At 69.8% G+C, this 113760-nt stretch carries 101 protein-coding genes (2 of these 101 only partly in view); 58 read left to right on the top strand and 43 right to left on the bottom strand.

Annotation, left to right across the window (positions count from 1 at the left end):
* Positions 1-495, bottom strand: partial view of an Lrp/AsnC family transcriptional regulator gene (locus FVE25_RS54560; protein ID WP_219825850.1) — the 5' end (the start) only. 540 nt of this gene lie to the left of the window's left edge; the window shows 495 of its 1035 coding nt (coding positions 1-495); it begins with the start codon at positions 493-495; the stop codon falls past the left edge of the window.
* A 139-nt stretch (positions 496-634) separates the two neighbouring features.
* Here FVE25_RS54560 and FVE25_RS40210 point away from each other — a divergent pair, with 139 nt between their 5' ends.
* Both FVE25_RS40210 and FVE25_RS40205 read left to right on the top strand, forming a co-directional pair.
* Complete coding sequence (locus tag FVE25_RS40210) at positions 635-2047, top strand: diaminopimelate decarboxylase family protein (protein ID WP_181019876.1); 1413 nt, start codon at positions 635-637, stop codon at positions 2045-2047.
* Positions 2044-2496: a VOC family protein gene (locus FVE25_RS40205; protein WP_157252745.1), complete on the top strand. Its 453-nt coding sequence runs from the start codon at positions 2044-2046 to the stop codon at positions 2494-2496. Before FVE25_RS40210 ends, FVE25_RS40205 begins: the two co-directional genes overlap by 4 nt.
* Before the next feature lie 99 nt (positions 2497-2595).
* Here FVE25_RS40205 and FVE25_RS55655 read toward each other — a convergent pair whose 3' ends face one another.
* Positions 2596-6414 (bottom strand): cellulase family glycosylhydrolase, encoded by a 3819-nt coding sequence (locus FVE25_RS55655; protein ID WP_246268187.1) that lies wholly within the window; start codon positions 6412-6414, stop codon positions 2596-2598.
* A gap of 313 nt (positions 6415-6727) precedes the next feature.
* On the opposite strand from FVE25_RS55655, the gene FVE25_RS40195 reads away from it, so the two are divergent.
* Positions 6728-7879: an ROK family transcriptional regulator gene (locus tag FVE25_RS40195; RefSeq protein WP_181019875.1), complete on the top strand. Its 1152-nt coding sequence runs from the start codon at positions 6728-6730 to the stop codon at positions 7877-7879.
* A gap of 99 nt (positions 7880-7978) precedes the next feature.
* On the opposite strand, the gene FVE25_RS40190 is transcribed toward FVE25_RS40195, so the two are convergent.
* Both FVE25_RS40190 and FVE25_RS40185 read right to left on the bottom strand, forming a co-directional pair.
* Positions 7979-9454: an FAD-dependent monooxygenase gene (locus tag FVE25_RS40190; RefSeq protein WP_157252743.1), complete on the bottom strand. Its 1476-nt coding sequence runs from the start codon at positions 9452-9454 to the stop codon at positions 7979-7981.
* Positions 9455-9470: 16 nt separating this feature from the next.
* On the bottom strand, positions 9471-10214 hold the full coding sequence (locus FVE25_RS40185) for a TetR family transcriptional regulator (protein ID WP_181019874.1): 744 nt from the start codon (positions 10212-10214) through the stop codon (positions 9471-9473).
* 75 nt (positions 10215-10289) lie between these two features.
* On the opposite strand from FVE25_RS40185, the gene FVE25_RS40180 reads away from it, so the two are divergent.
* Together FVE25_RS40180 and FVE25_RS40175 are read left to right on the top strand one after the other, a co-directional pair.
* A complete protein-coding gene (locus FVE25_RS40180) occupies positions 10290-10481 on the top strand; it encodes a hypothetical protein (RefSeq protein ID WP_157252741.1) in 192 nt (63 codons plus the stop codon).
* 163 nt (positions 10482-10644) lie between these two features.
* A complete protein-coding gene (locus FVE25_RS40175) occupies positions 10645-13005 on the top strand; it encodes a DUF4132 domain-containing protein (protein WP_157252740.1) in 2361 nt (786 codons plus the stop codon).
* 969 nt (positions 13006-13974) lie between these two features.
* Here FVE25_RS40175 and FVE25_RS40170 read toward each other — a convergent pair.
* The 6 genes from FVE25_RS40170 to FVE25_RS40145 form a co-directional block, all read right to left on the bottom strand.
* Entirely contained in the window at positions 13975-14463 is a 489-nt protein-coding gene (locus FVE25_RS40170) for a cysteine hydrolase family protein (RefSeq protein WP_157252739.1), read from the bottom strand.
* A complete protein-coding gene (locus tag FVE25_RS40165) occupies positions 14454-14693 on the bottom strand; it encodes a hypothetical protein (protein ID WP_157252738.1) in 240 nt (79 codons plus the stop codon). Before FVE25_RS40165 ends, FVE25_RS40170 begins: the two co-directional genes overlap by 10 nt.
* Before the next feature lie 110 nt (positions 14694-14803).
* Positions 14804-16963, bottom strand: coding sequence for a protein kinase domain-containing protein (locus FVE25_RS40160; RefSeq protein WP_157252737.1), 2160 nt, complete (start codon positions 16961-16963; stop codon positions 14804-14806).
* Between the two features lie 220 nt (positions 16964-17183).
* On the bottom strand, positions 17184-17384 hold the full coding sequence (locus FVE25_RS40155; RefSeq protein ID WP_157252736.1) for a hypothetical protein: 201 nt from the start codon (positions 17382-17384) through the stop codon (positions 17184-17186).
* A gap of 319 nt (positions 17385-17703) precedes the next feature.
* The gene (locus FVE25_RS40150) at positions 17704-19512 is read right to left on the bottom strand and encodes an ABC transporter ATP-binding protein (RefSeq protein WP_157252735.1); all 1809 of its coding nucleotides are present in this window, start codon (positions 19510-19512) and stop codon (positions 17704-17706) included.
* Positions 19513-21276, bottom strand: coding sequence for an ABC transporter ATP-binding protein (locus FVE25_RS40145; protein ID WP_157252734.1), 1764 nt, complete (start codon positions 21274-21276; stop codon positions 19513-19515). It abuts the gene before it with no gap.
* 867 nt (positions 21277-22143) lie between these two features.
* On the opposite strand from FVE25_RS40145, the gene FVE25_RS40140 reads away from it, so the two are divergent.
* Genes FVE25_RS40140 through FVE25_RS40115 form a run of 6 tightly spaced genes read left to right on the top strand, consistent with a single transcriptional unit; the run spans position 22144 to position 31419 of the window.
* Positions 22144-28365 carry an RHS repeat-associated core domain-containing protein gene (locus tag FVE25_RS40140; RefSeq protein ID WP_157252733.1) on the top strand — a complete coding sequence of 2074 codons (6222 nt, stop codon included), beginning with the start codon at positions 22144-22146 and terminating at the stop codon, positions 28363-28365.
* Entirely contained in the window at positions 28332-28733 is a 402-nt protein-coding gene (locus tag FVE25_RS40135) for an SCO4402 family protein (protein WP_157252732.1), read from the top strand. The genes FVE25_RS40140 and FVE25_RS40135 overlap by 34 nt, the downstream gene beginning before the upstream one ends.
* A 54-nt stretch (positions 28734-28787) precedes the next feature.
* A complete protein-coding gene (locus tag FVE25_RS40130) occupies positions 28788-28994 on the top strand; it encodes a hypothetical protein (protein ID WP_157252731.1) in 207 nt (68 codons plus the stop codon).
* A gap of 23 nt (positions 28995-29017) precedes the next feature.
* Positions 29018-29491: a hypothetical protein gene (locus FVE25_RS40125; RefSeq protein WP_157252730.1), complete on the top strand. Its 474-nt coding sequence runs from the start codon at positions 29018-29020 to the stop codon at positions 29489-29491.
* Positions 29492-29504: 13 nt separating this feature from the next.
* Positions 29505-30509, top strand: coding sequence for a vWA domain-containing protein (locus FVE25_RS40120; RefSeq protein ID WP_157252729.1), 1005 nt, complete (start codon positions 29505-29507; stop codon positions 30507-30509).
* Positions 30510-30519: 10 nt separating this feature from the next.
* Positions 30520-31419: an extracellular solute-binding protein gene (locus tag FVE25_RS40115; protein ID WP_157252728.1), complete on the top strand. Its 900-nt coding sequence runs from the start codon at positions 30520-30522 to the stop codon at positions 31417-31419.
* 324 nt (positions 31420-31743) lie between these two features.
* Here FVE25_RS40115 and FVE25_RS40110 read toward each other — a convergent pair whose 3' ends face one another.
* Positions 31744-31944: a hypothetical protein gene (locus tag FVE25_RS40110; RefSeq protein ID WP_157252727.1), complete on the bottom strand. Its 201-nt coding sequence runs from the start codon at positions 31942-31944 to the stop codon at positions 31744-31746.
* 7 nt (positions 31945-31951) lie between these two features.
* On the opposite strand from FVE25_RS40110, the gene FVE25_RS40105 reads away from it, so the two are divergent.
* The 6 genes from FVE25_RS40105 (at position 31952) to FVE25_RS40080 (ending at position 41847) form a co-directional block, all read left to right on the top strand.
* Entirely contained in the window at positions 31952-33067 is a 1116-nt protein-coding gene (locus FVE25_RS40105) for an FxsB family cyclophane-forming radical SAM/SPASM peptide maturase (RefSeq protein WP_157252726.1), read from the top strand.
* Positions 33064-35766 carry an aKG-HExxH-type peptide beta-hydroxylase gene (locus tag FVE25_RS40100; protein ID WP_157252725.1) on the top strand — a complete coding sequence of 901 codons (2703 nt, stop codon included), beginning with the start codon at positions 33064-33066 and terminating at the stop codon, positions 35764-35766. Before FVE25_RS40105 ends, FVE25_RS40100 begins: the two co-directional genes overlap by 4 nt.
* Positions 35726-38239 carry a tetratricopeptide repeat protein gene (locus FVE25_RS40095; RefSeq protein WP_157252724.1) on the top strand — a complete coding sequence of 838 codons (2514 nt, stop codon included), beginning with the start codon at positions 35726-35728 and terminating at the stop codon, positions 38237-38239. Before FVE25_RS40100 ends, FVE25_RS40095 begins: the two co-directional genes overlap by 41 nt.
* A gap of 14 nt (positions 38240-38253) precedes the next feature.
* Entirely contained in the window at positions 38254-39087 is an 834-nt protein-coding gene (locus tag FVE25_RS40090) for a helix-turn-helix domain-containing protein (protein WP_157252723.1), read from the top strand.
* A 40-nt stretch (positions 39088-39127) separates the two neighbouring features.
* Positions 39128-39541: a hypothetical protein gene (locus FVE25_RS40085; RefSeq protein WP_157252722.1), complete on the top strand. Its 414-nt coding sequence runs from the start codon at positions 39128-39130 to the stop codon at positions 39539-39541.
* A gap of 428 nt (positions 39542-39969) precedes the next feature.
* A complete protein-coding gene (locus FVE25_RS40080; protein ID WP_157252721.1) occupies positions 39970-41847 on the top strand; it encodes a hypothetical protein in 1878 nt (625 codons plus the stop codon).
* Positions 41848-41905: 58 nt separating this feature from the next.
* On the opposite strand, the gene FVE25_RS40075 is transcribed toward FVE25_RS40080, so the two are convergent.
* Positions 41906-42472 (bottom strand): ArsR/SmtB family transcription factor, encoded by a 567-nt coding sequence (locus tag FVE25_RS40075; protein WP_157252720.1) that lies wholly within the window; start codon positions 42470-42472, stop codon positions 41906-41908.
* Between the two features lie 185 nt (positions 42473-42657).
* On the opposite strand from FVE25_RS40075, the gene FVE25_RS40070 reads away from it, so the two are divergent.
* From FVE25_RS40070 to FVE25_RS40060, 3 genes are all read left to right on the top strand, one after another.
* Positions 42658-42987 (top strand): hypothetical protein, encoded by a 330-nt coding sequence (locus FVE25_RS40070; RefSeq protein WP_157252719.1) that lies wholly within the window; start codon positions 42658-42660, stop codon positions 42985-42987.
* 174 nt (positions 42988-43161) lie between these two features.
* On the top strand, positions 43162-43716 hold the full coding sequence (locus tag FVE25_RS40065; RefSeq protein ID WP_157252718.1) for an RNA polymerase sigma factor: 555 nt from the start codon (positions 43162-43164) through the stop codon (positions 43714-43716).
* Positions 43717-43735: 19 nt separating this feature from the next.
* Positions 43736-44224: a peroxiredoxin family protein gene (locus tag FVE25_RS40060; protein ID WP_157252717.1), complete on the top strand. Its 489-nt coding sequence runs from the start codon at positions 43736-43738 to the stop codon at positions 44222-44224.
* Here the strand turns inward: FVE25_RS40060 and FVE25_RS40055 are convergent.
* Complete coding sequence (locus FVE25_RS40055) at positions 44204-45016, bottom strand: hypothetical protein (protein WP_157252716.1); 813 nt, start codon at positions 45014-45016, stop codon at positions 44204-44206. The two genes, FVE25_RS40060 and FVE25_RS40055, sit on opposite strands and share 21 nt — an antisense overlap.
* A 138-nt stretch (positions 45017-45154) precedes the next feature.
* Here FVE25_RS40055 and FVE25_RS40050 point away from each other — a divergent pair, with 138 nt between their 5' ends.
* The 3 genes from FVE25_RS40050 (at position 45155) to FVE25_RS40040 (ending at position 47162) form a co-directional block, all read left to right on the top strand.
* Positions 45155-46294: a DUF8189 domain-containing protein gene (locus FVE25_RS40050; RefSeq protein WP_157252715.1), complete on the top strand. Its 1140-nt coding sequence runs from the start codon at positions 45155-45157 to the stop codon at positions 46292-46294.
* Positions 46295-46397: 103 nt separating this feature from the next.
* Entirely contained in the window at positions 46398-46613 is a 216-nt protein-coding gene (locus FVE25_RS40045) for a hypothetical protein (protein ID WP_157252714.1), read from the top strand.
* Positions 46614-46688: 75 nt separating this feature from the next.
* Complete coding sequence (locus FVE25_RS40040) at positions 46689-47162, top strand: carboxymuconolactone decarboxylase family protein (RefSeq protein ID WP_157252713.1); 474 nt, start codon at positions 46689-46691, stop codon at positions 47160-47162.
* Here the strand turns inward: FVE25_RS40040 and FVE25_RS40035 are convergent.
* A complete protein-coding gene (locus tag FVE25_RS40035; protein WP_219825849.1) occupies positions 47150-47998 on the bottom strand; it encodes a DNA-3-methyladenine glycosylase family protein in 849 nt (282 codons plus the stop codon). The two genes, FVE25_RS40040 and FVE25_RS40035, sit on opposite strands and share 13 nt — an antisense overlap.
* 80 nt (positions 47999-48078) lie before the next feature.
* Between FVE25_RS40035 and FVE25_RS40030 the strand changes: the two genes are divergently transcribed.
* Positions 48079-48627 carry a cysteine hydrolase family protein gene (locus tag FVE25_RS40030; RefSeq protein WP_157252711.1) on the top strand — a complete coding sequence of 183 codons (549 nt, stop codon included), beginning with the start codon at positions 48079-48081 and terminating at the stop codon, positions 48625-48627.
* A gap of 40 nt (positions 48628-48667) precedes the next feature.
* Here the strand turns inward: FVE25_RS40030 and FVE25_RS40025 are convergent, their stop codons facing one another.
* Genes FVE25_RS40025 through FVE25_RS40000 form a run of 6 tightly spaced genes read right to left on the bottom strand, consistent with a single transcriptional unit; the run spans position 48668 to position 53939 of the window.
* Positions 48668-49216, bottom strand: a complete 549-nt coding sequence (locus FVE25_RS40025; protein ID WP_157252710.1) for a hypothetical protein — start codon at positions 49214-49216, stop codon at positions 48668-48670.
* A gap of 12 nt (positions 49217-49228) precedes the next feature.
* Entirely contained in the window at positions 49229-49660 is a 432-nt protein-coding gene (locus tag FVE25_RS40020) for a hypothetical protein (protein ID WP_157252709.1), read from the bottom strand.
* A 14-nt stretch (positions 49661-49674) separates the two neighbouring features.
* Positions 49675-50469 (bottom strand): hypothetical protein, encoded by a 795-nt coding sequence (locus FVE25_RS40015; RefSeq protein ID WP_157252708.1) that lies wholly within the window; start codon positions 50467-50469, stop codon positions 49675-49677.
* Positions 50470-50485: 16 nt separating this feature from the next.
* On the bottom strand, positions 50486-50920 hold the full coding sequence (locus FVE25_RS40010; RefSeq protein WP_157252707.1) for a hypothetical protein: 435 nt from the start codon (positions 50918-50920) through the stop codon (positions 50486-50488).
* A gap of 17 nt (positions 50921-50937) precedes the next feature.
* Entirely contained in the window at positions 50938-52443 is a 1506-nt protein-coding gene (locus FVE25_RS40005; RefSeq protein WP_157252706.1) for a phenylacetate--CoA ligase family protein, read from the bottom strand.
* Entirely contained in the window at positions 52440-53939 is a 1500-nt protein-coding gene (locus FVE25_RS40000) for a pyridoxal phosphate-dependent decarboxylase family protein (RefSeq protein WP_157252705.1), read from the bottom strand. The genes FVE25_RS40005 and FVE25_RS40000 overlap by 4 nt, the downstream gene beginning before the upstream one ends.
* A gap of 313 nt (positions 53940-54252) precedes the next feature.
* On the opposite strand from FVE25_RS40000, the gene FVE25_RS39995 reads away from it, so the two are divergent.
* Positions 54253-54591, top strand: coding sequence for a chorismate mutase (locus tag FVE25_RS39995; RefSeq protein ID WP_246268183.1), 339 nt, complete (start codon positions 54253-54255; stop codon positions 54589-54591).
* On the opposite strand, the gene FVE25_RS39990 is transcribed toward FVE25_RS39995, so the two are convergent.
* Genes FVE25_RS39990 through FVE25_RS56535 form a run of 4 tightly spaced genes read right to left on the bottom strand, consistent with a single transcriptional unit; the run spans position 54588 to position 58227 of the window.
* On the bottom strand, positions 54588-55607 hold the full coding sequence (locus FVE25_RS39990) for a 1-acyl-sn-glycerol-3-phosphate acyltransferase (RefSeq protein WP_157252704.1): 1020 nt from the start codon (positions 55605-55607) through the stop codon (positions 54588-54590). The genes FVE25_RS39995 and FVE25_RS39990 overlap by 4 nt on opposite strands.
* A 9-nt stretch (positions 55608-55616) precedes the next feature.
* Positions 55617-56438: a patatin-like phospholipase family protein gene (locus tag FVE25_RS39985; protein ID WP_157252703.1), complete on the bottom strand. Its 822-nt coding sequence runs from the start codon at positions 56436-56438 to the stop codon at positions 55617-55619.
* A 25-nt stretch (positions 56439-56463) separates the two neighbouring features.
* On the bottom strand, positions 56464-57126 hold the full coding sequence (locus FVE25_RS39980) for a response regulator (RefSeq protein WP_157252702.1): 663 nt from the start codon (positions 57124-57126) through the stop codon (positions 56464-56466).
* Positions 57127-57129: 3 nt separating this feature from the next.
* On the bottom strand, positions 57130-58227 hold the full coding sequence (locus FVE25_RS56535) for a sensor histidine kinase (RefSeq protein ID WP_157252701.1): 1098 nt from the start codon (positions 58225-58227) through the stop codon (positions 57130-57132).
* Between the two features lie 132 nt (positions 58228-58359).
* Between FVE25_RS56535 and FVE25_RS39970 the strand changes: the two genes are divergently transcribed.
* Together FVE25_RS39970 and FVE25_RS39965 are read left to right on the top strand one after the other, a co-directional pair.
* Positions 58360-58899, top strand: coding sequence for a DinB family protein (locus FVE25_RS39970; protein ID WP_157252700.1), 540 nt, complete (start codon positions 58360-58362; stop codon positions 58897-58899).
* A 2-nt stretch (positions 58900-58901) separates the two neighbouring features.
* Entirely contained in the window at positions 58902-59531 is a 630-nt protein-coding gene (locus FVE25_RS39965) for a LysE family translocator (RefSeq protein ID WP_157252699.1), read from the top strand.
* 14 nt (positions 59532-59545) lie between these two features.
* On the opposite strand, the gene FVE25_RS39960 is transcribed toward FVE25_RS39965, so the two are convergent.
* Genes FVE25_RS39960 through FVE25_RS39930 form a run of 7 tightly spaced genes read right to left on the bottom strand, consistent with a single transcriptional unit; the run spans position 59546 to position 66641 of the window.
* Positions 59546-60493, bottom strand: coding sequence for a quinone oxidoreductase family protein (locus tag FVE25_RS39960; protein WP_157252698.1), 948 nt, complete (start codon positions 60491-60493; stop codon positions 59546-59548).
* Positions 60494-60535: 42 nt separating this feature from the next.
* Positions 60536-62170 carry a serine/threonine-protein kinase gene (locus tag FVE25_RS39955; RefSeq protein WP_246268181.1) on the bottom strand — a complete coding sequence of 545 codons (1635 nt, stop codon included), beginning with the start codon at positions 62168-62170 and terminating at the stop codon, positions 60536-60538.
* A gap of 6 nt (positions 62171-62176) precedes the next feature.
* Entirely contained in the window at positions 62177-62770 is a 594-nt protein-coding gene (locus FVE25_RS39950) for an HAD family hydrolase (RefSeq protein WP_157252697.1), read from the bottom strand.
* Complete coding sequence (locus FVE25_RS39945) at positions 62760-63836, bottom strand: ABC transporter ATP-binding protein (RefSeq protein ID WP_157252696.1); 1077 nt, start codon at positions 63834-63836, stop codon at positions 62760-62762. The genes FVE25_RS39950 and FVE25_RS39945 overlap by 11 nt, the downstream gene beginning before the upstream one ends.
* A complete protein-coding gene (locus FVE25_RS39940; protein WP_157252695.1) occupies positions 63833-64684 on the bottom strand; it encodes an ABC transporter permease in 852 nt (283 codons plus the stop codon). Before FVE25_RS39940 ends, FVE25_RS39945 begins: the two co-directional genes overlap by 4 nt.
* Entirely contained in the window at positions 64672-65493 is an 822-nt protein-coding gene (locus FVE25_RS39935; RefSeq protein ID WP_157252694.1) for an ABC transporter permease, read from the bottom strand. The genes FVE25_RS39940 and FVE25_RS39935 overlap by 13 nt, the downstream gene beginning before the upstream one ends.
* Positions 65490-66641: an ABC transporter substrate-binding protein gene (locus tag FVE25_RS39930; RefSeq protein WP_157252693.1), complete on the bottom strand. Its 1152-nt coding sequence runs from the start codon at positions 66639-66641 to the stop codon at positions 65490-65492. The genes FVE25_RS39935 and FVE25_RS39930 overlap by 4 nt, the downstream gene beginning before the upstream one ends.
* A 112-nt stretch (positions 66642-66753) precedes the next feature.
* Here FVE25_RS39930 and FVE25_RS39925 point away from each other — a divergent pair, with 112 nt between their 5' ends.
* The 4 genes from FVE25_RS39925 (at position 66754) to FVE25_RS39910 (ending at position 72955) form a co-directional block, all read left to right on the top strand.
* Positions 66754-67500 carry a GntR family transcriptional regulator gene (locus FVE25_RS39925; protein ID WP_157252692.1) on the top strand — a complete coding sequence of 249 codons (747 nt, stop codon included), beginning with the start codon at positions 66754-66756 and terminating at the stop codon, positions 67498-67500.
* A gap of 84 nt (positions 67501-67584) precedes the next feature.
* Positions 67585-67851, top strand: a complete 267-nt coding sequence (locus tag FVE25_RS39920) for a DUF6504 family protein (RefSeq protein ID WP_157252691.1) — start codon at positions 67585-67587, stop codon at positions 67849-67851.
* A complete protein-coding gene (locus FVE25_RS39915; protein ID WP_157252690.1) occupies positions 67851-71579 on the top strand; it encodes a DNA polymerase III subunit alpha in 3729 nt (1242 codons plus the stop codon). Before FVE25_RS39920 ends, FVE25_RS39915 begins: the two co-directional genes overlap by 1 nt.
* 503 nt (positions 71580-72082) lie before the next feature.
* Positions 72083-72955: a Scr1 family TA system antitoxin-like transcriptional regulator gene (locus FVE25_RS39910; RefSeq protein WP_157252689.1), complete on the top strand. Its 873-nt coding sequence runs from the start codon at positions 72083-72085 to the stop codon at positions 72953-72955.
* Here the strand turns inward: FVE25_RS39910 and FVE25_RS39905 are convergent.
* On the bottom strand, positions 72952-73707 hold the full coding sequence (locus FVE25_RS39905; protein ID WP_246268179.1) for a DUF6879 family protein: 756 nt from the start codon (positions 73705-73707) through the stop codon (positions 72952-72954). The two genes, FVE25_RS39910 and FVE25_RS39905, sit on opposite strands and share 4 nt — an antisense overlap.
* A 402-nt stretch (positions 73708-74109) precedes the next feature.
* On the opposite strand from FVE25_RS39905, the gene FVE25_RS39900 reads away from it, so the two are divergent.
* From FVE25_RS39900 to FVE25_RS39890, 3 genes are all read left to right on the top strand, one after another.
* The gene (locus FVE25_RS39900) at positions 74110-74391 is read left to right on the top strand and encodes a hypothetical protein (RefSeq protein WP_157252688.1); all 282 of its coding nucleotides are present in this window, start codon (positions 74110-74112) and stop codon (positions 74389-74391) included.
* Positions 74392-74598: 207 nt separating this feature from the next.
* Positions 74599-75102, top strand: a complete 504-nt coding sequence (locus tag FVE25_RS39895) for a glycine-rich domain-containing protein (protein WP_157252687.1) — start codon at positions 74599-74601, stop codon at positions 75100-75102.
* Positions 75103-75206: 104 nt separating this feature from the next.
* Positions 75207-75410, top strand: coding sequence for a hypothetical protein (locus tag FVE25_RS39890; RefSeq protein ID WP_157252686.1), 204 nt, complete (start codon positions 75207-75209; stop codon positions 75408-75410).
* Positions 75411-75755: 345 nt separating this feature from the next.
* On the opposite strand, the gene FVE25_RS39885 is transcribed toward FVE25_RS39890, so the two are convergent.
* A complete protein-coding gene (locus tag FVE25_RS39885) occupies positions 75756-76454 on the bottom strand; it encodes a DUF4328 domain-containing protein (RefSeq protein ID WP_157252685.1) in 699 nt (232 codons plus the stop codon).
* A gap of 46 nt (positions 76455-76500) precedes the next feature.
* Positions 76501-77148 carry a response regulator gene (locus FVE25_RS39880; RefSeq protein WP_219825848.1) on the bottom strand — a complete coding sequence of 216 codons (648 nt, stop codon included), beginning with the start codon at positions 77146-77148 and terminating at the stop codon, positions 76501-76503.
* Between the two features lie 90 nt (positions 77149-77238).
* Between FVE25_RS39880 and FVE25_RS39875 the strand changes: the two genes are divergently transcribed.
* From FVE25_RS39875 to FVE25_RS39865, 3 genes are all read left to right on the top strand, one after another.
* Positions 77239-77913 (top strand): ABC transporter ATP-binding protein, encoded by a 675-nt coding sequence (locus FVE25_RS39875; protein ID WP_157252683.1) that lies wholly within the window; start codon positions 77239-77241, stop codon positions 77911-77913.
* Complete coding sequence (locus tag FVE25_RS39870; protein ID WP_246268177.1) at positions 77910-79850, top strand: ABC transporter permease; 1941 nt, start codon at positions 77910-77912, stop codon at positions 79848-79850. The genes FVE25_RS39875 and FVE25_RS39870 overlap by 4 nt, the downstream gene beginning before the upstream one ends.
* 110 nt (positions 79851-79960) lie before the next feature.
* Positions 79961-80542 (top strand): Uma2 family endonuclease, encoded by a 582-nt coding sequence (locus tag FVE25_RS39865; RefSeq protein ID WP_157252682.1) that lies wholly within the window; start codon positions 79961-79963, stop codon positions 80540-80542.
* Here FVE25_RS39865 and FVE25_RS39860 read toward each other — a convergent pair.
* Positions 80539-81543: an LLM class F420-dependent oxidoreductase gene (locus FVE25_RS39860; protein ID WP_157252681.1), complete on the bottom strand. Its 1005-nt coding sequence runs from the start codon at positions 81541-81543 to the stop codon at positions 80539-80541. The genes FVE25_RS39865 and FVE25_RS39860 overlap by 4 nt on opposite strands.
* 81 nt (positions 81544-81624) lie before the next feature.
* Between FVE25_RS39860 and FVE25_RS39855 the strand changes: the two genes are divergently transcribed.
* On the top strand, positions 81625-83058 hold the full coding sequence (locus FVE25_RS39855; protein ID WP_246268175.1) for a sulfatase family protein: 1434 nt from the start codon (positions 81625-81627) through the stop codon (positions 83056-83058).
* Positions 83059-83063: 5 nt separating this feature from the next.
* Here FVE25_RS39855 and FVE25_RS39850 read toward each other — a convergent pair whose 3' ends face one another.
* A complete protein-coding gene (locus FVE25_RS39850) occupies positions 83064-83765 on the bottom strand; it encodes a helix-turn-helix domain-containing protein (protein ID WP_157252679.1) in 702 nt (233 codons plus the stop codon).
* A 73-nt stretch (positions 83766-83838) separates the two neighbouring features.
* On the opposite strand from FVE25_RS39850, the gene FVE25_RS39845 reads away from it, so the two are divergent.
* A complete protein-coding gene (locus FVE25_RS39845) occupies positions 83839-84687 on the top strand; it encodes an NAD(P)H-binding protein (protein ID WP_157252678.1) in 849 nt (282 codons plus the stop codon).
* On the opposite strand, the gene FVE25_RS39840 is transcribed toward FVE25_RS39845, so the two are convergent.
* Positions 84669-85364, bottom strand: coding sequence for a FadR/GntR family transcriptional regulator (locus FVE25_RS39840; protein ID WP_157252677.1), 696 nt, complete (start codon positions 85362-85364; stop codon positions 84669-84671). The genes FVE25_RS39845 and FVE25_RS39840 overlap by 19 nt on opposite strands.
* A 70-nt stretch (positions 85365-85434) precedes the next feature.
* Here FVE25_RS39840 and FVE25_RS39835 point away from each other — a divergent pair, with 70 nt between their 5' ends.
* The 13 genes from FVE25_RS39835 to FVE25_RS39775 all read left to right on the top strand — a co-directional run bounded on the left by FVE25_RS39835 (position 85435) and on the right by FVE25_RS39775 (position 101229).
* The gene (locus FVE25_RS39835) at positions 85435-86163 is read left to right on the top strand and encodes a (Fe-S)-binding protein (protein ID WP_157252676.1); all 729 of its coding nucleotides are present in this window, start codon (positions 85435-85437) and stop codon (positions 86161-86163) included.
* Positions 86160-87575, top strand: a complete 1416-nt coding sequence (locus FVE25_RS39830) for a lactate utilization protein B (protein WP_425489521.1) — start codon at positions 86160-86162, stop codon at positions 87573-87575. Before FVE25_RS39835 ends, FVE25_RS39830 begins: the two co-directional genes overlap by 4 nt.
* A gap of 4 nt (positions 87576-87579) precedes the next feature.
* Positions 87580-88170 (top strand): LutC/YkgG family protein, encoded by a 591-nt coding sequence (locus FVE25_RS39825; RefSeq protein WP_157252675.1) that lies wholly within the window; start codon positions 87580-87582, stop codon positions 88168-88170.
* 4 nt (positions 88171-88174) lie between these two features.
* Entirely contained in the window at positions 88175-89344 is a 1170-nt protein-coding gene (locus FVE25_RS39820; RefSeq protein WP_246268173.1) for a bifunctional cobalt-precorrin-7 (C(5))-methyltransferase/cobalt-precorrin-6B (C(15))-methyltransferase, read from the top strand.
* A 68-nt stretch (positions 89345-89412) separates the two neighbouring features.
* Positions 89413-90240, top strand: coding sequence for a sirohydrochlorin chelatase (locus FVE25_RS39815; RefSeq protein ID WP_157252674.1), 828 nt, complete (start codon positions 89413-89415; stop codon positions 90238-90240).
* Between the two features lie 9 nt (positions 90241-90249).
* Positions 90250-91299: a nicotinate-nucleotide--dimethylbenzimidazole phosphoribosyltransferase gene (cobT, locus tag FVE25_RS39810; RefSeq protein WP_157252673.1), complete on the top strand. Its 1050-nt coding sequence runs from the start codon at positions 90250-90252 to the stop codon at positions 91297-91299.
* A gap of 40 nt (positions 91300-91339) precedes the next feature.
* The gene (gene speB / locus FVE25_RS39805; RefSeq protein WP_219825847.1) at positions 91340-92335 is read left to right on the top strand and encodes an agmatinase; all 996 of its coding nucleotides are present in this window, start codon (positions 91340-91342) and stop codon (positions 92333-92335) included.
* Between the two features lie 71 nt (positions 92336-92406).
* Positions 92407-93639, top strand: a complete 1233-nt coding sequence (gene cobA / locus FVE25_RS39800; RefSeq protein WP_157252671.1) for a uroporphyrinogen-III C-methyltransferase — start codon at positions 92407-92409, stop codon at positions 93637-93639.
* 5 nt (positions 93640-93644) lie between these two features.
* Complete coding sequence (locus FVE25_RS39795; protein WP_246268171.1) at positions 93645-95762, top strand: P-loop NTPase family protein; 2118 nt, start codon at positions 93645-93647, stop codon at positions 95760-95762.
* Complete coding sequence (locus FVE25_RS39790; RefSeq protein WP_157252670.1) at positions 95759-97363, top strand: GTPase; 1605 nt, start codon at positions 95759-95761, stop codon at positions 97361-97363. Before FVE25_RS39795 ends, FVE25_RS39790 begins: the two co-directional genes overlap by 4 nt.
* A 159-nt stretch (positions 97364-97522) precedes the next feature.
* Positions 97523-98323, top strand: coding sequence for a single-stranded DNA-binding protein (locus FVE25_RS39785; RefSeq protein ID WP_157252669.1), 801 nt, complete (start codon positions 97523-97525; stop codon positions 98321-98323).
* 603 nt (positions 98324-98926) lie between these two features.
* Positions 98927-99943 carry a GGDEF domain-containing protein gene (locus FVE25_RS39780; protein WP_246268169.1) on the top strand — a complete coding sequence of 339 codons (1017 nt, stop codon included), beginning with the start codon at positions 98927-98929 and terminating at the stop codon, positions 99941-99943.
* A gap of 449 nt (positions 99944-100392) precedes the next feature.
* A complete protein-coding gene (locus tag FVE25_RS39775; RefSeq protein WP_343046178.1) occupies positions 100393-101229 on the top strand; it encodes a TSUP family transporter in 837 nt (278 codons plus the stop codon).
* Positions 101230-101586: 357 nt separating this feature from the next.
* On the opposite strand, the gene FVE25_RS39770 is transcribed toward FVE25_RS39775, so the two are convergent.
* On the bottom strand, positions 101587-102432 hold the full coding sequence (locus FVE25_RS39770) for an NAD(P)H-binding protein (protein WP_157252667.1): 846 nt from the start codon (positions 102430-102432) through the stop codon (positions 101587-101589).
* Between the two features lie 112 nt (positions 102433-102544).
* On the opposite strand from FVE25_RS39770, the gene FVE25_RS39765 reads away from it, so the two are divergent.
* A complete protein-coding gene (locus tag FVE25_RS39765; protein ID WP_246268160.1) occupies positions 102545-102943 on the top strand; it encodes a winged helix-turn-helix transcriptional regulator in 399 nt (132 codons plus the stop codon).
* 149 nt (positions 102944-103092) lie between these two features.
* Entirely contained in the window at positions 103093-103404 is a 312-nt protein-coding gene (locus tag FVE25_RS39760) for a hypothetical protein (protein WP_157252666.1), read from the top strand.
* A gap of 54 nt (positions 103405-103458) precedes the next feature.
* Here FVE25_RS39760 and FVE25_RS39755 read toward each other — a convergent pair whose 3' ends face one another.
* Complete coding sequence (locus FVE25_RS39755; RefSeq protein WP_157252665.1) at positions 103459-104286, bottom strand: sulfotransferase domain-containing protein; 828 nt, start codon at positions 104284-104286, stop codon at positions 103459-103461.
* 33 nt (positions 104287-104319) lie between these two features.
* Positions 104320-104697: a hypothetical protein gene (locus FVE25_RS39750; protein WP_157252664.1), complete on the bottom strand. Its 378-nt coding sequence runs from the start codon at positions 104695-104697 to the stop codon at positions 104320-104322.
* A 176-nt stretch (positions 104698-104873) separates the two neighbouring features.
* Here FVE25_RS39750 and FVE25_RS39745 point away from each other — a divergent pair, with 176 nt between their 5' ends.
* Complete coding sequence (locus tag FVE25_RS39745; protein WP_157252663.1) at positions 104874-107186, top strand: M64 family metallopeptidase; 2313 nt, start codon at positions 104874-104876, stop codon at positions 107184-107186.
* A gap of 36 nt (positions 107187-107222) precedes the next feature.
* Here FVE25_RS39745 and FVE25_RS39740 read toward each other — a convergent pair whose 3' ends face one another.
* A complete protein-coding gene (locus tag FVE25_RS39740; RefSeq protein ID WP_157252662.1) occupies positions 107223-108254 on the bottom strand; it encodes a fatty acid desaturase family protein in 1032 nt (343 codons plus the stop codon).
* A gap of 71 nt (positions 108255-108325) precedes the next feature.
* Positions 108326-108883: a thymidine kinase gene (locus FVE25_RS39735; RefSeq protein WP_219825846.1), complete on the bottom strand. Its 558-nt coding sequence runs from the start codon at positions 108881-108883 to the stop codon at positions 108326-108328.
* Positions 108884-108943: 60 nt separating this feature from the next.
* Between FVE25_RS39735 and ettA the strand changes: the two genes are divergently transcribed.
* Complete coding sequence (gene ettA / locus FVE25_RS39730) at positions 108944-110608, top strand: energy-dependent translational throttle protein EttA (RefSeq protein ID WP_157252661.1); 1665 nt, start codon at positions 108944-108946, stop codon at positions 110606-110608.
* A gap of 80 nt (positions 110609-110688) precedes the next feature.
* Here ettA and FVE25_RS39725 read toward each other — a convergent pair whose 3' ends face one another.
* Positions 110689-111987: an MFS transporter gene (locus FVE25_RS39725; RefSeq protein ID WP_157252660.1), complete on the bottom strand. Its 1299-nt coding sequence runs from the start codon at positions 111985-111987 to the stop codon at positions 110689-110691.
* A gap of 127 nt (positions 111988-112114) precedes the next feature.
* On the opposite strand from FVE25_RS39725, the gene FVE25_RS39720 reads away from it, so the two are divergent.
* Positions 112115-113431, top strand: a complete 1317-nt coding sequence (locus FVE25_RS39720; protein WP_246268158.1) for a DNA-3-methyladenine glycosylase 2 family protein — start codon at positions 112115-112117, stop codon at positions 113429-113431.
* 40 nt (positions 113432-113471) lie between these two features.
* Positions 113472-113760, top strand: the 5' portion of a protein-coding gene (locus FVE25_RS39715) for a VOC family protein (RefSeq protein WP_157252659.1). 227 nt of this gene lie beyond the right edge of the window; only the first 289 of its 516 coding nucleotides appear in the window; the start codon lies at positions 113472-113474; the stop codon falls past the right edge of the window.

Below are 113760 nucleotides of genomic sequence, written 5' to 3'. Positions count from 1 at the left end.
TCTGCCCGAGCCGGGGGGCCAGGAATAGGACGCCTTGAACAGGTTGAGATACAGAAGGGTCTCGATGTCGCGTACACCGGGGACCGTGCGGATGCGTTCGGCGAGCAGGCCGTACAGGTGCTGCTCGTCCACGCAGCGGAGCTCGGCGATCAGGTCGTAGCGGCCCGCGGTGGCGACGAGCCAGTCGACCTCGTCCACCTCGCTGATCGTGGCCGCGATGGCGTCGATGTCACCCTCGCAGCGCAGTCCGACGGCGACGCGCAGCCGGAAGCCGAAAGCACCGGGATTGGTGATGGCCACGATCTCGATCAGCCGGGACCTGGTCAGGCGCGCCACCCGATGCCGGGTCGGAGCCTCGGTGAGCCCGACCGCCTCGGCGATCCGCCCGTAGGTCCGCCTGCCGTCGTCCTGCAGCTCGGCGATGATCCGCCGGTCGATCTCGTCCAGCGCGGGCGAATCCTGCGGTTCGCGGCTGTCATGGAGGGCTTCGGTCACCCCGCCATCGAAGCATGACCGTCGCCCGTCTGCCACGCGACCCCCTGACTCGATCGTGGTGGCGAAAATATCATCACTCGGCGATCTGAACTTTAGAAAACAGTTGTTTGATGGCATTCAATCAACTATTTTGCCATACATGAGCGAATCCTATGACGCCGATGCGGTAGCGCTGTCGGACGGCATGCTCCGCCGCGAGTCCGGCCGCCTGCTGATCGAGGACGTGCCAGTGGACGCCCTGGTCGAGCGATTCTCCGCGCCGCTGTTCGTGCTCTCCGAGTCCACCCTGCGACGTCAGGCTCGCCGCATCCGCGCCGCGTTCAAGCGGGCCTGGCCCCAGGGCGAGGTCCTGGTGCTGCCCGCGGTCAAGGCCAACCCCGTCCTCGCGCTCCAGCGGGTGCTCGCGCAGGAGGGCATGGGCGCCGACCTGGTCGGCGCCGGCGAGCTGGAGGTCGCGGTCCGTGCCGGAATCGACCCCGCCCTGATCTCGCTCAACGGCACCGGCAAGGACCGGGCCACGATCGAGCGCGCCGTAGCCCTCGGCGCCCGCGTCACTGTCGACGACGTGCGGGAGATCGAACTCTCGGTGGCGGCGGCCCGCGCCGTCGGCAAGCAGGCCAACCTACGGATACGGCTGCGGCCCTACTACGAGACCGACGCCCGCATGGAGGCATTCGGCACGCCGATCGCCGACATCTACGGCACCTACAAGTCGGGCGTCCCCTACGACGACCTGGCCGAGGCCGGTCGCGCGCTGTCCGCGCCGGAACTGCGGGTCACCGGCGTGATGATGCACATGGGCCGCTACACCACCGACCTGTCGGTCATCGGCGGGTTCAGCAGGCGGTTCGGCGAGCTGACCGCCGAGGTGTCGGACCTGTGGGGCGGCTGGACTCCGGACACCGTCGACGTCGGCGGCGGATTCGCACCGCAGATCGACGGGTTCGGCCGGGCGAACCCGAGCTTCATCCCCCCTGTCCCACCCACGATCGAGCGTTACGCCGAGGTCGTCTGCGAGAACCTGACCAAGGGCCTGGCATCGGGCGGCATCGGCGTCGAGGGCCGTACCCTGGAAGTCGAGCCGGGCCGCGCGCTGTTCGGGCCGTGCGGCATCCACGTGGCGACCCTGCTCAACGTGAAGCGCCAGACCCACCCCTTCCCCTTCACCTGGTACGAGACGGACACCACGCAGCTGTTCCTCTCCGAGATCCCCGACCAGGCCGGCCGCCCGCCGGTGACCCCCGTACGGCTACCGGAGACGGAGACCGCGGTCGAAGTCCGGGTCGTCGGCCGCTCCTGCATGTCCGACGTGCTCGCGCGCACCGCCACGCTGCCCGTCATGAGCGCGGGCGACCTGCTGGCCTTCTGCTTCACCGGCGCCTACAACGACGCGAACGCGAGCAACCTCAACCTGCTGCCCCGTCCCGCGACCGTGCTGGTGAACGGCACGCAAGCCCACCTGGTACGGCGGGCCGAGAGCATCGAGGACCTGCTCGCCCGCGACACCCTCCCCGACCACCTCCACCACACCTTCACCGGAGCCGCCCGATGACCATCACCACACCCGTACTCGACCACGCGGGACTCACCTGTGCCGACCTGGCGGCCTCGCTCGCCTTCTACCACGACCTGCTCGGCATGCCGCTTCTCGAGCAGGGCGAGGCGCAGGCCCGCGCAGCGGGCATCGAGGACGCCTGGCTCGCCTTCGCCATGCTCGACGCGGGCCGGGGCCAGATGATCGAGCTGCTGGAGTACCGCAGGCCCAGGAGCGAGCCGTCGGTCGCGCTGCCGGTCAGCAGCGTGGGAGGCGGGCACGTCGCCATGGGCGTCCAGGACCTGGACAGTCTGCTCGCGCGCCTGGCCGAGGCCGGGGTCCACCCGCTCACCGGGGAGCCGGTCACGGTGTCAGGGGACGGCCACTGGGACGGCGCGCGGCTCGTGTACGTGCTCGACCCCGACCGCCACGTGGTCGAACTGATCCAGTTCGCCGCCGGGCGATAGGGCCGGCGCGGCCTGTCGATCATGGCGGATGCCGTACGGTTCCCGGCGCCGCGTCGGGATGGCCCCGCCCGCGCCGGCGGCACGGGCGGGGCCGGTCGGTCAGAAGTCGTCAGGTGTGCGGACCCGGTCGCGGATCCACACTCCCGCCTCCTTCAGCCGGCTCGTTCCGGCGAACGGGCCGTTCGGGCAGGTGCCGCCGGTGAAGACGGCGCCGGACAGGCCGTCGTCGGAGTAGTTCCAGTTGACCCAGCTGATCTTCTTCTGGGCCATCAGGTCGAGGTACTGCTGCGACATCGAGAAGTTGTTGCCACCGCCGCCCGAGGCGGTCTGCGTGCCGAACTCGGTGACGAACATTGGGATACGGTCGGCCGCGCGGGAGAGCGTGTTGAGGTAGTTGCTCCCGTGCGAGGCCGCGTAGAAGTGGAAGGTGTACATGATGTTGGTCGCGTTGACCGGGTTGCCGATCACCTCGGTCTCACTGGCCCCGTCGGAGACGCCGAGCGAGGACCAGGCGCGGGTGCCGACGAGGATGGGCGTGTCGGGGTCGTTGGCGCGGATCACCGGGATCAGCTGCTCGGCGTAGCTCTTGACCGTCGCCCAGGAGACGCCGTTGGGCTCGTTGGCGATCTCGTAGAACAGGTTCTTCTTGTTGTTGTGCCGCTGGGCGATCTCGGTGAAGAACGTCTTGGCCCTGGCCAGGTTGTACATCGGGTCGCCGGGCGTGAGCATGTGCCAGTCGACGATGGCGTACATGCCGCGGGCCGTGGCCTGCTCGATGAGGTTGTGCACCCGGTCGGTGAACAGGCGCGGGTTGGTCTCGTAGCCGTCCTCCTGGATGTACATCGAGATCCGCAGGACGTCGGCCTTCCAGTCGGTGGCCAGGGCGTCGAGCGAGGCGGTGTTGAGGCACTGCGAGTACCACTGCAGGCCGTGCGAGCTCATGCCGCGCAGCTGGATCTGCTTGCCGTTCTCGTTGCACAGCTTGACACCGCAGACGCGGAGCCGGCCGTTGGCCTCGACCGGGGTGCCGCCGCTGCCCGCCTGGGTGGTGGCGGTGACGGAGTTGCCGGCGGGTGAGGTGTTGCCGGCGGCGTCGCGGGCTTTGACGGTGTAGGTGTAGGCCGTCGCGGGAGTCAGGCCGGTGTCGGTGAACGTCGTGGCGGTGACGGTGTTCACGAGTGTGCTGGCGCGGTAGACGTCGTAGCCGGTGACGGCGATGTTGTCGGTGGAGGCGTTCCAGGCCAGGGAGACGCTGGTGGAGGTGGTGGCGGTGGAGCGCAGGTTGGCGGGGGTGCTGGGCGGGGTGGTGTCGCCGCCGCCCGAGGTGCCGTAGACCTGCAGCTCGTACAGCGAGTAGCCGTAGGTGGTGCCGCGGGCCGTGCCGTACATCCGGATATAGCGCCCGCTGCCCGACAGATTCACCTCGTCCGTGCCGCCGTCGCCAGTCGTGGTGGAGTAGACGTCGGTCCAGGTCGAGCCGTTGGGCGAGGTCTGGATCCGGTACGACCTGCCGTAGGCGGCCTCCCAGGTCAGCTTGACGCGGGTCACGGTGGCGTTGCTGCCGAGGTCGGCCTGGATCCACTGCGGGTCCACGCCCTCTTCCGAGGCCCAGCGGGTGCCGGTGGTGTCGCCGTCGACGGCTTTGGCGGCTTCGAATCCGGTGCCTTCGATGGAGGAGGCGGTGGCGGGCCGGCCTTGGGAGAGCAGGGTTTCTGAGCCGCTTGTCTGCTGGGTGATGGAGGTGCTGGCGGGGGAGGTGTTGCCGGCGGCGTCGCGGGCTTTGACGGTGTAGGTGTAGGCCGTCGTGGGAGTCAGGCCGGTGTCGGTGAACGTCGTGGCGGTGACGGTGGTCACCAGCGTGTCGCCGCGGTAGACGTCGTAGCCGGTGACGGCGACGTCGTCGGTCGCGGTGTTCCAGGCCAGCGACACCGTGGTGGACGTCGTGCCGGTGGCACGCAGACCACCCGGAGTGCTCGGCGCGGTGGTGTCCGAGCCGCTGCCCTGGCTCTTCAGGAACAGCGAGCCGGAGGCGTCGGTCCGCGAGGCGTTGACGCCCGAGCCGGTGAAGTCGGCGGTCTCGTTGCCCGCCCAGTCGGCGATGGTCGTCCCGTTGAGCGCCAGGTGCTGGAACGTCGACGCGTCGGCCGCCGAACTGCCGAACTGGTAGAGCCGCTGCCGGTCGGGATAGTAGCTCTGGTACGGCCCGCCCTGCGTCGTCTGCTTGGTCATCTCGTTGTTGTAGAGCACGTTCTGCGGCCCGCTGGAGCCCGACCACTTGGCCGCCTTCGGACCCGCGGCCCACCAGATCGGCCACCAGGTGGAGTCGTCAGGTCCGCCGCCGCCCTCGTCGCCGCAGTTCGTCCGGCAGTTCTTCGAGGCGTGCTCGAACGGCACCCGCACCTTGTTGTTCTCGAACAGGTTGCGCCGCTCCCAGCCGCCGTGCACGTTCAGGTCGGAGTCGAAGTCGTTGCCGATCGCCACGTTGTCCGAGGCCGACCACTGGAAGGTGAAGTGCCGCAGGTTGCGCGAGGTGTTGTAGGCGTACAGCGAGTCCCAGACGCGCGAGCCGCGGAAGTAGCCGTTGCCGCCCTTGCCCTTGTTCCACGAGCCGTCGAAGTTCGACTCCTGGACCTGGATGTTCTTGGCGCTCTCGGTGACGACGGCGTGCGAGCCGGTCATCTCGGTGCCGACCCGCCGGATCCAGACGTTGGCCGCCCACTTGAGCACGATGCCGTGCTGGGCGTACTCGGGCGCCATGTTGCCGTAGTTGAAGCGGGCGTCGGCCCGGTCGAGGTTGTACGTGCCGCCGCCCAGCTTGGGCATGCCCGCCATGTCCTGGGTGAGGGTCAGGTCCTCGATGCCGACGCCCTGCACGACCTTCAGCGGGGTGACCCGGCTCGGGTAGACGGTCCCGCCGATCGCGGCCGAGCCGTCGGAGGTGGAGTTCACCGGCAGGCCGTACTCCAGCGGCTTGTCCAGGGTGAGGTTCCTGCCCGCGGTGTCCACGGCGCTGATCTGGAAGATCTGCTGGCGCATGTGCAGGTTCATGTACGTGGAGGTGTCGGTGACCGTCTGCTGCTGATAGAACTTCACGCTGTTGGCGGCGCCGACCCACAGGTGCGCGCCGACCTTGAAGCGGGACATGTCGGCGTTGCTCGCCAGCCTGATCTGCGTCTCGCCGGTGGTGGACGCGGCGCGCAGCGGGACGCCGGCCGCCCAGTGCTGGTTGACGCTGCCCTCGAAGATGTCCTTGCGGTTGGCGGGGGCGGAGGAGTAGTCGGAGGCGTACCTGCTGTGGACCTCACGGGTCTGCACCCGCAGCAGGCCGCGTCCGGGCCAGGTCCAGCCGCCCTTGCCGGCGCCGTGGGTGGCGCCGTCCTCGTCCCAGTCGCTGCCGTCCGCGGTCAGCGTGTCGTAGCGGGTGTTGGCGTCCGGGCGGAAGGACAGGACCGTCTGGCCCATGCCGGCGCCCTTCAGCACCAGGTAGTCGGCGTCCAGGCCGAGCTGCCTGCTGACCACGAACCGGCCCGCGGGCAGCGTGATCGACGACAGCTTGGTGTAGCCGGCGCTCGGTGTGCACGTGGTCCTGATGGCGTCGATGGCCGCCTGCAGGCCCGTGGTGGCGTCACTGCCGTCCGGGCGCACGCCGTACTGGGTGGCGAGTTCCTGCGGGGTGATGTGGCAGGCCGCGTCCGGGTTCATGGCGCCGGACCCGGGCAGGGCGGCGCCGCCGCGGAAGCCCGCCTTGCTCCAGTCGGGCAGTCCGGCGACGGGCGCCCGCCGGTTGGCGCTGGTCAGATCGGGGATGGCCGCCGCCGCGGCGGCCTGCGCGGGCAGTGTCGGCAGGGGCAGCGCGGCGAGGGCGAACAGGGCCCCGGCCGCCACGAGACGGCGTCGTAACGGGATCGCACCTGACATCAGTGGGCTCCTGACAGAACTCGGGGGGTGAGAAGTCCGGTCGCGCAACCGATAGTTAAGAAATATTCCTAACTAATGCGGAGCGTAGGAGGCCGCGGCGGTAGATGCAAGCCCTAGCTTTACTGAAAGTCATTGGATCTCGCTCTGCGCATTCACATATCTGAACAGCGGGTTTCCTTGTGATGGCGAGTCAAGGGGTCAAGGTGGCATCGAGCTGGGAGTTAGGAAAATTTATTAACTAAAGAAATGTGAACAGGGGACTCGGATACGCTCTGAAGCCGTGAACCCCCCACAACCCGGGACTCCAAGCTTGATGCGCGCCATCAACGAGCGCATCGCGCTTCGGGTCCTGCTGGAGCGCGGCCCGCTGACCCGTCCCGAGCTCGGCGAGTTCAGCGGCCTGTCCAAGCCGACCGCCTTCCAGCTCCTGGCCCGCCTTCAGGCCGCGGGCCTGGTGGTCAGCGACGGGATGCGCTCCGGCCAGGCCGGCCGCAACGCCGAGACGTACCGGATCAACCCGGCCGCCGCCCACGTGGCGGCCATGGGGGTCACCCCCGAGGGCATCGAGGTCCGGGTGGCCGACATCACCGGCGCCGTCGTGGGCGAGCACCTGCTGCCCACCCCGGGCCCCGCCGGCGACCCGCCCGCCGAGCGGCTGCGCGCGGCCCTGGGCGGCGCGGCCCCACCCGGACCGCTGCGCAGGGTGGTCATCGGCGTGCGGGCAGCCGTCGACCCGGCCACCGGCCGCCTCGGCCACGTCGCGGAGGAGGACATGCCGGGCTGGCGCCTGCCCGGCCTCGTGCCCACGCTCAGCGCGGCGCTCGGCGCCGAGGTCAGCGTGGAGAACGACGTCAACCTCGCCGCGCTGGCCGAACAGGAGAGAGGCGCTGCCGTCGGCTGCTCCGACTTCGTCCTGCTGTGGGCCGACGAAGGACTGGGCGCGGCCCTGGTGATCGGCGGGCGCCTGCACCGCGGCTTCTTCGGCGCCGCCGGAGAGGTCTGCCACATGCCGATCTCGGGCACGGTGACCGCCCGCGACGGCGGACGGCACGGCAGCCACGGGTTCCAGTCGGTGGGCGGGGGCGGCGCGATCCGCGACCTGTTCAGCACCTACGGGATCGACTGCCATGACTTCCGCGCGTCGGTGCGCGCCGCCGCGGCCCTGGCGGGGGAGTCAGGGCGCGCGGCCCAGGACGCCGCGGCGGGCCTGCGGGTCGTGGCCGGACGGCTGGCCGTCGGGCTGGCCGCCATCGCCTCGGTGGTCGACCCCGGACTGATCGTGCTGGCCGGGGGCGTCGTGGAGGCCGGTGGCGAACGGCTGCGCGACCTCGTGGAACGCGAGCTCCACGTCCTCATCCCGACGCGGCCCGAGGTGCGCGGGTCGGAGGTGGCCGGGAACCCGGTGCTGGCGGGCGCGATGGACCTCGCCCTGGCCACGGTCCGCGACGACCTCTTCGGCCGCTGACGCCGCCCGGTCCGCCCGCCCGCCGTAGCGGGTAGCGGAACGGGGCCGCCATGCTGACCGCGGCGGTTTCATGCCGCGGGAAAGTACCGCGGACCGCGATTACGGCGCGGCCTCGGGTTGCGGCCTGGCACGCCGTACCCCTTCCGGTTGGAGCCAGCGGTGTAGATACGCCTCCAGACCTGCCTGGCCACGGTGGGCGATGTAGCCGTCGGGGCGGACCAGGAGAGCCTCCGGCACGGGTACCTGATGCACGGTCAGGAAGCTCCGGCCGAGGTTGGACGGTTCGGGGGTCAGCAGGTGATATCCGGGCCCCTGGAGCAGCTCATGCAGCCAGTTCCCGTCGGGCAGTTCCAGGTCGGCCAGGCGCTGACCGGCGCCAGGCGTGATCGCCGGGCTGTCCGGATATTCGATGCCGAGCTGCGAGATCCTCCTGAAGGCCCGCTGCCGCAGCGGTCGTGCAAGCGAGATCAGCCGCGCGAACGGACCGATCAGCAGTCGCCGCAGCCCGGAGATCAGCCAGTGCCGCGAGGCCTGGATGGAGAAGATCCGGTCGGTGAACTTCAGCACGTACGCCGCGACGGGCATGCGCTCAGCCTCGTAGGAGTCGAGCAGTTCCGCCGGAGCGCGCCCGGTGGCGACCAGGGCGAGCTTCCAGCCGAGGTTCCAGGCGTCCTGCATGCCGGTGTTCATGCCCTGCGCGCCGGCTGGGCTGTGCACGTGAGCGGCGTCCCCGGCCAGGAAGACCCGGCCGTCGCGGAAGCGGGCAGCCATCCTGCAGTGCACGGGGAAGCGGCTGATCCACACCGGATCGCGCAGGCTGAGCGTCCCCCCGCTGAGCCCGAGCAAAGCGTCATGGAGATCGGCCTCGGTGGGCTCCGGCGCGTTCTCCCGCGGCACGCCGGGCTCGACGGCGATGAGCCGCCATGGAGCAGGGCGCTGAAGCGGGATCAGCAGGGCGAAGCCCTGCCGCGAGGGATAGATGTGGAGGCTGTCGTGGTCGAGCCCGTCGATGTGCACATCGCCCAGAAGGAAGGATCGCGGGTAGGTCTCGCCCTCGAAGGCGATGCCGAGCTGCTCGCGTACGGTGCTGCGGACGCCGTCGGAGCCGACGAGATAGCGGGCGCGCACTTCCTCCTCGGTGCCGTCGGCGCGGCGCAGGAGTGCCGTGACACCGTCGGCGTCCTGCGTAAAGGAGATCAGCCGGGTCTGCCGCTCGACCGGAATGTCCAGGGCCTGCTCCAGGATGTCTTCCGTCTCCGTCTGCGAGACCATGAGCAAGTAGGGAAAGCGGGTGTCACGTGCCCCGATCTCCAGCGGGAAACGTGTGGTGCGGCGCTTGCTGACGTGCAGGCGGGCGGAGTCCGTGGGGGCGCCCCGGGAGATCAGTTCTCGGGCGAGCCCGCGGCGGTCGAGCAACTCCAGCGTGCGGGCCTGCACGCCGGGTGCCTTGGAGAGATCGAGGCGATCGGCGCGCGCGTCGATGAGGCGGACGGAGGCGCCGTGCCGCCGAAGGTCGGCGGCGAGGACCAGGCCGGTGGGACCGGCACCGATCACGAGAACGTCGATGGTCGCCATGGTTGGCTCCTTCGCGTCAGCCGGGACGCATGCCACGCAGCCATTGTTCGGCGAGTTGCGTCGCCGCATCCTCGGGAGAGAGACCGAGTCGCTCCTGTGTGAGCGGCCGGGCGAGCAGGTGCAGCAGCAGCGGTCCGACGAAGGACTGTGCTGCCAGCAGTGGGTCCATACGCCTCAGATGGCCGCCGGCCATCTGGTTTTCCAGGTAGCTCATCAGCTTTCCGACACCCTCCTGGAAGACGAACTGGACGCCCTCGGAGGATTCGGGAGAGATCTGGGAGACCTCGGCTACCAGCAGCCTGATCAGTCCGAGGCGGTTGTGCAGGACTCCGGCGACGCCGCGGGCAAGCTCGGGCATGAGCTCCTCGACCGGCGTCGTCCTTGCCTCGGCCAGCACGCCGGAGATCACCATCAGGGGTGACTCCACGCGCATAAGCTGCTGGAACAGGGCCTGCTTGCCGGGGTAGAGGCGGTAGAGGTTCGCCCGCGACACCCCGGCCTTGGCCGCCACGTCATCCATGGACAACTCCGCCAGGCCCGTAAGGGCCAGGAGCTCCATCCCCGCGGTCAGGATCCGTTGCCTGGTGTCCGGTTCTGCCTTGATCCGAAGCTCCTCCAGCAGGGCAGTGCGGGATCCGAACAAGCGGTAGGCCGTGGACCTGGAGATGCCCGCCCGCCGCGCGGCGGAGTCGATGGTGACCCGTTCGTCCGCGGCCAGCGCTTCCTGCGCGGCTTGGACGAGACGGTCGCGAGCTTCCATGTGAGACATACTAGATGAGATTTCTAGTCTTGTCTCGCCTCGCCGACAGCTTTCCGGCCGGAACGGAGAAGGCCGGTGATCGAGATCGTCCGGGCTGTGTCGGTGGTGTCTCCGCTCAAGGTGATGGTGCAGGTCGCCGTGCGGGCGCTTGAGCCGTACGTCGGGACCACGGTGAAGATCGCGTGCCAGGAGCAGCACGACGCCGGTGCCCTTGCTGTGCTCGCCCGCCTGCTTGCCCTGCAGATGCCGGCCACTGATCCGATATGACCGGCACCTCGCAACCCCGAGGCCGCGGCATCCAGAACCTTTTCGAACTCCCGGCCGGTGGTGGGTCAGCCGGAGACATGTCCGAACCACGGAAGGGGGTTTGTCGGTTCTGCCTGATATCCATGATCAGCCAGCATTTCCCCGTCACCAGTGGAGCCGTGTCATGACGTCAGCGGGCAGATGGGACCACACGGACCCGGCCACGAGGGCTGCCTACCAGCGGTTCGACGAGCTCACCGAGCAGGGACTCGAGCCCGGACCCGACGTCGACTGGCGGGTTTACGGCACCTACGCGCAGATGAAGCTCTGGCTGGGGCCGGAAGGCGGCCACGACTACGACGAGCGGGTGCTGCGCGTGGTCCGGTCGGTGGCCGAGCGCGACATCGACTTCACCTACCGGGAAGCGCACCACCTCATGGAGCGGGCCGGGTACTGGGTGCGGCAGGGGCACACCCGCTATGAGGAGCTGTTCCGGATCCCGCTCGCGGCCGCGCGCCGGTTCGGCTACCAGCGGCGCCGGGAATTGCTGCGCTGGCTGACGTCGGGACCGTGGCTGAAGGATGCGCGGGCGCTTCTGGCCGAGCAGGTGAGCGAGCTGCTCACCGAACCTGCCGAGCACGGCCCGGCTGGGGTGGTCCGGACAGAGATAGGGGATACCGACCACTTTGCCCGCATGCTGGCCGAGGAGTACGGCCCGCGTCTGGTCGAGGTGCTGCCGCTGTTTCGCCACTGGAACACCGCCCGCTCGACCAAACCCAGCGCCCGGTGGCTGCGGAACGCCGCGCGGATGCTCAGCCCCGGCGCGGTGGCTCTGGTCCGTGAGCTGCTGACGCGGCTGGTGGCCTACCGGGGCGGAGACTGGGTCGTCCGCTATGACGACGAGGAGTGGTGGGACAAGGTCTTCCTCAAGGAGGACACCATCGTCGTGGTGCGTGGCATCCTGTGGACCTGCGAGGTCATCGACGAGCGCTGGGTGACCTCGCTCGTCACCGACGTCGCGATGACCTGCGGCACCGGCAGCAACGGGATGGGCTCCACGTGCCGCTGCGAGCCTGTCACCAATGCCGCCGTCGGAGTCCTGGCTCGCAGGGGTGGCCTCGAGGTGATCGTCCCGCTGTCCAGAATCCAGGCGAAGGTGCGCGCGAGGTCCGTACAGAGGAATCTGAGTCTCGCCCTCGACGCGGTGGCCGTCGAGAGCGGGCTGACCCGTGAGCAGCTGCTCGACCGGACGGTCCCCACCTTTGGGCTGGACGCCGACGGCGTCCGCGAGGAGAGGATCGGCGACTACCGGGTCAGGTTGTGCGCCGACGTGCCCGCCCTGCGCTACGTGAACGCCGCCGGCAAGACCGTCAAGTCGCTGCCGAAGGATCTGCGCGCGGAGCTGTCCGATCTGCGGGCCATCCTGAAGGAGCTCAAGCTGGCGCAGGCGGCCGAGCGGTCCCGTTTGGAACAGGCGATCGTCCAGGAACGGACGTGGCACTGGCGCGAGGTGACCGAATACTTCCTCGACCATCCCGTCACCGGCCCCTACGCCCGCACCCTGCTCTGGCAGATCGCCGGCGGCCCGGCGGCTCTGCCGGTCAAGACCGCCGACGGCTGGGAACTGGCCGGCCACCGCCCCGCCCCCGACGCCGTGGCAGGCATGTGGCACCCGATCCACGCGACCGCCGGCGAGGTGGCGGCCTGGCGCGACCATCTTCTCGACAGTGGTGTACGCCAGCCGTTCAAGCAGGTCTTTCGCGAGCTCTACCTGCTGACCCCCGCCGAGGAGCGGACCGGCACCTTCTCCAGCCGTTTCGCCGGTCACATTCTGCGCTACGGCCAGGCCCGGACCCTGCTGGGCCAGCGCGGCTGGACCGGCAGGTCAATCGGCAACTGGGACTACGAGAACGGCGGCGACCAGGGCGAGGTGGTGCGCGACCTGGCGGGCTGGCAGGCCCGCTGGGCCATGCACATCGTCTCCGCCCCCGGGGCCGAGACCACCATGCTGTGCGCCACCGAGGGCATCACCTTCCACCGCGACGGGCAACCGGCGTCGGTGGCCGATCTGCCGCCGCTTGTCCTGTCGGAGATCCTCCGCGAGGCCGACCTGGCCGTAGGCGTGGCCTCGGTCGCCCGCGACGACCAGGCGCTGATCGGCCACGAACGCTATTGGCACTCCCACGGCTTCGGCGAGCTGACGGAGACGGCCAAGACCCGGCGCGAGGTGTTGGCGCGGCTGCTGCCCAAACTGAAGATCGCCTCCCGGGTCGAGCTGACCGACAGATTCCTTGTCGTGCGGGGCGATCTGACGACGTACAAGATCCACCTGGGGTCGACGAACATCCTGATGGAGCCCAACGACGCGTACCTGTGCATCGTCCCGGCGAGCGGGGATGCGGGCGGATCGGTGTTCCTGCCGTTCGAGGACGACGGGGGGACACTGTCGGTGATCCTCTCGAAGGCGTATCTTCTGGCCAACGACACGGCGATCACCGACCCGACGATCACTCGGCAACTTTCCCTCGTCTCGGCATCGACGTGACGCCAATCGCATCGGGCGGACAACGGAGAGTGATGAGGTCTCTGGGTCTGCGCGGTTAGAGCCGGCCGATGGAGTACGCAGCTCGCGCGGACGCCGGCGTCAGGAACCCCTTCGAAGATATCGGTAGGGCAGGGCGCCATGGTGGCGAGCAGGTGGCCTCCGTTGCCGGCTGCTGGGCGTCCTGCGTCACGATGCTGCAGATTGGCGGTGGGCACTGTATGGGCGCAGGCAGTGGCGTGCTTGATGCCTCCCAAGGCAGGCTGAAATACCGAGTTCAGAGCCACGGGCGAGGAGGTGGATCGTTCTACGCAACCCGTTCGTCTCCTGTCTCACCACCGGACGGTCCGGTGCGCAGTCCTGGCGGACACGTCCGCGGACGTGACCTCCCTCACCCCCCAGAGGGCGGGGAGTCTGCGTTGCCAGCATGTGATGGAAGTCAGCCAGAATTGCCTGGCAACGAGGCAGGTGGCTGGGGAGTGAAGTGCGGCTACGAACGACAGCGGTGGTTCTTCTAGGTGCTCTTGGACTCGCGGTTTCGGTGGTGGTCAGCGCGGGCGCCTGGCACAGCGTGGGCTGCAGAACCGACCGGCTCGGCACCGCCGATCCGGTTGCCATCGATAGGGAGATCCTGGAGTTCTGGGAGAACTTACCCGATGAACAGACCGAACCTTCCATGGGGCTAGTCGAGAAGGTGGGTGAGGCGCCGGGCATGGTTGCCCCCATTGGGGCGGAGCGGGTGCAGGCGCCCGGTTGCCCATGAACTGCCCGTGTCAGGCCCTCCGCCAGCTCGCCTGAGCCCCGCCCTTCGAGGAGCACCGCATCGGCGTGCCGGTCTTTGTACGGCCGAGCGCTCCCTGTGGCGAGCAGAACGAGTGGCGCTGGTACCCCGGGCCTCAACCACTCCGGCAACCGTGAACTCGCGGCTGACTCATCCCACGGTTTCTCCTGGTCTCGCGTCGAGCAGGCAGCCTAAATCCAATCCCGTAACGTCACGCCTCGATTGCGCAGGTCGTTGAGGGCCTCGCGGTGTCCTTGCGGTGTGTTCCCGGCTATCGCCGGCAGGAGTACGGAGACCCTATAGCCCAGCCGCAGCGCGTCGACGGCGGTACTCGCGATGCCGCCCTCAGTTACCAGCCCGGCCAGCACGACGTCGCGGACGCCACGGTCGCGCAACATGCCGTCCAATGGGGTGTTCGCGAAAGCGCTGCGGTCGTGTTTGTTGACGATCGGCTCGCCGTCCTCAACTGTCACCGCATCGACGAAGCGTGTCCTCGGTGAGTCCGGCCCGCCGTCCGAGCCGTCAAGGGCCAGGTGTCGTACGTGGATGACAAGATCGCCCGACGCTCGGAACGAGCACCGTGCCTGCTCCGCGGCCACAGCCGCGGCCATGCCGTCGTCGGGTGCGTACCGCTCGACGATCCACTCCTGTAAGTCAATGAGTATCAATGTCAATGCCATGGGGCAATTTTGTCCTCTTGCTCGCGGCGGAGGTGTCGGCGGCTCAGGAGTTCGGTCAGTTCCGGCAGCTCAGCCTGTCGCTGGTCATGTCCACAGCTGCGCTGGAGCGCCTCAGGGGCGTCCACGAGCCGGCAGGGTGTGATCGGATCGGGTGTCAGGCGCGCGGCCATCGTCCAGAGCGAGTCGCGCTCGTTCCTGGCCGGCTTTGGGTTGATGCTGATCTCGACCATCGCGGTCAGGCCGGGCTTGATGAGGTTCGGGTAGAACGTGATGGCTGCGGCTCAGCCTACGAAACTCAATATTCGGGCGGCGCAGGATGAGCTGACGGTTGTCGCGATCTTCAGATGATCAATGCGGAGCTGGTTCCAGGGAAGTCGAAGGCGTGGGCTCCTGTCTTGTTGTAGACCAGGAGCAGCTCGTTGGTCCGACGGCATTTCCACCCCTCATCGTCGTTGGCCGGCAAGGGACTGCTCCAGACTTCTTTTCCGGTATTGACGTTGATGCCTGCTATTCCATCGGAGTCGGCGACGATGAATACATCGTTGCCCCCGCCGATAAGTTTCCGCTTGCCTGGAGTCTGCAGGCTCCAGGCCGTGCGTCCCGAAGCGGCGTCGATCGCGTGGATGCCATCGTTGACGTAGCAGAGAGTGTTGCCGAGCATATAGAAAGGCGCGTCGGTTGCCGCCTTCGCCGGCCAAAGATTCTCGCCGGACTTGGCATCGAAGGCGGTGAACCGATGGGTCTCGCCCTCGCCTATCATGGAGAAGAGAAATCCTGGTGCATATGACAGGTTGTAGGTCGGCTTTTCATGCCTCGTCTCGATGGGACGGGTCCAGAACTGGCGGCCCGAGTCGGGGGCGAGGGCCACGATTCCCGTGCGTGCGTCGAGTAGGTAGACGTGCTCCTTCCCCGCGAGGGTGACGTCCACGATGTGACCTGTTTTCGACCATCGTCTCTTGCCGGTGGCGGCGTCGAGAGCCATATAGGGCTGCGAGTCGGTCGACAAATGAGCGCTGAACATGAGGACAGAGCCACGGCATACGGCCGCCGCGGGTGACCATGCTCGTCCCCGGCCCGCGCCGGAGGTCCACAGAAGCTTTCCCGTTCGGGCGTCGAGCCCGTGCATCGCGCCCTGCACGTCGCTAACGATGACGAGTGACGGCGTTACGCTGAACAAGGCGTACGGTTCCACCTTGCCCGGGAGCGTTGCCGTCCACAGCTCCTTTCCCGTGATCGGGTCGGATCTGCTGACCGGTATCCAGGTCTTGAGAAGATAGAGGCCCTCGTCACTGGACTCTGGAAGGGTGACCCCGAATTTCATGGTGGTCGAATTCCATAGGATCTGACCATCTGTCAGGCTGAAGGCTTCCAGCCCTCTACTGGTATGGATCAGCATCGTGTTGTCCGCCACGGCGAGCCTGAGGTCCGTGGTCGTGCTGTCGAGCCTCGTGGACCACAGAGGAGCTACGATCCCTCTCGGCGCCTTTGCGGGAGACCGGTCGCGGCCCGCGGAATGAAGGAACGCCGCGGCTCCGCCCGCGAGTCCCGAGAGCGCGATTACCGCTCCGCCAAGAAGCGTCCGGCGGCTGAGCCCGGCCTTCCCAGTCGCCTGCGGTTGCGACAGGGAAGTCTGAGCGTGAAGGGTGGCGGGCGCCGGAGGGTTCGCTAGCGGCAGCATCTCGCCCTCGCCGGGTTCCCGCTCGCCATCCCCGAGAAGGGCCAGTAGCTGGGCCGTACCGGGTCGACGGGGTGCGTCTTTCGCCAAGCATGAGGTGACGATCGCGCGCAGATCTCCTTCCATCCCGGCGAAGTCCGCCTGGCCGCTCAAGACTCGGTGGATGATTCCAGGGATCGTCGGAGCATCGAAAGGGCCGCGTCCGGTCGCGGCGAAGACGAGCACACAGCCGAGGGAGAAGACGTCGCTGGCCGGCCCTACCACTCCAGAGCCGATCTGTTCAGGGGACATGTAGGAGAAGGTCCCGATCACGACGCCCGTGGAGGTGAGCGCGGTCGAATCGGACGGCCGCGCGATGCCGAAGTCGATGATCAGCGGACCGTCCGGGCCGAGGATCACGTTGCCGGGCTTCAGATCGCGATGTACCAAGCCGCAGCTGTGGATCGCCATCAGGCCCTCGGACAGTGCCGCCCCCAGCTCCCGGACTGATGAGCTGACCATGGGTCCGTTCTGGGCAATGGCCTGATGCAACGACGGCCCCTGGACGTAGGCGGTCGCCATCCATGGAAGCTGAGCATCGGGGTCAGCGTCGATCACCTGGGCGGTGTGGAAGCCCCCTACCCGCCGAGCCGCCTCCACCTCCCGGGCGAACCGCTCACGGAATGATGGATCGGCCGCGTGCTCCGGCCTGATCACCTTCACGGCCACACGGCGGCCACCCGGTGACAAGCCGAGGAAGACCTGGCCCATGCCCCCGCCTCCGAGGCGGCCCTCCAGACGGAAGGGACCGATTCTCCGGGGATCACCCGGCTGTAACTCCTCCATCCGCACCTACCCAAGTCGGCAAGATCGCCCAGGGTGACCTTACAGGACAGAGTTGTCTACCAAGCCAGGCGGGGTCTTTCGGAGGTAGTTGAGCGCGCGTATAGGTACAGCCCTCGCTCGTCGAGCGCTCGCGCCGGGAAGCGGTGACGCCACCTGATCAACAAGGACTCGGTGAACGCGAACGACTGCCGCGACAGCGACCACGACACGGTCCTCGTCATCAGATCAGATCTCGTAGTTCCCAGGCCCCCTGGCGGGTGGCGACTTTGGGAGGCGTGGGAACCGCATCCACGAGCCGGCGGAGCAACCGATGGTCGTGCCCTTCAGTGAGCAGCACAAAGTGATCCGACGTGACCGTCTCGGTGGGCTGATTCACGAACACGCGCAGGTCGCATAGGGTGACCGAATTCTTGGCACTCATAGGCGCAGAGCGTGCTCAGCGGTTGGCGCTCCATGCGGCGACGCGGTCGCGTTCTTCAGGCAGCCAGGCGGGGATCGCCTGGAGGTGCTCTGGAGCCAGGTCAGGTGGTCGCGGCCTGCCGCTAGCCGAGCACGCTGGTCGTACGGGTGATGTCGGCGCGGCCTCGACTCGAGCGACGGACAGGCGCTCGCTACTCGAGCTCCGCGATGTGCCGATATCGAAGGTGGCGCGGCTGGCAGTCCGCAGGGCTTCAACGCGGCGAGAATGGCAGGCGCTGCGTCGTCCACGGCAACAGCTGGCCCGAGCATGCCCTGGCCGGCTAGTTGACGGTGACGAAGCCGGTGCCGGGGCGGTAGTTGGGCGACTGGTGCCTGAAGTAGGTGTTGTACACCTCGCAGTAGCGCCCGCCCCTGGCCAGCAGCGTGGCGTGATCGCCCTCCTCCACGATCCGGCCGTGGTCGAGCACGATGATCCGGTCCACATGCTCGATCGTCGACAACCGATGCGCGATCACTATGGAGGTACGGCCGGCCAGCACGGTGTCGAGCCCTTCCTGGATTTGGGCCTCGGTCAGCGGGTCGACGCTGGCTGTCGCCTCGTCCAGGACGACGATCGCAGGGTTCTGGATGAGCAGCCTGGCCAGGGCCACGAGCTGGCGCTGGCCCATGGACAGGGATCTGCCGTACTCGCCGACGTCGGTGGCCAGGCCGTCGGGCAGCGCCTCGATCCAGTCGCCGCCGCCCACGCCGACGGCCGCCTCCAGCACCTCATCGTCTGTGGCCTCTGGGCGCGGGTAGCGGATGTTGTCGGCGACCGTGCCGCTGAACAGGAACGGCAGCTGCGGCACCGCCCCAATCTGCCGGCGGTACGCCGGGAGGTCGAGGGTCCTGATGTCGCGGTCGTCGATGAGGAGGGTGCCGCTCTGGAACTCGTAGAAGCGGGTGATGAGCTTACTCAGCGTGGACTTGCCCGCCCCCGTGTGGCCGACCAGCGCCACGGTCTGCCCGGCCTCGATCGTGAGGCTGAAGTCTTGGAGGACCGGGACCTCGGCGGAGTAGCCGAAGCTCACGTCACTGAACTCGATCCGTCCCGCGAGCCTGCCGACCGGCAGCGCGTCGGTCTGCACCACTCGTGCGGGCGCGTCGATCAGTGCGAACACCCGCTCGGCCGCTGCCAGACCCTGCTGGAACTGCGACCAGAAGGCGGCGATCGAGGTCAGCGGGAACCAGAAGAACGCGATGGCCTGCAGGAACAGATACCAGTCGCCGGCCGACAACCCGCCGTCCAGCACCGACCTGCCGCCGACCAGGACCAGCGCCACCTCGGCCAGTCCGGCGATGAGGAACAGCAGCGGAAAGATGCTGGAAAAGACGAAGCCCTGGCGCAGGCTCACAGCGTAGCTCTGCTCGTTGATCGGGCGGAACTCGTCGTAGACCCGCTGCTCCTGGCGGAAGTTCTTGGCGACGGCGATCCCGCCCATGGTCTCGTTGAGGTTGGCGTTGACCCGGCTCATCGAGCGCTGGGCCCGGCGCGTGGTGGTGCGCGCGATCCGCCGGAACTGCAGCGCGCACAGGATCACGATCGGCGCGATGACCAGCGTCAGCAGGGCGAGCGGAACGCTGCGCGTGAACAGCAGCGCGGTGACGAAGCCGACGACCAGCACCTGGCTGAGCAGGTCCATGCTGAGGCCGACGACGTTGGCGAAGTCGTCGGTGTCGGAGGTGACCCGGCTGACGATCCGCCCGGACGGGTTCTCGTCGTAGAACGACATGTCCCGCTCCAGGACCGCGTCGAAGGCGTCCTCGCGCAGGCTGAGCACCACGTCGCCGGTGGCCTTGGCGTTGAACCACTGCCGGACGAAGCTGAACGCCCAGCCGAGGGCGCCCGCGAGCAGGATGCCTCCGATCAGTGCCCAGATGCTGCCGCCCGCGACGATCCTGTCGATGCCCGAGCTGATCATCAGAGGCACGGCTGCCTGTGCCGCGGAGCCGAGCACGATCATCAGGGCGACCAGGAGCATCGCCCATCGTTTGGGCCAGAAGTAGCGCAGGATGCGCCGGAGCAGGTCGCGGTCGCTGTAGGTGCGGTCGTAGTCTTCGGCCTCCAGGCCGTCCATCAGGAAACCCATCTAGACGGGCACCTCCACCTCGTCGTAGTGGGAGAAGATCCGGCGATACAGCGGGCTTCGGCCGAGCAGCTCCTGGTGGGTGCCGAAGTCGACCGCCTCACCCCGCCGGAGCAGCAGGACCTTGTCGGCCCAGCGGATCTGGGCGAGCCGGTGCGTGATCAGCAGCGTGGTCCGGCCGGACTGGATGCGTTCGATCGCCTGCTGGATCAGGTCCTCCGTGCCGGAGTCGATGGCGCTGGTCGAGTCGTCGAGGATCAGGATGGCCGGGTCGGTGAGCAGGGCGCGGGCGATGGCCAGGCGCTGGCGCTGGCCGCCGGACAGCGTGACGCCGCGCTCGCCGATCACGGTGTCGTAGCCATCCTCGAGCTCGGCGATGAACTCCGCGGCCTGCGCGTCGGCCGCCGCGGCTTCGATGGCCTCGCGGCTGGCCTGCTGGCCCAGGCCGAAGGCGATGTTCTCGGCCACCGGGCGGGAGAACAGCACGATGTCCTGCTCGATGGTGGAGATCTGCGAGCGCAGCGAGTCGAGGTTCCAGTCGCGCACGTCCACGCCGTCGATCTGGATCTTCCCGGAGTCGACGTCGAAGATCCTGGAGACGAGCTTGGTCAGCGTGCTCTTGCCCGAGCCGGTTTCGCCGACGATGGCCACCGTTTCGCCGCGCCGTACCGTGAAAGACACGTTTTTCAGGACCTGTGCGCCCTCATAACCGAACGAGACGTCCTCGAACACGACCTCGCCGCGCATCGGCGCCGTGTGGCCGTCCGCGTGCTGGTCGAGCTCTGTCTCGGCGTTCATGATCTCCAGGATGCGGCGCGCGCCGACCAAGCCCAGCTGGACCAGCGAGAACGTGAACGTCGACACGTTCGTCGGGAAATGCAGCAGGCCCATCAGGCCCATGAACGCGATCAGCTGGCCGAGGGTGAGGTCACCTGTGGAATGCAGGTAGACGCCGTGCCACAGGGCCCCCGCCATGGCCACGGCGAGCAGCAGGGTCGGCAGGTAGCGGGCGCGGACCAGGCCCTCGCGGACGAACAGGTCGCGGTAGCTCCGGGCGTTGCGCCGGAACCTGAGCCGCTCACCGTTTTCCTGCGCGGTCACCTTGATGACCTCCATGCCGCGCACGGCCTCGCTCAGCCCGGCGTTCAGCGTGCCGAACTCCTCGCGCATGCCGGTCGCGACCGGGTTGAGCTGCCGCATGTAGTGCCACAGCGCAAGGCCGAAGGCGACCATGAAGATCGCGGGCACGAGCAGCAGCCGCGGGTCGATGAACGCTATGAACACCAGCGGGATGACGGCCTGGGAACCGGAGTCGACGATCATGTCGAGGCCGGGCGCGACCAGCATGCGCAGCTGTCTGATGTCGTTGGCCGCGCGGGCCATCAGATCGCCGACGCGCTGGCGGTTGTGGAAGGTCTGGCTCTTGCCGAGCAGGCTGACGTACAGCTCGTCGCGGGTGTCGCGGTTGAGCCGGCCGGCGAGCAGCTCGCTGCTCAGACGCGCGCAGAAGTCGAGCAGGCCGCGCAGCGCGACGACGCCCAGCAGCACCAGGGCGATCGGGAGCACGTCCTGCCGGGTGAGGACGGCGTCGAAGGCGTCACCGACCAGGCCGGGGATGGTTGCGTTGAGCACCACCATCGCGACCGCTCCGACCAGGAACCCGGTTAGGTACAGCGGCTGGCGGCGCAGGTGCGACCAGATCCAGCGGGCCGGACCCCGCCGATCATGGCGCGCACCCGGGACCGTGAACTCCGCCCTTGTCGTCACGCTCTTCCCTTCGCCAAGCACACCGGCGACCGTTGTACCAAATTCGACCGACAGTTCGGTATCGGTTATCCGGGCACCGGATCAGGCTTCGGGCCGCATGTACTGGTGCGCCCACTGTTCGAAGCCTGTGAGCGGGGTGCCGAGGTGCCTGGCGTACTGAGGGCGGTCCGGCCGCGTGCGGCCACTCGTGCGATGCGTCACCTTCGACCTCGAGCCGCACGGCGACATCGTCCGGCTCACCGTCACCCACGAGAACCTGACCGACCACGACGAACACGTCTCGGTCTCCGCCGGATGGCCGTGCAGTGTGCGGGTTCCCGGCCGGTGGCGGAGCGGGAGGAGCGTCCCGCAAGTAGCGCAGAGTCGAACAGGCCGTTGGCGGTCAAACCGCTTATGTTGTACGGCGATGCGGTTTGCGTCATTCAGAAGCTGCGTATCCGGTGAAACCAAGCGAAGCGTTCACCCGGGCAGGAGCGGCGACGTCCGAGTAACTCCAGGTCGGCTCAGGCGGGCGAATGTGGACCGCTCCAGCCGCCGCGCGGACTCTCGTGATCAATCGTCATGCGAATGTCGGGACGAAATTATAGGGAACGCATCTAAATTTCATCTAGATGAGGTCTATTGAATTGAGTGTGATGCAGATCACACCCGCTGTCCGGGCGATGTGGCTGACCGTGAGTTGACCAGTAACAATATGCAGAATCAGTTCAAGCCAGGTGACTCTTTGCGTTCGGCAAGAGACGTTCCCGGTGTTGACTGATATGTGATCGTCGCGGACAGTCCGATTGATCGCCCTTATTTCGACTTTAGGCACGCGCGATCCATTGTTCCCGGGGTCCGCGCGAGCATTCTCTGACGGAGGTTCGGATGCGTATTCGGCATGCCCACATGTGGCTGGTGGCGTTAATCACGGGTCTGGTGGCGATGCTGGTGGTCTCGGGGATCGGTGTCCCGGAGGTGCTGTTGCAGCAGGCTGCCGCGTCTGGGCCGGATCCGGAAAAGTCGGTGGATGCGCGGCCGGTGGCCGCCAAGAAGGCCGGCGCGGGGGCGGAGGAGTCGGCGCGGTGGGTGGCGCCGAAGAAGCCGGTGTGGCCGACGGCGGGGCGTGCCGAGGTGAGGGTGCCGTCCGGAAGCGAGCTGGCCGGCGATGGGCCGGTCCGGGTGGGGCGGGGCAAGGGCGGCGGCGCTCCGGAGAAGGTGGCGGTGCAGACGCTGCCTGCGGACGTGGTGCGGTCGCTGGGCGGGGTCGGGCTGGGGGCGAAGGTGGTGCGCGCCGATGAGGTGCGGAGCCCGGGCCGGGTGCGCATCGAGTTGTCCTATGCGGGGTTCCGGGATGCTTTCGGCGGGAACTTCGCCGGCCGGTTGCAGGTTCTGCGGCTGCCGGCGTGCGTGCTGCAGTCTCCGCGTCCCCGCTCGTGCCAGGTACGGCCGGCGGTCGTGGCATCGGTCAACGACCGGACGGCCGGGACGCTGGTCGCCGAGGTGGAGGCGGCACCGGCCGGCGCGGCCGAGACTGCGGTCAAGCCGCCGGCGGGCAAGGGCAAGGAGGGCGCCGCACGGGCGGCGGATGCGGTACTGGCCGGGCAACTGGCGGCGGGGTCGGTCTACCTGCTCGCGGGCGGGATGACGGGGCCGGACGGCACCTGGGGCGCCACCGATCTGAAGCCGTCGGGGACGTGGCAGGCCGGTACGTCGGGGGGCGGGTTCGATTATGACGTGCCGTTGCCGGAGCCGCCGTCGGCGGCCGGGGACGGTCCGGATCTGTCGTTGCAGTATGACGCCTCGTCGGTGGATGGGCAGGGGCGCTGGACCAACAACCAGTCCGGCGTCGTCGGGGTGGGCTGGGACTTGAGTGCGGGGTTTATCGAGCGGCGTTTCCGCCGGTGTTATGTGGATAACTTCTACGACCCTGATACGGCGGAGCTGATTTGGACGGCTGAGGAGCGGGGGATCGGCGGCAAGGCGTTGTGCTGGGAGTCGCCGGACGAGACCGACAACGACCCGGCCACCAATGACCGCTCGCAGTCGGAGCTGGTGCTGAGTGCCGGTGGCCGGTCGGCGCAGATCGTGAAGGATCGCGCCTCGGGGGCGTTCAAGACGGTTCCGGATTTCGGGTGGCGGATCGAGCAGGTGGCCGGGGGCGCGGAGGCCCAGCCGTACTGGAAGATCACCACGCAGGATGGGCAGGTGTGGCGGTTCGGCTACACGCGCGATGCGCAGTGGCAGGCGCCGTATGTGGGCAACGAGCCGGGCGAGCCCTGCTATGACCGCTATCTCAATGACATGATCCCGCCCACGTGTATGGGGGTGTGGCGGTGGAACCTCGATCAGGAGGCCGACCGCAACGAGAACGTCATCGACTACGCCTACACCCGCGAGACCAACTACTTCTGCCTGCCCTCGTGCGCGCATGAGACCTACAAGGTGCTGCCGTATGAGCGGGGCGGCTTCCTGGACCAGGTGTCGTGGGGGCACAACAGCCAGGTCACCGGGAGTGCGCCGAGCGCGCGCACGAGGTTCGTCACCGTGGCGCGCGGCGGGGACGACGTGCCGACCGATCTGCTGTGCACGCAGCCGGTCGGGTGCACCAACGATGCGCTCGCCTTCTACTCCACCCGCAAGCTGACCTCGGTCTTCACCGAGTCCCTCAATCCGGTCGGCGGCGGGTGGGATCCGGTCGATCGGCTGGATTTCACCCATGCCTGGATGTATCAGCGCACCGATTCGGGGCCGGCGTATGACGCGGTGATGTGGCTGGACACCGTGCAGCAGACCGGTCTGGCCGCGAGTCCGCAGGTGACGTTGCCGCCGCTGGACTTCGATGCGGTGATGCTGGCCGGGAAGATGGATTACATCTCCGATTCCGACTGGCCAAGCCAGGTGTCGTGGCGGATGGTGCCGCGCATCGCCGCGATCGGCAACGGGATGGGCGGCCGGATCGAGGTCACCTACCGGCAGAACGACCCGTGCGGCGGCGGCAGGGGCCGCGACGGCTCCACCTACCTGGCCGACAAGGTCGGCGACTGCTACCAGATCGACATGGGCAGCGACCCCGACACCGGCTACGAGGCGTGGACCCGCTACTACAAGCAGCTCGCGGGCAAGGTCGTCGAGCGCGACATGGTCGGCGGCTCGCCGGACATGGTCAACAGCTATGAGTTCGTCGGCAGCCCGAACTGGGTCGATCCCGTGCAGTTCGCGCAGCCCGACCAGGCTCCGCCCGCCTCCGATTGGCGCGGCTACCAGCAGGTGCGCACCCTGCAGGGCTCCGGCGACGATCCGTCGGGCTACACGGTGACCTCGCGTACCTTCCTGCGCGGCACCGGCCAGACGATCACCACGTTCGACGGCGCCACGATCGTGGACGCCCCGATCCTGCAGGGTGAAGTGCTGCAGGAGCAGGCGTGGAAGATGACCGCGCTGACCCCGCGCACCTATGCCGAAGTCGATTCGCTCCGGTACGAGTATGCGATCCGGAACACCGGCAACGGGCCGGGGACGATGGATCCGGCGTACGTGTTGCGCACCCGGACCCGGGCCCGGGACAAGATCTCCACCGGCGCCTGGCGCTACACCGACCAGCGCAGCGACTACAACGCCGACGGCCTGCCGGTCAAGGTCAACGACTACGGCCAGGACGGCATCGCCACGGACAACACCTGCACCACCACCAGCTATGCGCGCAACACCGACCCGGGCCAGTTCCTGGTCGCCCTCCCGTCGATCGTGGAGGAGCGGGCGGGCGACGACTGTACGGCAGGCGCGCTGTTCGGCAAGAGCGTCACCTTGTACGACGGAGGCACGGATCCGGCCACGAACAAGCCCAGCGACGGCAACCCGACCGAGGTCCGCGCCCACGCCGCCGCGACGTCGATCTCCACCGTCAAGGCCACTTTCGATGAGTACGGCAGGCCGCTGACCTCGACCGACCCACTCGGCAAGATCACGACCACCGCCTATGCGCCGGCGATCGGCTGGCCGAAGGACGGCATCACCACCACCGACCCGCTCGGCTACCAGACCCGCGCCAAACTCTCCCACACGCTGGGCGAGCCGACCTCGGTCACCGACCCCAACGGCAAGACCACCGAGATCGACTACGACGCGCTGGGCCGTACCACCAAGCTGTGGAAACCCGGCCAGCCCCGCACCGGCAACACCCCCAGCGCCACCGCCGCCTACGACATCCCCTGGAGCGGCTTCGGCCAGCCCACCGGACCGGCCAAGACCACCATCCGAGAACTGCTGACCGGCACCACCTACACCGCGGCCTACAGCTACGACGACGGGTTCGGCCGGGTACGGGAGAGCCAGACCGCCTCACCGATGGGCGGCCGGATCGTGGTCGGCACCGTCTATGACGCGCGCGGGCTGGAGGCGGCCGTCTCCGAGCCGGCGCACAACACCGGCGCGCCGGGCAGCGGCCTGGTCAACGCGGCGCTCACCTCGCTGCCGCAGTGGACCAAGACCGTCTACGACGACCAGGAACGCGAAACCGCCTCGATCGCCTACAACCTCGGCACCGAACTGCGCCGCACCACCACCGCCTATCCCGGCGCCGAGCGCACCGAGATCACCCCGCCCTTCGGCGGCAAGACCGCCGCCGTCACCGACATCGACGACCAGCCGATCAAGGTCGAAGAGTGGGCCGACGCCGGCACCCACCAGGACACCGGCTACGGCTACGACCTGGCCGGCAACCTGACGAAGATGACGGACGCCAAGGGCAACGTCCGCACCTACACCTTCGACTGGCTCGACCGACGCACCGCCGCCACCGACCCCGACGCCGGCGCCTCCAGCTACGGTTACGACCCGGCCGGACGGATGCTGTGGAGCATCGACGGCAAGAACCAGAAGATCTCCTACACCTACGACGACTTAGGCCGCCGCCGCACCCAATGGTCCGGCGAACCTCTCTCGGGCACCAAGCTCGCCGAATGGACCTACGACACCGTCGCCAAGGGCCAGCCCGCCACCTCCACCCGCATCACCGGCGGCCAGCCGTACACCCAGGCCATCACCGCCTACGACGCCGACTACCGGGTCACCGCCAGCAAACTCACCATCCCGGCCGGCGAGGGCGACCTGGGCCGCGACTACACCCTCACCTCCGCCTACGACGCCGCAGGGAACCTGCGCGAGCAAACCCTGCCCGCCGCCGGTGGCCTGCCTTCGGAAACGTTGACCTACGGCTACACCGACCTCGGCTTCGCCAAGGACCTCACCTCGCCCATCGGGACATATGTCCACGACAGCGCCTTCACCCTGACCGGAAAACTCGCCTGGCGCTCGCACGGAGCCGGCGGCAAACTCAAGCGCACCCTGGAACGCGACCCCGCCACCGACTGGCTATCGCGCGTCCACACCCAGACCAGAGCCGACAGCGCCAGCCCGGAGACCGTTCAGGACGACCGCTACGGCTACACCATCGCCGGGAACATCACCCGCATCCTGGACGCCGCTTCCAGCAGCACTGCCCCGCAGGCCGAATGCTTCACGTACGACGGCCTACGCCGGCTGAAGACCGCCTACACCACCACCGCCGGAACCTGCACGGGCTCCGGCGACGCCCTCGGCGCCGATCCCTACGATCAGGCGTTCACCTATGACGCGGTCGGCAACCTCGCCACCCTGGTCGACGCAGGACAGACGGCCATCTACGCCTACCCCGCCTCCGGCCCCGGCGCCGTTCGGCCGAACGCGGTCACCTCCATCACCCGCCCCGGCGGCACCGACACCTACGCCTACGACAACGCCGGTCAACTCGCCGCCCGCACCGTCGCCGGCAAACAGGCCACGTTCGACTGGAACGAACTCGGCCAGCTCAACCAGGCCACCGTCGACGGCAAGCAGACCGCCATGGTCTACGACGCAGGCGGCGAGCGGCTGATCAGGCGTGACCCCGACGGCAGCGCCACCCTCTACCTCGGCCACACCGAACTGCGCCTGGCCGGCGGCCAGGTGTCCGGCACGCGCTACTACTCCGCCTCCGACGGCGCCACCGTCGCCATGCGCCGGCCGGGCGGCCTGACCTGGCTGCTGACCGGCCAGCACGGCAACACCCAGCTCGCCGTCGACGACACCACCGGCGCCGTCAGCCGTGAACGCTATCTGCCGTACGGCAAGCGGCGCGGCACCGACGACCTGCCCTTCACCGACCTCGGCTTCCTCGGCAAAACCGAAGACGCCGCCACCGACCTGGTCTACCTCGGCGCCCGCTACTACGACCCCGCCATCGCCAAATTCATCTCCATCGACCCCGAACTCGACCTGCGCACCCCCGAATGGGCCAACCCCTACTCCTACGCCGCAAACAACCCCATCGACCAATCCGACCCCGACGGCCGGCGCGTCGACGCCGGCGGCGGCAGTAGCGACAGGAGTTACGGCTACGCCCGCGGCAAGCAGAAGAACGCGAACCAGGAATTCGCCAAAACCCACCACGCCAGCGGCAAGAAGAAGACCAAGTATGAGAAGAGCGTCCACCGCAAGCGTCACCAGCAGTACGAGCGAGCACGCAAGCGAGAGGCGGAGCGCGCGCGCATCCGGACCCGGGATGCCCTCATCCGCGACAAGAGGGAAGCCGAGGAGGCGTTCCGCAAGAGGGCGGAGTTCGAAGAACGCTGCCGCGGCGGCCGGTGCTCCGGCCGAGCCGTCGAAACAGACGATGTCGCCCTGATCACAGGATTGATCGGAGGCGTCGGTGGAGCCGTGAGAGCAGGCATTCGGGCCGCGCTCGGCGCGGCTACGGCGGCAGGAACGAAGACGGTGGCCAAGGGGACGCTCTGGGCTCCCTGGGGTGCCGCGAAGAAGATACCTCCGGGGTGGACCGTGAAACCCGTCAAGAAGGGCAAGGGGACTCGCTGGCAGGATCCGAAGAATGAGGGCTCCGGAGTTAGGATCGACAAGGGTGACCCGAAGAATCCGCAGCCGTCCCAGCGCCGTGATCACGTGGTTGTCCGTCGTGATGGCGTGGTGATCGGCCGGGACGGGAATCCCATCAACGGCTCCGTCAAAAACGACTTCGACAACGCTCATATTCCGTACAGCGAATGGAAGAAGTGGAGAAGCTGGGACAGGCCATGAGCGCGATCAGATTCCCCAAGATGCGCGACGAAGTAATTTCGGCGATTCGTGCGCTGGCCGACCCTGGACACCAGGAGACGGTCTGGAGAAAGAGGGAATACCCGCACGATGGGTACTATGACGATTTCAGTACCAACATTCATATTCTGTATGACGACACCGGTGTGTGCGAGGACCCGTTCGGATCCATCGGGCTCTATCTGAAGTCCCAAGCCGAGGCCGAGGCGATCGCGCGGGTCGCGGAGGCCCTCAATGAGCTGCTTGAAATCGAAGGTGCTGGTCGCACGGATGCCGAGTACCTCGGTTCTCCCCATTGGCATGCCGTGGTTCGTGCCGCATCGGTGGCACGGCAAGCACTAGAGGATTAGATGCGGGTGCGGTCACGGTTGGGACGGGAGGACCGGCCGGAGCAGGGGACGGCGATGAAGCCGTCGCGGCGACCGTGGCGCTGGACCCCCGACCGGGACGACCTGATGGCCGCCGGGGATGGCCGTCTGCACGGCCGGGTGCGGGCGCTGGTAGTTGCAGGCCGCACCCCAGCCGTCGATCCAGCCGCGAACGACAAAGCCGACATGAAGTTGCTTCATCCCCAAGGTGGCCATTTCTCTCGTTTCATCTTCGACGTGTGAAGCAGTGCGCCATCCTTGTCGCCATGTTCCGCGCGTTGCGCCACGTGGTACGTCGCCACTGGCTGCGTGTCCTGGGCGTGCTGCTGAATCTCACCCCTATCGCCTGGGCAGGAGAGCTGCTGGTCGGAATCCTGCAAGGTCTGTCTTCCCGGAACCGGGAGTTCTCCTTGCTGATCCGGCGGGCGAGGGGCGCGCGGCCGCCGGCTGTGTCGAGCGAGGCGGGGCGTGCGCTTTTGGGCGTTCGCGACTTCGAGTTGCCCCGGCCCGACGTTCGGCTGGTCGTCGCGTTGCGTGCCACTGCCTTCGTGCTCGCGGTCGAGGGCTCGACACCGCTCGCCGTACTCCCATCGGACGCCAGGCCATGGCCCAGGATGAAGGTGATGACGCTGGTCGTCGTCATCTCCGCAATGGCATCCTGGCTGCGAGCGAAGACCTTGCCGACAGGGTCAAGTCCGAAGGCGGATTCAGCTGGTCAGTGGTGCATCGGCTGCTCGTGAACTGATCACCGCGATGCTGTATCGCACCGTGCCCGGCGCCAATGACAACCCCGAGACGATCCGCGGTGTCGAGCAGTCGTTGCTCCCCTTGCTCCCGGGCCGCAACGAGCTCTGCACCTTCGCGGGGGCGCCGCGCCGGCACACGGCCGCACTCACCTCGGAGGTCTCCGCACGTGGGCAAAGGTGCGAGGGGCTCGCGCTGGAGGAGTTCACAGCCGACGAGGAGAATCCACGGCTGGACTATCCGTTCGTCCAGGTGAACTGGCCCGGGTATGCCAACACCGAGCGCAGGAGAATCGCGGCCGGCCTTCACTCGTTTCTTCGGCAGCCCGATGCACGGAGAGTCTTCGTCCGACACCGCCTGCGCGGCCCGGTGCCCGTGCCGTCCCTGGACCGGGAGAGCGTCACCGCGGTGCTCCGGCAATGGGAGGTGGCCAGGAGACGGGTCCGGATACTCGCCGTGGTGGACGTCTCCAGCCCCATGTCGGCCTCGTTCGGTGGAACCAGGGCCACCCGCATGGTGAGCGTGACGACGCTGTTGCGGCGTACCCTCGGCTCGTTGACCCCCAAGGACCGGGTGGGGGTCTGGGCCGTTCCCGGCCGAGACGGCCCGCACGACGAGATCGTGCCCATGCGATCCGGTCCGCTGGCCGCCCCTCCGCGATGGCCCACGCGGCCGCGATCGGCGGGACCCGCCGCGGAACTGCCCGAGACCCTGAGGGCGGGGATGCTGGTGATCGACCGGCTGCCCGATGGCCGCCCCGCGCCCATCGATGCGCTCTTGCTGATCACCCATGGCCAGGACGTCAGCCTGATCACGAAGGTGTCCCCGACCGGCTTCGGGTCCGTCTTCGTCATCACGCTGTCGCCCGGCGGCTGCGCGTCCCGGTCACCGTTCGCCGAGATCACCCGCGACACCCGGGGCAGCTGCCACGAGGCCACTCACCACGACGACCTCGCGCTGGCCTTCGAGAAGGTCTCCGGCACGCTTTGGGGCGGCGCCCCCACGCCCAGATGAGGAGACGAGGTTGCGCATCAGCGCGTGGGCCGGCCTGGCCATCGCCACGGTCTTGGCACAGTCGTGCCACCTGCGGGCGACAGACATCGCGGACGTCGTCCTCACCTTCGCCGACGGCCGCGACACCAGCGCGGGAGCGCAGATCCGGCGCCTGGTCCAGACGTGGGCGTACCCCCTCGAGGGAGCGCCGGGACGGTTGGCCAGAGCGGAATTCCGCGAGCTTCCGAGCGGCTCCGACATGATCCGGGCCGCGCTCATCGCCCAGGCACAGGACGCCCAGGACCGTGCTGCGGAGTGCAACGACGTCGTCATGCTCGACGTCGTGTGGACGGCCGAATTCGCCGAACGCGGCTACATCGTCGAACTCGAACCCGGCAACTTCGACACGGACAGTTACCTGCCGCAGGCTCTGGCTACCGGCCAGTACAAGGAACGGTTGTGGGCCATCCTCTTCCGCACCGACATCGGGCTGCTGTTCTACCGGAAGGACCTGCTCGAGAAGGTCGACCGCCCCGTGCCCACCTCCTGGGAACAACTGGAGTCGACCGCGCGGCTGATCAAGGAGAAGCTGGGCGTCGCTGGGTACGTGGGCCAGCATGCCCCTTACGAGGGGTTCACGGTCAACGCGATGGAAACCCTGGGCCGCGCCAACCCGCTGTTGTCGGCCGACGGCCGCGAAGTCCGCCTTGTCCCCGAGAGGGCGGCGGACGCTCTGGCCTGGACGGCGCGGGGTTTCGCGGAGGGCTGGATTCCGGATGCCGCGACGGACTCCACCGAGGAGTCGGCCATCGCCATGTTCCAGACCGGTGGGGTGGCGTTCATGCGCAACTGGCCGTACGCCCAGCGGCGGTTGGAGGCCGATCGCAGCACCCTGCGCGGCATAGGAGATCTCGTGGCCTGGGTGGAATGACGCGCAGGAGAGCCCGCGGGCCGCGCAAGGTGGCTGCCGGTTGCCCGTACCCGCTCGGAAGCGGCCTGTTCCATCCACCACTGCGCCCGGACATATATTCAGGTCAGAAATTCAGCGAATGTCGCACCTTATTCGGCGGCTGGATGATGTCCTTGTTCTTTCGTACGATGAGTGGCGACATCAGGCCCGCATCAGAGGTGAAAGAATAGTCATGGACGAAAATCACAATACTGAAGATCCCAAACCTCTGGAAATTCCAGATCTTGATCTGCGGTCGATGGACGCCCTTGACGGAACGGCCCTGGGGGAGATTCTCAACGAGCTTTACGGCGCGGACCTGGACGCCACCGAGGAGAGCGGACGGCTGGGCCAGATCTTCAGCTCCCACTCCTCGCACAGCCGCTTCAGTTCGTTCAGTTCCTTCAGTTCGTTCAGCTCCTTCAGCTCGCACAGTTCCTGGTCCGGAAGGTAACCCCGGGTGCCCGGTACGGGATCGGTGGTCGCCGAGCCGTTCAAGTCGTTCATCTGCAAAGTGGCCTCGCGCTGCAACCTGGACTGCGACTACTGCTACGTCTACCGGCACGCCGACCAGTCCTGGCGCCGCCAGCCGCGCCGCATGTCGATGGCCACGGCCGCCAAGCTCGGGTCGCGCATCAACGAGCATGCGCTGGTCCACGGGATGTCGCAGGTGGATTTCATCCTGCACGGCGGCGAGCCGCTCATGCTCGGCCTGGACTACCTGCGCGAGTTGTGCGCGACCGTGACCAGGAACGCGCCGGACGTGCGGATCCGCTGGAACGGCCAGACCAACGGCACCACGTACACGCCGGACGTGCAGGAGTTCTGCCGGGAATGGGAGATGTCCTTCGGGCTGAGCATGGACGGCCCGCGCGCGGCCAACGACCGGCACCGGCTGGACCACGCCGGACGGTCGATGTTCGGCCGGCTGGAGCGCGCGCTCGAGTTGCTGAGCAGTGCCGACGGGCGGCGGTTGTGGGGCGGGATTCTCGCGGTCATCGACCTGGAGAACGACCCGCTGGAGACCTACTCCTATTTCCGGTCGTTCAACCCGCCGTCGATCGATTTTCTGCTGCCGCTCGGCCACCACGACCACCGGCCGCCGGGAAAGGAAGACGACCTGTCGGCCACGCCGTACGCGGACTGGCTTCTGAAGATTTTCGAGGTGTGGTACGGCGAGCGTCCCCAGCCCATTCGCATCCGGCGTTTCCGCGACATCATCGCGCTCTATTTGGGCGCCACCCGCAGCTCCGAGGAATGGGGCCTGCAACCGGTGGATTTCGTGGTGGTCGAAACCAACGGTGAGATCCAGGCCGTGGACACGCTGAAAGTCACCTACCCGGGAGCGTGCGATCTCGGCATGAACATCTTCACCCACAGTTTCGACACCGCGCTCACCTCGCCGATGGTGCTCGCGCGCCAGCAGAACTGGCGCACGCTCGGCGACGTGTGCCGCTCCTGCGACGTCGTGCGGATCTGTGGCGGCGGCTACTTTCCGCAGCGGTATTCGCGGGTGCACGGATTCCGGAATCCGTCGGTCTACTGCGCCGATCTGATGAAGCTCATCCGCGTGGTGACCGGCCGGGTCCGGGAGGACCTGCTCAGGATCTCTGCCCAGGGAGCGAGATGAACGCGGAGACGGTCGCCTCCTTCGTGACCGCGGCCGGATGGACTCCGGCCAATCAGGCGGTGTTCACGGCGCGGTATTACCACACCCTCGTCGGCATCCGGGAACTGCGGCGGCGGCTGAGCGAGCTCGCGCCCGGCTGCCTGGCGGAGTCGGGGTTCGACGCGAGCTTCGAGGCGGTCGCGGGCGCGCCGAGTCAGGTGCAGCGGCAGGTGCTCGGCCATCCGAGCGCGGGATTCTGGGTGGATGTGGCGTGGAGCCTGCTCACCCGGCGGGCCGCGGAGCGCTTCCCCCGCATGCACGTGACCCCGCATCTGCGGGAGTTCGTCAGGTTCGCCGCCGCCGCGGCGCTGCTGACGGGGGAGGGCACGGTCGCGGGGATGGTCCGGGCGGATTCCGCCGGGCGGGTGAGCCTGCCGGGCGCCGGGGTCAGCGTCGCGGGCGGCCTGCCGTACACGATGCTCGAGGTGCGGGTGGACGGCGGCGAGGTGGCGGGGCGGACGCACCGGGTGCCCAGGCTGGCGGCGGGGCCCGAACTGAACTGGCTGGACGGGGATCTGCGGCTGGGCGGCCGCACGCCGTACGACTTCGCGGAGCTGGACGCGGCGCAGGCGCAACACTGGCTACACGTGCTGGACGGGCATCTGGCCACCATCGCGACAGCCCGGCCGGAACTGGCCCAGGAACTGGCCCGGGGGGTGACGGCGATCGTGCCGATTCTGTCGCGCGACCCGTCGCTGCACGTCAGCGGTAGTTTCCGGGAGGCGCCCGGCCTGATCGCGCTCTCCCTGGGCGAGCCCCTGGCCACTGTCGAGGCACTCGTGCACGAGTACGGTCACCAAAAGCTCTACGCCGTTCTCATTCTCGACTCCATGATCACAGGAGATCACGGGGAGGCCGTGCACTACTCGCCCTGGCGGCCGGACCCGCGTCCGCTGAGCGGGCTGCTGCAGGCCACCTACACCTTCGTGCAGGTGCTCGACTTCTATCTGGCGCTGCTCGACGTGCCGAACACGTTCGACCGCGCGGCGGTGATCGAGCGTGCCTACCACGTCGGCCGCCAGGTGGAGACCGGTCTCGAGGTGCTGACCGGACAGGCGAGATTCTCCCCGGCCGGGCAGGTGCTGGTCACCACCATGGTCAAACGTCTGCACGAGGTCCGCGACGCCCTGCCGCTACCGCCGGCCGAGGTCCGTGACCGGGTGGATGCCGTCTGCGCCGCACATCGCGCCCGGCATACCCGGCAAACCCCCATCAAGGCCGAGATCCCCGCAGGAGGTGACCCGGAGACCCTGGCCCGGCTCGGGCTGCCCGCGGACTGGACGGCGGAGTCCATCCTGGGCCGCTGGTACGCCGGGGACTCCCTCCTCGACGCCGTCCGCGCCGCCCCCGCCGGCCTCGACCTGCCCTCGGGGGCCTCCCTGGTCGCCGACCTCGCCTCCGCACACCTCGCCTACGTCCGCGACGACTATCCGGCCGCCGCCGCACGATACGCCGCCTGTGTACGGCGCAGCCCGCGCACCCCCTACTTCTGGCAGTGCTACGCCTTCGCCCTGCGTCACCTCGGCCGCCGCGGCGAAGCGCTCCACGTGCTCACCCACACCCCGGCCCTGATGCGCGGCGGGGAACTGCCGACCGGGCAGACCGCGCATCTCACCCTGCCCCGGCCCGAGCCGCGGCCGGCCGTCCCCGGCGAGCCGCCACCGAACTTCGTCGAGCTCGAGATCGGCCCCCACGCCGTGCGGGAGCTGTGGTCGAGCCGCTACCGCGACTTCGCCGAAGCCACCGGCGGCGCCCAGCTCCCTACCCTGATCGCCGTCGCCCGGGGGCTGAAGCCGTCGATGGACGTCTGGATCCCGGCCGAGAGCTGGCAGGCGTTCCTGCGCGCCGTCCACGACCTGGACCTGCTGTCCTACGTGGACGCCTGCTTCGACCGCCATTCCCCCCAGATCGCGCAAGTCCCCCCGGACCAGCTCACCACCACCCGAGCCGCCTTCTCCGCCACCCTGAGCCCCGGCACCGAGGCGCACGTGTTCCTCGCCCGCGACCCCGGCGCCCTCGACCGAGTGGTCGGCGCCGGCTGGTATCCGCTGATCATCGATGGCGTGGTCGTCAACAAACACCGCGCCGACCACGACAAGTTCGGCGCCGCGCTCGGCTATCCCGCCTGCTGCCAGGACTTCTTCCGCCACCGCAACAACTGGAACGACGACAACACCTACTACGCGGCCCTGCTGAACACCCGGGGCACCCCCTCCCCGCTCTGCAACCCGTTCCTGCGGCACTCCGTCTTCGGGCTCGTGCCGTACATGCCGTGCTCCTACACCTGCCCCGCCACCGTCGAGTACGCCACCCGCCTGCGCGACCACATCGCCGGCGAACTCCCCGGCTACGCGGCCGCCATGGACGCCGCCCTCCGCAGGACCGTGCTCTGCGTCTCCGAGCTGCGAACGTACTGGTTCGACGGCGAGCGGGTCAGCCGCCACCGCGACGAGGTCGAGATCCGCTACCACGGGGTGCAGTCGCTGTACCGTGTCGAAGCCGAGGACCCGCTGCACGAGCTCCTGCGCGCCGGCGACCGCTGCGTACTCGACGGCGAGGTCCTGCGCGTCCACCGTGGAGATACCTACATCGGCGGTTACCGGACGCGAGGAGACCGGCATGGCCCGGAATGCCCGTTCGTCATCTCCTTCTCCGGCTGACCGTACGGCCCACCGCAGGCGTCTGCTCGCCATCGCCGCCTGCGCCGTGGTCGCGTTAAGCCTCGGCGGGTACGCGCTGTGGTCCGGCCTCGAACAGGGCGACCGGCTGGCCAGCGTGGTCGCGGCCATCTCCGGCATACTCGGCCTGGCCATCACCGTCCACGACCGCCGCGCTCAGCGCACGCCTGACTCCCCGCCCGTTCCCAAAGCCATCGTGTACGGTGACCTCCCGCGTGGACCACTTGGCCACCAGCCACGCGACCACATCCAGCGAGCGCTGCGCGATGCCTGGCCCGCCACCGGCAACGACCCCGTCGTCACCGTGCTCACCGGCATCCCGGGCACGGGCAAGACGATGGCCGCGGCCGCCTACGCGCGGGCCCGGCAGGCCGAAGGCTGGCGGCTGGTGGTCTGGCTGTCCGCTCAGTCCGCCGAGCAGATCCAGACCGGGCTGAGCGCGCTGGCCCACCACCTCGGCCTCCCCAGGGACGGGGAGGAGGCGACGGTGTCGGCCGCGCGGGCCCGGCAGTGGATGACCTCCTTCGACGGCCCCGGCGTGCTCGTCTTCGACAACGCCGAGGCGCCGGCCGAGGTGACGCCGTGGTTTCCGTCCACCGGCAGGCTGCACATCGTCGTCGCCACGCGCAACCGCGCGTTCGACCGGGTGCACCCCTGCGTCGAGGTCGGCGTTTTCACCCCCGAGGAGGCGGCGAGGTTCCTGCGGGAGCGGACCCTGCTCGACCAGGCGGGCGAGGCGTCGGAGCTCGCCGCGGAGCTGGGGCACCTGCCTCTGGCGCTTGGGCAGGCGGGCGCGGTCATCCGGCAGCTGCGCATCGGCTACGGCCGTTACCGGGAACTGCTCCGCGGCTCCGCGCTGCGCTCCCGGCTCCCCGCCGTGGACGGCGAGGGCCATCAAGACAGCGTGGTGGACACGATCCTGGTCTCGGTCGACCGGGCCGAGCAGGTGGATCCCGACGCCCGGGCGCTGCTGGAGGTGATCGCGCTGCTCTCACTCGGTGGCGTGCCGCGGAACCTGTTCACGGTCGCCATCGGCGCCGCGGGCGACAGGCTCGACGACACCTTCGCCGTCCTCGCCGACGCTTCGCTGATCACCTTCAGCCAGGACAACGAGACCGTCCTCATGCACCGCTTCGTCCAGCTCGTGCTCCGCGAACGGGCGCAGCGCAGGATGCCGCAGGTTCTCCGGCACACGATCGGCCTGCTGCGCGGGTTCCATCGCCACCTGGCCCGCGTCCCCGTCACCTGGCGGACCCGCCCCGAGTTCGAAGCCCTGGCGCAGCAGGTCTCCACCGTGTACGGCGTGGCGAGGTCGCACGGTTTCACCGACCCCGTCCTGGCGCGCCTGTGTGCCGTCGCCGGCGGGTACCTGCTGCAACTGGCCGAGCCGACCCGGGCCGCCGCGCTGCTGGAACCCGCCCTGGCCGACCAGGAACGCCTGCTCGGCGCAGACGACCAGATCACCCTGATCACCCGTAACGACCTCGCCGAGGCACATCGGATGCGTGGCCGCTTCGACCGGGCCGTCGACCTCTTCAGCGCCACCCTCGAGGCCAGGGAACGGACGCTGGGCCCCGACCACCTGGAGACGCTGATCAGTTACAACAACCTCGCCGGCGTCGAGCGGGCCAGGGGAAACCCCCACCGCGCCATAGCCCTGCTGGAGAACGCACTGACCAGACTGCGCGCGACGGTGGGCGACGAGCACGAGTACACCCTGGTCAGCCTGGGCAACATGGCGGGCGCACTGCGAGAGAGCGGCCAGGAGGCCGAGGCGATCCTCCTCTTCGAGGGGACCCTGGCCGAGCAGGAACGCCTGCTCGGGGGCGAGCATCCACACACGTTGTCCACCCGCGGCAGCCTCGGGACCGCGGTAGCGTCACGTCGGCACCGGTCGGGCGAGGCGCTCGCGCTGCTGGAGAAGACGGCGGAGGCACAGGCGCGGGTGCTCGGCGAGAACCATCCCGAGACGCTGGCCGGTCGCGCCAGGCTCGCCGGGGTGCTGCGCGACGCGGGCCGGGAACGCGAGGCCATCGCCATCCTCCGGGCCATCGTGCCGATACAGGAGGCGCTGCTCGGCGACACGCACCCGGACACGCTGGCCACCCGCAGCGGCCTGGCGAGCGCGTTGCGCGCGGCCGGCCGGATGCGGCAGGCCCTGGATCTGCACCAGCGCACGCTCGCCGGCCGGGAGGAGACGTTCGGGCCGGACCACCCGCTGACGACCTCCAGCCGGGGCAGCGTCGCCAGGACACTGTGGAAGCTCGGACGAGAACGGGAGTCCCTGCTGATGTACGAGCGTGCGCTGGCCGACGCCGAGCGCGTGCTCGGGCCCGATCATCGGGACACGGTGGCCATCAAAGCCAGGTTCGAGCGGGCCCGGCTTCCCCGGAACAGCAGGTTCGCCCGCTGGCTCGCCGCCCGGCGCTACCATCTGCCACAGCCCAGGCTCTGAGGTGGGAACGGGATATGGTCATAGACGGCGAGCAACTCGCCTCGACGGGCGACATGGTGCTCGGCGACATCAGGTTCCGGGACGCCCGCGAGCGCTGTGGATGGTCACCTGAACTTCCCGAGACCGACGACGGGGTCTGCTTGGTCAGATCGGGCTGGTTTCGCCGGGAGGAGTCCGGACGCCGGGAGTTCCTGGACGCCACCTGCGGCTACATCGCGAAGGCCGGGACCGTGGAACGTGTCTTCGGCCAGCGGGGCGGGTTCACGTGGATCCGGTTGTCGCCGGCCGCGTTCGACACGTGCGTCGAGGGCGCGCAGAGGGAGCACTGGCTGGTGAACGTCTCCAGCGCCCTCGATCTGCGGCACCGGCTTCTTCTCGCGGCGGTCCGGGGCGGGACCGACTCCTTCGAGCTCGCGGAGAGGCTGCTTTCCCTGTTCGAGGCATTGCCGCCGCGAACGGAACGGCCCGGCCCCACCCCGTGGCCGAGTACACAGGTGGCGCATCGCGCCCTGGCGGCGGCGGCCCAGGAGGCGCTCAACTGCAACCCCTCCCACGGGCTGGAACGCCTCGGCGAGCTGGTCGGCGCATCGCCGCACCACCTGAGCCGGGTCTTCAGGAAGGTGACCGGGCAGACCCTCACGGCGTACCGCAACGAATTACGGGTCCGCTCGATCCTTGAGCACCTCGCCGAGGGAATGACCGACCTGGCCGGCCTCGCGGCCATCCACGGATTCGTCGATCAGGCTCACATGACCAACGTCATCCGCCGGCACCTCGCCGACACACCGGCCGGGCTCCGGCGCAGACTGAGCATGAATCTGCAAGAACACGGCACGCCGCGTGGCTGAAAGTAGGGACACCTGGATCACCAACCTGAAGGGAGTCCCGATGAAACTCAAGCTGCTCGGGTCGTCCGTCGCGGCGGCGGCGCTCGTGGCGTCCATCGCCGCCACCGGCCCCGCCGGCGCCGCCAGTGCCACGGGCGCTGGCAGCGCCGCGGTCTGCGAAGGGCACGTGGGCGTGACCCACAAAGACGGCAATCTCATCTGGGGCAGCGGCAGTCTCGACGGCAGCTGCAGTGGAGGCAGCACCGCGAACATCTACATCCAGAGATGGGACGTCTGGCGCTGGGTCCAGATGGAGGACGACATCATCAACGGTCCCGGATATGTGGAATTAATCTACTTCGACTGCTCCGGCCGGGGAACCCAGACCTGGCGCACACTCGTCACCTGGCGGAACCCGTATACCGGCAAGCCGGGCTCCAAGGCGTCCAACGAGATCCGCGTCACCTGCAGCTGAACCCCTGGACCGGTAGAAAGGCCGGCGCCAACCGGACGTTCATCGCTGGACAGGCAAGATCTTTGAGAGTGCCCGCCCGGAGGGACCGTCTCACCGGCGCGGGGTTCCGGTGAGCGGCCTTCGAGGCCGAGGCGGCCACGACGCACGCGTGGGCCGGCTGGCGCGATGATCCTGGGATCGGCTGGTCGGCGAGCCTGAGTCTGCCGGGCCGGTCTCCAGGATCACGTCTCGCCGAATGAGAAAGAGGGCGAAAGCGAGTGCGGTGATCCTGCGGAGCTGAGTACGCGCGGGCCAGTTGTGATACTTCTTGCAGCGACGGTGTCGAAAACCTGTTCCCAGCTCCGTTCGACTGACGTGCGGACGCTGTCGATCGGGCTGGAGCAGGCGATTGTCGAGCGGATGTGCCGGCAGTGCGCGATGTGGGGAGCATGGACGCGGCCGGGCAGCGCCCTGATCGGTTGTGGAGCGCGGCGGACAGCCTTCAGCAGGCGTGGAAGGTGATCGAGCGCTACCCGTGGCTGAAGCCGTGGGCGCATGACGCTCTCGCGGGCAAGGCCGCGTACGTGGAGGGTATTCGCCGTGACCTGGCGCAGCTGATCGATTCGCCGGCGTTGCTGGAGGCGGCTGCGGTTTTCGCGTCGCCTTCCTTCTCGCTGTCAGCGGCCGATCCGGTGTATCGGGTCTTAGGTGATGAACGAACCGCGCGGCAGGTTCTCGATGGCGTGCAACGGGATTGGCGTGAATCCGTCGTTAGCGGTTGGGCTGGTTTCGTGGAATCTCGATATTCCAGCCACCGGCGTGTGCAAGAAGTGCTGGGCCGGAGACGTAAAGGCGTCACCGAGGTATACGGCGCCATCGACGCCCTGGTTGCCGGGTGGATCGATGAGGCGCGGCAGCAGGTGGCCGAGTCCGCTCCTGACCAGAGATTGATGGTGCTGGCCGTTCCCGTGGAGGACCGCGATCCGTATCAGCGGTCTCGGCAGGGCGGGGGGAGGAGCCTGCTGTGGCCCTGGCAACTGGGAGTGCTCTGCCGCCACGCCGTCGCTGTCGACTGGGCACGACGCCGGGCGCTCGTCAAGGTGCCAGATCTGATCGCACGGCGTCTGCTGAACGAGGACGCCGACTTCGCGGTTGCCGAACTGCCGGACCACGGTCATGACTACCACGAAGTGCTCGCCGCGTGGATTGACGAGCACCTGCCCAGCGGCGACGGCGCTCTGCTCCCGGGAGTCCTGGACGACGGGCCGGTGGCGGAGCGGCGTCCGCTCACGACAGCCGACATCGCGGCCTTACGCAGTGAACGCGACGATGAACGTGTCTACGTGGTGTTCTCGGCGATCGGCGGATTCGAGGCCGTGCCGCTGGGGGTACTCGCCGAGCGATGCGCGCGTGGCTGGCTGGGGGTTGTGGTGGCAGGGGCGGACGACCTGCCGGCGTCGCTGATGGGACCGTGGACCCAGATGGTGATCGGCGCTGACACCGAAAGCGACGAGGGCTTCGGCGCAGAGTTGTCCGTCCGGGCGGGAGAGAAGGCTTTGGCGAGGCCATATGCCTTCGGTTCCCAGGCCGCCGGTGACAATCCGAGGGCGGTGTCGCGGTCGCTTGGCCTTCTCGCCATGGCCCGGGGCGTGCATGATCTGCGCACCTTGACACACCGGTATGAGCTCCAGGGAATTCCGCCGGTGGTTTGGCGGGCTTTGCTGGCCTTCGACCAGCTGGACCTGACGCCGTTTCGGACGACGGAGAGCAGAAGGACGGGAAGGCCCGGGCTGGGGCTGCCACTCGGGATACTCGGGAACGTCCAGATCTACACGTCGAACAGCGATCCGGACTACGGCAAGGGGCATGCGGCCGCCTGCCGTCACGTTCGCGACGGAGGACTCGCCCTGCATCCGGATGATGATCTGATCACGATCACGGAGTTGGCGGACGGCCGATTCGATTGGTGCAGCAAATGCGGCGGGTACGCGGTTCGCCGCCTGACGGATGCTCAGCTCGCGCATTACCGTGCGGCGCATCGACTCGAGGACATCAACGACGAGATCAACTCGCTGATGGCCGGTCGCCGGGCGGACAACGACGCAATCGCACGTCGCCTTGCGGAATTCGACGAAGAGCTCACCCGCTTGGCCGACTGGGAACCCGATCCCGCACAGCGGCTCTACCGCGAGCAGGACCGTTGGCGTCAGGTAGTTCTTCATGTGAAGGAAGACTGGCAACGCCTGAAGGCGCAGTGCGCGGCAGATCGCGACGAAGGGCGAGTCTTCCCGATCGAAGCGGGGCGCCGCCGATCAGCCAAGAACTAGAGGGCGCCCTTGCGTAAGCCATCGCGCGACGGCACGGCGCGACGTTGAGGTTCTGGGGTCATTCCGGGTTGGGCGGAGTGGCGGATGGGCCCAGTGGGGGGTCGTTGGCCAGGTCGAGGGCGGCGGCGAGGATGGTGAGGACTTGGGTCATGGACTGAGGTGCCGGCTCGTACTCGCCGCGTCGGCGCTGTGTGATCAGCCTGGCGCTCTGCAGCGCGCGTAGATGGTGGTAGAGCTGGCCGCTCGTGGTCTGCTCGCCGTCTCCGGCGAGGGTCTCCTGGAGGTCGGTGCTGGTGCACCGGCCGCGGCGGACGAGTGTGGCGAGCAGTGCCAGCCGCGGCCGGCTGCCCAGGGATTCCAGGATGGCGGCCACCGGCGACCAGTCGGCCGACAGCACCTCGGCGAGAGACGCCTGCCTGTCCCACAGGGTCTCGCCGCCGGCCAGGCGTGCGGCTCCGGCGTAGGCCACCGTCCCGAGCTTGTCCTGCTCTTTTGCCTGGCGGAGCATGCCGGTGGCCGCTGCGGTGAGGGATGACGGCTCCGGGAGGCGCGGGGGGACGGTGTGGGCCTGGCTCTCCAGGCGGGCGATCCGGCGTTCGAGTTCGGTGAGCTTGTCCTCGCTCATGATGTCCTCCTACGCTATTTCGTAAGTACGGAATAGCGTAGATGTCGGGTATGGGCTTGGCAATGCCCCCGTCCGGGGCATGGCTATCGTTTCTGGCCGGTATCGGGCATGGCCTGGACGTCATTTGGGGTTTGCCGGGATACTTACGGTTGGTGACGGAAGATCATCGGTAAGGAGTCACCGCCGTGTTATCGAGCACTCCTCTGGCGGCCGAGCTTGCCGCGTGGCTCATCGCCTTCAACGTCGTCATTCTGGGCGCCGGGATGGCCTTGGAGCTGATCCAGTCGGGGTTCGGTCCGCAGTCCGAGGTGCCGGTGCCCGTGCAGGAGTGTGCGCAGTGCAGCGGCGAAGGCGGCAGATGGCTGCGGGTCGATGACCGGCGCAGCGCCGTCGGGCCGGCGATATGGGCGCCGTGTTTCGCCTGCTTCACGCCGCGGTCGGGGATCCGGGCCCGGGCGCCGAGGATGCGGAGGCCCGGCCGTCACGAGTCGCCTCCGTCGAAGTGGGTCGCCTGAGGGCGAGGCCGCGGCCCCGCCCGTAGAGCGGGCCATCGGGGTCGGTCTGGTCGGCGGTTTGTGCCGATGTTCCCTTGGGGTGAATCCTTTTGCGGGGTGGCGGCCTCTTATGGGGTGATGGCCGCACTGTGAAGGAGATGAGTATGGTTTGGGCCCGGCTGCAGGGGTGTGGGCGTGGCTGACCGCGCTTGGGCGAGCGCTCAGCTCATCGAGGCCGCGCAGGCCGGCGATCGCGAGTCGATCACCGCGGTGATCGACGGTGCTCATTCTCACGTGCGGCGCTTCGCGGAGCACCTGTGCGCCTCCCCGCAGGACGCCGAGGACGCCGCCCAGGAAGCGCTGATCACCCTCTACCGGAAGATCGGCACGCTCCGCGCCACCGGGGCGCTGGCCTCGTGGATGTTCCGCATCGTCAGGAACGAGTGCCTGCGCCGCGCGCGACTGCTGTTCGACCGCGGTGAGGCGGCCGACGCGGGGCTGGTGACCTCGGCCGAGGACGAGGTCATCCGGCGCCTGGAAGCCGAGTTCGTCGCGCAGGCGATCAAGGAGCTGCCGGACGTTCAGCGCAGAGTGCTGATCATGCGGGATGTGCTGGGCTATCCGGGCGGGAGGGTCGCGGAGGCGCTCGGGCTGAGCACTGCGGCCATGAAGTCCCAGTTGCACCGGGCCCGCGGCAGACTCCGGCTCAGTTTGGGCGACATGGCCGGGCGCGGCACCGCATCTCCATAACCTGAAGGGAAGTTTCGTCATGCTCGACATCGGATCGCCCGCGCCTGACATCGCGCTGGAGGACACCGACGGGCAGGCCGTCAGCCTGTCCGGATATCGGGGCAGCCATGCTGTCCTGATCTATTTCATGCGGTCGACGACGTGCCCGATCTGCAACAGGCACGTCCAAGATCTCATCCGGTGCCGTGATGAGTTCGCGGCGGAGAACGTCCGGGTGTTCGTCGCGGTGCCCGAGGAGCGTCAGGAAGCGGCCGCGTGGAAGGCCAAGCGTCAGGTTCCGTTCCCCGTCCTCGTCGGGCGCGGCGGGACCCCGCACGAGATGGTCGGCCTGAGCAGGAAGGTCTTCGGCTCGATGCAGCAGTCGGGCGACGTCCTCATCGATTCCGAGGGCGTCGTCCGCCATGCTCACGGCGCCACCATGCCCACCGGCGGCTACGACAAGAAGGGGATTCTCGCCGCCGTCCGGGGTCTGCGCGGATCCCGCCGGTCAGCGGGACCACGCCAGTGACGCCGCGGTCGCCGGCGTGAGGCTGCCGAGGTCGGTCACCGCCTGGTGCCGGGATTCGCTGTTGACCTCGACGAGTACGCCGTGCCGTACCCCGAACAAGACGACACCGCCCAGCCCGTGCTCGCGGATCCACTGCTCGCCGGGCAGTTGCCGGCATGTGTAGGGCGGCTCGCCGGGGTACGGCTTCACGCACGCCGCCTGCGGGCTGCTCAGCGAGAGCGGGTGGAGGGCGGCTGTGCTGGAGTCGTACTCGAGAAGGACGAAGGTGTCGCCAGGGTCGCGCACGATCTCGACCCACGAGGGCGCCTGGCCGGGGAGGCCGAGCAGCGGGACGTCGACGGCCGACAGCGCGCGTTCCTCGTGCCAGTTGACGATCCACGGGTGGCCCTGCAGGACCGTCGTGACGAACGCGCCCACGCCGAGGGCCGCGCAGAGCACGGGCCACCACCACGTGGCGCGATTGACCGCATAGCCGGCGATCGCGTAGGCGGCGGCCCCCGCCACTAGGGGCGGCACAGCGTAGAGTGCCCGCGGCCAGCCGGAGATCGAGTGGCCGGGGGCGAGGGCGATCATCGCTGGAATGAGGGCGGCGAGGGCGCAGGTGCCCAGAAGGGCCGCCCAGCCCGCCCGTGGAACCCGGAACCACCTGGACAGGATGACACTGAGCGGGAGGGGGAGCAGCAAGGCGGCGAAGACGTGGAAGATGGCGATGCCCTCGGCGGTGACGTAGAGCACGCCTTCGGCCGCGCCGATGATCGCGCCTACGGCCGCAGACCTTCCCAGTGTTCGCATGAGTCGCAATCATCCACGAAAGGGATAAAACAGCATAATTGCCCTCTGGTGCAGTTTGGTGCCGGCTTCAATAATCCGCGCGTCAGCAAGCGGCGAATGGTGGTCATCCCGTTCCACGAAGAAAGGGACTGACCCCACATGAAGCGTCCACGTTGGCTGCGCAGGTCCATCGGCGCGGCCGTCCTCGGCGTCGCGATGGCCGCGAGCCTGCTGAGCCCGGCCGCGGCCGCGGCGGCGACGGCCCCCCTGCCCTACGCACCCGACCTGCCCAACCTGAGCACCCCCCAGATCGCCTACGACGTCTCCTTCCAGCCGGTGGCGAAAGGTGTCGCCGTACGCGGCGCCGACGGTTCGCTGCTGTACGGCGTGCGCTCGGGCAACGGCTTCGCCCCCCTCCAATCCCTCGGCGGGACGATCGTCGGCGACCCGTCCGTCGTGGTCACGTCCAACGGCACGCACTTCTTCGTCCGCGGCACCGACGACCAGGTCTACACCACGACGATCACCCCCTCCGGCGCCCAGACCGGCTTCTCCCACGTGCCCGGCCTCACCGTGACCGGCGAGATCGAGTCGATCGTGGCCAGAGGCGAACCCTCCGCCAACATCAGGATCTTCGCCCGCGGCACCGACGGCGCGGTGTGGACCAACGTCCTGCGCAACGGCGCCTGGATCGGCTGGAGCAGCCTGGGCGGCTTCGCCACCAGTGAGATCACCACCGGCCGCGTCTTCATCCCCGCCAACCAGATCAGGGTCTACATCCGCGGCGCCGACCACCGGGTGTACCTCAACCAGGTGACCCCCACCGGCGCCAGCGGCTTCCAGCCGGTCGGCGACCTGCGCGTCACCAGCAACATCGCCCTTGCCGACGACATGTTCTTCAACGGCATGGAGATCTACGCCCGGGGAGAGGACAACCAGCTGTGGACCCTGTTGACGACCAACGGCACCTGGCGGCCGCTGGGCGGCTCCCTCACCAGCGATCCGGCGGTCAGTTCCCAAGCCAACCTCGTCGCCGTCTACGCCCGCGGCACTGACAACACCCTGTCCATCAACAAGCGCATCTCCGCCGGCTTCCTCGGCTTCACCAGGATCGAGGGCCAGGTGACCAGCAACCCCACGGCCCTCAGCCCCAACGGCTTCGAGGGCAGGCAGGCTCAGGTCCTGCTGGCCCGGCTACCCGGTGGCGCCCTGGCCACGAACTTCGCCGGCACCAACAGCATCGGGCTGCTCGACTCCTTCACCGGCTACGTCCCGGTCCCCGGACCGGCCGTGGACTGACCCGGCCCCTGCCACGCAGACACGGACGCCCCCGCCGGACACACCGCGGGGGCGTCCGGCCCAAGACGGCCGACTGCGACGGCCTTCGGTAGGGTCTGCGGCCATGCAGATCATCAAGGGCGCGGGAGAGTGGGCGCCGCCGGCCGCCGGGACCGCCAACGACTGGGTCGAGCATCTCAAGGTGCCCGACCTGTCCGTCGGGCCGTACTGCATCCCGGCCGGCGGAGCCGACACCCAGAGCCCGCACACCGAGGATCTGACGCTGCTGGTCGTGTTCGGCCCGGCCTACGGCTCTCGCAAGGAGCTCGAGAACGACTGAGTCCGCGGATGTCACATTCCGCCGCGCCGTTTCGTCAGGGAGGTGTAACAAGCTGACCAACCAAGGAGATCCGCCATGGAAGCCCGTCTGAACGTGTTCGGCAACGCCGTCGCGACCAAGTACATGAAGTACCTCGTGGCCGCCGGCAAGGCGGTGTCGGACTCGACGTTGCCCGCCGCGACGCAGGAGCTGGTGAAGCTGCGCGCAAGCCAGATCAACGGCTGCGGCTTCTGCACCGACATGCACAGCAAGGAAGCGGCGCACGCGGGGGAGACCTCGGTGCGCCTCAACCTGGTCGCCGCCTGGCGGGAGGCCACGGTCTTCACCGAGGCCGAGCGGGCCGCGCTGGAGCTGACCGAGCAGGGCACCCGGATCGCCGACGCGGCCGGCGGCGTGAGCGACGAGGCGTGGGCCGACGCGGCCAAGCACTACGACGAGGACCAGCTGGCCGCCCTGGTGGCCCTCATCTCGCTGATCAACTCCTTCAACCGCCTGAACGTCATCATCCAGCAGCCCGCCGGTGACTATCAGGTCGGTCAGTTCGCGTAGGCGCTCGCCCGGAACAAGAAGGACGCCCACGACCGGTAGGGACGCCACGCCTCGGCCAGCTGACGGTAGGCCGAGGCGGGGGCGTCCTCCGGGAGGCCGTACGCCTCGCGGAGGATCGCGAACAGCCGGGGCTCGTCGCCGGGGAAGGCGTCGGGCGCCCCGGCACCGCGGATCAGGATGAGCCCGGCCGAGAACGCCCCGACCCCGGGCAGCGACCGCAACGCGGCCAGCGCCTCCTCCGGCGGCAGCGAACGCAGGTGGTCGGTGGTCAGGACGCCGTCGAGGGCGGCCCTGGCCAGGGCTCGGATCCATTCCTCCTTCCGCGCCGGCAGGCCCATGCCGGAGGCGTCCACGAGGGAGACCGGCGGCGGGAAGGCGGGGCAGACCTCACCGTCGACCTCGACCTTGGCGCCGAACCGCTCGGCGATGCGCTGCTTGATGCGGGCGGCGATGACCATGGACGAGCGTTGCACGATCACCGCCCAGCACGCCGCCTCCCAGGGCGTCCAGAAGCAGACCGGGCGCAGGCCGGGGTATCGGCGCCGCAGCTCGTCCAGCACGGGGTCGGTGAGGGAGGAGAAGCCGGTGCCGTCGACGTCGAGGGAGAAGATGCGGGCGATCTCGTCACGGCCGGTGGGGCGGGTGGTGGCGACGGTGACGCCGCCGGGCGCGGCGCGGACCCGGACGCCGAGGGGCAGCCAGTCGGCCTCGGCGGCGTAGGCGAAGCGCAGGGTGCCGCCGGACGGGGCGGCCGGGGACGCGGGCCAGTCTTCGAGGAAGCGCAGCGACCCGGCGAAGTCGAAAGGGCCCTCAGCGGCGAGGGTAAAGGAGTGCATGCCCATAAGAGTATGGTAGTGAAGAATGCCACGTGGGATAATTCCAGGCGCCCCGCAACCATGAAACTCGAAGGAGAAACATGATTGCGCTCCTCGTCATCGACGCGCAGAAAGAGTACGCCCCGTCCGGCGCTCTGCCCGTGGCTCGGTTCGATGCCGCGCTCGGCAATGTGGAGCGCCTTCTCGGCGCCGCCCGCAGCAGTGGGCGGCCGGCCGTGGTGCACGTCCGGCACATCAGCAGCACGCCCGGCGACAGCAGCTTCGACGCAGGTGGCAGGGGTATCGACTTCGTCGACAGCGTACGGCCGGCCCGCGACGAGTTCGTTCTCACCAAGCATTACGTGGGCGCGTTCTCGAACCCGGACCTGGACCGGTATCTGCGCCGCAACGGCGTGGACGAGCTCGTGATTTGCGGCTTCACGTCATTTATCTGCTGTGACACGACGGCCCGCGAGGCGGTTCAGCTCGGCTACAAAGTCTATTTCGTCGAGGACGCGATCAGCGAATTCAGCCTGGGCGACATCGGCGCCGACGAACTGCACAGAATGGTTACGGCCGTCCAGGGCGCGGTATTTTCGACCGTGACGGCCACGGCGGACGCGGTCGCACTTTTGGGCGGCGGGGAGTGAGCGGGTGGGCGGCGCGCAGGCACCGCCCACCGGCCCCGGGTCAGACCGCGATCACCCGGATCGACGGGTGGTTCACGGTGTTGAGGTAGAGCCTTTCCTTCTTGTGCTCCTGCTCCAGCTCGACCACGAGCCGGTAGCGGTAGGTGCCCGGCCGGAGGGTGCTGAGCACGGTCCCGGCCCAGTAGTAGTAGACGGGGGTCAGGGGATCGCGCATCCGGTCCGGCGCGCCGTAGATCTTGAGCTCGATGCAGACCTTCTTCTCAGCCACGTCCTCCTCGTCACCGGCCTCGGTGTCCAGGAAGACGATGTTGTTGATCTTGGGCATGGGCGGCCAGGTGCCGTCCCGGCGGCGTTCCATGTCGATCGGGCGGATGATCCAGTTGAGCACCTGCCCCTGCTTGCAGACGGTCTCCAGGCAGTCGGTGCCCTGGCCGTCGCCGCCGACGCTGTTGTCGACCATGTACAGGGCCCCATCCAGCGAGCGGTTCTCCGTCGCCTTCTCCATGTCGACGAGCGTGACGATGTTGAGCTGGACGGAGTTGAGCTGGCCGGGGTTCTGCTTGCGAACGCCGCTGAGCGAGGTGACCATGAACGTCCTCCTTTAGCCCACCAGCGTGGGGGACAGGGTGGTGGTGATCGGAATGGTGCGGGTCCCGACCAGGAACTTGATCTGGTACGGCACCTGCCCGATGTCGTCCTTCTTGACCGTGCCGATCCAGTAGGCGACGTCGGTGCCCGGGTAGGTCTGGCGTTCGGGCTCGATGACGTCCTTGTCGACGACGATGTCGGCGATGCCGACGAACGCCTCGCACTCCAGGGCCAGGACGTTCCAGACGACGCGGTCGCCGGCGCGGACCTTGGTCCTGAGCTGTTCGGTGCCGAAGCCGGTCGAGCCGCCGTCCTTGTTGGTGTCGTAGAGGTAGAGATGGTCGTGGACGGTGTCGCCGGCCAGGGCGCCGACGGCGTCGAGGACGGCGGTGACGGCGATGGGCGGCCGGGGGGAGGTCTCGCGCGGCTTCTGCCTGGGTGGCATGTCGAGGCTCCTGTCTAGAAGGCGGCCGGCGGGATGGGGAGCATGCCGACGCCCGCCTTGGTGAAGGCGTTGCGCTTCGGCTCTGAGGTGATCTTGAGGGCGGAGTCGCAGGTCAGGTCCACGGGCTCCCAGATCCAGTCGCTGCCCTGATGGGCGAGGCGGTGGAGTTGGATGGCCATGGTGTAGGCGTAGGTGCCGGGGCGGGTGGAGTCGACCGTGGCCGACCAGTACCAGCCGTCGGTGACCATGTCGGGCGAGCCGTACTCGGCCGGATACATGATCTTCTTGTCGACCGCTTCGCCGTAGATGTCGGTGATGACCGGGGCCGGGTAGCTGTGGCCGGCCGTACTGTCGGGGGCGACGACGTTGCCGGTGACGTCGAGGACCTTCTGCGAGGCGGGGCCGCGGGTGCGGCGGGTGGTCTTGGTGCGGGTGCCGAGCGTTTGCTGGATCTGACTGAGCTGGGCGGCGGTGTCGTCGCCCTGGCCGGCCGGCTTCAGGACCAGCGACTCCAGCTCGCGCAGGGCCTGGCGGTCGGTCTCGCGGGCGCGGTCGGCCTCGTAGCCGCGGGGGACGGTGGGCGGGATCGAGCCGAGGCTGTAGGGCAGCCAGTTGAGCACCTGCTCGGTGGCCTGCGAGCCGTCCTGCCAGTAGGAGCCGTGGATGGCGGTGATCAGGCCGCCGGTGCCCTGGCCCTCGGAGCCCTGGAGCTTCATGTTGTCGAACAGGTAGGTGTTGCCCTCCAGCGTCTTGGTCTCCAGGGCGTTGGCGACGTCGACGAGCACGATGATCGCGAGTTGCTGCGGCATGGGATTCTCCAGAAGGCTAGACCCGCATGAGCGAGGGCGTGTCGACGTGCAGGGCGCTGTACGGGCCTTCGTACATCTGGAACTCCAGGCGATAGCGGTAGGCGACGCCCGGCTGCATGTACGACGGCACCACTCCCGACCAGATGTCGAGGTCGAGCTTCTCGCTCTCCCCGTTCTGGCCGTCGTCCGGCCCGATCGGCTGGCCGCCGGGGCCGAGGAAGGTGATGTTCTTGATCTCGACCGGGGTCTGCAGGTCCACGGCCAGCACGGTCCACTGGACGACCTGGCCGGGGGTGACGATCGTGCACAACTCCGGCGTGCCCTGCGCGCGGCTCTCGAACGTCCCGTCGTCGATCAGGCTGAGGTTTCCGTTGAGCAGCGAGCGATCGGACAGCGCCCCGATGACATCCACCAGGGCGATGATGTTGACGTGCGGTTTCGGTGCTACCACTTCGACCCTCCCGTTGGTCAGCCCCGATCCCGGACCAGCGGCACCTTGCCCACGTGCGTCCGCTCGATCTCCGCGGAGGCCCGGTGCACGAACCTGATCTGAAACCGGTAGCCGGTCTTCGCCAGCGAGGCGGCGTTCGCCTCGCCCTGGTTGAACAGCGACAGCGCTCGGGGCAGCGCGTTGAGGAACAGGTGCTGCGCGCCGTACGGCCCGAGCGGCGCCTCCGTCGCGTACGTCAGCCCGGCCACGTCGTCCACCGCCGCCAGCAGTGTGATCGTCCGCTCCTCGCGGTGGTTGACGAACTGCACGTCGTGCGCGACCTCGTTGAGGTCCACGGCGGTGCCCGCCTTCAGCTCCTCGCGCACCGCCGCGTAGGCGCGCGCGGCGGAGTACTGGCTGTCGGCGATGTGCAGCACGTCTCCGGTACGGCCGGCGAACTCGAACTGGTGCGTCCTGAGCCCGGGCCCGTCGAGCCGGGGCCGCCGGATCATCCGGTCACCGAGTTTGAGCCGGGGCAGCGGCGCCTCGTGGGCGTGCAGCCGGGTGACGACCAGTTCGCCTTCCTCGCCCTCGGCCACCCAGCGGCCCCGCTCGTCGACGATCTCGATGAGATGCAGCCCGGGGACGGCCGCGAGCCAGGGGGTCTTCTCCGACAACTGCAGCCCGACGGTCTCGGCCTGGGTGGCCGCGAAGTAGCTGAGGATCGTGACGTTGGGGAACATGGCCTTCAACTCGGCCCGTTTGGCCTGGGACAGCACGCCGCTGCCGTACATCGCGACCCGGAAGCTCTCCCGGGCCTCGGCCTTGAGCCCGGCGCCGAGCTCGGTGAGGATGGCGATGCCGGCGGTGATGCCCATCAGCGCCTTCGGCCCCGGATAGGAGAACATCTGCTCCAGCACGCCGGCCGTGACGGGCCCGGCGCCGATGTAGTTGACGCCCGGCACGTTCTGCAGGACGCCGCCGACCATCGTGCCGCTGCTCCACATCTGGTAGTCGGCCAGCGTGGTGAACAGCCACCTGGGGCTGCCGGGCAGGTGCTGGGCGAGCTGGTGGTCGCCCATGAACCGCCCGGCCACGCGGTAGGTGTCGTGCAGCTCGCGCACCGCGTAGACGATCTCCAGCGGGCTGCCGCCGCTGGTGCCGCCGCTGGCCACGATCTCGAAGCCGCCGCGGTCCAGCGGCACCACGAGGCCGGGGCGCGTCTCGGTGTAGAACTCGCGCTGGAGGTCCTTGTCCGACAGCGGGATCCGCTGCCACTGCTCGAAGGTCTCGGGGATCTCGCAGCCGGCCAGGCGGCGTTTCCACTCGGGGTTGAGGAGCAGGGTGTGGATCATCTGCCGCAGGCGGCGCAGGACCAGCGCGTCCTGCACGTCGTGGGGGAGTTCGCCGTACGGCGTGCCGTACGCGCGGGCGCACTCCCGCATCTTGCCGGCGAACGACGGGAGCGCGCACACGGCCTCGGCGGAGACCGGCGTCAGCTCCTCATCGGGGATCAGCTTGGTGGCCAGGTCGGCCGGGTTCATCGGCACCCTCCTCGGAGCAGCTCTTGGCCAACGGCTCTGATCTCGCCGAGCAGCATGCGGAAGTGCTCCTCGGTGATCAGGTGGTTCATCAGGACGACACGCAGCGCGGCCACTCCCGCGAGGTCGACCTTGGAGATGAAGAACGTGCCCCGTGCCTTGACCCGGTCGCGGATGGCGACCTGGAGGCGGTGGGTGTCGGCGTCGGACAGCGTGCCGGGGCGGTAGCGGAAGCACAGGATGTTCGCCTCCGGCCAGTGGGTGGTCTCGAAGTCCGGCTCGCTCAGCAGGATGTGGTGGACGTCCTTGGTCAGCCGGCAGAGGTATTCGATCTTCTCGGCGAACAAGGCCCTGCCGTACATCGCCCACGACACCCAGAGCGGCATGATCATCGGGCGCTTGGTGCACTCGAGGGTCTTGCCGCCGCTGTCGAGCGCGGTGTAGATGTCCGGTTCCTCGTCGAAGACGTAGCTGGCCCGCTGGCGGAACGGGCTGCGGCTCTTGTCCTTGTCGCGGTAGAAGAGCAGCGTGCAGGGGGCCGGGGTGAACATCATCTTGTGCGCGTCCCAGGCCAGGGAGTCGGCCCGGTCGATGCCCTCCAGCTTCCAGCGCAGCCGGTCCGACACCAGGAGGCTCGCCCCGTGCGCGCCGTCCACGTGCAGCCAGATGCCGCGCTCGCGGGTGATCTCGGCCAGCTCGCCGATCGGGTCGAAGGCGCCCACCGACGTCGTTCCCGCCGAGGCCACCAGGCAGAAGACCCGCAGGCCCCGCCGCTCGGCCGCCTCCAGGGCGGGTACGACGCGGTCCACGTCGATCCGGTGGCGGCGGTCGAGCGGCAGCCGGATGAGCTGGGCCTCGCCGATGCCCATGACGCCGGCCGTACGGGAGACGCTGTAGTGCACGTCGTCGCCGACGGCGATGGCGGGACGGGGCCGGTCGAGGCAGGCGGCGCCGCCTTCGGACCAGAAGCCGGGCAGGCGGTCGTTCCTGGCGGCCAGCAGCGCGGTCAGGTTGGCCAGCGAGCCGCCGGAGGTGGTGACCATGGCGAAGCTGCCCGGCGGCCAGCCGATGAAGCGGTTGAGCTCGTCGGCCATGATCTTCTCGGCGACGTTCGGCAGCTGGGCGGCCTCGTAGAAGGAGGACGGCTGGCTGACGACCGAGCTGATGAAGTCGACGACGCCGGCCAGGGGGACCGGGCCGGAGAACTGCCGGCCCATGTAGCCGGGCGAATGGACCTGGATTCCGGTCTTGAGGTAAAGGTCGATGATGGCGTTGAGCTTGGCCTCGTCATGGCCGGCGACGTTCTCCCGATCGGTGGTCATCAGCGATCTGGCGGCTCGCGACAACTGCGCCGGTTCGGTGAGTTCCAGGCCCCTGATCGACAGATCGGTCAGGTGCTTTTCCAGTCGGTCCAGGGTCGCGGCGGAGCTTTCCAGGAACCGCTGAATGTCGAACGCATCGAGCGTTAATCTGCTCGATATTTTGCGGGCATGGTCCATAAATGTAGCCCTCCCTGAATGATTCCCCCGCCGGGATCGGGGCGCGGCAACATAAGGAAAGCATGAATACGGGTCCGCCGGAATTGTGTGGGTCGGCGTGTGGGGTCACTTGGGAACAAGCCGGATCAAAACATGGATCCACGGCGGGCGCAATAGCCATTCGCCGTCCTACCTGGGCTGAGATAATGTCAGGCCCGCAACCCGGGACACGACTATCCCCTAACGTAATCAGTCAAACCGGGTTTAGTGGCGGACGGTTGAATTCTTGGCCGTCCGGTCGCACGCGGGATCCGTGATATGATCTCGTCTTCGTGTGGAATGGGAGATCCAGTTGATGAATGACGACTCGGCATTCGTGCAAAACGAGCTGCAGCGGCTGCGCGCCAGCATCGACAATCTCGACGCCGCCCTCGTGCACCTGCTCGCCGAGCGATTCAAATGCACCCAGGAGGTGGGCAGGCTGAAGGCGGAATACAACCTGCCGCCGGCCGATCCGGAGCGGGAGAAGCGGCAGATCACGCGGCTGCGCAGCCTGGCCGAGGAGTCGCGGCTCGACCCGGTCTTCGCCGAGCGCTTCCTCGGTTTCATCATCGCCGAGGTCGTCCGGCACCACGAGCTGATCGCCAGCAACAAGGCGCGCGGGACCGGCTAGCTCGTCACCTTCTGCGCCGCGATCCAGGCGTCGATGATCTCCCACTGGTCGTAGAGCCAGCGAATGCGTTCCTCACGTCCGCGCGGCACCTCGGCGGCCGGCACCCGCCACCATTGGGCGGTGATCCGGGCCTCCAGCGGCAGGCGCCGCCACACGTCGCCGATCGTCATCAGGTCGTCGAGGCCGGTGTGGGCGACGAAGACGACGTCGGCCGACGGGCTGGCCTCGATCGCGGCGATGGCGCCGCCGGGCCTGGGCGGCAGCAGGTGGTCGAGGTTGCGGGCCCGCTCCGCCTCGGCGGACAGGCCCTTCTCCTCCAGGCGGCGAATGGCCATGCGCCGCCGGCGCGGGGTGAAGTTGCCGCCCTCGGGGAAGATGACCAGGGCGTCGTCGTCGTCCATGGTCGAGGCCAGCCGGGTGATCTCCGCGAGGATCCCGCTCTCGGCCGCCCGGCGGGGCACGAACGCGTTCGGCAGGCGATTGACCAGCACGTCCAGCGAAGGGTCGTACTGCAGGGCCGCCTTCATGACGATGCGCGGCTGCCGCCGGTACACCGCCAGCAGGTGGTGGACCAGCAGGAAACTGTCGCCGGGGCCCGCGTGGCGGGCCAGCACGATGACCGGGCGGGTGAGCCTGGCGGCCTGCTCGGCCTCGGTCGGCGGGGGCTCGGCGATGGTGACGGTCAGGCGGAAGACCCGTTCGGCGGTGCCGTACACGCGGGAGAGGAACCAGCGGATCACCGCGTAGTGGCGCGTCTGGAACTTGTCGCGGCGCAGCCGTCCGCCGAAGCCGGCGGCCACCCACAGCGCGAGGCAGGCCAGCAGCGCGCCGCACTCCAGCACCAGCCACACCGCGCCGAACCAGACGAAGCGCACCCCGCGCCGCTGCGGCGGCGGCAGGCGCAACGAGGCCAGCGTCACCACCAGCAGCCAGAACGGCAGCGTGACCAGCACGACGACGGTGAGCACGAGCACCAGGGGAACGAGAATGATGCGGCGCAGGATGCGTGGGGGCAAGGGGACCTCCTAATCGTTCATCCTCCCCCTTGAATCCAGATAACGCGAAGAAGCCCGATAAGCCCGCTCCACATAAGCCGCAATAAGCGACATATCCCGATAACGCCATGGCGACACCGGCTCCGGCGCCCCCGCCGGCATCACGTGCACCTCCACCCCGTCCGGCAGGTTCGCCATCTCCTCCGCGAACCGATGCCGCCGCGCGATCTCGAAGGCCACCATGCCCACCTCCCACGGCCGCTCCGGCACCCGCAACGGCCGCTCGATCCGCCCCACGTGCAGCACGAACACCCGCCGCGCCCCCAGGTGTACGGCCCGGCCGACCGGAATCGAGTGCACCAGCCCCCCGTCGAAGAAGTGTTCCCCGTCCACGTGCACCGGCGGCAGCAACCCAGGCACCGCGCACGAGGCCAGCACCGCGTCCACCAGCGGCCCGCCGGTGAACCAGTGCGCCGCCGCCCGCTCCACCGAGGCCGCCACGCACTGGAAGGGCACGGCCAGCTCCTCGATCCGCGCCACCGGGATCGTCTCGGCCAGCAGCCGCCGCAGCGGCCCGGCCGAATGCAGATGGGTGCCGGTCTTGGCCAGCGTGGACAGCCGCGCCACCCACGAACCGGCGAAAGCCGTACGGACCACATCGGAAGCCCACAACGCGGTCAGCCGTTTGACCGCCTCGTCGGGGTCGGCGGCCAGCACCGCCCCGTTCAGCGCGCCGATCGAGGTGCCGAGCACGACGTCGGGCCGGATGCCCGCCTCGTCCAGCGCCCTGAGCATGCCCACCTCGTGCGCGCCGAGCACGCCACCACCGCCGAGCACGAAAGCCGTATCCACGAGGGCCACAGTATGCGCCCGGCCGTCAGCCGAGCCGGGTGAGGCCGTTCTCGAAGGCGAAGACCACGGCCTGGACGCGGTCGCGCAGGTCGAGCTTGGTCAGGATGTGGGAGACGTGCGTGCGCACCGTTCCCTCCGACAGGAACATGCGGGCGGCGATCTCCGCGTTGGACTGCCCGGTGGCGATCTCGGCCAGGATCTCCTGCTCGCGCTTGCTGAGCAGCGCCGCCCGGGCCGCCGGGACCTTGCCCGACCCGGAGACCCGGGGCAGGAAGTGCGCGATGAGCCGCCGCGTGGTCGAGGGGGCGAGCACCGAGTCACCGGCGTGCACGGTCCTGATGGCGTCGGCGAACGGCCGCGGCGCCGTGTCCTTCAGCAGGAACCCGCTGGCCCCCGCCCGGATCGCCCCGAAGACGTACTCGTCCAGGTCGAACGTGGTCAGCACGAGCACCCGCGGCCCGTCGTTCGCGGTGATCCGGCGGGTGGCCTCGATGCCGTCCATGCGCGGCATCCGCACGTCCATCACCACCACGTCGACGGCGAGCTCTTCCAACGCCTCCAGCGCCTCGACGCCGTCACCGGCCTCGCCCACGACCTCGATGCCCGCCTCCCGGCGCAGCACCAGCCGGACACCGGTGCGCACCAGCTCCTGGTCGTCCACCAGGAGAACCCGGATGGGGGTCGCCACGGCTCAGACCCAGGGGAGTGTCGCCTCGACCTGGAACCCGCCCTGTGGCAGCGGCGCGGCGTGCGCGGCGCCGCCGAACAACGCGGCGCGCTCGGCGATGTTGATCAGCCCGTGCCCGGAGCGCGCCGGGCGCGCCCGCGGGCGGCCGGAGCCGTCGTCGGTGACGGTGATGTGCAGCTCATGTTCGCCGTAACGGAGTACCACCTGAGCTTCGGCTTCCTTCCCCGCGTGCTTCAGCGTGTTGGTCAGAGCCTCCTGCACGATCCGGTACGCCGCCAGGCCCAGCCCGGCCGGGGCCGTACGGATGCGTCCTTCGACCCGTAACCGTACCGTCAGCGGATGCCGCTCGACCAGTCCGTCGATCGCCTCGATCCCCGGCTGCGGCTCGCCGGACTCCTCCTGCCGCAGCCCGCCCAGCAGCAGCCGCAGCTCCACCAGCGCCGCCTGCCCGGACTCCCGGATGGCCTCCAGCGCGGTGCCCGCCGCGAGCCGGTCCTCATCCAGCAGCGCCACCGTCGCCCCGTGCGACTGGATCACCATCGCGCTGACGTTGTGCGCCACGATGTCGTGCAGCTCGCGGGCGATCCGCACCCGCTCCTCCGCCACCATGGCCAGCGCCCGCCCCTCCTCCGCCTGCGCCGCCGCGGTGACCCACCGCCGCCGCGCCACCCCGATCGCCCACGCCGTCGTCACCACCGCCGCCGACAGGACTCCGCCGGGCACCAGCACCGCGAGCGCCACGACCAGCCAGTACGGCGAGGCCCGCCACCGGCCCACGGTGTAGAAGGCGATCTGCAGGGCGGTCGAGGCCCCGAGCTCGGCCCAGGAGTTGTTGACCTCCAGCCAGATGTCCCAGCGCCCGGCCGCCAGCCACAGCGCCCAGACCGCCACGAGCACCGCGTACGGCCGGCGCCGGCGGAACGCCACGCAGGCGAAGGCCGCGAAGTCCGCCCAGAACGTCGGCGGAACCCCGTCGAAGCGCGCCAGCGACTGCTCGTGGTAGGGAATCTCGATCAGCAGGTACACACAGGCCACCCCGGCCAGCACCGTGTCGGCCGCCCGGGGATGCCCGCTCCACCACACCAGGACGCGCCGCACCATGCCTAGACGGTACGACGGGGACCCCTCCGCCCGCCGTACGCCGTCTGGCTTTTACGAGCGGACGCGGACCTTGAAAATCAGCCTCCAGGCAGATGCGGGGATCGCTTCCCGGCTGTCCTAAAATCGCGGTCCATGACGATTGTGGATGAACAGGGACGGCCCGAGCCGCCCGTCGCCGCCGGCGAGGCCGCCACGCTGCTGGGCTTCCTCGACTACCACCGCGCGACGCTCGCCTGGAAGTGCTCGGACGTGGACGAGGACGGCATGAAGGTCAGCGTCGGCGCGTCCGCGATGACGCTCGGCGGCATGCAGAAGCACCTGTCCTACGTCGAGGACTGGTGGTTCTCCGTCCGCTTGCACGGCAACGAGGCGCAACCGCCGTGGGACACGGTGGACTGGAAGGCCGATCGCGACTGGGACTGGAACTCCGCCGCGGCCGACACCCCCGCCGAGCTTCACCAGATGTGGCAGAAGTCGATCGCCCGCTCCCGCGAGCTGACCGCGCAGGCCATGGCGGAAGGCGGCCTGGACCGGATGGCCGTGCGTCCCTGGCAGGACGGCACCGCGCCGAACCTGCGCTGGATCCTGGTCCACATGATCGAGGAGTACGCGCGCCACAACGGCCACGCCGACCTCATCCGGGAGTCGATCGACGGCCTCACCGGCGAATGACCATGGACGTCACCACCGCCGTCGTCTCCTTCGCCGCGGTCGTCGCCCTCCTGACGCTGACCCCCGGCCTGGACACCGCGCTCATCCTGCGCACCTCCCTGCTGTCGGGGCGGCGGCCGGCCTGGGGCGTGGTGCTGGGCATCCAGGCCGGAACCCTGACCTGGGGCCTGGCCACCGCCGCCGGGCTGTCGGCCCTGCTGGCCGCCTCGCAGCTCGCCTACGAGATCCTGCGCTGGGCCGGCGTCGCCTACCTGGTCTGGATGGGCGCCCGCATGATCTGGGACGCCCGTCGCCGGCCCGAGCAGGCCCCGGAACCCGTCGCCGCCCAGAGCTTCACCGCCGCCTTCCGCCGCGGGCTGCTGACCAACCTCCTCAACCCCAAGGTCGGCGCGTTCTACGTGGCGATGCTGCCCCAGTTCATGCCCGACGACGTGGCCCCGGCACTGATGGGGCTGGCCCTGGCCGGGGTGCACGCGGTCGAGGGCGTGGTGTGGAGCGGCGTCCTGGTCGCCTTCGCCACGCTCATGGGCGGCTTCCTGCGCACCCCGAGGGTGCGCCGCCTGCTGGACCGGGTGACCGGGGTGGTGGTCATCGGGTTCGGCGTGCAGCTGGCGGTGCACGCCGGCCGATGACGCGCCGGCCGAGGTCAGGGGATCAGCAGCAACTTCCCCGTGGTACGGCGGGCCGCCAGGTCCTCGTGGGCCTGCCGCGCCTCGGCCAGCGGATACCGGTGCGAGACGTCGATCCTCAGCTGCCCGCCGGCGATCCAGCCGAAGATCTCGCGGGCCCGCCACAGCAGCTCGTCCCGATCGGCCACGTAGTGCACGAGCGAGGGACGGGTCAGGAACAACGACCCCGACTGGTTGAGGATCTGCAGGTCCTGGGGCGGCACGGGCCCGCTGGCCGCGCCGTACAGGGCCATGAGGCCGCGCGGGCGCAGGGCGGTGAGGCCGCCGTGGAAGGTGGTGGCGCCGACGCCGTCGTAGACCACGTCCACGCTGTCCTTCAGCGCCTGTGCGAAGTCCTCGTAGGAGTGCACCTCGTCGGCCCCGGCGGCGCGGGCCAGCTTGGCCTTCTCCTCGGTGGAGACGGTGGTGTGGACGGTCGCGCCGAACATCTTGGACAGCTGGATGAGCAGCAGGCCCATGCCGCCCGCGCCGGCGTGCACCAGCACCCGGTCGCCCTCCTTGACCTCGTGCGTGGAGCGCACGAGGTAGTGGGCGGTCAGGCCCTGCAGCAGGGCCGCGGCGGCCAGCTCGGCTGAGACGCCGGCGGGGATCGGCACGAGCCGGTCGGCCGGGACGACGGCCTTCTCGGCGTAGCTGCCCAGGACGTTGACCCAGCCGACGGCGTCGCCGACGGCGAAGCCGGTGACGCCGGGGCCGACGGCGGCGACGGTCCCGGCGCCCTCGGAGCCGATCGGGCTCGGGAGCTGGACGGCGTAGACGCCCGAACGATGGTAGATGTCGACGTAGTTGACGCCGCTGGCGGCCACGTTCACGACCACCCGGCCGGGTCCCGCGACGGGGTCGGGGTGCTCGGCGTACTCGAGGACCTCTGGGCCGCCCTGGGCGGCGATGACGACTGCGCGCATAGTCCTGTCTAACCCACGCGCCCGCCTATTCCTTCCAGCGGGTCATGTCTCGGAGCGTTGCCCGCGCAGCTCGAAGTCGTCGAAGACGATCTTCATGGCCGCCTGGCCGTCCTTCGGCACCCGGGAGAACAGCCCCACATGCCCGGTCTTGATGCCGTTCGGGTCGTCGGCCCGCAGCACCTGCTTGCCGTCCACCCACATGGTCAGCCGGACCGTGCTGCCCACCTGCTCGCACAGCGCCTCCAGCCGGACCCGGGCCTCCGGCTTGACGGCGAGCTTGACCGGCTGGGCGAGCGTGCCGCCGGAGCCGTTGACGATCTTCCTGATCCGCGCGTTGCCCGCGGTGTCCAGGCCGAACTCGTAGAAGTCCTTCTCGACGGCGTTGTGGCAGTACACGCCGTACTCGCCGCCGCCGGTGAGCGGCTGGGCCTGCGCGGTCACGCTGACCAGCACGGTCTCGGGCATGAGCGGGGTCGGCGTGGCCTCGGGCGTGGGGGCGGGCGAGGGCGTGGTGTTGGTGAACGGCGCCGGCGCGCCGGCCCAGCGCTGCTCCGTGTCCTGGTCCACGTCCAGGCCGTAGGTGCCGTCGGCGCGCAGGCCGTAGCTGGTGTCCTCGTCGGTGTCGTAGGTGCCGTCCCAGCCGCCGGAGGTGGTGAAGTCGTCCTGGTACAGCCGGGGCATGCCGGTCGGCGGATCGCCGCCGGACAGCATCAGCGCCGCCACGCCGCCGCCCACCGCCAGGACGGCCGCCGCGGCCAGTCCGGCGATCAGCTTCACCCGGGCCGGCGCCCGCGGCCTGTCCGGCGCCGGCTGCGCGGCGGTCAGCGGCGTGGTGGCCCGCTGCCAGGCCACCTGCACGGTCTGCGCCGCCTGCTCGGGCGCCGCCTGCCGGCCCACGAGGTGGTCGAGGAGCTGCTGGGCGGTCGGCCGCATGGCCGGGTCCTTCTGCAGCGCCGCCGCGACCAGCGGGCGCAGACCGGGCTCCACGACGGACAGGTCCGGCTCGGCGTTGAGCACCGAGTAGATCGCCGAGGGCAGCGAGTCGCCCCCGAAAGGCGGCCGCCCGCCGGCGGCGAAGGCGATCAGGCACCCCCACGAGAACACGTCGCACGCCGGCGAGACGGGATCGCCCCGCAGCACCTCCGGCGCCATGTACCGGGGCGTCCCGATGAGCTCGCCGGTGCCGGTGACCCCGCCCAGCGAGTCGAGCGCCCGCGCGATCCCGAAGTCGATCACCCGCGGCCCCACCGGCGACAGCAGCACGTTCGACGGCTTCAGATCCCGGTGCACCACCCCGGCGCCGTGGATGGCGGTCAGCGCGGTGGCCACGCTCACCGCGAGCGCGTCGAGGCTGGAGCCGGTCATCGGCCCCGACTGCTTGACCGCCTCCTCCAGATTCGGCCCGGGCACGTACTCGGTGACCACGTACAGCTGCCCGCCCTCGAGCGCCGCCTCCAGCACCGCGGCCGTGCAGAAGCGCCGCACCCGCTGCGCGGCGTCCGCCTCCCGGCGAAAGCGCATGCGGAACTGCTCGTGCTGGCTGAGCTCGGGATTGATCACCTTGACCGCGACCCGCTGCCCTGAGGGGTCTTCGGCCAGGTGAACCGTGCCCATCCCGCCGCGGCCCAGCACGCTGATCAGTTTGTAGCGCCCGATGTGGGAGGTTTCACCGCTCACGGCGCGTTAGCTTACCGACATGGCACCGAGTTCGGGCAGGCCGGAACGGGGATCCACCACCACGACCCGGCAACCGGCCGCCGTGGCCGCCGCGATGCCCGTGGGACTGTCCTCGATCGCCACGCATTCCTCCGCCCGCACCCCGAGCAGCCGCGCCGCCTTCAGATAGGGGTCGGGGTACGGCTTGCCGCGCCGGGTGTCCTCGGCCGCGATCACCAGGTCGAAGCGGTGCCCGCCCAGGCTGGGCAGCACCTGCTCCACGATGTTGCGCGGCGAGGCGGTGACCAGGGCGGTCGGCACCTCGGCGGCGGTCAGGGCGCGGAGCAGGTCCAGGGCGCCGGGGACGAGGTCGATGCCCGTGGCCAGGCGTTCGGCGAAGGCGTCGGTCAGGCGGGCGGCCACCGCCCCGGCGTCGGCGGGGGCCAGGTGGGCGGCGGTGTCCTCGACCGAGCGGCCGAGGACGTGGGGTTCGTCCTCGGGGCCCAGGGCGCCGCCGAGCGACTCGGCGACGGCTGCCGTGGCCTGCCACCACAGACCTTCGGTGTCGACCAGGGTGCCGTCCATGTCGAACAGGACGGCGGCGGGGAGATCAGAGGGCATCGGCGGTTTCCGTGACGGGGACGGGGACGGTGACCGTGCGCGCGGCCACCAGCACCGGGCGTTCGACCAGGCGCAGGCTCACCTTGGTGCCGGCGGCCAGCCGTACCGCTTCGTGTCCCGGCACGTCGGCGAGCACCTCGCCGCCTTCCAGGGCCACCCGCAGCCGCACGGAGGCGCCGCGGAAGGAGGCGGCCAGGATCTCGGCCCTGCCGTCCTCGGCGGGGCTGACCTGGACGGCCTCGGGGCGGACGAGCACGTCGACGGCGGGGTCGGCGGGCGCCGGGCCGTCGATGGGCAGGAGCTGGCCGAGCACCGTCACCTGATCACCGGACACCTGCCCGGCCAGGTGGTTCATGGTGCCGACGAACTCGGCCACGAAGGGGGTGGCGGGCCGGTCGTAGACCTCGGCGGGCGAGCCGCACTGCTCCAGTTTGCCGCCGCGCAGCACCGCGACCCGGTCGGCGATCGACAGCGCCTCCTCCTGGTCGTGGGTGACGAAGACGGTGGTGATGCCCAGGTCGAGCTGCAGGCGGCGGATCTCCTCGCGCAGGTTGATCCGGACCTTCGCGTCCAGGGCCGACAGCGGTTCGTCGAGCAGGAGCACGCGCGGCTCCAGCGCCAGCGCGCGGGCCAGCGCGACGCGCTGCTGCTGGCCGCCGGAGAGCTGGTGCGGGTAGCGGTCGGCGTGGGAGGGCAGGCCGACCAGTTCGAGCAGTTCGCGGGCCTTCTCCCGGCGCCGCGCGGCCGCCACCTTGCGCACGCGCAGGCCGAAGGCGACGTTGTCGGCGGCGTTGAGGTTCGGGAACAGCGAGTACGACTGGAAGACCATCCCGGCGTCGCGCTTGTTGGCGGGCAGGCCGGTGACGTCCTTGCCGTCGACGAGTACGGCGCCGGAGTCGGGATGCTCGAACCCGGCCACGCAGCGCAGGGCCGTGGTCTTGCCGCAGCCCGACGGGCCGAGCAGGGCGATCAGCTCGCCCGGCGCGACGGTCAGGTCCAGCCCGTCGAGGGCGACCGTCTTGCCGAAGACCCTGCGCAGGCCGCGGAACTCCACCTGAGCCGTCATGGGTTCTTCTTCTCCTTACCGAAGGCGCTGGAGACCGCGAGCAGCAGCAGCCAGATCAGCAGCAGGCTGAGGATCGAGACCGCCACCGACATCTGGCCCCTGGAGCCGGAGATGGTGACGATCCAGACCGCGAAGGGCTGGTAGCCGAGGAGCCTGGCGACGGTGAACTCACCGAGCACCAGAGCCAGCGTGAGGAACGAGGCGCTGGCGATGGCCGAGCGCAGGTTGGGGACGATGACGCGGAACACCACGTGCGGCCACGAGGCGCCGAGGTTGCGGGCCGCCTCGACGAGCGTGCGCACGTCCATGGTGCGCAGGCCGGCGTCGAGCGAGCGGTAGACGAACGGGAGCACGAGCACCATGTAGGCGAGCACGAGCACGATCGGGAAGCCGGGGTTCTGGATCGCGATGAGCGTGGCCCAGAACGGGGTGGGCGCGAGCACCTCGCCGCCGGCCGCCAGCGACCTGCTCATGCCGACCACGAACGTGATCGGCGGCACGACGAGGGGCAGCGTGCACAGCACCTCCATCACCGGCCGCAGCCGCGGGGCGGCCAGCCGTACGGCCAGCATCGCCGGCAGCGTCAGCAGCAGGACCAGCACGATCGTGGCCAGGGCCAGGCCGAGCGAGAGCAGCATCGAGCGCACGAAGCCCTCGGCCGTCAGCAGCTCGGCGTAGGGGGCGAGGGAGAAGCCGGTGTTCTCGTTGTAGACCGTGTACCAGAGCGAGGCGCCCAGGGGGACGAGGAAGTACAGGGCGGCGAGCAGGAAGACGAGGCCGCGCCACGGTCCCCTCCTGGCCGGCCGCGCGGCGGCGGCCACCCTTTCCAGGCCGGTCACTGCAGCCATCGGGTGCTCCTCCTCTGCAGCGGCAGGTAGACCGCCATGACCAGCCCGGCCACGACGATCATGTCGAGGCTGAGCGCGAGCGCGACGTTCTCCTGGCCGATCAGCACGTCGCTGGTGAGCGCGTTGGCGATCTTCAAGGTGACCAGCGGGACGACGGTTCCCGCGCCCATGGCCGCGGCGGTGGCGTAGGCGGCGAAGGCCGCGCCGAACAGCAGCACCACCCCGCCGAGCAGGGCGGGGGTGAGCACGGGCAGCGCCACGTACCGCCAGTAGTGCCACGTGGTGGCGCCGTTGTTGGCGGCCGCCTCGCGCCACTGCGGCTTGAGCCCGTCCAGCGCCGGCGCCATGACCAGCACCATGAGGGGCACCGAGAAGTACAGGTAGACGATCACCAGGCCCCAGAACGTGAACAGCACGCCGGGCGGCAGCCCGAACAGCCCGGTGACCACGCCGGAGTTGCCGAGCGTGGCGACCCAGAAGAACGCCAGCGGCACGCCGCCGAAGTTGGCCAGCACGCCCGAGGCGGTCAGCACGGCCGAGCGCAGCCCGGCCGAGCGTGAGGTGACCACGGCGTAGGCCAGGAAGGTGCCGAGCACCGCGCCGAGCACCGCCACGACCGCCGACACCTGGATGCTGCCGGCGATCGAGGTGAGGTTGCCGCCCTGCAGGCTCAGCCGGAAGTTCTCCAGCGTGGGCCGGCCCTGCGAGGTGAACGCCCCGGCCACCAGTGCGACGGCCGGGACGCCGAAGACGAACGCGTAGAAGGCGAGCAGCGGCAGCGCGCCGAGCCAGCCCGTGGACCTTCTCATCCGGAGACGGCGGCGTCCCAGCCTTCGGCGAGCTTCGCCTTGGCCGCGTCCACCTGCTCGGGGGTGGGGAACGTGGGCGTGCCCTCGACCTGCGGCAGCTTCTCGGCGGCGGTCTTGTCGATGGAGCCGTCGGCGGTCATGGTGGGCATGAGGACCGGGCGGGCGAAGCCCTTGAGGTAGAGGTTCTGGCCCTCGGCGCTGTAGAGGTACTCCTGCCACAGGCGGGCGGCCGCCGGGTGCGGGGCGTCCTTGTTGATGGCCTGGGCGTACATCTGGAAGTACTTGCCGTCACTGGGCACGTTGACCTTCCAGTCGATGCCCTTGGCGGCCATCTGCGGGGCGTAGGCGGCGTTGTTGTAGTCCCAGTCGATGCTGATCTGGGTCTCGCCCTTCTCGATGGTGGCGGGCGTGGTCTCGACCGGGTTGTAGTTGCCGGCCGCCTTGAGCTTCTTGAAGAACTCCAGGCCGGGCGCGATGTCGTCGAAGGAGCCGCCGTTGGCGATGGCCGCCGCGTAGACGCCGGCGAAGGCCGAGCCCGACTTGGTCGGGTTGCCGTTCATCGCGACCTTGCCCTTGTACTCGGACTTGAGGAGGTCCTTGAAGCTCGTGGGGCAGGTGGCGATCTTCTTGGCGTCGCAGCCGATGGAGACGTAGCCGCCGTAGTCGTTGGTCCAGAGGCCGGTCGCCTCCTTCTGGCCCTCGGGGATCTTGTCGAAGCTCTGCACCTTGTAGGGCGCGAACAGCCCTTCCTTGGCGCCGCTGATCGCGAAGGACTGGCCGAGGTCGAGCACGTCGGGGGCGCGGTCCTGGCCCTTGCGGGTCTTGACGGCGTTGATCTCGTCCGCGCTGGCGGCGTCCGGGTCCTCACTCTCGATCTTGATGCCGTATTTTGCTTCGAAGGACTTGATGATTTCGCCGTAGTTGGCCCAATCCGGAGGGAGGGCGATCACATGGAGGTTGCCCTCCTTCTTGGCCGCTTCCACCAGCTTGTCGAAACCGCCGAAGTCGGCGGCGGAGGCGGCGGTCCTGGCGTCCGCTCCGCCCCCCTCCGGCTTGGCCGTCTGTGTACCGGGTGCCGCGCCGCAGGCCGCGGTGGCTACGGTAAGGGCTGCGAGAACGCCAGCAGCGCGGGCTCGGGGAGTCAACACGTCGCCTCCACATCAGGGGGGTGTAGAACGAACTTAAGGGAACTTGTACAAACAAGGCCAGTCCCAGTAAGTCGCATAAAGATTGCTCTTTCGTGAACGGGAAGGGTCGAGAATGGTCGCGCGCTATGAACGAATCGCCGCTGAGCTGCGCGATGACATCCTTCGCGGAACACACCCCGTCGGATCCACCCTGCCGACCGACGCCGAGCTGGCTGCGCGCTATTCCGCCGCCCGCGGCACCGTGCGCCAGGCGCTGGCCGTCCTCGTGGCCGAGGGCCTGGTCGGCTCCCGCCAGGGGGCGCGCCGCATCGTCCTCGGCAACTCGCGCAGCCAGAGCTTCGCCGAACTGCACAGCTTCGCCCAATGGGCCAAGGCCAACGGCTACACCTTCGGCGGGCAGGTGCTGCGCCAGCGCCGCCGGCCCGCGGGCGCCGCGGAGGCGGCCAAGCTGGGCTCGGAGGAGGTCCTGGAGGTCCTGCGCCTGCGCACGCTCGAGGGCGAGCCGGTCCTCGTCGAGCGCACCGTCTACGCCGGGTGGATCGCCCCCGCCGTCGAGGCCATCGCGCACGACTGCGGCTCGATCACACAGGCCCTCTACGACTCCACCGGCCTCGTCTTCGCCTATGGCGAGCACCTCATCGACGCCGTGGCCGCGGGCGCGCAGGACGCGCGCCTCCTGGGGGTACGGCGGGGCAGCCCGCTCCTTCGCCAGCGCCGGATCACCACCACCCAGGAAGGCCGCCCGGTGGAGAGCTCCGACGACCGCTACCGGGCCGGCAGCGTGACCTTCAGCATCCGCAACTCGATCGGCGCCAACCCTCTCGTACGGCAGGCCGGCGACTTGCACTTCGGGGCGTGAGAACGTATGTTCGAGTAAGAGAAGCGCCCGCCTTCCCCCGGGTGGCTCAGCCGAAGGACCAGAGCCGCGGGGAGAGGGAACGTCTTGAGCAGACTTTACGGTGATCCCATCGAAGTGTGGACCCGTGACGGGGAACCCACCCAATTCGTCTGGCGTGACCGTCTCTATCTCGTCCGCCGCGTGCTCGACCACTGGGTGGTGGCCCGCGAGTGGTGGAAGACCAGCGAGGGCGACCCCGGCGAACGGCAGTTCTGGCGGGTGGAGGCCGGCCCGGGCCGCGAGAGCGGCACCTACGAGCTCCGTTTCGACACCGCCAGCGGCGGCTGGCTGCTGCTACGGGCGTGGGACTGATGGCCGCCCGCCCGTTCCCGCACCTGAGCGTCTGCTCGGCCTACTCGATGCGGTACGGCACCGCCTTCCCGGCGCAGCTGGCCACCCGGGCCGCCGAGCACGGCATGGACATCCTCGCCCTGACCGACCGCGACGGCCTCTACGGCGCGGTCAAGCACGCCCAGGCCTGCGCCGACGCCAAGCTGCGCGCGGTGTTCGGGGTGAACCTGGCGCTGCGGCCCGACATCTACGCGGGCGTTCCCGGGCCGGGGCACGACGCGTCCTTCTGGGGCGAGTCCGCCGGCCGCGGCTCCGCCGTACGCCCGAAGACCGGTCCCGCGGCCGAGGACCGCGTCACCGTGCTGGCCCGCAGGGGCGGCTGGTCACGGCTGGCGCGGCTGGTCACGGCCGCCCACCACATGGGCGAGCGCGGCGACCCGTGGGTGACCCGTGAGCTGCTGGCCGAGCTGGGCGCCGACGACCGGCTCGTGGTGCTGCTCGGCCCGCGTTCCGACGTGGGCAGGGCGATCGCCGCGCGCCGCGACGAGCAGGCCAGGGTGCTGCTCAACCTGTGGCGTTCCATGGTCTCGGGGATCGCGATCGAGCTGGTCGACCAGTACGGCTACCGCGACTCCGGCACCGCCGTGCGCATGCTGGCGCTGGCCGAGTCGCTGGGCGTGCCCGCGGTGCTGACCAACCAGGTGCGCTATCTCCACCCGGCCGACCACCAGGTGGGGGACGTGCTGGACGCGGCCCGCCAGCTCGTCCCCCTGCACCCGCGCCACCTGGACCGGGCGACCTCGCACGCCTACCTCAAGGGCACCAAGGAGATGTGGCAGGTCGCCACCAAGATCTGCGGCGCCGACGGCGAGCGGGCCGGGCGGCTGATGCACACCACGCGCCAGCTCGCCGAGGCGTGCGCGGTGGACCCGGCGTCGATGCTGGCCCTGCGCAGCGACCCGCCGAACCTGCACCTGCCCGAGATCGGCGGCGACCCGGTGCCGCTGCTGCGCAACCGGGTGGAGGACGGCCTGATCAACCGCGGCCTGACCGGCTCCCGCGAGGCCAGGGAACGCCTGGACCAGGAGTTGTCGATCATCGAGAACAAGAAGCTGTCCGGATATTTCGTGGCAGTCGTCGGTATCACCGACATGATCCGAAAAATGGGCATCAGGTGTGCTATCCGGGGGTCTGGCGCCGGCAGCCTGGTCAACTACCTCATCGGCATCGGCGAGGTGAACCCCCTCGAGCACGGCCTCCTCATGGAACGTTTCCTGTCCTACGGCCGCATCGGCCTGCCCGACATCGACATCGACGTCGAATCCGCCCGCCGCCTCGACTGCTACAAGGCCATCTTCGAGGAGTACGGCGAGGCCCGCGTGGCCTGCGTGTCCATGATGGAGACCTACCGGGCGCGCAGCGCCATCCGCGACGTCGGCGGCGCCATGGGCCTGCCGCCGCACGAGATCGACGCCATCGCCAAGGCGTTCCCGCACATCCGCGCCCGCCAGATCACCGCCTCCCTCAACGACCTGCCGGAACTACGCGACAGCCGCCTCGGCGAAGCCGGCCTCGACCGCGTCTTCCGCCTGGCCGAGAAACTCGACGGCCTGCCCCGGCACATCGCCCTGCACCCCTGCGGCGTGCTCATCGGCAACTCCGGCCTCAAGGACGTGACCCCGGTGGAGCGCAGCCTGCTGGAGTTCCCGATGTCCCAGTTCGACAAGGACGACGTGGAGGAGGCCGGGCTGCTCAAACTCGACGTGCTCGGCGTGCGCATGCAGTCGGCCATGGCCTACACGCTCAGCGAGATCAAGCGGGTCGACGACCTCGACGTCGACCTGGACGCCGTCCCCCACGACGACGCCACCACCTACGACATGATCTGCGCCAGCCGTACCCTCGGCTGCTTCCAGATCGAGTCGCCCGGCCAGCGCGAACTCGTGGCCAAGCTGGAACCCCGCACGATGCACGACCTGATCGTGGACATCTCGCTGTTCCGGCCGGGGCCGGTCAACTCCGACATGGTCACCCCCTACCTGGAGGCCAGGCACGGGTGGCGGCAGCCGTACTATCCGCACGAGAGACTGCGCGAGGCCCTCAAGGAGACGCACGGCGTGGTCGTCTTCCACGAGCAGGTCCTCAAGATCATCCAGGTGATGACCGGCCGCGACCTCCACTACGCCGAGACCATGCGGCGCACCCTGTCCACGGAGGCCGGGCGGGAGCGCGTCCGCAAGACGTTCGTGCCGCTGGCCAAGTCGCAGGGGTTCTCCGCCGCCGAGGTGGAGAAGGCGTGGAAGGTGCTCGACGCGTTCGGCGCCTTCGGCTTCTGCAAGGCGCACGCGGCGGCGTTCGCGCTGCCCACGTACCAGTCGGCCTGGCTCAAACGGCACCACGCGGCCGCCTTCTTCGCCGGGGTGCTCACCCACGAGCCCGGCATGTACCCGCAGCGGGTCATCATCGACGAGGCCCGCCAGTGCGGGGTGGCCATCCTGCCGCTGGACATCAACAAGTCCGGCAAAGACTGGCAGGTCGAGCGGCTGAAGCTCCGGGTCAAACCCGCCGACCTGGGAGACTACCGCCGGCGGGACTTCCGGATCGCGGAGATCGGCAAGGGGTACGCGCTGCGGGTGCCGTTCTCGGCGGTCAGAGGGGTCAGCGAGGCCGAGGTCGCGCGCATGGTGGCCGGCCAGCCGTACACGTCGCTGGCCGACTTCTGGGACCGGGCCCGGCCGTCCCGGCCGATCATGGAGCGGATCGTGCAGGTGGGCGGACTGGACGCGCTGCACGATCTGCACCCCGGCGGGGAGCGCTGGCGAGCGGGCGAACTGACCCGGCGGGACCTGATCGCCCAGGCCGGCGTGCTGGAACGGGCCTCATCTGCAGGTTCCGGCGTGAGGCCACGCAAACGCCGCGGATACGTCTCATCAACCGGCGCCGTACCTCCGGCCGCCTCAACGGCAGCCCCCCGGCAGAACGGCGCCGCGACCCCACCGGGCTCACCCGGCGGTGCCCTGCCGGGGGGCGCTTCTTCCGGCATACCGGATTTCCCGCTCCCGGACCAGGAGCTTGGTGGCGCGGTCCAACTGCCCCTCGGGTTCACCGAACACATCACCCCCGGCGAACTCCCCGAGATGACCGAGAGCGAAATGGTCGAGGCGGAACTCGAGATCCTCGGCATCGACGTCAGCAGGCACGTCATCGCCTTCCACGACGAACTGCTCGACCTGCTCGGCGTGATCCGCTCCAAGGACCTCCTCGACCAGCGCAACGGCGCCGAGGTACTGGTGGCGGGCGTCAAGGTCGCCACCCAGACCCCGGCCGTGCGGTCGGGCCAGCGGGTCATCTTCACTACCCTTGACGACTCGACCGGGCCGGTGGATCTGACCTTCTTCGAGTCGGTCCAGGGGCACTGCGCGGCTACGGTGTTCGGGGCGTGGCTGATGGTGGCGCGCGGGGTGATCAGGCGTACTGGGCCGCGGGCCATCTCCATGCGGGCCGTGGACTGCTGGGATCTGGTGGAGCTTGATCGGCTTTGGCGGGTTCGGGGGGCCGAGGTCGTTCGGGAGTTGGTGGCTCGGGTGCCCGAAGAGAGGGAGAACGTGGGCGGGCGGCGGATCGAGTACGCCAACGGGTTCCTGCTCTCGCCGTACTCCGACCTGGGCCCGGCCATCACGACCGCGCCGCCTCGCAGACTCTGGCACGCCAGCCAGGGGAGCTCCGGGCCTACTCGGGTCGCGGTCTGACCGTTCGATGCCGGCTCGCCGTACACGATCGAGTCTCCGGGAGGTGCAGTCTGCTCCTATGCGCCGGGCCCTGTCGCCGCCGGTCGTGGGGATGGTCCTCACGCGGCGTGATACGGGAGGCCCGCCACCACATCCTTGGTCGAGCCCAGCGTCACAGCTAAGAGTTCAGGATGAGGTTGTGCCCAGACGCGGAGTTCCGTCGGTTGTCACGCATGTGAGGTCCTCAACTGCGTCTTCCAGTGGCTGAACGCGTTGTCCACGACGGTGAGGGCCGCCCAGCCGAGTTTGGGCGCTTCGTCGCCAACCCTCAACGCATCCGTGTCAAGGCCGACGGCGTGTCCTTCCGCCTTGCTCGGCGAGATCCAGCCGCGCCGGAGTCAGGACCATCAGATGTTCACGGTCATTCGTCGGCGATGTCCTGACTTCGTGCCGACCCGTGATTGCCACAGATGTTCGCCACCCGGAGCACGCAGCGATCTTGCCTTGCGGGAATATGGCATACGATGCCGACCTCACCGTCTTCTTCAGCCCAGGCCGCCCGGAAACGTCTCGCCGGCCAGCTCCGGGAGATGCGTGAGGCTGCCCGGATCTCTGGTCGGGAGTTCGCCAAACGGGCGGGGTGGGCGGACGGCACGATCGTGTCGAGGATTGAGAAGGCGCAGCGGACCATCACTGCTGACCATGTGCGGTTGTGGTGTCAGATCTGTGGAGCATCGCAGGGACGCGCCGAGGAGCTTCTAGCCGAACAGGCCGCTGTGGCGGGCATGTGGATCAGTTATCAGCAGCTCAACCGTGGCGGGTTGAAGAAGGCTCAAGAGTCTGTACGTGATAAGTACGAGCGCTTGCGTCTGCTGCGTGTCTACCAGTCCCGAGGCATTCCCGGCCTTCTGCAGTCGGAGGGGTACTTGCGGGAGGTACTGGCGGATATCTGGTCGGAGCAAGGCGTGGAAGCTGATGACAGAGTGCAGGACATCGCCGGGGCGGTAGCTGAGCGGATGGACCGGCAATCGGTACTGCACCGGCCCGGTAAGCGGTTCGTCTTCGTGGTTGAAGAGGTCGTGCTCCGGTACCGGACCGTCAGCCAGGAGACACATGCGGAGCAGTTGCGCCACCTGTTGGCGGTGATGTGCTTGCCGTCGGTGTCGTTCGGAGTCATCCCCATGAACGCAGACCGGCGCGGTATGCGCCCACGAGAGACCTTCACCATGACCGATAACGCACTGGTGAACGTGGAACTGGTATCCGGCTATCTGTCGGTGAGGCTCGCAACCGAGGTGGCCATGTACACCCATGCTTTTGAGCGTCTGTTCGCGCTAGCGGTGCACGGTGACCGAGCAGAGGCCCTGATCGAGGCAGCTCTGCAGGAGCTTGGCTAGATCTTGTAGCCATCGTGCGGTATGGCGCGCTCCCAAGCCATCTCAAAGGCACCTACCGTCTGAGCGACACGGCGAGGGTCGCTGACGAACTCGTACTCCTTCAGACTCCGGCCATCTCCCGCGTTGTGATGGAAGCGAACCAAACGCTGATCGAACATCCACAGATCAGCACCCGGCAACAGCAGGTCATAGGCCCTCTTGCGAGGGAGCCACCGGACATCCTCTCCTGCCGAGATGTTCTCGGGGGTGAGCCGGTGCTCCCACCTGATGTACGGCGTGACCGGTTCGGAGATGATCCTCAGCCGGCGTATGACGACGCCGCGGCTGACGGCTTCGGAGACAAGACCGGTCCATTTCGATCGGTCATAGGTTCCAGGGCCACCAGCCAGGAAGTCTTGATAGGCGGGATCGCTCTCGTCGTACACATCGCGCATTTCGAGGTGAACGGCTGAGCGCTTGGTGCTGGCCAGCAATGCCGCGAAGGTGGGTGCGCCGGGGCCTTCCACGTCCATGGCGTACGTCCCGCTCAGGGCGTCAGCGATGATCGGGCGCATCCGCTTCGGTTGCCACACGACTGCTTCGTCGTCTCCGATTGGTGCGTCTTCGGCGAAGCGCTTGAGTATCTCTGGATCGGTGACGATACGGCCCTGAAAGAACAGGTCTCCCGTGATGGGGTCAACGAAGACCGCCGGACACTCTTCGTCGGGCGTGTCGGGGTCGAGACCTACGAACTTGAGGGCGCAATTGTCCACGAGGCACTCCGTCCGGGTCGGGCTTTGACCTTCGCCCAATCCTTATCGCCGGTCAAGAGGAGCAGGCGATTTGGAGGTGTCAAACATAGTCAAACTACTAGCCTGTGCCGTGGACGAGCCGTCACCGTTGATGCATGGCCCCGCACACAGCGCACAGCGTCGGTACGCAAACCCCCTCGCATACAGCGACAGTGCCGCCCCGCGTCGGGTGTTCGTGGGCGACCCTGCGCCGGAAGAGCTTGAGGAGATCTGGCCTGAGGCGACCCCAACGCCGCTGGCGGCCCAACATCTCCGGCATCACGAAGGTGTTGACCCGGCCGTCTCCGGACAGTCTGTTCGCTCCTCATGAGGGTTCGGCGCCGGGTCAACGTGAGGAGATGAGCGTGAGCAGGAGGCAGCCTCATGAGCGTTGAGATTGCCTGGACGTCCCACTTCCGAGACACCGAATACGGGATGGTCGGAGAGATCAAGGCGTTCTCCCTGGTTGATCACAGGTACGGGTTCACCCTGTACCCCCGCCTGCCGGATCGCCAGGGTGTTCGGTTGCCGGATGAGAGCTTCCGTACCAGCGAGGAGGCGAAGGCGCAGGCTGAGGTTTTGCTCGGGGAGTTCATCGCAGCGTTCCTCGCCGAGGTCAGACTTGCGCGCCCGGCTGCCCTGAGTCAGGCCATGGAGGCATCGTGATCACGGGGGATAGATAGACACACGGCTGACGGGACGCCCCCATCGCGTCCGGCCGTGGGCATGGGCCCCGGTCCGGGACATTGGGGCGCCCGGTGGCACGGTCCTCGATCGGGAACACCCCGTCTCAGGGCTCAGCCGTGCGGTGGCCCTCGCCGGTGATGCCGCGGCGGGGCCACCAAGACTCCATCCGCTGAAAGGAGCAAGCTCATGTCTTCGATGATCGGTATGCGTACCGGGGCGGCACGGCTGGAGGACCCGCGCCATCCGGGCGACGACAAGGCTGCTGAGGCGCTGTTTGAGCGGGTTGTGGCCCGCATCGTGGCCACACATGACTTCGCGCCCAACCTGGCGCGTCAGGCGCTGGATCAGGCGCTGATCTTCCTGGTGGTGGCGGCCCAGGACACCTCCCGGGCGCTGTCTCCCTCGCCGACCGTTGATGCGGCGTGGGACACCTTCATCCTGTACACGGCCGAGTACAACCATCACTGCCGGCGCCATGGCGCATTCGTACACCACACCCCCAGCGACAACCCCGAAGTGCTCCGGTCGGCGCGGAATGTGTACACGGTGGGCGAAACCGCTGACCTGCTGCGTGAGCAAGGCTTCTACGTGCTGGACGGGCTCTGGCCGCGTGATGCGGCGGCCACGAGCAAGGCCAACTGCACCTCGTGCTACTCGGGCGATCACGTGGGGGACGGTGGCGGCGGGTAGACGAGAGGCGCGCGCATGGGCACGCACACACCTGGAACGGCAACGGTGTCAACCCCGGCTCGCGAAGCGGAACGGCTGTCGGGCCTGGTGGATAGGAGCGGATCATGCAGTACACCGAGGCCGAGCAGAGGTCCCGCCTGCTCAGCCCGGTGAACGACCTGAAGGCCACGCTCACCGATCGCGGCGTCAAGGCCGGGGAATCATCGCGCCAGGTGGACACCTACAACGCGCCACACCGTGAATTCCTCAACTGCGAAGTCATCTCAGAGTGGCTGCGTATTCGTGCGGAGGAGGGAGCGCATCGCTGAACCTCAAGCGGTGGTGTCCGTTAGGCGAGAGGTCAAGGCCCACTGCGATGAGTCCGAGAGTCGCGTGTCCGACCCTGAGGTCGTCGGCACATCCTCGGAGTCTTCGACTTCACCACGCTCACGGTCATGGACCCTTCCCAGATGTCCTGTCCGGAGGGTTGCCATACAGCGCGGCATCCTGCCGATCTCTACGCGCAAGCCGCGCGCCGCAGGCGCGCCGAAAATGAGGGCGTCCGAGCGGAGCGAGGGCCTTCGACCAGGGCGGGGTCCAGCTGGCTGACCACCCAAACGGGTAACGGGTGGGCCCTCCAGAAGGACGCCCGCCCGAAGGGAGGACCTAGCTTTTCAGGACGCCACATCCGTCGTGTAACGCCCCGCCGTACGGGAGCGTGCCATCGGCAGCAGTCGCACCGGCCCAGCCGCGTGCAGCGACCGCTGAATGGTCGTGATGTCACGCACCGTCCACCCGCACAGTACGGCGGCCAGCGCCGCCACCCCCAGCTCCGCCGCCCCCAGCCCAGTCAGCTCTCCCGAACTGGTGTCCAGCAGCCTGGCCCCGACCATGAACAGCGTCGCCAGGCATGCCAGCCACCACGCCCCCAGCAGCGTCAGCCAGCGTCCGCGCCGGTCGAAGGGGGGCCGGGCGTTGCGCCAGGTCTCGTCCGCGAGGAGGAAGGGGGCGATCAGGTTCACCCCGGGTACCAGCCAGGCGGCCAGGACCGGGCCTGCCGGGGTGGCGGGGGTGTTGGTCTGGCGGGCGCGGACGAGCCAGGTCAGGTAGGCGATGGCGGCGGCCAGGGTGGTGCCGGCCAGCAGCATCATCAGGACGGCGAAGACGGTCACCGCCCCGATCACGGTTTCTGAGGCGCGCGCTTCGCGGCCCAGTGTGGCGATCTGGCCGGCGAGGCTGCGGCCGCGTACCTGCTCGAAGACGACCAGGGCCCCGAGGGAAAGGACCTGGGTGGCGAGGGTCAGGTAGACGGCGGAGGCGGCCCCGGTCGGTGGTGTCTGGACAGCGCGCACGTAGTTCTCCCCCCGGGCCATGCGCTGGGTTCTCCCCTAACTTCTATCCCGCGCGCCCCGGGATTAATCAGCTCACCACGCCGGATTCCCATGCCCATGCTGCGGTTTCCACCCGGTTTCTGGCGCCGAGTTTCGCCTGGATGCTGCCCAAATGTGTCTTGACGGTGGACAGGGAGACGAACAGCTCCGCGGCCACCTCCTGGTTGGTTCTGCCGCGGGCCACGAGGCGGACCACGTCGAGTTCCCTCTCCGTCAGGGCCTCTTCCGGTTGTACGGCGGCGCGTTTCGGCTGGGCGAGATGCTGCAGCAGGCGGACGGTCACCGACGGCGAGACCAGCGCGTCCCCGGAGGCCGCCGCCCGGATCGCCTCGATGAGCAGCGTCGGGCCGCTGTCCTTCAGCAGGAAGCCGGTCGCCCCGGCGCGCAGCGCCCCGTAGACGTACTCGTCCAGGTCGAACGTGGTGACGATCACCACGCGGAGAGGGTTCTCGACCCCTGGACCGGCCAGGGCCTTGGTCACCTCCAGACCGTCCAGTTTGGGCATGCGGATGTCCAGGAGGCACACGTCGGGACGCAGCCGGCGGGCTTCGGCGACCGCCTCGGCGCCGTCGGGCACCGCCGCCACCACTTCCATGTCCGGCTGGGCGTCGAGGATCATCTGGAAGCCGGTTCGCACGAGTTGCTGGTCGTCGGCGATGAGCACGCGAATTGTCACGCCCACAACTCTAGGATCAGCCATTCGGCCAGGGGCAATCGGACGCTCGGCCGATCCGCGCGGCCCCTTCCGGGCGGAAGGCTGTGCGGCATGAACGAGGTACTTGTGGGAACGGCGCTGGCCAAGAGGTTCGGCCAGACGGTCGCGCTGGGCGGCGTCGACATCGTGGTGCGGGCCGGTGAGGCTGTGGCGATCATGGGCCCGAGCGGTTCGGGGAAGTCGACCCTTCTCCACTGCCTGGCCGGGATCATGAAGCCGGACTCCGGCGAGGTGCACCTGCAGGGGCAGCGCATCGACGCGATGGGGGAGCGGGGACGCAGTGCGCTGCGCCGTACCCGCTTCGGGTTCGTCTTCCAGTTCGGCCAGCTTCTGCCCGAGCTGCCCGCCGACGAGAACGTCGCGCTCCCGCTCATGCTCGGCGGTCTCGCCCGCGCCCAGGCGGTACGGCAGGCCCGCGAGTGGTTCGCCCCCCTCGGCCTGCACGGCATGGAGACCCGGCGGCCCGGCGAGCTGTCCGGCGGGCAGGCGCAGCGGGTGGCGATCGCCCGGGCGCTGGTCACCAGGCCGGCCGTGGTCTTCGCCGACGAGCCGACCGGCGCGCTGGACCAGAACACCGGCCACGACACCATGCGGCTGCTGGTGGAGGCGACCAAGCACAACGGGGCCTCGCTCATCGTCGTCACCCACGACCCGAACGTGGCCGCGGCCTGCGACCGGACCGTCGAGGTCCGTGACGGGCAGCTTCTGCAGGGGGTGCGAGGGTGAAGGCCACGCTCTCGCTCAGCTGGCGGCTGCTGCGCGGCGGCGGCCGCCGCGGCATGCTCGGCACCTGGCTGACGTTCGGCGCCGTGGCGGTGTCCACGGCGTTGCTGCTGTTCGCGGTGGCCGCGAACTTCGCCTTCGACGCCCGTGCCGACCGCGGCGCCTGGCGCAACCCCGTCGCGGCGACGAGCGGCGCGGTGGCGATCGAGGCGGTGCGCAACGACTACGTCCGCGACCGCCAGATCACCGTCGTGGACCTGGCCGCGCTGGGTGCGAACGCGCCGGTCCCGCCCGGTCTGCCGCGTTTCCCGGCGCCCGGCGAGGCGTGGCTGTCGCCCGCGCTCGCCGCCCTGGCCAGGGAACTGCCGGCCGACCAGCTGGCCGCCCGGTATCCCAAGGTCGCCGGGCAGATCGGCGACGAGGGCCTCGTGCACTCCAGCGAACTGGTGGCGGTCGTCGGGCATCGGCCGGACGCCGCCGCCATGACCGCGCCGCGCAGTGACGACTGGGTCGTGGGCGTGGCGCCGACGAAGGTGGCGAGCCTGAAGGGCGCGCCCACGCAGGAGGCCGAGGCGTACCAGGTCCTGGCCCTGATCGCGAGCGTGCTCATGGTCGTGCCGCTGCTGGTCTTCGGGGGCGCGGCGGCCCGGCTCACGGTCGCCCGCCGCGACCAGCGCCTGGCCGCGCTGCGCCTCGTCGGCGCCACGCCGGGCCAGGTGGTCACGATGACCGTGGCCGAGGCGGTCATCGTCGCGTTCGCCGGAGCCCTGTCGGGCGCCGTCCTGTACGGCCTGGCCGTACCGCTGCTGTCGCGCATCCGGATCGGCGGCGGCACCTGGTACCTGGCCGACCTGTGGCCGAGCCCGCTCGTCCTGGCCGGGGTGCTGGTGGCGGTGCCGCTGCTGGTCGGGCTGTCGGCGGTGGCCGGGCTGCGCCGCGTGGTCGTCAGCCCGCTGGGCGTCGCCAAGCGGGAAACCCCGCCCGGCCTGCGGTTCTTCCGCGTGGTGGCGTTGCTGGCGGTGCTGGCGGCGGTGCCGATGCTGAGCCGGGGCACCAGCGTGGGCGTCATCGCGGTGGTGATCGGGCTGGCGTTCCTGTGCATCAACCTGGTCGGGCCGTGGGTGGTGGCGCTGATCGGCCGCATCACCGCGGGTTCCGCCCGCCGTCCGGCGCGGCTGCTGGCCGGGCGGCGGCTGGTCGACGATCCGCGTTCGGCCTGGCGCACGGTGAGCGGCGTGGCGCTGACCGGCTTCGTGGCCGGCTTCCTGGGGTTGCTGAGCCCCGGGGCGTTCACTCCCGATCCGGGGCCGGTGCAGCTGAGGGTCGCCGTCCCCTCTGGTCCGGTCGCCGCGAAGGTGGACGAGGCTGCGGCACGGCTGCGGAAGGCCGGGGTCACGGCCACGGTCAAGGCCGAGAAGAAGCTGGTCGTGGCGGCGCTGGGCTCCGGCGTCACCCCGGAGGCGATCGACCGGGCACGCACCGCCCTGGACGGGCTGACGCCGGGCCGTACCCCGACCAGCGAGGCCGACGACCAGCACCTCGGCTTCCAGCTCCTGGCCGACGTCGGCGCGGGGACCGTGGTGGTGCTGTCGGTGTCGTTCCTGGTGGCGATCGCCAGCTCCGGCATCACGGCGGCCTCGTCGGTCCTGGACCGGCGGCAGACCTACGCGCTGCTGCGCCTGGCCGGGACGCCGCTGGAGGTCCTGGACAGGGCGCGGCGGGCCGAGACGCTGATCCCGCTGACGGTGATGGGCGGCGGCGCGATCGCGGTGGGCGCCTTCTGCGCGGTGCCGTTCATGCTGGGCTCGATGAGCGTGAACGGGCTGATCACCCTGACAACGTGCGTGGTTCTGGGCTTCGCCGGCGTGATCGGCGCCGGCGCCCTGAGCCGCCCCCTCCTCCGCGCCGTCACCGCCGACCCGGCCCCACGCCCGGACTGACCAAACCTCCGTAACTGTCTGTGATGCGGGCGTCACTGTGGAATGCTTCTTCGGGGGGTTTTACGATGAGGAGGCTGCCGCCCAACCGTCGGCCAGCCGGAGGAGGAGTAATGAGTGCCGCGCAGGACTGGCATGGCCCCTATACCGCCAACGATCTTGCGGATGAGTTCCGCTTCCCCTCGGACCAGGGCTTCTGGGAGCTGGAAGAAGGCTATCCGGTAATGTCTCCCTGGCATGGAATGGACCATGACGGTGCCATCGTCGACCTTCGGAGGGTGCTGGAGGCGGCTGCCGAGAAGGCTGGCGCCGACGTTCACATCAGCATGATCCGCATCAACACGGCGGAGGGTGGGAGCCGTGTTCCGGATCTCTCCGTTGTGGACGGCGAGGCGCAAAGGGCCGCCCGACGGGCGAAGGCCACGACGATGGACGCCGCGGACGTCATCTTGGTGGTCGAGTTCGTCAGCCCGAGCAACGTGGCCCGCGACCATGTCACGAAACGCCGTGAGTACGCTCGGTCCGGTATCCCCTACTACTGGATCGTGGACCTGGAGCCGGTGCCTGCCATCACCGCGCTGACGCTCCACGGCACGGAGTACGCCCTCCAGTGCAAGGCCGAGGGCGATGACGAGCTGGTGGTCGAGAAGCCGTTCGCGGTCCGGATAAGCCCTGTGCGGCTGGCCGAGGGCTAATCCGGCTGGACCAGGTCGCGGATGGTGCGGAGGGAGTCCTCGTCGCGGGGGCCCATGATCAGGAGGCTCGTGACGGGGGACTTGTGCCAGAGTTCCAGGCGTTCCTTGATGCGTCCCGGCGGGCCGACGAGGGAGATGCCGTCGGCCAGTTCGTCGGGGATGGCGTTGAACGCCTCGTCCTTGCGGCCGGCCAGGTAGAGGGCCTGGATGTGTCCGGCGGCTTCGGCGTAGCCCATGCGGCCGATGATGTCGGCGTGGAAGTTGCGGTGTTTGGCGCCCATGCCGCCGATGTACAGGGTGAGCATCATCTTCACGCCGTCCAGGGCGGAGCGGACGTCGTCGGAGATGATGACCATGACCATGGCGGCGATGTCGAAACCCTCGGGCCGGGCTGACAGGGCGTCGCCGTACATCTCCTCGATCTTGGACGGGAAGGCGAACAGCGGGAGCCAGCCCTGGGCGAGTTCGGCGGCCAGGGCGACGTTCTTCGGGCCTTCTGCGCCGAGATACAGCGGGATTTCGGGGCGTAAGGGGTGCGTGATGAGTTTGAGGGGTTTGCCCAGGTCGCCGGGGAGGGGGAGCGGGTAGTGGGGGCCCGGGTTCGTCACGGGGGACTCGCGGCGCCAGACCTGGCGCATGATGTCCACGTATTCGCGGGTCCTGGCCAGGGGCTGGGCGAACGGCCGGCCGTACCAGCCCTCGACGACCTGCGGGCCGGAGGCGCCGATGCCGAGCAGGAGGCGGCCGCCGGTCAGGTGGTCCAGGGTCATGGCGGTCATGGCGGTGGCCACGGGGGTTCTGGCGGAGATCTGGGCGACGGAGGTGCCCAGTTTGATGCGGCTGGTGCGGGCTCCGTACCAGGCCAGAGGTGTGAAGGCGTCGCTGCCGTAGGCTTCCGCCGTCCAGACGGAGTCGTAGCCCAGGCGCTCGGCCGCGAGCACGGTCGCGGTCGCGTCGTCGGCGTTGCGCTGCCAGTAGCCGAGGTTCAGGCCCAGCTTCATGTGACACCTCCGAATTAAGTTCTATTAGTGCTGTGCACGTCGTTGGGTGTCAATGCACGATCTTTCGGGGAAGTCAGATCTGTGTTCAAGGGTCTCTGCCGTGTCGCGTGCCTGCTGCTTCTCCTGCCTGCCGTTTCGGGGCCGTCGCCGGTCTCGGGGGCGGCCCGGCCGAACATCGTCCTGGTTCTCGTGGACGACCTGGAGAGCGGCTCCCTGGGCAACTTTCCGAACATCACCCAGCAGCTCGTGCGCCAGGGGACGTCGTTCGAGCGGTTCTTCGTGACGAACTCCTGGTGCTGTCCCTCGCGCAGCTCGATCCTGCGCTCGCAGTACGTGCACAGCCACGGCGTCCTCACCAACACGGCGCCCGAGGGTGGCTTTGAGAAGTTTCACCGCAATGGTCTGGAACGTTCCACGATCGGCACCTGGATGCAGGCCGCCGGGTACCGCACCGGGCTCATGGGCAAGTTCCTCAACCACTACCCGGGACAGGCGGCCGAGCCCACCTACGTGCCGCCCGGGTGGAACGACTGGCGGGTCCCGGTCCGCAACCTTTATGAGGAGTACGGCTACCGCCTCAACGAGAACGGCACCCTGGTCGACTACGGCTGGGCGGAGAGCGACTACCTGTCCGACGTGCTGGCCGGCAAGGTTCGCGACTTCGTCACCGCCGCCGCCGACCAGCCGTTCTTCCTCTACCTGGCCCCGATCGCCCCGCACAACCCGGCCAACCCGGCGGTACGGCACGCCGGCGCGTTCCCCGGCGCCCAGGCGCCGCGCACCCCGAACTTCAACCAGCTGGACGTCTCGGCCGAGCCGCAGTGGCTGCGTGAGCTGCCCGCCATCTCGGAGCAGGCCATCGACCGGATCGACGAGCGCTACCGGGCCAGGCTGCGCGCCATGCTCGGCGTCGACGACCTGGTCGGCTCGGTGATCGCCACGCTGCGCGAGACCGGCAAGCTGGGCAACACCTACATCTTCTTCGCCTCCGACAACGGCTTCCATCTCGGCAGCCATCGCCTCAAGCAGGGCAAGACCACGCCGTTCGAGGAGGCGATCAGGGTGCCGCTGGTGGTGCGCGGGCCCGGTGTCCCGGCGGGCGCGACGGTGCGCGAGCTGACCGCGACCGTGGACCTGGGGCCCACGTTCGCCGAACTGGGCGGGGCGGGCGTGCCCGTGTTCGCGGAGGGGCGCTCGCTGACGCCGTTCCTGCGCGGGCAGCCTCCGGGCAGGTGGCGCAAGAACGTGCTGATCGAGTTCAACCGGCCGTTCAACCGGATGTCGGCCAGGCAGACGCCGGTGCCCGACTACAAGGCGCTGCGGACCGCGGACCACACCTTCGTGCGGTACGACACCGGGGAGACGCAGTTGTACGACCTCAACCAGGATCCGTACCAGTTGCGCAACCTGGCGGGGACGGCGCCGATCCCGCTGGTGCTCAACCTTCAGGCGCGGCTGACGGGCATGCAGACGTGCTCGGGGCCGTCGTGCCGGGTGGCCGACCTGCGCGAGTGAGCGGGTCAGGGGCGGAAGGCGCACCTGCCGGGCGCGGGCAGCCTGCCCGCGCGGAAGGCGCCCGGGGGTACGCCCATGACCGACCGGAAATCGGCTGACATGTGCGACTGGTCGTAGAAGCCGGTGCTCGCGGCGAGCTCCGCCCACGGCTCGCCCCGGTCGCCGGCCAGGACGCCGCGGACCCGGTGGATGCGCGCGTAGAGCTTGGGTGACAGGCCGACGCCGTCGTGGAAGAGGTTGCGCAGATGCCGCTCGGAGACGCCCAGCTCGCGGGCGATCTCGGGCACCTTCGCGGTTGCGGTGAGCATGCCGGCGGCCGCCTGGATCGTGCGGGCGCGGCCGGTGTCGGCCGCCGAGGCCCGGGCCAGCCGTCCCGCCAGCTCCGCGGTGAGGCGGCCGGCCAGGCGGGCGTCGTCCGCCTCGGCGGCCAGGTGGTTCATCAGGGTGACGGCGGGGCGGCCCCACATCTCCCGCAGGTGGACGACCTCGTCCACGAGCTCGCTCATCGCCACCCCGAGCAGCGGCCCGGCCAGCCCCGGCCGGAGGCGGACGGTCACGCAGCGCGGCATCTCCCCGAGGGCGAAGTACGACGCCTTGGTCCGCGGCCCCAGCACGAGAAGGCCGGTCCCGTCCCAGCCGCTGCGGAAGACCAGCGTGGTGGCGGTGTCCGGCTCGCGCACGTGTCCCTGGCGCACCGTCGTGTTCATGCTGGTGGCCAACTCCGCTGCCGTGCCGATTCTTCCTATAGGCCGGATGTCTCCTGGTGGCAGCGTGGACGGCATGATCCTGATCACCGGTGCCACGGGCACCATCGGCACAGAAGTGACCCGGCTCCTCGCACAGGCGGGCGTCCCGGCCAGGGCGATGACCCGCGACCCGGCCCGCGCCGGCGGCACCGCCGTACCAGCCGTCCGAGGGGACTTCGAGGATCCGCGGTCGCTGGAAGCGGCGGCGGCGGGCGCGCGGGCGGCGCTGCTGCTGACCGGGTTCGGCCCCAGGCTGGCCGAGCACGACCGGGCGTTCGTCGCGGCGGCGGAGAAGGCGGGCGTCGAGACGATCGTGAAGATCTCGGCCATCGGGGCGCAGGACACCGGCGACCCGGGCGACGTGGCCTCCCTGCACGCGGCCGGCGAGCGCGCGGTGACCGGGTCCAGGGCGGCCTGGACGATCCTGCGGCCGTCGATGTTCGCCACGAACGCCCTGGCCTGGGCCGACATCGTCAAAGCCGGGCAACCCATCCCGAACATGACCGGCGCCGGCCGTCAGGGCATCGTGGATCCCCGGGACATCGCCGCGCTCGCCGTGGCCGCCCTGACCGGCTCCGGCCACGAGGGCCGCATCTACGAGGTCACCGGGCCGGACCTGCTCACCGTCGCCGACCAGGCGGAGCTGATCGGCAAGGCGATCGGCCGCCGCGTGGAGACCGTGGACGTGCCGATCGAGCGGGCCGCCGCCCAGATCCCGGACGCCGCGTACGCGCGGGCGGCGGCGAAGGGCTGGGCGTTCATCGCCTCCGGCGGCAACGCGGTGGTGACCACGGCGGTCCGCGACGTCCTGGGCCGGGAGGCGCGTGGCTTCGGGCAGTGGGCGGAAGAGAACAAGGCGGCGTTTCAGAACAACGTGGGATAGGCGTGGGCCAAGTGCCCGGCCACCGCCTCGGCGGCCTCTTCGGGGGAGCCGGAGGCGATCGCGGCCAGGATGCGCCGGTGGTCCTCCTGCAGGACGCTCGTGTCGCCGAGCTGCTCGACCGCCTCGATCGCGTGCCTGCGCACCGACTCGCGCAGCGAGCGCATGATCGCCGCGATCAGCCGGTTGCCGGATGCCTCGGCGATGGCGCAGTGGAAGGCGGTGTCGTGCTCGACGAACTCCTCGGCCGTGCGGGCCGCGGACATCCCGGCCAGCGCCTCGGCCAGGGCGGTCGTGTCGGCGCGGGCGGCCGCCGCGCCGGCCGCCGCCCAGCGCTCGATCATGAGCCGGGTGTCGATCACCTCGCGCAGCTCCCAGCTGGCCAGGCCGAGATGGAGCCGGAGCAGGTCGGTCAGCGCGCTGTCCGGCCGCGCGGTCAGCACCGCCCCGGCGTCCGGCCCGCGCCCGGCCTGGGAGGTGACGACGCCAAGCGTCTCCAGCACGCGCAGCGCCTCCCGCACCGACGAGCGGCCCACCTGAAGCTGCTCGGCCAGCTGCCGCTCGCCGGGCAGCCGGTCGCCCGGGGCCAGGCCGTCCTCGGCGATGCGCTGCTCGATCTGGGCCAGCACGTCCTCGAAGGCGCGGGTCCGTTTCACGGGCCGCCATCCGGTGTCGGTCACGGGCACCCCCTCTTGTCGCGGTGTATGGTCTGACCATACTGTGGTCTGACCATAGAGAGGAAGGAGCGCCGTGCGGGTCGCGCTCTTCATCACCTGCGTCAACGACACGCTCTTCCCCGGCACCGGGCGCGCGGTCGTCTCGCTCCTGCGGCGGCTGGGCTGCGAGGTCGACTTCCCCGCCGCCCAGACGTGCTGCGGGCAGATGCACGTCAACACGGGCTACCGCGAGCAGGGGGTACGGCTGGCCAAGCACTTCACCGAGGTCTTCGCGGACTACGACGCGGTGGTGGCGCCGTCCGGGTCGTGCGCGGCGATGGTGCGCGAGCAATATCCCAGGCTGGTACGGCCCGGCAGCAGGGGGGCCGCGGCGGTGGCCGAGCTCGCCCCGCGGGTCCACGACCTGTCGGAGTTCCTCCTCGACGTCCTGAAGGTCGATGACGTAGGCGCATATTTCCCGCACCGGGTGACATATCACCCGACGTGTCACTCGCTCCGCGGCCTCCACCTTGGCGACAAGCCCGCCAGGCTGCTGCGCAACGTCCGCGGCCTCGACCTCATCCCCTTGGGCGGGGCCGAGGAGTGCTGCGGCTTCGGCGGCACGTTCTCGGTCAAGAACCCGGCCATCTCCGCCGCCATGTGCGCCGACAAGGTACGCAACGTGCTCGACACCGGCGCCGAAGTGCTCTGCGCGGCCGACAACTCCTGCCTCATGCACATCGGCGGCACGATGAAACGCCAGAAGACCGGGGTCCGGATCATGCACCTCGCGGAGATCCTGGCCTCCACGGAGGAACGATGACCTTCCTCGGTATGCCCGGAAATTTCCCGGAAAATGCGGCGGTAGCCGTACAGGACAGTCAGCTGCGCTACAACCTTCGCAAAGCCACGCACACGATCCGCGGCAAACGCGAGAAGGCCGTGGCCGAGCTGCCCGACTGGCCGGAGCTGCGCGCGGCCGGCAAGGCCATCAAGGACCACACCCTGCGCCACCTCGACCGCTACCTGCTCCAGCTCGAGGAGGCGGTCACCCGGCACGGCGGCACCGTCCACTGGGCCCGCGACGCCGCCGAAGCCAACCGCATCGTCACCGACCTGGTCAAGGCCACCGGCGAGCGCGAGGTCGTCAAGGTCAAGTCGATGGCCACCCAGGAGATCGGCCTCAACGAACACCTGGCCGCCCAGGGCATCACCGCCTACGAGACCGACCTCGCCGAGCTGATCGTCCAGCTGGGCGACGACTTCCCCTCGCACTTCCTGGTCCCGGCGATCCACCGCAACCGCTCGGAGATCCGCGAGATCTTCCTGGACAAGATGGCCGCCTGGGGCCGCCCCGCCCCCGAGGACCTGACCGACGACCCGCCCGCGCTGGCCGACGCCGCCCGGCTGCACCTGCGCGAACGGTTCCTGGCCAGCAAGGTCGCGATCTCCGGCGGCAACTTCATGATCGCCGAGACCGGCACCGTCGTGGTGCTGGAGTCCGAGGGCAACGGCCGCATGTGCCTGACCCTGCCCGAGACGCTGATCAGCGTGGTCGGCATCGAGAAGCTGCTGCCCGCCTGGCGCGACCTGGAGGTCTTCCTGCAGCTTCTGCCGCGCAGCTCCACCGCCGAGCGCATGAACCCCTACACCAGCACGTGGACCGGCTCGGCGGAGGGCCAGGACTTCCACCTGGTCCTGCTCGACAACGGCCGCACCGGCGTGCTCGCCGACGAGGTCGGCCGCCAGGCGTTGCGCTGCATCCGCTGCTCGGCCTGCCTGAACGTCTGCCCGGTCTACGAACGCGCCGGCGGCCACGCCTACGGCTCTGTCTATCCGGGCCCGATCGGCGCCATCCTCACCCCGCAACTGCGCGGCATGCGCACCGATCTGGACGCCTCGCTGCCGTACGCCTCCTCGCTCTGCGGCGCCTGCTTCGAGGCCTGCCCGGTCGCGATCGACATCCCGGAGGTCCTGGTCGACCTGCGGGCCAAGGCCCCGCACGGGCGGGCGGAGCGCGCGGGCATGAAGGTCGCGGGCTGGGTGCTCAACGACGCGGTACGGCTGGCCAAGGCCCAGCGCCTGGCCACGCGCTTCCGCAAGCTGGTCCCCGGCAGGCTCCCCGGCCCCCTGTCGGCCTGGACCGACACCCGTGACCTGCCGGACATTCCGGAGGAGTCGTTCAGACAGTGGTGGGAGCGAACCGGCCACGGCGCGAGTGAGGGAGGCGAGTGACCCCATGAGCACGAGCGGAACGAGCGCGCGTGACGAGATCCTGGGCCGGATCCGCGAAGCCGTACGAGGCGCCCCCGACGTGGAGATCACCCGCGACTACCGCACCGTGACGGCCGTGGACGACCCGGTCGCCCTGTTCGCCGAGCGGGCCGCCCACTACCGCGCGATCGTGCACGTGCTGCCCGCCGCCGACCTGGTCGCCAAGATCGCCGAGCTCACCGCGGGCAAGACCATGGTCGTGCCCGGCGAACGCGCATGGACGATCCGGGAACTCGCCGCGGCCGACGGCGTCGTCACCGGCTGCGCGGTCGCCATCGCCGAGACCGGCACGATCGTCCTGGACACCCGCCAGGGCAGCCGCGCCCAGACCCTGCTGCCCGACTACCACCTGTGCGTGGTCCGGGCCGGGCAGATCGTCGGCGGCGTGCCACAAGCGCTGGCCAGGCTCGACCCCGCCCTGCCGCTCACCTGGATCAGCGGCCCCTCCGCCACCAGCGACATCGAGCTCAACCGGGTCGAGGGCGTGCACGGGCCGCGCACCCTCGAAGTGATCGTGGTTGTCCCTTCCGGGCCGGGAGCGGAAGGGTCACTCTGAAGGGGTGACAATCACGGTCATCGGGTGGGACGGGTCGGAACTGCCGGACAAGGCCGCCAACCGGCTGCGCGCCGCCACCCTCGTGGTCGGCCCCGACGCCGTCCTCGGCGAGCTCACGCTCAGCGCGCCGACCGCCCTCCCGGAGGCGCTCCCCGACGTCCTCGACGACCACCTCGAACACGGCGACGGCCCCGCCGTGGTGCTCGCGGAGGGCGACCCCGGCCTGTTCGGCCCCGTGGGCGCGCTGCGCGCCCACGGGCTCAAACCCGAGGTCCTGCCCGCGGTCCCGCTGGTCAGCCGCGCCTTCGCCGGCGCCGGACTGCACTGGGAGGACGCCCTCGTCCTTGCCCCCGCGGGCGGCTACCAGCTCAGCCGCGTGGCCAACGCCTGCCGCGCCCACCCCAAGGTCGCCGTCGTGTGCACCCCCGGCATCGGCCCGGCCGAGCTCGCCCGCGAACTGGCGCCCACCACCCCGCGCTCCCTCATCGTCTGCGAGGACCTCCACGGCCCCGACCCGCGCATCACCCACAGCCGCATGGGCGAGGCCACCACCCGCCCGTGGAAGGACCCCGACGTCGTGCTCGTCCTGGACCCGCTGCACCGGCCCGCGGAACGCGGCTGGGTGGCCGGCGCCCAGCCCGGCCCGCGCGAGTGGGCGCTGCCGTTCGGCACCGGCATCGCGCCCGAGGTCCGCGCGTTCATCCTGGCCAAGCTCGGCCCCCGCCTCGGCGACCTGATCTGGGACGTCGGCGCCGGCGCCGGGGAGATCGCCGTCGAGTGCGCCAGGCTCGGCGCCGCCGTCGTCGCCGTCGAACGCGACGAGGCCGCCTGCGCCCGCCTGCGCGCCAACGTGCTCGAGCACGGCGTCAAGGTCGCCCTCACCCGCGGCCAGGCGCCGCCCGCGCTGGAACCGCTGCCCGCCCCCGACGCCGTCTTCGTCGGCGGAGGGGGACCCGACGTGATCGGCGCCTGCGCCGCCCGCGGCCCCCGCACGCTCGTGTGCGCGCTCAAAACGGTCGAACGCCTGCCCGCCGTCCTCGACCTGCTGCGCGAGCACGGCTACCGCGCGGAAGGCAGCCAGATCCAGGCGTCCAGGCTGACCGTGCAAGCCGACGGATCACACGGCCTGCACGCCGTCGACCCCGTGTTCGTCGTCCACGCGAACGCCCTCTGAGCTGTCGCCCATCGCCGTGCATCGGTTATCCTCGCGTGTCTTGTCTAAACATCGGAGAACCCCTACACATGAAGCCGCCGCTCCTGCTCATCGGGCAGGGCTCGAACGACGACGCCGACTCCGCGGAGTTCGGCCGTTTCGTGCATCGACTCCGATGCCGTCTTGACGAGCACTCCGCCGAGGTGTCCGGCGGCTACCTCGAACGCGCCACGCCCAGGCTCAGCGACTCCGTCGCCTCCCTGGTCGCCCGGGGCCATCACCGCCTGGTGGCGCTGCCCCTGAGCCTCACCCGGGTCAGCGACGACTTCCCCGCCGCCCTGGCCTTGGAGCAGGAGAGGCACCCGACGCTCATGTACGACTACGGCCGCCCCCTCGGCCCCGACCCCCGCGTGCTGGCCGTCCTGGCCGAGCGGCTCAAGGACGCCGCCGCCGAGATCGTCGAGCCGGTCGCCGAACGCCCCCGCCTGCGCGTCGTCGACTCCGCCTACGTCGACGAGCCGACCCGCATCGAGCCGGGCGAGACCGCCGTCGTCCTGGTCGGCGAGGGCTCCACCGACCCGGTCGCCAACGCCGAGATCCACCGGGTCTCGAGGCTGTTCTGGGAGACCCACGCCTACGACTTCATGACCGTCGAGACCGCCTTCGTCTCCGTCACCCCTCCCGGCGTCCCCGGCGGCCTGGAGCGCTGCCGGCGGCTCGGCGCCAAGCGCGTCATCGTCGTGCCCTACCTGCTGTTCGCCGGCGGCATGCTGGAGAAGGTCTGGGCCCAGGCCCTGGCCTACGGCGCCGGCCACCCCGACCTCGACATCCGCTGCGCCGAGGTGATCGGCGACTGCGAGCCGCTGGCCGACGTGGTCATCGACCGTTACGAGGAAGCGCTCCAACTCGTCCACTAAGGGGTCTCCATGCTGGAAGAGACGATCGCCGCGATCCGCCCCGCCGACGCTCGCGCGCTCGCCGACGCCCGTGCCCACCAGGACCGCCTCACCAAGCCGCCGGGCTCGCTCGGCGTGCTCGAGGAAGTCGCCGTACGGCTGGCGGGCGCGGCCGGCGTCAGCCCGCCGCCCATGCCCGTGCCCGCGGCGCTGGCCATCTTCGCCGCCGACCACGGCGTCCACGCCCAGGGCGTCTCGCCGTGGCCGCAGGAGGTCACCCAGCAGATGGTCGCCAACTTCGTGGCCGGAGGCGCGGTCGCCAACGCCTTCGCCGCCCAGACGGGCGCCACGGTGACCGTCGTCGACGTGGGCGTGGCCGCCGACCTCGCCCCCGCCCCCGGCCTGATCGTCATGAAGGCCGGGTACGGCACCGCCGACCTGTCCGCCGGTCCCGCCATGAGCGTGCCGCAGGCCGTACAAGCGGTGGAGAGCGGCATCTCGGTGGCCCGCGGCCTGGTCGAGGGCGGCGCCCGCTGCCTGATCACCGGCGACATGGGCATCGCCAACACCACCGCCTCCGCCGCGCTCATCTCCGCCTTCACCGGCAAGGACGCCGCCCTGGTCACCGGGCGCGGCACCGGCATCGACGACGAGACCCACATCCACAAGGTGGCCGTGGTCCGGCGGGCGCTCGCCGTCAACCGGCCCGGCGAGCCCCTCGAGACGCTGGCCGGGGTGGGCGGCTTCGAGCACGCCGCGCTGGCCGGGTTCATCCTGGGCGGGGCGGCGGCCGGGGTGCCGGTCATCCTGGACGGCGTCATCGCCGGCGCCGCCGCCCTCGTCGCGCAGGCGCTGGCCCCCGCCGTGATCGACCACTGCGTCGCCGGGCACCGCTCGGCCGAGCCCGGGCACGCGGCGGCGCTGGAGCACCTGGGGCTGCGGCCGCTGGTGGACCTGGAGCTGCGCCTGGGCGAGGGGACGGGCGGGCTGCTGGCCCACCCGCTGGTCTGCGCCGCGGTCCGGGTCATGCACGACGTCGCGACCTTCGACTCGGCCGGGGTCACGGAGAAGACCGGCTGACATCGTCGGGGATGATGGGTTCGTGACTCGTTATGGAGCGATGTTCGGACCTGACATCACCTTTCTCGGCGTCGAACGGTGTGACGTGCTCGACCCGGCCACTTACGCGGGCGCGGACGTGGTCATCATCGGCGCGCCCTTCGACGGCGGCACCTCCAACCGGCCCGGCGCCCGCTTCGGGCCGATGGCGTTGCGGCAGGCGTGCTACCTGCCGCACGACGGCTCGCGGCCCAGCCTGGCGCTCCGGGTGGACGCGCTGCAGGACCTGAGAGTGCTCGACGCCGGCGACGTCGAGACCTACTCCGGCGACGTGGAGACCTCCCTGGCCAACATCGAGGACGCGGTGCACCGGATCGCGGCCTCGGGGGCGATCCCGCTGATCCTGGGCGGCGACCACACGGTGGCGCTGCCCGACGCCCGGGGCACCGCGCGGGCCCACGAGCCCGGCCGTACCTCGATGATCCACTTCGACGCCCACGCCGACACGGGCAACATCGAGTTCGGCCACCTGTACGGGCACGGGCAGCCGATGCGCCGCCTCATCGAGTCCGGGGCGATCAGGGGAGACCGGTTCCTGCAGGTCGGGCTGCGCGGCTACTGGCCCGGCCCCGAGACCCTGGAGTGGATGGCCGAGCAGAACATGCGCTCCTACGAGATGACCGAGATCGTCACCAGGGGCCTCGACGAGTGCCTCACCGAGGCGTTCACGATCGCCCTGGACGAATGCGACCAGATCTTCCTGTCCGTGGACATCGACGTCTGCGACCCCGGTCACGCCCCTGGCACCGGCACCCCGGAGCCGGGCGGTCTGTCGGCCAGGCAGCTGCTCGACGCGGTCCGGCGCATCTGCTACGAGCTGCCGGTGGCCGGGATGGAAGTGGTCGAGGTGGCGCCGCCGTACGATCACTCGGACATCACTGCGTACCTGGGTAACAGGGTTATCCTGGAGGCTCTGTCAGCGATCGCCAGGCGCCGCAAGGACGACGCCGGCGGGCCGCGCTGGGATCCGCGCCAGCCACTACTTGACGGCCGCTAGTTCCACATCGCCAATCTTCCGTTAGGTTTACCTCCTAACACACCAACCTTCGCGAACGGGAGATTCGCCCCATGGGCCCCTACCTCCTCGGCCTGCGGCTCTCCGGCCGCCGGGTCCTCGTCGTCGGCGGCGGCCGTGTCGCCCAGCGACGGGTTCCCGCCCTGCTCGAGGCCGGTGCGGCGGTCACGGTGGTGTCGACCTCCGTCACCCCGGCGCTGGACGACCTGATCGCCGCGGGCCGCATTACGTGGCACGCCAGGCCGTACCAAGTGGGCGACTGCGACGGCGCGTGGCTCGTCCAGGCGTGCACCGACGACCGCGCGGTCAACACCGCCGTGGCCGCCGAGGCGGAGGCCAAGCGCATCTGGTGCGTGCGCGCCGACGACAAGGACGCCTCGGCCGCCTGGACCCCCGCCTCAGGCAGGGTCGACGAGATCAGCGTCGCCGTCACCGCGGGCGGCGACCCCCGCCGGGCCGCGGGCATCCGCGACGCCGTGATCGGCGCGCTGCGCGACGGCACCGTCGACGCCCGCCGCAACCGCGCCAAACCCGTCGGCGTCGCGCTCGTCGGCGGCGGGCCAGGCGACCCGGGGCTCATCACCGTGCGCGGGCGCCAGCTCCTGGCCCAGGCCGACGTCGTGGTCGCCGACCGGCTCGCGCCCCGCGCACTGCTCGACGAGCTCGCCCCCGACGTCGAGCTGATCGACGCCGCCAAGGTCCCCTACGGGCGGTCGCTGGCCCAGGAGGCCATCAACGACGTGCTGATCGACCGGGCCAGACAGGGCAGGTTCGTGGTCCGGCTCAAGGGCGGCGACCCGTTCGTGTTCGGCCGGGGCGGCGAGGAGATGCTCGCCTGCGCCCAGGCCGGGATCCCCGTCCTGGTGGTGCCCGGAATCACCAGCCCGGTCGCCGTGCCCGCCGCGGCGGGGGTGCCGGTGACCCATCGGGGAGTCAGCCAGGAATTCCACGTCATCTCGGTGCACGTGGCGCCGGACGATCCGCGCTCCACGGTCGACTGGCCCGGCATGGCGCGCTCCCAGGGCACGCTGGTGCTCATGATGGCCGTCGAACGGCTGGCCAAGGTAGCCGAGACACTCGTGCGAGACGGACGTTCGGCGGACACTCCCGTAATGGTGGTACAGGACGGTACTCTTCCCACGCAGCGGGCGGTCACCGCCACGCTTGCCACCGTGGCCGACCGCGTCGCAGCGGCCGGGATACGGCCGCCGGCGATCGTCATCGTCGGCGACGTCGTGAAGGTCGGCCAGGAGGTCGAGATGGTTCGATCGGAGCGGGTTCCGTGAACGCCATGGGTGACGGGCACCAGGAGAGCGCCGGGGAGCGGACGCTGTTCATGCCGCCGATCAGGGAGCCGCGAGAGGTACGGCGGGGCGGCGAGGGCGTGGCCGAGCCGCCTGAGGCCGCTGAGCCGGAGGAGGTCCTGGCGGGCGACTCGGGCGACTTGGGCGACTCAGGCGACTTGGGCGACTTGGGCGACTTGGGCGACGACGATGCCGCCGAGGTGAGCGAAGGCGCGCTTGCCGACGACTCCGATGCCGCTGTCGACGACTCCGCTGTCGACGACTCCGCTGTCGACGAGGACGCTCCCGACGAGGACGCGGTCGCTGAGGACGCGCTTGCCGAAGAGGACGCGCCTGCCGAGGATGATGCCGCTTCCGGGGACGCGCCTGCCGGGGATGAGCAGGACGCGGCGGAAGCCGTACCCCAGGAGGAGGAGCCGGGCGCGGACGGCGAGGAGCCCGCGGGAGCCGTGCGGGTGGAGGAACTGCCCGCCGAGGCGGCCGAGCAGCTCACGGCGGCGCTCGACGCGCTGCGGCTCAGCGTGGCCGACCTGCGGTTCGGGCTCGAGCTGCCCGGGGCGGCCGAGGCCCGGCAGACGCGGGCGGAGCTGCTCGCCCAGCTTCAGGACTACGTGCTGCCCAGGGTGCGCACCAGCACGGCCCCGGCGCTGATCGTGATCGCCGGATCCACCGGTGCCGGCAAGTCCACGCTGGTCAACAGCCTGGCCGAGCGCAACATCAGCAGGACCGGGGTGCGGCGGCCCACGACCGGGACTCCGGTGCTGGCCTGTCACCCGGACGACCTGACCTGGTTCAGCTCGGGAGAGCTGCTCGGCGGGCTGCGGCGGCTGGACAAACCGTCCCCGGAGGCGGGGCTCGACAGCCTGGTCGTGGTGCCCACCGAGAAGCTGCCCCAGGGTGTGGCGCTGCTCGACACCCCCGACATCGACTCCGTGGTCGAGGAGCACCACGAGGTCGCCCATCGGATGCTCGACGCCGCCGACCTGTGGATCTTCGTCACGACCGCCGCCCGGTACGCCGACGCGCCCGCCTGGAAGCTGCTGCGCCTGGCCAAGGAGCGCGGCGCGCGGCTGGGGATCGTGCTCTCCCGGGTGCAGCCGCGGGCGCGCGAGGTGGTGCTGAAGCACTTCGTCCGGATGCTCACCGAGTATGGCCTGGGCGAGGCCGACCGGTTCGTGGTCAACGAGGCGAAGGTCACCGACGGGAGACTGCCCGACAGCGAGGTCACCGACCTGCGGCTGTGGCTGGCCGAGCTCTCCGTCGACGAGGAACGGCGGGCGCAGGCGGTCCGCGAGACGCTCACCGGCGTGCTCGACAGCTTCCGCACCCGGGTTCCCGAGCTGGCCAGGCAGCTGGAGGAGCAGGTCGCCTTCCGCAACGAGCTGCGTGCCGACATCGAGGCCGCCTACGTCAGCGCCCTGTCGGACATCGACCGGGCCACCAAGAACGGCTCGCTCGTCAACGGCGAGGTGCTGGCGCGCTGGCAGGACTTCACCGGCTCCGGCGAGCTGACCCGCGCCCTGCAGGTGCGCAGGCGCGGCAAGGCGGCCAAGGAGACGCCCGAGCGCATCCAGGCGTTCAGGACCGCGATCCGCACCGGGCTGGAGGCGTTGATCGCCGCCGCGGCCAACCGCGCCGCGGAGGAGGTCGTGGCCCGCTGGCGGCACCGCGCCGAACTGGGCGGCACGCTCGGCGCCGGGCTCGAACGCGCCTCCGACGAGCTGACGCGGCGTGCCAACCGGGCCGTCGTCGCCTGGCAGGAACACGTCACCGAGCTGGTCCGCACCGAAGGCGTGGCCAAACGCTCGATCTCCAAGCTCGTCTCCTTCGACGCCGACTCCCTGGCGTTGATCTTCATGGTCGCCATGTTCAGCGGCGGCAGCGTCGAAGGCGTGCCGCACAAGCTGGTCAACGCCCTGCTCGGCGCCGAGTCGCTGCGCGGCATCGGCGCCAAGGCGCTCAGCGACCTGCGGGCCAGGATCGGCGTGCTGTTCGACGAGGAATCCCTGCGTTACGCACAGGCGCTCGACTCGGCGGGCGTCCCGGACGAGAGCGCCGCCACCCGGCTCTACCAGGCGACGTACAACCTCGAGGTCGCTAGATGACGGTTCTGACCACTGCCGGCAAGCCGGGCCTCGGCCCGCGGCTGAACGCCCTGTCCAAGATCGTGGAGCTCGGCCCCGGGCGGCTCGACGACAAGCTGCTCACCGACGCAGGAGCCCTGCTGATCCGGGCGGGCGACCGGCTCAAGCTGTCGTCGGAGCACACCGTGGTCGCGCTGGCCGGTGGCACGGGCAGCGGCAAGTCCTCGCTGTTCAACGCCGTGTCCGGGCTGGAGCTGTCGCCCACCGGCGTACGCCGGCCCACCACCGCGCGCACCCACGCCTGCGTGTGGGGCCTCGACGGCGCCGCGCCGCTGCTCGACTGGCTGCAGGTGCAGTGGCGCCACCGCTTCGCCAGGGCCAGCGCCCTGGACAAGGGCGAAAGCCGCCTGCACGGGCTCATCCTGCTCGACCTGCCCGACCACGACTCGATCCGGGCGCTGACCGACAACGAGGCCGACCGGCTCATCGGGGTGGCCGACCTGGTCGTGTGGGTGCTGGACCCGCAGAAGTACGCCGACGCCTCCACCCACCGCCGCTACGTCACCGAGCTGGCCGGGCACGAGGCCGTCACCGTCTTCGCGCTCAACCAGGCCGACAAGCTCGCCCCCGAGGAGCTCGCCGAACTGGTCATCGACCTCAACGACCTGCTCAAGCGCGAAGGCGTCGCGCAGCCGACCGTGGTACCCACCTCGGCCGTGTCCGGGCGTGGCATCGACAGCCTGAAGAGCGTGATCGCCGACGCCGTCTCCCGGCGGCGGGCGGCCATCCAGCGGCTCGACGCCGACCTGGACCGGCTGGTCCGGCGGCTGGCTGAGGCCGCCCCGGTAGGGGAGGCGCCCGCCGCGATCGACGCCGCGCGCCGGGTGGGGCTGACGGACGCGCTCTGCGACGCCGTGGGCGTGCCCGCGCTGGGCGAGGCCATGGAGAACGTCTACGCCGAGCGTTCCGGCCGGTGGGTCGGCTGGCCGTACCCCCGATGGATCGCGAAATTCCGGCCGGACCCGCTCAAGAGCCTCAAGCTGGACGACGTCGAGGTCGCCACCGGACAGGTCAGCGCCCAGCCCGCCGAGGTGGTCAACGCCGTGCAGGCGCTGGCCGACGGGTTGTCGGGCGGGATGACCGACGTGTGGCGGGCCGGGCTGAACCAGGCCGCGCGGTCCCGGTCCGGGCAGTTGCCCAGGGCGCTGACCGAGGAACTGACCGAGATCGCGCCGCAGCTCGACCGGGTGCCCGGGTGGTGGCGGGCGTTGAAGGCGTGGCAGTACGTCCTGGTGGCGGCCTTCGTCCTCGGTCTGGTGTGGCTGGGGGTGGGGCTGGCCTTTGGGAGCCGGTTGCCCAGTGCGCTGGCTGTGGTGGGGGATACGGCTGCTTTGCCGTGGGTTGGGGTGATGATGGCGTCCGTGCTGGGGCTGGGGGCGCTGTCGGCTGTCGCGTCCAGGAACTTCGTCGTGCTGGGGGCCTCGCGGGAGCGCGAACGGCTGGAGCGGGAGATGCGGCGGCGCGTGGGGGCGGTGGCCGAGAGCATGGTGGTGGAGCCGGTGGAGAAGGAGCTGGGGCGGCACAACGAGTTCGTCACGGCCATGCGGGGGCTCACGGGCTGACCGGGCGTTCTTGGTACGGCGCGGCGGTGTTTTCCACAGGCGCGATTGCCGCTGTCCCGCCTGTCCCCAGAATCGCGTTCGGCGGCATTGACCCCACCCGCTTCACGAGACCGTGTCTCCCGTCCGCGGGCAGCCCGCCCGCCGCATGGGAGGCAACCGATGAACGACATCTACATCACGCTCACCGGCAACGTGGCATCCGAGCCACGTCAGTACACCTTTGAAGACGGTGTCCGGGTGACCTCGCTGCGCGTGCTGACCAGTCACCGGTACTTCGACAAGAAGACCGGGCAGTGGACCGACGGGGAGAAGGTCTGCTTCGCCGTACGATGCTGGCGCACGCTGGCCGACAACGTGGCGCAGTCGATCAGGGTGGGGCACCCGGTGGTGGTCTCGGGCAAGCTCCGCATCCGGGAGTTCGGCCCGGAGTCGGACCGGCGTTTCATGGCCGAGGTGGAGGCGTCCTCGGTCGGGCACGATCTGCGCTGGGGCACCGGGGTGTTCACCAAGCCCGAGCGCGGCACGTCGATCGTGAGCAGGGAGCGGCGTGACCGGCTCGACGAGGAGACCCAGGACTGGGCGATGGGTTCCGGCCGGCCCGCCCTGGCCCACCTGGGTGAGGCGCTGCCCGAACTCGCCCCGCCCGCGTGGGAGACCGTGATGGCCGAGCCGAGCGTGCGGCCGGCGGAGACACCCGCGCTGACCGGCGCAGACGCCCACCCGGCCAGGGCCGGCGAGGCCAGCGCCCACGAAGTCATCCCGGGCGAGGCCAGGGCCGGCGAGGTCGGCGCTGGCGAACTGGGCAAGGGCGAGGCGACGCAGGAGGGCCGGGCGCGACGGCGGGGACGGCGGGAGGAGCCGGCTGCCGCGGCGACGGCGAAGGGAGACCCGCTGGTCAACGTGCTGGGCACGGCGGGCGACGGCCCAGGCGAGTCCGCGAGGGAACGGCTGGCCGCCTGAGCTGCGGCGGGCGGGATTAGGAGGGGGCACCGGCCGTACACGATCGGTGCCCCGAGCCTGGCGAGCTCGGACACCGGGAGAACCGGCCGATGGTGTTGCCCGTGTCAGATGTCGAGAGCATCTGTCAGGTCCAGGTCACGCCCCGCACCATGGCTGCTCCTTTCCCGCACGGCCCGCTCGCGGAGTGAGCGGTATCCCATTCGCTGACCACATGACGGACGTGGCCACCGTGCCAAAGGTAGCGGTTCCCGTCGCGCAACGCACACTCCGCAACTATTGTGTTACACATCGTTAGTTCTGAGAGGAGACGGGATGGCGGCGACCAGTCACACCTCGGTCAAGTCTCGCGACGGTGTGTCAACACTGGCCGGTCGCTGGCCGCTGCTCGGGCAGCGCCGCGCCCTCATGGTCTATCTCATAGGGATCGTAATCCTCGACGTAGCAGCGATTGCGGTCTTTACGACATCTGCCGAAATTCGCTTGTCAGATTTGCTGACTTTCGGGGCGTTGATGGCCTGTGGTGCGGTCTGCATCGAAGCGACCAGGCGATTGGGCATGCCGGCAGGGGTCTCCCGCGACCTCCTGTCGGCATGGTGGCTGCCCGTGGCTTTGCTGCTGCCGCCGGTCTATGCCCTTTTCGCCCCGATTTTGCTGCAGGTCCTGCTGCAGTGGCGCGTCCGGGCGACGGTCCTCTACCGCCGCGTCTTCAGCTCCGCCGCGATCGGCCTGGCCGGTTGCACCGCCTCGGTGGTCTTCCACCGCCTGGTCCCCGACACCGCCGTCCTGTCCAAGGGCGGCGCCCCGCCCATCCTGTACGCAGTGGCCTGCGCCACCCTGTTCGCCCTGCTCAACACGGCCCTGATCGCCCTGGCCGCCCACACCGCCGACCCCGACACCCGCTGGCGCGACGTCCTGTGGGACCGGGAGTCGGTCCTGCTGGACGTGGTCGAACTCTGCCTGGGCGTCCTGGTGGCCATAGCCTGCGGCCTGAACCTGTCATTGCTGGTCCTGGCCCTCCCTCCGGTGGTCCTGCTCCAGCGCAGCCTCCTGCACGCCCAACTCCAGGCCGCCGCCCGCACCGACCCCAAGACCGGCCTCCTGAACGCCGCGGCCTGGCAACGAGAGGCCGACACCGAGATCGTCCGAGCCCGCAGAACCGGCGAAACGCTGGCCCTGCTCATCATCGACATCGACCACTTCAAGCGCGTCAACGACACCCACGGCCACCTGGTGGGCGACCAGGTCCTGGTAGGCGTGGCCGCCACACTGCGCAGCCAGCTCCGCGACTACGACGTGGTCGGCCGCTTCGGCGGCGAGGAATTCGTCGTCCTCCTCCCGAGGGCCGACATCTCAGAGGCCCGCCGCGTCGCGGAACGCCTCCGCCACAGAATCGGCCGCATGGCCATCCCGGCCGACGACGCCATGATCACGGTAACGATCTCGGCGGGCGTGGCCATCATGAGCATCCACGGCGACGACCTGATCGAACTCCTGGCCGCCGCCGACCTGGCCCTGTACCGAGCCAAGGAACTGGGCCGCGACCGCATCTGCATCCCAGCCGTCCAACCACCCCCACCCACACCCCCCACAGACCCACCACCCCTCCCTCCGGCCACCTAACCCAAGGCAAGACCCTCACGCGGGCCGCGCTGCACACGGTGAGGCCCCTAAGGGCAAGGTCCTCACGTGGGGGCGCGCTGCGCGCGGGGGCGTTCGGGCTGCGTGGTGCGGGGGCCAAGCCCCCGCGGCCCCCGCCAGGGGCCTTCCGGCCCCCGGACCCCCGAGCGTGGGCCGGCGCGGCTTGTGCCTGGGCTGGACAGTGCCGGGATGACCAGGCTGTCGTGATTGGGGGGCCCGGCGCCTGGGTTGAGGCGCTTGGATCTCCGAGTCTCGGAGGAAAGCCCAAAGAAGTGGGATGTCGATGAGTTCGGGATCTGGATCGAAGTTCGTGACGTGATCACTCATGGTGATCGAGTCACCGGCGTGGCAGGGTGCCTGCTTGGGCTTCGACGCAATGCGAGATCCTAGGCCGACCGTGCATTGAGCTCGGTCAACGTGGCCATGGGAGCGTGCGTAGTGTGAGCACAAGCGATGGCGTCGTGCCCGGTCGGCGGGTCCGTTCAGCGCCGCTGGTCTTCGTTGCGGGAGCCGCTGTGGGCCTGCTCGGCGGGATGATCGGCCTGGGCGGTGCGGAGTTCCGGCTGCCACTCCTCGTCGGCCTGTTCGGGTTCGCCGCGCTGGCCGCGGTCATCTTGAACAAGGCGATGAGCCTGGTCGTGGTCCTGGCCGCGCTGCCCGCCCGGCTGGCTGCCGTTCCCCTTGCGGATTTGGCCGCTCACTGGCCGGTCGCGGTCAACCTGCTCGCCGGAAGCCTGCTGGGTGCCTGGGCCGGGGCGTCCTGGGCGGTGCGGATGCGCAGTGCCACCCTCTACAAGGTGCTGGCCGCCTTGATGGTGCTCATGGCCGCCGCCTTGGTACTCACCCACACCGCCACGATCGGGTCGCCGGCGCCGCCCGGCCCCGTTCAGGCAGTGGCTGGGGTCGTGGCCGGATTCGGGATCGGTGTCGTCGCGGCCATCATGGGCGTGGCCGGCGGGGAGTTGCTGATCCCGACGATCGTGCTGCTTTACGCGGTGGACATCAAGATCGCGGGCAGTTTGTCGCTGTTGGTGTCGTTGCCCACGATGCTGGTGGCCTTCGCCCGCTACAGCCGCGACGGCAGCTTCGCTGTCTTGGGTGCCCACCTCCGCTTCGTCGCGGTCATGACCGCAGGGTCGGTTGCCGGCGCCCTACTCGGCGGTCTGCTGCTCGGCGTGATCCCCGACCTCGTCCTGATCCCCGCTCTTGCGCTCGTGCTGCTGATCTCGGCGGTCAAGTTGGCTCGGCACGCCGCGCCCAGCCCGTGATCGTTGGTCCGGTCGTCTGGGGTGTGATCGCGATTCTGTAGCTCGGCCTGTGGGCGAACGGCCGCATCGCCATCATCGGTTCACTCCAGAACCGATCATCACGAGCGGCCGCGAGGCATTGTGCGGCAGGTCCCGACAGGTGAGGAACCCTGCTGCGTCAACCTGCTTGTCCACCAGGTGCATGCCCAGACGATCGAGCCAGAGCGCAGCCCGGACCTGCGCCGGGAAGGCGGCATGCCGGCGGTGTGCCACCCCGTCCGGGCGCCGGCATGGCCGCTACCGACGGCGTCTCCCGGCTGTCTGATCGCGATGCGACGCGCCGGCCGATGACCACGCCTGGTTCCGTGACGGCGTCCGTCAGCGGAAGGCGGCGGCGTGATGCCGGGCCCAGGTGGCGAAGGTGCGCGGTTCGCGGCCGAGCACCTGCTCAACGGCTGGGCTGATCTGCTGCTCGGCGGAGGTCGGCGCGCCGGAGACGGCGAGCGTGGTCTCCACCGCCCATGCGGGCATGAACCGCAGCATCTGCGCGCGGGCCTCCTCGAGGGACTGCTCGACGAACTGGACGGGCTCGCCGAGTGCGTCGGCGATCGCGTTGGCGCGCTGCCGCGGCGTGGTGAGCGCCGGCCCGGTCAGCACGTAGGTCTGCCCGCGGTGACCGTCCTCGAGCAGGGCCGTGGCCGCCACGTCGGCGATGTCGGCGGGATCGACCGTCGGCAGGCCGACGTCACCGAACGGCGCGATGACCGTCCGGCTGGTACGGATCGATTCGGCCCAGGCGTAGGCGTTGGAGTTGAAGCCGCCTGGCCGCAGGATCGTCCAATCGAGGCCCGACTGCCGCACGGCGTCCTCGATCGACCGGACCAGGACGCCGTGGGAGTGGGAGTCCGGCCGGGTGCCCACTCCTTGCGAGGACAGCAACACCACCTTGCTCACACCCGCGGCCGCTGCCAGATCGAGCACGGCCCGCGGCTGCAACGCCTCGGCGCTGGCGGCGCCGTCGTGGAGGAACAGCGCCGTGGCGCCGTCGAAGGCGGGCCGCAGACCCTCGGGGGCGGTCAGATCCGCTGCCACGATGCGTACGCCCTCGGGCACGTCCTCTTCCCCGATCCGGCGTGACACGGCCGTCACCTTCTCACCGGCTGCGGTGAGGGCCTGGACAAGCGGCCGGCCGACGTTCCCCGTCGCTCCTGTGATCACGATCATTGGGGTGCTCCTTTGTCAGGTCATCGAATCCACGGCGCTGGCGGCCGGGACAGCGTGACGCTAACACCGCCGGTATAGTAGGTACCTAGGAGAAAGTGACTACCCTGGAGGGATGCGTATGGCGGCCAAGCCGGCCTGGGCGACGCGTACGTCCGTCGATCCCGAGAGCGCCTGCCCTATCGGCCCGGTCGTGGACATCGTGTTCAGCCGGTGGACCACGCCGATCCTGTGGAGCCTGAACGAGCACGGCCGGCAGCGCTTCGTGGAGCTGGAGCGGCGGATCTCCACGATCACGCCGAAGGTGCTGACCCAGCGGCTGCGCCAGCTCGAACGGGACGGCCTGGTGGTGCGCACCTACCACCCCGAGGTCCCGCCCCGGGTGGAGTACGAGATCAGCGAACTGGGCCGCAGCCTCGCCCCGCTGTTCGCGCATCTCGCGGAGTGGGCCGCCGTCAACCTGGAGCAGGTTGAGCGGGCCCGGCACGACTATGACGCCCAACCGGGCCGTTAGCGCACCACGGGATCCCCTCACTGCGCGGACGAGGTTGCCGGTGCACGCAGGGTTGACGCGCGCGGGGAGGCACGTATCTTTCGCTTAGGAAAGTTTCCTAAGCATTCTCTGCGGAGCACGTGCAAACGTCACCAGCACGAGGAGAGGGTATGAGAAGAACCCTGCGCGCCTTAGCGGCGACCGCGTTCGCGGTGGGAGCCATCACCGCCGGGTCGGGCGTGCTGAGCCCGGCGTCGGCGGCGGCCGGTGACTGTGAGTACAGCATCGGCCAGAACTCGTTCTCCGCCCGATGCGCGACGAGCGGCCCCGCCTACCAGTTCCAGGCGTGGGTCCAGTGCGTCAACGGGCGCAGGGACGGCGGCTGGGTGACGACCAACAGCGGCCAGTGGAGCATAGCCAGCTGCGGACCATGGTGGATCGACCGCCTGAGCTACGGCCTGGACAAGCGTCCGCTCCCCTGACGCGGGTACGGCGGTGCCGCCACGACAGGCGGTACCGCCCGGGCAGCAGACCCCCTACCTGTGCAGCCAGGTGAGGAGGTCCGCCGGTGCGAGTGCGGCGGCGCGAGCGTGGTAGCGGGCCCATTCCTCCTCGGTGAGCGACTCGCGGCCCGCGCCGGAACGCCCGGTTCTGAAGAACGCGGCGCGGTCCTTGAACGACACCCGAGGCGCGAGCCGGTCGGCGTCTTCGCGCATCGAGGTGAAGGTCGACTTCCGTACCAGCTCCGGCCACCAACCCTCCGGGATCCGAATCCCGAGCTTGTCGGCGAGACGCCGCATCTGTCCCTCGAGATCGGCCGACAGGTCGGCGTAGTGCACGAGGACGACAGGCGGCTCCTCCCGCCGGAGCCAAGCCTGCGTGAGATGGGACAGCACACCTTGGAGGGATTCCGGCTGACCGGCCGGGTCCGCGACCTGCTCGTCGATCCACGACACCAGCCAGGCGCGCAGCGCAGGCAGCTTCAGCCGCTTCCGGGCCAGGTTGTCCATGTGGTGGTAGAGGGAGACGGCGGCGTCGAGGGGATGCCGTGCGCCGACGATGTAGGTGACGCCCTCGCGCACCGGGAGCGCGTCCAGCGGCAGGTGGGCCTTGATGATCCGGCGATGCCGCTGAGCCGCCAACCGGGCGCGCACGTCCTCCTGGGGGATGAGCGGGGTGTCCAGCCACGGCGAGACGTCGGCGAGCGGCGCGGGCAGCTCGCCGGGGGCGAAGACGAGCAGCGCGCAGATCTGCTGGAGCCAGGTCGTCCCGCATTTCGCGGGCGGGCTGATGACGATGTCGTCCGGGCGCGTCTCGAAATCCAGCCAGCACGTGCGGTCGTCGCGTGCCGGTGACGGTGTCATGTGATCGACGGTAGGCGGTTCCTGGGCGCCGGCCTACTCGCAATGGGTGAGCAGGTTCTTCTCGATGTCGCCGATCTGCTTGTCGAGCGCCGCCGTGCTCTTGCCGGCCATGGCGAGTTTGATGGCCTTCTCGCTGAGGTCGTAGCCCTTCGACAGGGCGGCTGACAGGCTGCGGGAGGCGGTGAGGCTGCTCAGGATGGACAGGCGTTCTCCTCTGCGGGAGAAGGCGCCGCCCACGTCACCCGCGGGCCCGGAGTCCGACGTCCGCTCGGCCGCGATCCAGTTGGTGTAGGTGAGGCAGACGTACCTGGCGTTCCGGTCTCCGGCTGCGGCGCCGGCGGATCCGCCGGCGGCGAGGAACAGGCCACCGGCCACGGCCAGGGCACCTGCTACGAGCATGCTCTTGATCACGGCTCGACGCTAAGGACTCGATCTTGACAGCGGATCGATAAGGCATGGACGCCCCGACCTCGGCCGACTCCCCAGGGGCATAATGCGGGAGTTATCCCCATGTGAGATGGGACCAGATGCCCCAGGTGCGCGGATAGTACTTGCACGTCCCATAGCGCACCCCCGGAGGTCACCCCATGCGCGCCACCGGCGCCTTAGCCGCCCTTTCGCTGGCCGGAGCCCTGATCGTCCATCCCGCCCCGGCGAGCGCCGCCGAACCGGGCGCGGCCACCGTGGTTCCCGTGCAGGTCACGGGGGATCCGGGCAAGCGGTTCAACCTGATCCTGCTCGGCGACGGCTACACCCAGGCCGAGCAGGCGGCCTTCAAGAGCGACGTGGACCGGCACCTGAACGTGATGTGGTCCATCGAGCCGTTCAAGAGCTACCGCAACTACATCAACGTGTATCGCGTGGACATCGTCTCGGGGGAGTCGGGGATCAGCTGCGACCCGGATCTCACCTCGCCCAGGAAGAACACGCCGCTGCGGATGGGATTCTGGGGGCAGTGCAACCCGCAGAGCGTGCAGCGCCTGATCACCATGGACAACGCGGCCGCCACCCGGTACGCGAACCTGGTGACCGGCACCACCTCCGGCAACCGGCAGATCCTCGCGCTGGGCAACAGCAAGACGTACGGCGGCGCCGGCGGCTCGTACGCGACGGCCTCCGGCAGCAACGCGATGTCGGCCCTGATCAGCCCGCACGAACTGGGCCACTCCCTGGGCGGGCTGCAGGACGAGTACGACTACTACCAGCGCGGCGTCCCCGGCGGCGCCTACACCGGGCCGGAACCGGCCAGCGCGCACCACACGCTGCTGACCGAGCGGCAGATGCTGGACCAGAGGCGCAAGTGGTGGCGCTGGCTGGGCGAGGAGAGCGAGTCGGGCGGGCCGATCGCGCGGTTCGAGGGCGGGTTGTACGCGTCCACGGGCGTGTGGCGGCCCTCGCGGCACTCGATGATGAAGTCGCTCGGCTACTACTTCGACCAGGTCAGCCGGGAGGTCATGGTCCAGCGGATCACCGCCAAGACCGACGTGATCCAGGGCTCGGCGCCCACTGGCAGCCCTGTGGGCGCCGACCGGGTGCTCTGGGTGGAGCCCATGCGGCCGCCGGCCCACGCGCTCGCGGTCTCCTGGTCCGTGGACGGCGCCGCCGTACCCACCACCGAGGACGCGCTCGACCTGCGCACGCTCAACCTCACCCCCGGACGGCACACCGTCACGGCGACGGTGAGCGATCCGACGGGGTTCGTCCGGGATCCGGCGATCAAGGCCGCGCTCACCCGCAGCAGGACGTGGACCGTGGACACCAGCCTGACCACCCCGCCGGACGGGGTGACGCCGGGCATCGTCTCCTCCAGCCCCACGACCAGGGCGGCCGGGGGGACCGACGTCATGTACGTGCAGACCACGCACCCGGCCAAGCAACTCGTCCCGGTCACCTGGACGCTGGACGGCGTGCGGGCCGGCGACTCGGGCAGCGACTTCGCGCTCAAGGACCTCGCCCCGGGCACCCACACGCTCACGGCCGCCGCCGGCGGCGACACCGTGACCTGGACCGTGGACGCGAGCCCGCCGGCCACCGCGTACGAGCTGTCGGAGCCGCTGGTGCGCGACGGTGACCTCTATCTCTACAACGGGCCGTTCACCATGCGGCTGACCGGCCGCGACGACCGCAACGGCTACATCGTCTCGGAGTCGCGGGTGGACCGGGACGGCTGGTTCAACTACTTCGGCTGGCCCACCTCGGCCGACCTGCCGTGGACGTTCAGCGAGAACGGCACCGTCATCGACCATCTCGTGTACGGCAAGCTGCCGCGCGGGCGGCACACCATCGAGTACCGCTCGATCGACGCCGCGGGGAACCACGGGCAGACCGGCAGCTTCCGGGTGTCCACGACGGCGCCGCCGCCCGCGTGCGATCGCACGGTCACGGGCACGCACCGCGGTCCGCTGGTGGTGAGCTCCGGCGTCACCTGCCTGGAAGCCGCCCGGGTGACCGGCCCGATCTCGGTACGGCAGGGCGCCTCGCTGGTCATGCGCGGCGGCAGCGTGGCCGGGGCGGTGAGCGCCAGGCAGGCCGCGCAGGTGCACCTCCTCAAGGGACGCGTGGACGGGGCCGTGGACATCCGCGACACCGAAGGCGCCCTGGTGATCGCCGGCGCCGAGGTGCGCGGGGCGGTCGTGCTCAGGGGCAACGAGGCGCCCACGCTGGCCGGGAGCACCGTGCGCGGCGCGCTGGCCTGCAGCGGGAACAGCGCGGCCCCGGTCAACCTGGGCGCGGCCAACCGGGTCACCGGCATCGCGGCCGGGCAGTGCGCGGGGGCCGCGACGCCGGACCCGGACGCCGCGAAGGCCGGGGCGGCCCTGGCCGGCGAGCCGGCCGCGCCGTACGAGGCGGTCGGGAACTCGGCGGAGCCGGAGCACGGCGACGACGGGCACCGGCACTGAGCTGTGCGATGGGCGGGCGCCCTCCGCTGTCGGAGGCTATTCGAGGTTGCCCAGGCGGAGGGGCTCGCCCACCTCGTGCATGTGCCGCAGCGCCTCGCGGTGCGACTGGACCAGGCTCGTCTCGTAGTAGGGCACGTCGATCTCGGCGCAGTGCTCGCGCACGATCGCCTGGGCGCGCGACAGGTGCGGGCTGGGCATGTTCGGGAACAGGTGGTGCTCGATCTGGTAGTTGAGCCCGCCCATGGCGACGTCGGTGACGGCGCCGCCGCGCACGTTGCGCGTGGTCAGGACCTGGCGGCGCAGGTAGTCGAGCTTCTCGCCGGGCTTGAGCGTGGGCATGCCCTTGTGGCCGGGGGCGAAGACCGAGCCCATGTACAGGCCCCACAGGCCCTGGTGGACGGCGAGGAAGACCAGCGCCTTGACCGGCGACAGCACCAGGAACAACGCCGCCAGGTACCCGGCCGCGTGGATCGTCAGCAGGGCGCCCTCGACGGCCTTGTGCTTGAGCTTCGGCTGGCGCAGCGAGCGGAAGCCGGAGACGTGCAGGTTGAGGCCCTCCAGCAGGAGCAGCGGGTAGAAGAGCAGCGCCTGGCGGGGGCCGATGATCCGGGCCAGGCCCTTGCTGGACCTGGCCTGCTCCTTGGACCAGACGATGACGTCGGGCCGCACGTCGGGGTCGAGTTCCTCGTGGTTGGGGTTGGCGTGGTGACGCGTGTGCTTCTCCATCCACCAGCCGTAGCCCATGCCGACCATCAGGTTGCCGGTGATCCAGCCGGTCAGGCGGGTCGGCTTCTCGGTGCGGAACACCTGGCGGTGGGCGATGTCATGGGAGACCAGCGCTACCTGGGCGAACATGACGGCGAAGAACACGGCCACGCCCACCTGCCACCAGGAGTCGCCGAGGGCGAAGAAGGCCGCCAGCCCTCCGGCGTACAGGCCGACGATGAGGCCGATCCGGATGGTGTAGTAGCCGGGGCGGCGGCGCATGAGGCCGGCGTCGGTCACGCGTTGGAGAAGCCGGGCATAGTCGCTGCCGGTGGCCGGCCGCGTGATCGTCTCGGTGGTCATGCCGTCGAGTCTGTTGAAGATGTCGCGCCGGGCTAAGCCCGTGCACACCCCGATCCGTAGGGGGGCTAACCCTACCTTCTGACGTGGAGGCGGCACCTGGCCTGGTACTTGTCCTCGCCTCCCACGTGCTCGGCGACGACCTGCTCGGCGCTCTCGCGCACGGGCTCCACCCGCTCGTGGAAGAGCGCGTCGTCGCCGCACACGAGGCAGATCGCGGTCAGCTTCGTCACCCGCTCGGCCAGCGCCATCAGCGACGGCATCGGCTCGAACGGCCGGCGGTCGAAGGTGACGTCCAGCCCGGCCACGACCACGACGGCGCCCCGGACGGCCAGCCGGTCGGCCACCGCGACCAGGTCCGGGCCGAAGAACTGCGCCTCGTCCACGGCGACGAGGTCGGCGGCGGGATCGGCCAGCGCCTCGACGTCGCCGGCGGAGGCGGCCGAGCGGGCGGGGTGGGCGGCGCCCGCGTGCGAGGAGACCAGGTCAGCGCCCCTGCGCACGTCGAGCCGATGGGTGAACACCTCGACCCGCCGCCCGGCGATGCCGGCCCGCCGTACCCGTCGGAGGAGCTCCTCGCTCTTGCCCGCGAACATCGGCCCCGAGATCACTTCCACACGTCCTTGCCGCACCGCCTCACGGTAGCGGCACTGTGGCCGGGGCGGGGTCGCGCACGCCCTAAGCTAGAGGACATGGCCGAGTACATCTACACGCTGCAGCGCGTTCGCAAGGCGCACGGCGACAAGGTTGTCCTGAACGATGTGACGCTGTCGTTCCTGCCCGGCGCGAAGATCGGCGTGCTCGGCCCGAACGGCACCGGCAAGTCCACTCTGCTGCGCATGATGGCCGGCCTGGAGCAGCCCTCCAACGGCGATGCCAAGCTGATGCCCGGCTACACCGTGGGCATGCTGCAGCAGGAGCCGCCGCTCAACGAGGAGAAGACCGTCCTCGGCAACGTCGAGGAGGCGGTGGCCGAGACCAAGGCGATGCTCGAGCGCTTCAACGAGATCGCCGAGCAGATGGCCACCGACTACAGCGACGCGCTGCTGGAGGAGATGGGCAAGCTGCAGGACGAGCTCGACCACCGCAACGCGTGGGAGCTCGACTCGCAGCTCGAGCAGGCGATGGACGCGCTGCGCTGCCCGCCGCCGGACGCCGACGTGACCAAGCTGTCGGGTGGCGAGCGCCGCCGCGTGGCGCTGTGCAAGCTGCTGCTCGAGGCCCCCGACCTGCTGCTGCTCGACGAGCCCACCAACCACCTCGACGCCGAGAGCGTGCAGTGGCTGGAGTCGCACCTGGAGAAGTACGCGGGCACGGTCCTGGCCGTCACCCACGACCGCTACTTCCTCGACAACGTCGCGGGCTGGATCCTCGAGCTCGACCGCGGCCGCTGCTACGCCTACGAGGGCAACTACTCCACCTACCTGGAGGCCAAGGCGCAGCGCCTGAAGGTCGAGGGCCAGAAGGACGTCAAGCGCAAGAAGCGCCTGGAGGACGAGCTGGAGTGGGTCCGCTCCAACCCGAAGGCCCGCCAGACCAAGAGCAAGGCCCGGCTGCAGCGCTACGAGGAGATGGCGGCCGAAGCCGACAAGCACCGCAAGCTGGACTTCGAGGAGATCCAGATCCCGCCGGGCCCGCGCCTGGGCACCACGGTGATCAAGACCGAGAAGCTCACCAAGGGCTTCGAGGACCGCGTCCTCATGGAGAACCTCACCTTCGACCTGCCCCGCAACGGCATCGTCGGCATCATCGGCCCCAACGGCGTGGGCAAGACCACGCTGTTCCGTATGATCACCGGCGCGGAGAAGCCCGACAACGGCGCGATCGTCGTCGGCGACACCGTCAAGATCTCCTACGCCGACCAGAGCCGCGGCGGCATCGACCCGAACAAGAACGTCTGGGAGGTCGTCTCCGACGGCCTGGACTTCATCAAGGTCGGCCAGGTGGAGGTGCCCTCGCGCGCCTACATCGCCGCGTTCGGCTTCAAGGGCCCCGACCAGCAGAAGAAGTCCGGCGTCCTGTCCGGCGGCGAGCGCAACCGGCTCAACCTGGCACTCACCCTCAAGCAGGGCGGAAACGTCCTCCTGCTGGACGAGCCGACCAACGACCTCGACACCGAGACGCTGGGCTCGCTGGAGAACGCGCTGCTCGACTTCCCGGGCTGCGCGGTGATCACCTCCCACGACCGCTGGTTCCTGGACCGCATCGCCACGCACATCCTGGCGTGGGAAGAGGGCTCCAACTGGTTCTGGTTCGAGGGCAACTTCGCCGACTACGAGAAGAACAAGATCGAGCGCCTGGGCGCCGACGCGGCCCGCCCGCACCGGGTGACCTACCGCAAGCTCCACCGCGACTGATCCGCGCCGGGCCGCCCCTCTCAGGGCGGCCCGGTCTTTCTTACGGGGCTCTGTTCTCGATAGGGCTCAGGTCTTACTGCTCAATCTTTACGGCGAAGCCAACGACCCCCACCCGCCGACGTGGGTGCACGCCGATCGGGGGGATCGCTTCTCACGTCGGACGCATGCCCCGCCGTCACGGCCACGTTCACCCGGCCAAGTGCCAGCACGGGGCAGGCGGCGACGAGCGCCATGACCAGGGCGGCGACGCCGTGGCTGCCGGTTGCCAGGAGCGGGGTCGCGGCTGCCGCGCCGAGGGGCGGGGTGGCTTGCATGAGGGTTCTGAGCAGCGCGAACCCCCGTCCTCGCACGGCGGCCGGCAGCCGGGACATCCGCACGGACTGCGCCCACACGGTCATGGGTGCGCTGAACAGCCCGATGACGAGGAATCCCGCCGCCACGCCCAGGGTGCTCGGTGTGGCCAGCAGGGCGAGGAATCCCAGGGAAGCCAGGAGTTGCGCGACCGCGATGGCCCGGACCGGACGCCGCGGGCTGCGCGCCCCCGCCACCGCGGCGCCGGCCAGTTCGCCCGCGGCCAGTGCCGCCAGGAGCACGCCGAGGTCCCGGGCGCCGCCGAGCTGGGTCTTGGCCAGCCAAGGGGCGGCCACCAGCAGCATGCCTTCGGCCACGTTGAACGCCATGAAGGCCAGCGTGGTGACGACCAGGAAGCGATCGCGCAGCACCACCTTGGCCCACCCGGTCGCACGGCCCGCCACGGCGCGGGGCGCGGGCAGGAGGGGCCGCCGGACGGCCAGCGCGGCGAGGGCGAACAGCAGGTAGGACACGGCGTCGAGGGCCAGTACCAGCTCGCTGCCCACGGCCCCGATGAGCACGCCGCCGAGCGCCGGGCCGATCACTCCGGCGAGGCTGAAGCTCAGCGACTCCAGGGCGTTGGCCGCGTCCCGGTCGGCGGGCTCGACCAGGTGGGGGATGGCGGCGGGGAACCCGGCCAGCGGCACCATCTTGAACAGCCCGTACACCGCCGCCACGGCGAACGGCAGCGGCTCGGGCACGCCGCCCAGCGCCGAGGCCACGGGGATGGAGGCCATCGCCAGCCCTCTGACCACGCTGTCGGCGGCCAGCACGTGCCGCTTGTCGAAGCGGTCCAGCACCGGACCGGCCAGCAGCCCGCCGAGGAAGACCGGCAGCGTGTAGCAGACGGTCAGCAGGCCGAGCTGCTGGGTGCCGCCGGGCCGGGAGAGCACGAGCCAGGTCAGGGCCACGAATGTCATGCCGTCTCCGGCCAGCGACAACGTCGACCCCAGCCACAACACCCTGAAGTCGCGCCCGGCCAGCGCACGCCGATAGGGGGCCAACGCGGCCCGCGAACGTAGGGACATGCCGCTCACCCTGCCGCGCTCGCCCCGCGGGACGCTGGCGGCCATCGGCCGCCGAGGCTCGGGGCCCCGGGGTCGGTGTCCGATGGGCGCCGGTGCCCGGGCGGTGGCGTGTGACAGGCTGGACAGGGTGATCGACGAGGAGGTCGCCTTCGCGGCCATGGAGAGCCGGGACCCGAGGTTCGACGGCTGGTTCTTCGTCGCGGTCACCACCACCCGGATCTACTGCCGGCCGAGCTGCCCGGCCGTCATGCCGAAGAGGGAGAACGTCCGGCTGTTCCCCTCGGCGTGCGTGGCGCAGGCCAACGGGTTCCGGGCGTGCCTGCGGTGCCGTCCGGACGCGGCGCCCGGGTCGCCGGAGTGGGATCTGCGCACCGATCTGGCGGCGCGGGCGATGCGGCTGATCGCGGACGGGGTCGTGGACAGGGAAGGGGTCGCCGGGCTGGCGCACCGCCTCGGGTACAGCGTGCGCCAGGTGCACCGGCAGCTCGTGGCCGAGGTGGGCGCGGGGGCGCAGGCGCTGGCCAGGGCGCAGCGGGCACGGACGGCCCGGCTGTTGCTGGAGCCGGGCGGGCTGCCGGTCAGCGATGTGGCGTTCGCGGCCGGGTTCGCCAGCATCCGGCAGTTCAACGAGACGATCCGGCAGGCGTACGGGACGACGCCGAGCAGGTTGCGGGGTCCGGGCACGGCCCGCCTCGGGGTGGTCGAGGTACGGCTGGCGTTCCGGCCGCCGATGGACGTGCCGGGGATGCTGGCCGCCTTGGGGGAGCAGGCGTTGCCCGGCGTCGAGGAGTACGCGCCGGGGGTCTACACGCGCTCGCTCGTCCTGCCGCACGCGGCGGGCGTGGTCTCCCTGCGGCACGTGCCGGGCGCCGATCACGTGGCCTGCGCGTTGTGGCTGGACGATCTGCGCGATCTGGCCGCCGCCGTCCGGCGCTGCCGCCGCATGCTGGACCTGGACGCCGACCAGCAGGCAGTCGACGCCTTCCTGGCGGGCGATCCGCTGCTCGGGCCCCTGGTCGCCGCCCGCCCCGGGGTTCGGGTGCCCGGCCACGTGGATCCGGAGGAGCTGGCCGTACGCACCGTGCTGGGCGGGCGGGCCGCCGAGCTGGCCGAGCGGTACGGCCGGCCGCTGCCGAACCCCGTGGGCGGCGTCACCCGCACCTTTCCCGCCGTCGCGGCGCTGGGGACGGAGGAGCCGCTGGTCCGGGCGCTGGCCGACGGGAGGCTGCGGCTGGATTCCGGCGCGGATCCGCAGGAGGCCCGCAAGGTGCTGGCCGACCTGCCGGGGGTGGGGGAGCGGGAGGTGGCGATCATCCGCATGCGCGCCCTCCGGGATCCGGACGTGCGGATGCCGGGGCTCGGCGCGCCGGACGAGGCGTGGGCCCGCTGGCGTCCCTGGCGTTCCTACGCCGCCCAGCACCTCCCCACGCCGGCCGCCGACTGACTAGAATATCGTTCTAGGATCGCGTTGAGAGGAGCACGGCGTGACGCTGGAACAGGATCTTGACGGGCTCGAGGTGACCTTGGACCACACGGCCGTGGCCGCACCCCGGATCAGGGACCTGCTCCCGATCTACCGGGACCTGCTGGGCGGCAGGCACCTCGGCGGCGGTGGCGACCAGTTGGAGGCCGGATATCGCACCCTGCAGCTCACCTACACCGGCGGCAGCAAGGTCGAGCTCATGGAGCCCCTGGCCGGTTCGGACTTCTTCGACAGCTTCTTCGAGCTGACCCGGGGCCGCGGCGGCGTGCACCACCTGAACTTCCACGTGA

The organism is Nonomuraea typhae (assembly GCF_009760925.1).
GTDB classification, from domain to species: domain Bacteria; phylum Actinomycetota; class Actinomycetes; order Streptosporangiales; family Streptosporangiaceae; genus Nonomuraea; species Nonomuraea typhae.
Note: the sequence above shows the minus strand (reverse complement) of the source record. Positions and strands in the feature narration are given on the sequence as shown.

What these genes read in the sequence shown, in the direction of transcription:
- FVE25_RS40060 (WP_157252717.1), top strand. Translation starts at nt 43,736, where the DNA reads ATGCTCGACATCGGATCGCCCGCGCCTGACATCGCGCTGGAGGACACC.
- FVE25_RS39965 (WP_157252699.1), top strand. Translation starts at nt 58,902, where the DNA reads ATGGACGTCACCACCGCCGTCGTCTCCTTCGCCGCGGTCGTCGCCCTC.
- FVE25_RS40025 (WP_157252710.1), bottom strand. Translation starts at nt 49,216, where the DNA reads ATGGTCACCTCGCTCAGCGGCGTTCGCAAGCAGAACCCCGGCCAGCTC.
- FVE25_RS40005 (WP_157252706.1), bottom strand. Translation starts at nt 52,443, where the DNA reads ATGAACCCGGCCGACCTGGCCACCAAGCTGATCCCCGATGAGGAGCTG.
- FVE25_RS39910 (WP_157252689.1), top strand. Translation starts at nt 72,083, where the DNA reads ATGCCGACCTCACCGTCTTCTTCAGCCCAGGCCGCCCGGAAACGTCTC.
- FVE25_RS39935 (WP_157252694.1), bottom strand. Translation starts at nt 65,493, where the DNA reads ATGAGAAGGTCCACGGGCTGGCTCGGCGCGCTGCCGCTGCTCGCCTTC.
- FVE25_RS40050 (WP_157252715.1), top strand. Translation starts at nt 45,155, where the DNA reads ATGAAGCGTCCACGTTGGCTGCGCAGGTCCATCGGCGCGGCCGTCCTC.
- FVE25_RS40195 (WP_181019875.1), top strand. Translation starts at nt 6,728, where the DNA reads ATGCGCGCCATCAACGAGCGCATCGCGCTTCGGGTCCTGCTGGAGCGC.
- FVE25_RS40205 (WP_157252745.1), top strand. Translation starts at nt 2,044, where the DNA reads ATGACCATCACCACACCCGTACTCGACCACGCGGGACTCACCTGTGCC.
- FVE25_RS40150 (WP_157252735.1), bottom strand. Translation starts at nt 19,512, where the DNA reads ATGGGTTTCCTGATGGACGGCCTGGAGGCCGAAGACTACGACCGCACC.
- FVE25_RS40030 (WP_157252711.1), top strand. Translation starts at nt 48,079, where the DNA reads ATGATTGCGCTCCTCGTCATCGACGCGCAGAAAGAGTACGCCCCGTCC.
- FVE25_RS40185 (WP_181019874.1), bottom strand. Translation starts at nt 10,214, where the DNA reads ATGGAAGCTCGCGACCGTCTCGTCCAAGCCGCGCAGGAAGCGCTGGCC.
- FVE25_RS40160 (WP_157252737.1), bottom strand. Translation starts at nt 16,963, where the DNA reads ATGGAGGAGTTACAGCCGGGTGATCCCCGGAGAATCGGTCCCTTCCGT.
- FVE25_RS40075 (WP_157252720.1), bottom strand. Translation starts at nt 42,472, where the DNA reads ATGAGCGAGGACAAGCTCACCGAACTCGAACGCCGGATCGCCCGCCTG.
- FVE25_RS40080 (WP_157252721.1), top strand. Translation starts at nt 39,970, where the DNA reads ATGGACGCGGCCGGGCAGCGCCCTGATCGGTTGTGGAGCGCGGCGGAC.
- FVE25_RS39885 (WP_157252685.1), bottom strand. Translation starts at nt 76,454, where the DNA reads ATGGCCCGGGGGGAGAACTACGTGCGCGCTGTCCAGACACCACCGACC.
- FVE25_RS39770 (WP_157252667.1), bottom strand. Translation starts at nt 102,432, where the DNA reads ATGATCGTGATCACAGGAGCGACGGGGAACGTCGGCCGGCCGCTTGTC.
- FVE25_RS40125 (WP_157252730.1), top strand. Translation starts at nt 29,018, where the DNA reads ATGTTCCGCGCGTTGCGCCACGTGGTACGTCGCCACTGGCTGCGTGTC.
- FVE25_RS39830 (WP_425489521.1), top strand. Translation starts at nt 86,160, where the DNA reads ATGACCTTCCTCGGTATGCCCGGAAATTTCCCGGAAAATGCGGCGGTA.
- FVE25_RS40095 (WP_157252724.1), top strand. Translation starts at nt 35,726, where the DNA reads ATGGCCCGGAATGCCCGTTCGTCATCTCCTTCTCCGGCTGACCGTACG.
- FVE25_RS39765 (WP_246268160.1), top strand. Translation starts at nt 102,545, where the DNA reads ATGCGTATGGCGGCCAAGCCGGCCTGGGCGACGCGTACGTCCGTCGAT.
- FVE25_RS40110 (WP_157252727.1), bottom strand. Translation starts at nt 31,944, where the DNA reads ATGAACGACTTGAACGGCTCGGCGACCACCGATCCCGTACCGGGCACC.
- FVE25_RS40100 (WP_157252725.1), top strand. Translation starts at nt 33,064, where the DNA reads ATGAACGCGGAGACGGTCGCCTCCTTCGTGACCGCGGCCGGATGGACT.
- speB (WP_219825847.1), top strand. Translation starts at nt 91,340, where the DNA reads ATGTTCGGACCTGACATCACCTTTCTCGGCGTCGAACGGTGTGACGTG.
- FVE25_RS40140 (WP_157252733.1), top strand. Translation starts at nt 22,144, where the DNA reads ATGCGTATTCGGCATGCCCACATGTGGCTGGTGGCGTTAATCACGGGT.
- FVE25_RS39760 (WP_157252666.1), top strand. Translation starts at nt 103,093, where the DNA reads ATGAGAAGAACCCTGCGCGCCTTAGCGGCGACCGCGTTCGCGGTGGGA.
- FVE25_RS40170 (WP_157252739.1), bottom strand. Translation starts at nt 14,463, where the DNA reads ATGGCATTGACATTGATACTCATTGACTTACAGGAGTGGATCGTCGAG.
- FVE25_RS39860 (WP_157252681.1), bottom strand. Translation starts at nt 81,543, where the DNA reads ATGAAGCTGGGCCTGAACCTCGGCTACTGGCAGCGCAACGCCGACGAC.
- FVE25_RS40085 (WP_157252722.1), top strand. Translation starts at nt 39,128, where the DNA reads ATGAAACTCAAGCTGCTCGGGTCGTCCGTCGCGGCGGCGGCGCTCGTG.
- FVE25_RS39845 (WP_157252678.1), top strand. Translation starts at nt 83,839, where the DNA reads ATGATCCTGATCACCGGTGCCACGGGCACCATCGGCACAGAAGTGACC.
- FVE25_RS40155 (WP_157252736.1), bottom strand. Translation starts at nt 17,384, where the DNA reads ATGAGTGCCAAGAATTCGGTCACCCTATGCGACCTGCGCGTGTTCGTG.
- FVE25_RS39900 (WP_157252688.1), top strand. Translation starts at nt 74,110, where the DNA reads ATGAGCGTTGAGATTGCCTGGACGTCCCACTTCCGAGACACCGAATAC.
- FVE25_RS56535 (WP_157252701.1), bottom strand. Translation starts at nt 58,227, where the DNA reads ATGGTGCGGCGCGTCCTGGTGTGGTGGAGCGGGCATCCCCGGGCGGCC.
- FVE25_RS39970 (WP_157252700.1), top strand. Translation starts at nt 58,360, where the DNA reads ATGACGATTGTGGATGAACAGGGACGGCCCGAGCCGCCCGTCGCCGCC.
- FVE25_RS39875 (WP_157252683.1), top strand. Translation starts at nt 77,239, where the DNA reads ATGAACGAGGTACTTGTGGGAACGGCGCTGGCCAAGAGGTTCGGCCAG.
- FVE25_RS40135 (WP_157252732.1), top strand. Translation starts at nt 28,332, where the DNA reads ATGGAAGAAGTGGAGAAGCTGGGACAGGCCATGAGCGCGATCAGATTC.
- FVE25_RS39825 (WP_157252675.1), top strand. Translation starts at nt 87,580, where the DNA reads ATGAGCACGAGCGGAACGAGCGCGCGTGACGAGATCCTGGGCCGGATC.
- FVE25_RS39745 (WP_157252663.1), top strand. Translation starts at nt 104,874, where the DNA reads ATGCGCGCCACCGGCGCCTTAGCCGCCCTTTCGCTGGCCGGAGCCCTG.
- FVE25_RS40130 (WP_157252731.1), top strand. Translation starts at nt 28,788, where the DNA reads ATGAAGCCGTCGCGGCGACCGTGGCGCTGGACCCCCGACCGGGACGAC.
- FVE25_RS39850 (WP_157252679.1), bottom strand. Translation starts at nt 83,765, where the DNA reads ATGAACACGACGGTGCGCCAGGGACACGTGCGCGAGCCGGACACCGCC.
- FVE25_RS39785 (WP_157252669.1), top strand. Translation starts at nt 97,523, where the DNA reads ATGAACGACATCTACATCACGCTCACCGGCAACGTGGCATCCGAGCCA.
- FVE25_RS40020 (WP_157252709.1), bottom strand. Translation starts at nt 49,660, where the DNA reads ATGCCACCCAGGCAGAAGCCGCGCGAGACCTCCCCCCGGCCGCCCATC.
- FVE25_RS39915 (WP_157252690.1), top strand. Translation starts at nt 67,851, where the DNA reads ATGGCCGCCCGCCCGTTCCCGCACCTGAGCGTCTGCTCGGCCTACTCG.
- FVE25_RS40090 (WP_157252723.1), top strand. Translation starts at nt 38,254, where the DNA reads ATGGTCATAGACGGCGAGCAACTCGCCTCGACGGGCGACATGGTGCTC.
- FVE25_RS40190 (WP_157252743.1), bottom strand. Translation starts at nt 9,454, where the DNA reads ATGGCGACCATCGACGTTCTCGTGATCGGTGCCGGTCCCACCGGCCTG.
- FVE25_RS39940 (WP_157252695.1), bottom strand. Translation starts at nt 64,684, where the DNA reads ATGGCTGCAGTGACCGGCCTGGAAAGGGTGGCCGCCGCCGCGCGGCCG.
- FVE25_RS39925 (WP_157252692.1), top strand. Translation starts at nt 66,754, where the DNA reads ATGGTCGCGCGCTATGAACGAATCGCCGCTGAGCTGCGCGATGACATC.
- FVE25_RS39890 (WP_157252686.1), top strand. Translation starts at nt 75,207, where the DNA reads ATGCAGTACACCGAGGCCGAGCAGAGGTCCCGCCTGCTCAGCCCGGTG.
- FVE25_RS39895 (WP_157252687.1), top strand. Translation starts at nt 74,599, where the DNA reads ATGTCTTCGATGATCGGTATGCGTACCGGGGCGGCACGGCTGGAGGAC.
- FVE25_RS39790 (WP_157252670.1), top strand. Translation starts at nt 95,759, where the DNA reads ATGACGGTTCTGACCACTGCCGGCAAGCCGGGCCTCGGCCCGCGGCTG.
- FVE25_RS40175 (WP_157252740.1), top strand. Translation starts at nt 10,645, where the DNA reads ATGACGTCAGCGGGCAGATGGGACCACACGGACCCGGCCACGAGGGCT.
- FVE25_RS40000 (WP_157252705.1), bottom strand. Translation starts at nt 53,939, where the DNA reads ATGGACCATGCCCGCAAAATATCGAGCAGATTAACGCTCGATGCGTTC.
- cobA (WP_157252671.1), top strand. Translation starts at nt 92,407, where the DNA reads ATGGGCCCCTACCTCCTCGGCCTGCGGCTCTCCGGCCGCCGGGTCCTC.
- cobT (WP_157252673.1), top strand. Translation starts at nt 90,250, where the DNA reads ATGCTGGAAGAGACGATCGCCGCGATCCGCCCCGCCGACGCTCGCGCG.
- FVE25_RS39950 (WP_157252697.1), bottom strand. Translation starts at nt 62,770, where the DNA reads ATGCCCTCTGATCTCCCCGCCGCCGTCCTGTTCGACATGGACGGCACC.
- FVE25_RS39815 (WP_157252674.1), top strand. Translation starts at nt 89,413, where the DNA reads ATGAAGCCGCCGCTCCTGCTCATCGGGCAGGGCTCGAACGACGACGCC.
- FVE25_RS39725 (WP_157252660.1), bottom strand. Translation starts at nt 111,987, where the DNA reads ATGTCCCTACGTTCGCGGGCCGCGTTGGCCCCCTATCGGCGTGCGCTG.
- FVE25_RS40210 (WP_181019876.1), top strand. Translation starts at nt 635, where the DNA reads ATGAGCGAATCCTATGACGCCGATGCGGTAGCGCTGTCGGACGGCATG.
- FVE25_RS40055 (WP_157252716.1), bottom strand. Translation starts at nt 45,016, where the DNA reads ATGCGAACACTGGGAAGGTCTGCGGCCGTAGGCGCGATCATCGGCGCG.
- ettA (WP_157252661.1), top strand. Translation starts at nt 108,944, where the DNA reads ATGGCCGAGTACATCTACACGCTGCAGCGCGTTCGCAAGGCGCACGGC.
- FVE25_RS40015 (WP_157252708.1), bottom strand. Translation starts at nt 50,469, where the DNA reads ATGCCGCAGCAACTCGCGATCATCGTGCTCGTCGACGTCGCCAACGCC.
- FVE25_RS40040 (WP_157252713.1), top strand. Translation starts at nt 46,689, where the DNA reads ATGGAAGCCCGTCTGAACGTGTTCGGCAACGCCGTCGCGACCAAGTAC.
- FVE25_RS39740 (WP_157252662.1), bottom strand. Translation starts at nt 108,254, where the DNA reads ATGACCACCGAGACGATCACGCGGCCGGCCACCGGCAGCGACTATGCC.
- FVE25_RS39795 (WP_246268171.1), top strand. Translation starts at nt 93,645, where the DNA reads ATGGGTGACGGGCACCAGGAGAGCGCCGGGGAGCGGACGCTGTTCATG.
- FVE25_RS39755 (WP_157252665.1), bottom strand. Translation starts at nt 104,286, where the DNA reads ATGACACCGTCACCGGCACGCGACGACCGCACGTGCTGGCTGGATTTC.
- FVE25_RS40045 (WP_157252714.1), top strand. Translation starts at nt 46,398, where the DNA reads ATGCAGATCATCAAGGGCGCGGGAGAGTGGGCGCCGCCGGCCGCCGGG.
- FVE25_RS40120 (WP_157252729.1), top strand. Translation starts at nt 29,505, where the DNA reads ATGCTGTATCGCACCGTGCCCGGCGCCAATGACAACCCCGAGACGATC.
- FVE25_RS40035 (WP_219825849.1), bottom strand. Translation starts at nt 47,998, where the DNA reads ATGCACTCCTTTACCCTCGCCGCTGAGGGCCCTTTCGACTTCGCCGGG.
- FVE25_RS40165 (WP_157252738.1), bottom strand. Translation starts at nt 14,693, where the DNA reads ATGGTCGAGATCAGCATCAACCCAAAGCCGGCCAGGAACGAGCGCGAC.
- FVE25_RS55655 (WP_246268187.1), bottom strand. Translation starts at nt 6,414, where the DNA reads ATGTCAGGTGCGATCCCGTTACGACGCCGTCTCGTGGCGGCCGGGGCC.
- FVE25_RS39945 (WP_157252696.1), bottom strand. Translation starts at nt 63,836, where the DNA reads ATGACGGCTCAGGTGGAGTTCCGCGGCCTGCGCAGGGTCTTCGGCAAG.
- FVE25_RS39960 (WP_157252698.1), bottom strand. Translation starts at nt 60,493, where the DNA reads ATGCGCGCAGTCGTCATCGCCGCCCAGGGCGGCCCAGAGGTCCTCGAG.
- FVE25_RS39865 (WP_157252682.1), top strand. Translation starts at nt 79,961, where the DNA reads ATGAGTGCCGCGCAGGACTGGCATGGCCCCTATACCGCCAACGATCTT.